This is a genomic window from Pseudoalteromonas sp. CNC9-20 (genome assembly GCF_022347875.1).
In the GTDB taxonomy this organism is placed as follows: domain Bacteria; phylum Pseudomonadota; class Gammaproteobacteria; order Enterobacterales; family Alteromonadaceae; genus Pseudoalteromonas; species Pseudoalteromonas ruthenica.
Genome location: NZ_JAKRFS010000003.1, coordinates 346,029 through 461,371, shown reverse-complemented (window position 1 = coordinate 461,371; position 115,343 = coordinate 346,029). Strand labels below are relative to the sequence as shown.

Genomic DNA, 115,343 nt, shown 5'->3' with positions numbered 1-115,343 from the left:
TTTACAGTTGCGAAATGATCATTCACAATTTTAGTAATTTGTACCGTTCCTACCTTTTCGATAGTGTAGGGATCGTCACCTTCACTCAATACTATTCTTTCATGGAATCTAATAACACTGTATTTTTGCCCAACCTCTGCGCCATGCTTAGCACCAATACAGATTAGAGTTCGATTATCAGAACTTTCTACTACCTGACCTCTCATCATGTATTTATGATAAAAAGTGGTATTAGAACAACCCACTAAATATAAACCGAATGTAAGCAATAAAAGAGCTTTTATATAGGGTGTTTTCATCACTGTTACCTCATTTGACTAACTAATTATCTATACACTTTTTTATGAATTCATTTGTTTTTCCGGCCAGCCCCCGAAGGTGCTTGATGACAACTCCAAGGCTTATGAACAGAGTTATCTTTGATGTTCTGATCAACAAATTTATAGTAACTTTCTTTAGTATGTGTCCACCAATCATCATGAACATCTGCGCCATACTTACGGATTACCTCCTCAATCCCATCAAGGCTTACGTTTGCGGCATCATAGGCAAGGTGTATTTCACCTTCTTTGATGTTGTAACTAACTTCATCTATACCAAAAAGCTGATCTATTTCTTTTACTAACTCGTCACAGCTTTCTTCTGTGACATTGCTAAGCTTTAGATTTCGAACAACTAAATTTTGCTCTCTAACGCCAACTCTATGATCTAAATCGCTCATAATTTTTCTCCTAATGTTTGTGTGAATGCTGTTGATTGCTATCTTTCATTTCTTCCATTTTCCGGTTCATCTGCGGCATCATGTTCTCCATCATTTCTAAATGATGTTCAGTCATCTTGATTTGTTGATGCATTGGCATTTCTTCCATATTTTTGTGCATGGATTGCATCATCTTCATCATTGAACGGTGATGTTCAACCATCATCTGCTGTTGCTTGTCAGGATCTTTTTCAGTTTTAATGGCATGGACTTCCTTTTTCATTTCCATCATTTTTTTATGCATTTCTCCCATGTTCTCATGTGGTATTGTCATGCCTTGATGCATATCAGCTTTGTTCGCACCTTCATGTTTATGCTCATTGTTTTGGGCAAATGAGCTAGTGGTTATCAGTAGTGAACTAATAAATAAAATTGATTTAGTTAACGTTTTCATGATTTTTACCTTCTACACTTTTATTAAAACTTGGGATCCAACTTGGTGTCGATTCCATATACCTGTGGTACTCCGAACCAAATTCAGCAATCGCCTGTGCTTCTTCGCGTTTCGCTAGCTTGACGTAAACAACGACTAAGATCGGAAACATCGCAAGTGTTGGGATTGTCGGCCACTGCAATAAAAAGCCGAACATGATTAGAATGAAAGCTACATACTGTGGGTGGCGACATCTTGCATACCATCCAGTTGTAGCCAATTGATGATGTTTTTGCGCGTGATGCAATACATTCCATGCTGAAGACAACATAAAGAAACCTGCAACAATAAACACCATACTCACTATATGAAATGGGTCCCAATGGGCATCACCTTGAAATCCAAAGAAAGTATGTAATAAATGCCCATTTTCATGCGCAAAGAAATTTACTTCTGGATAGGTCTCCGTCAGCCACCCCGACAGAAAATAGATAGTTAAAGGAAAGCCATACATTTCAGTAAATAGGGCAACAATAAAGGCAGAGAACGCGCTTAGACTTCTCCAATCAGTTGATGTTTTTGGTTTGACAAAACTAAAGGCAAAAAAGATAAAAATTGCTGAGTTCAGTATCACCATTGACCATAAGCCATAATCATATGTTTCATTCATCACTGCTCTCCTTTTTATGTGATTCCTTACGTGCCTTTTCTAAGCCTTGTATGTAGCCATCGCGATAGGCTGCATTTTTATCCGTGAGTTCTTGAAAGCTCTCTTCCTTTTTTTCATCAGGCGCATGTGAATGATCGTGACCATGTTTACCATGACTGCCATGCATAAATACGTGCATCAAGGGGCATAGCAATAAAATCAAGTAGGGAAGAAATTGCAGCGTATGTTGACCATGCTCAAGCACTAAGAAGTAGGTCACTGCGGCAATAAGTGCCAGTGCAGCCCAGCCTGTAGGTGTTGACCAAAAATTAGGGTGTTGATTTTTCATATTGCCCTCCTAAACGACTTTTAAGACACCGCGATACATTTGCATCTGACAGTGAAACTCATGCTCTCCCGGTGACAAGTTTAATAAGGTAATTTGAGTAATTTCATTTAACTTAAGCTGTTCGCTTATATCCAATGAAGGAATAAGCATTGTTTCAGCGCAGGGGGATTGATCTTTGCGTATAAACTTCAAGGTAACAGGTTGGCTAGCAGACACCTGAATTGAGGATGGGGAATACACGCCATCCCTCACTTCAATGAGTACTTCATTACCTTGAACGATTGTTTTATTGGGTTTATATAGCCAAAACCACCAAACAATCAGCGCGATTAACATTAAGCCTAATAAGTTAATTAACATCATCGCTCTTCTCCTTAATGCTCTTTTGCTTTAAAAAAGCGAAGTCGATTTGCATTTGACACCACAGTCAATGACGAAAACGCCATTGCAGCACCTGCAATTACAGGGCTAAGCAGAATGCCAAAGAAGGGATATAGAACCCCCGCAGCAAAAGGAATCCCAGCTACGTTATAGACAAACGCGCCAAACAAGTTTTGTTTGATATTTCGTAAAGTAGCTTTGCTTACCGCTATGGCATCGGCAAGGCCATGAAGTGAACCACGCATTAGGGTAATGTCAGCACTTTCGATAGCTACATCAGTCCCTGTGCCTATGGCGAAGCCAACATCGGCTAACGCTAGCGCAGGAGCATCGTTGATGCCATCTCCTGTCATACCAACAATTTCGCCACTGCCTTGTAGCTCTTTCACCTTGTTGGCTTTATCTTCTGGCAGCACCTCAGCAAGAAATTCGCTAATACCTGCTTTTTTGGCAACAGCGGCAGCGGTTTCCTTGTTATCACCTGTTAACATGATGACGCGTATACCATTAGCCTGAAGCCGTTTGATAGCAGAGATTGAGTCTGACTTAATGGGATCTGCGACAGCAATGATTGCGGCAAGTTCACCATCTACAGCAAAGTACATAGGTGTTTTGGCTTCTTTGGCTAAAGACTGGGCTTTTCCAACAAAGCCTGTGAGGTCTATGCCTTTTAACTTCATTAGTTTATCGTTACCAAAAAGCAGGACTTTATTGTTACAGTTTGCTTCTACACCAAAACCCGTAATAGCATTAAACGATTCAATTTTTAGTAACTCAATATCCTTATCTAAAGCACTTTCAACAATCGCTTGCGCTAAAGGGTGCTCTGAGCCGCTTTCTAAACTTGCTGCAAGCTGTAGTACGTCTTTTTCGTCAGTAGCTTTTGCTAAAACAATATCGGTTACCTTAGGTGCCCCTTCAGTAATAGTGCCCGTTTTATCTAAAATCATGGCAGTGATTTTAGAGGCGGTTTGCAGTGCCTCACCGTTGCGAATAAGTACTCCGGCTTCTGCTGCTTTTCCTACTCCCACCATGACAGACATAGGCGTTGCCAAGCCTAAAGCACACGGGCAGGCAATAATAAGCACAGTAGTTGCTGATACGATAGCAAAAGCAATTGCTGGCTCAGGGCCAAAGTTAAGCCATGCTAACGCACTTAACACCGAGATGATCATGACTACAGGAACGAAATAGGCGGAAATAACATCGGCCAAGCGGCCAATCGGCGGTTTTGAATTTTGCGCTCGTTTCACCATATTGATGATCTGTGCAAGCGCCGTGTCTTTACCAACGCGTGTCGCTCTAAATAAAATCATGCCTGATTTGTTCAAAGTACCAGCGACAACCTCATCTTCTTCGGCTTTTTCAACAGGCATAGGTTCGCCTGTCAGCATGGACTCATCAATAGAGGTGTGTCCTTCCAATACAACGCCATCTACGGGAATTTTTTCACCCGGCTTTACTTTCACAACATCATGAAGCAAAACCTGTTCGATACCTATCTGAACCTCTTTATTATCACGAACTACAGTTGCCGTTTTGGCCTGCAAGCCGATAAGACGTTTAATGGCCTCAGAGGTTTTACCTCTGGCTTTTATTTCTAATGCTAGACCTAAATCAATTAAGCCAATGATCATGGCGGTAGCTTCAAAATAGACATGTCGTGCCATCAATGGAACGGCGTCAGGTGCAAACACAACAACCATTGAGTACACCCAAGCTGTACCTGTTCCCAAAGCTATTAGTGTGTCCATATTAGCGGAGTGGTTTTTAAAGCTTTTCCAAGCGCCAACATAAAAATGCTTACCTGAAAAATACATAACACCAAAAGTTAAAATACCGACAACCAGCCAAGACATGCGTTCAAGGTTTGTTTCAACTGTCATTTCTCCAACTACAATGCTGTAGATCATCAAAGGAACGCCGAGTGAAAGGGCAATAAACGTATCGCGCATTAGCTTTTTGTAATATGCCCAATCCGCCGCCTCTTTCTCGTCAAGCGCATCTGTTGCTGAGCTATCATCAATTGGCTTCGCGTTATACCCCACTGACTCAACAGCTTTGATCAATTCTTCTGTCTTAGCTGTCCCAGAAACTGTTACAGTCCTATCAGCAAAATTCATTTCTGCACTGACGACTCCATGAGTTGCCTTTAACGCCCCTTCAATTTTGCCTACACAGCTAGCACACCCAGCGCCTTCAATGATGAGCTGTTGGCTTTGTGATGTTTTTTCCAACGTATTCTCCTTACTTTTACACGAAGAGGATTGAGTTTTTGCCTGACAGCAACAGCCTGATTCGGTTTCTATATTTGTATTAGTAGTTACCATTTTTCCTCCTATGCCTTTTTAATTTGTTCAAAGTTTTCGATGAGATGACAAACCATGTTTGCAGTCGGCGCTTTGTCTTCCATTTCTTCCCATTGAGAAAGCGCTGAAGACATTTTCCCTCGAAGTGCCAACATTGCTTGAAACTGTTTTTCTGTTTCTTCAAGCCGCTCTTTGATGAGGCTTCTGACTAATGGGCACGCACTTGTACCATCTTCAGATTCATTAAGAATTTGCTTGATATCAGCAACGGAAAAACCAAGATTTCTGGCACTTAAAATGAACTTAAGTCTCGATACTTCTTTATTCGAGTATGACTTGTAGCCGTTCACTGACTTAGCAGGTTTTAACAGTCCCAATCGCGTGTAATAGCGCACCGTATCAGCAGTCGTTCCAAGGCTTTTTGACAGTTCTGCTACTTTCATATTTACTCCTTAGTTTTTCACCTAAGTTTGTACTCTCACCTACAGCTTAGACCTGTGTCTAAGACACAGGTCAAGTACTAATTCTAGTGAATAAGCTAAAAAATAATTTTTTGGTAAAAGAGAAATCTCGGCCAAAATCGACAGCATTAAGTACTGTAAATGGCAATAGTTTGAGAATTTTCATAGTGCCTTCAAAATATCGTACTAATCGTTCAAAACAATTGATTATTTAAATCAATGAATAAGTCATTCTATTTTTGATGGGAGTGGCGAAAAAAAGACGCACTGATCCCGTGATTAGCCAATAATTGGTGGACGATAAAGTAAGAGATGGATACCAGATTTTGGTAGAGGTGTACGCTGTAGAAATAGCTCAGAGTAAATATTGCAAATACCTTCCTCTTGCGCTTGCACAAGATAGGGATTTAAATGAAAGCTTGAACAAAATCCCCCCTCACAACAAACACAATCACTAGCTTTACATTTTTCACAGACTTCATCACCATGACGGTGTTTAGAGTCTTGCGAGTTTACAGTGTGATAGTGACTATTGTCATTCATTGATTGATGGTGAATATTTTTGCTTCGTTGCATAATATGCGTGTCGGAAGATCCATTTTGATGTTCTTCACAATTCATTGGCTTAGCTGTAGCAAAACTATGCTGCGTAAGCAACACAGTTATTATCACTATTTTAAACCACCTGAAAAGTCCAAACATTATCATTCCTTCTTTAGCTCCTACAATATTAGCCACTTTATAAAAATAATTTTATGATCTTGATCAACCTTTGAACTAAAACCTAAACTTTTTACTTTTTTAAACAGCTTAAACTTAACAAGTATAAAAGGGGTGTCTGATTTATACTCATGAGATTGAAGCCAAGCATGAGCACCATAAAAAAAATAAAAACCCTACGCTCATAACTAGGTATTGAGTAAGGGATCATTTTTCCAATTGTTCAGCTTTAAGCGCAGTACTTTGCAACAATCGGTTCTATCCCGAGCACACCCAATTCCCGTTCATCAAAAGTGATAAAATAGTCTATTGTACGTCTTTCAATGGCGATGTTTTTTGGCTTGACTCTTTAACCTTTACCATTCGCCAACTTTACTTCTTAGCTGATATTCCACCTTGATAGGTATACACCAGACTGGCACAGACTGAAAACAAGAAGTAGCTTACTATTACTGCTCTTAGTTCTTTCCAAAAAAACTATTAGCTAGGCCTTTCCTAACATAACTAAAATGGTTTAAATCCCAAAAAACAAAAGCTACCATCAATATAGTTGCGGTAGCTCTCATCAAGTCAATATAGTATTTCTTCACATCAGAGCCAGAACTTGATACCTGCAACAAAAGCAGTATCACGAGTACTTTGCCCATTTAACTTCGCAAATTCGGCTGTATTACCAAATTTATTTGTCCACTCAACGCCAACATAGGGAGCAAACTGGCGGGTAAACTCATAACGAACCCGAAAACCAATAGCACTGCTAGATAAGCCACTACCAAGGTTATTTTGGACGTCATCCTTACCGTAAAGCGTCAACTCTGCTCGTGGTTGAACAATTAACTTTTGAGTAAGTAATAGCTCATACTCAGCTTCGATCGAAAATGCACTATTACCTTGCTCTCCTAAATACGCAGTCATATCAATTTCAAACCAGTAAGGGGCTAGACCTTGTAAACCAAAAGCTAGCCATTTGCGGTTTTCACCTTCGTTATTGTAATCAAGTCGAATACCGACTTGTGTATCCCAATAAGCAGATATTGCGTGGCCCCATAGAAAATCTGTTTGGTTCTCCTCTAAATTACCTTCGCTAAAATCTCCCTCAGTTTTGATGACTAATCTATCAAAAGTAGTGCCATACCATGCCTGAAAGTCAAAAACACCTGCGTTTGTTTGCTCATTATATTCAAGACGATCCCCTAGTAGCGCGTAAAATGAATGCTCATCTGCCAAAGTCAGTCGTTTGTCGCTATTGAGTGCATAAGGACCTTCAGTCAATGTTGTACCTGCGGCATAAGCATGAGGGTCTCTAGCATCTTTAGGTGCATCTCCACCTTGTGCTTGCATTTTAGAATCACCCATCTCAGTCATCTCATCTTTTGCAGATACAGATACACTTATAAGGGGCAAACCTATTAATAATAGTTTTAACGTATTGGTTAGTATTAATTTTCTCATGATACAACTACCTCTCTAAACATACCTGCATCCATGTGGAATAATAAATGGCAATGCCATGCCCAGCGACCTACGTCATGAGGTGTTGTTAAAAAACTAATTCTTTGCGCTGGTTGTACAGGGATAGTATGGCGACGAACCTGTACATCACCTTTTTCATTCTCCAAATCGCTCCACATACCATGCAGGTGCATTGGATGTGTCATCATTGTATCGTTTTGTAAAATAACTCTTAAACGTTGATTATGCTTCATGTGAACTGGCGTGCTTTTTCCAAATTCCAAGCCATCAAATGACCAGCTATAACGCTCCATGTTTCCAGTTAAATGTAATTCAATTTCAGCCTCAGGCTCTTGCTGGCTTGTAATTCCCTCAAGAGAATGTAAATCTGCAAGTGTTAAAACACGGCGTCCATTTTTACGTAAACCTATACCGGGATCATCAAGGTTTGTTCTAGGCATATCAACACGCATATCAACAGAAGCTCCATACTCTGTTTTTGCATGACGCACTTTAGTGCTAGCAACAGCTAATGGGTTTTTAGTCATTCCATGTTTACTATGATCCATTGCCATCGCTCCATGACCCATTGCACTATGATCCATTTTATTAGAATTCATGCCCGACATACCTGCCGTATCAGCCATTGTAGAATGCACACTATCATGGGTCATATTGCCCATCATATCTGTCATCGTTAACCACTCAACGGGGTCTAAAGAAGGTACTGGTGCATCAACGTTAGGTGCCATTGATAAAGTACCTTTAGCATAACCTGAGCGATCCATGCTTTGTGCAAAAATCGTATATGCGTCATTTTTTGGCTCGACAAGTACATCATAAGTTTCACCGGGACCAAATCTAAATTCATCTACTGTCACAGGTTCAACATTTTGTCCATCAGCTTGTACAACTGTTAACTTCAGCTCAGGTATTCTTACATCAAAAAACGTATTGCTAGAACCGTTAATAAATCTAAGCCTAACCTTTTCGCCAGCTTTAAACATTCCACGCCAATTTGTCAAAGGCGCACAACCATTCATTAAAAAAGTCATTGCAGATGCTGATAAGTCTGCAAGATCTGTAGGGTTCATTCTCATTTTATTCCACATTTCCCGGCGTTGTAGCGCATTTGAAACGCTGCTATTTGAAATGTCATCAAAAAACTCTGGAACAGTAGGTTGATTAAAGTTAAATACATCGCTCTGTACTTTTAACTTGCGAAACAAATCCATTGGGTCATCATCAGTCCAATCAGACAATTGGATGACATGCTCATTGTCAGCACTAATAATATCCTTTTCTCTTGGCTCAATAATTAATGCGCCGTACATACCTGTCATTTCTTGAAAACCACTGTGTGAGTGATACCAATATGTGCCGCTTTGTTGCAGCTTAAATTTATAAACAAAGGTTTCACCCGGCATTATACCTTTAAAGCTAATACCCGGTACGCCATCCATTTGATACGGAAGAATGATCCCATGCCAATGAATTGAACTCGGCACTGATAATTTATTCGTTACCCTGATAGTAACGTCATCACCTTCTCTGAGGCGCAAGGTAGGAGCTGGTATTGAGCCATTGATTGTTGTAGCCATTCTTACAACACCTGTGAAGTTTACTGGTGACTCATCTATCACCAGATCTATGACTTCCCCACTTAGTTCGGGCGCAGTACCTGTTGAAGTTCCAGCAAGCAAAGATGAAGCTGCATGAAGAACACTTGGAAAAGCAGCTAATACACCGCCAGCAGCTAATCCTTGTACAAAGCGTCTACGTGGCGTAGAAACTTGATGTAATGGATTGTTATTTCTCATTTTACTCTCCGTTGTTTGAACAATAAATTAATGTGACCAATGAATGTGCTTAATCTTCCATTCACCATTTTGTTTTTCCAGCACCATCGTTTCCATGCCTTGATAATCGCGTTCAACACCTTTATGAGTACCTGTAGTTTGACTGCGCGACGCAGAGATAGCGGTATTTCCAAGTATCGTCACTTGATGTTCAAGTGTGTCGCTCTTCATCGCTGCTAAATACTTCATATCCGACAACATATGATGATGAGCATATTCATCAGCGCTCCTTTCAACGCGGCCTCCCTCGAAAATGGTGACATCATCCGCTAACTGCGCTCTAGCCTGTTTTTGATTGCCAGTTTCAAGTGCTTGATGAAATGCCAAAACAACTTTTGCGGCTGGGGTATCTATACCTTTAAACAAACCTTTGTCTTTGTTCTTATCACCATGAGCGTTTGCTGCGAAACTAAACGTCATTAATAAAACGAGTAATATATTTATTGTTTTCATTTTCATTCTCTCTTTTAGGTTTTAATTTGCAGGGCCAACAACACTAGTAAGCCCAGCCGTTACAGATAAAATGGCAAAAGCTACTACCATTTCTATCGAGATAGATTTAGATAAAGCCTCTCTGCCTTGACTATTTTTAAGTTGTGGAACGAGTATTAGTTTATGTTTAGCAGCAAGTGCCAAAATAGACACTACAAGGGCCAATTTAAACAACAGTGTTTGTCCGTAACTTGAGCTTATTAGTGCATCAAGACTTCCGACCAATTGAATCACGAGCCAGAGGCCTGCTACCAACAATAGGCTCAATGTAAAACTTGCTTGTTTGCCAAAGCTTTCCATCAGCAAATGAAGTTCTGCATAACTTAGCTGATGGCAAGCCTGTTTTAGTGGCAATAACGCCCCAAACCACCATGCCATAACGAGCACATGCAAAATAAGCAAGCCTTTTTCAATTGTGCCTAACTCAGAAATATGACCCAGTAACGTGAATGAGTATGCAAGGATTAATAAACTCAACATTAAAGCGCTTTGTTTTAAGTACGAGTTCACAGCGAGTTTGAACCTTAAAGCTAAAGCGATTATTGCGGTAACTAGCCCAAGCGCTCGAAGCAAAGCTCCAGTGCCGACAGAGGAGTCCCACATAATAGCCAATATATCAGCGTCTATCGCCCCCTGAATTCCCTCTTCTGCCATTGCACCAGTACTGGCAAAGAACCAAGTAATATTAGCGATCAAAGCCATAACTATATAAGTTCTTGTCCACGTTAAATTCGCTATTACAGCATTACTATGAGATTCATTATGCTCAAAAATTTGTCTGAAAAATGTATAGCCGGCAATACAGGCAAAGCCGACGTAAAATACAATTTTTGACAGTACAATGACTGTATTCCAGATATACATTTCCATATCAATCACACAGCCTTACTAATGAACCATAAAGCCGAAGCTATCTTTCATTTTATGTCCATCTTTACCTAAATAGGTCACATCAACGATATAGTTTGTTGGAGCTAATTTAGGTAGTTCCCATGAAAACTCTCTGGAAGCTTCTTTTGATGGTTTAAAGTCAAATTTAATATTTTCACCTTTTTTATTTTTCAACGTAACTTTAACTACACGTACCTCTTTGCTAAATCCCAATGTCAATTTTTCTGGAGTATTCATTAGCATTGCATTATCAGCAGGCACGCTTTTTTCAAGATGCACATGTGCAAATACTGCACTACTAAAAACAACACTGATTATGGTTAAAAGTTTAATTAATGTTTTCATATATACCTCTATTTATTTAATGGATTAACGACTAAATTTATCTTTGAAAATTTGATTACTTGGAATCCCAGCATCTGTAATTATTTTTTCCACTTCACTCATCATTGCTTCTGGACCGCACAAGTAAAACTCAGCCAAATGCAGTTCTGCTTTTTGGTTCATATACGGCAGAAGTACTTTTTGAACATAGCCTGAGTGCCCTTGCCATTCTTCTGAAGGATTAGAAAGAGTAGGAATATAAGAGAAGTTTTTATGCTTCTCACTCAGTGACTTCAATTCATTATGGTATAGCAAGTCATCTTCAGTTCGCGCACCATAGATAAGAGTCAAACCACTTTTATCTTTATGCTTTTTCAACTGTTCAAAAATAATAGACCTCAGTGGTGCAAGTCCTGAACCCGCACCTATAAACACGCGACTAACTTTTTTATTTGAAGTGGCATAAAAATCAGAAAAAGGGCCTCTTGCAGTTATCGTTTCACCTACTTGGAGTGAACCTAAATAACTTGAACCTATTCCTGCTTTAAAACCATTCTTTGCGGTCTGCCAACGGATATTAAACATTAACTCATCAGACTCCTCGTCAAAGTTAACTAATGAGTAGTGGCGAGTTACACCGTTATGAGAAAATTTTCCATGATAGTAGCTATCCCAGTATTTTTCATAGCACTCTGGCATATCATCTGGACGTAAGCTATTCATCCCTGCTGGCACATCAAATTGCATATATGCACCAGCTTTAAATGCCAACTGTTTGCCTGATTTCAGCTTAAATTTCACTTCCTTGATAAAAGGAGTAATGAAATTAGTCGCAACCACAACTAGCTCATGATTTTCAATATTGCGATCAGTATTAACTTCAATCGAACTAATTTCAGAGAACCTATGCTGACATCCAAGCCGATAACCTTCCTTAAGTTGCTCCTGAGATAAATGTTCCTGTTCAGATAGTGTGATAGGTAATTTAGTTGAACTTAAGAACACGCATTTGCCACAAGTACCGCCACCACCGCAACCTGAAGGAAGGTATACATGTGAACTAGCTAGCCCTTCTAATACAGTTGAGCGACCAACTGCTGAGATGTCAGTAATAGTATTTTCATTGGAAAACGTCACTGCCACTTTTTGCCTGTTAGTGCCCCAACCTAGCTTCAGTAAACCACTTCTATACTGTTGTATCAGCCAAGTAACACCAGTAATTGAAAGGAATAGCGTTGCAAAAGCAAATGCAATGATCAACCAATGGTTAAATCCTCCAGAATTGCCATAGTCCATAAAGTGAAGCTTCATCATCAGATCTTTCAATCTGAAATCATCATTGGCATGGCGAAGTACTTGACCTGTAATACTATCTAAATAAATAGTTGTATTGTTCTCATCCTCAACGGCAACTTGCCACATAGGATTTTGCTGCCTTACGTGATCAGAAAACGGAGGTTGAGATAACACTGGAGTAGTTAACTTACCCTGTCCTGAGTAGGAGTTTTTTGCCAAAGTTAGTACTTGTTCTTCAGACAAATTAAATGGCTTTCCTGTTACAGCATCAAATAGCTTTGAGTGGCGCTCTTGATAGCTATGCTGCCCCTTATCGAACACAAAATGATAGTAAGGCTGATGTAAAACCCATATAAGGTTTACTTCCTGCGGAGCATTACTAGTAATGTCTTTAATAGGGAATAGGTCAAAGCCTGTAATGCTACCTTCATGATGAGAATGAACTCTAAGTTCATTACCACTGGCTTTACTGTGATCCATCAAATTGAAGTAAAGGCCCGTTCCCAACCAAATAAGCAGTTGTAAACCAACAAATAAAGAAAGCCACTTGTGTATCGTTGTATTTAACTTAAATAGTCGCATCAAATGACTCTCTTTTTATTTGGGGAAAGCACTCGGTAATAAGTCAATACTGCGCCAGTAATTGCTCCCATTAGACCTAGAGTTGCGACCAAGAACAAAAACCAGTTTGATACGTTTTCTCCATCATAGTAATCCATAATGTGGAACCGCCACATCCAATCAAACAATCGCCAGTAATCATGACGCTTGGCAACAAGTGATCCTGTTTGTTGACTTATATAAAATGTCGGTGTGGAGAATTGCTCAAACGTCACTCTCCAAACAGGTAAATGCCTTGGGGACAACTCAGCAGGCAAGTTTGTCGCTGACTTAATCAACCTTATGCTGTCGATTTGATGATTCAGCGCATAATGGTATTGTGCGATTTCTTTAGCCTTGGTTTCATCTACAAGGGCCTGAACAGCTCCAGTTTTAGCATCTATTGCTACTTTTCCATTTTCTCCATTAATAAAAGAATACAAAGGACGGCCCATACTTTGAGTAAGTGTAACTTGGCTAGCTTTAGGATAATCCGCAGCTAGCTTTACAATGGAGTAATCCATACTTGCTAAATCTATTTTGGCTTCCTCACTCTTAGCCAAGGTTTCGCCGTGTATATAGTGAATATCCATAGTCACCATATACACGCCTGTAATAGACCAGAAGAGGAATTGTATTCCGACAAATGCCATTAGCCATTTGTGATATTTTCTAGCCGTGCTAAGCATTATTCTCAGGCTCCACGTTAGAAAGCTCTTTGTTAAAGGCATTTACTTCAGGCTTTTTAATGATTGAGTAAATTGCAGGGAGTACAATAAGCGTGAGCAGCACAGCACTTGTCATTCCGCCTACCATAGGAGCAGCAATGCGGCTCATGACCTCAGAACCTGTACCAGTACCATATAAAATAGGCATTAAACCTATAATGATTGTAGCTACCGTCATCATTACTGGACGAACTCGTAAGCCAGCACCGTGCAATAATGCATCTTGATATGCATCATCTGAGATGAGTTCTGCTCGCTCCACCGCTTTTTCCTTAAGCTCAGCAAGTGCTTGATTAAGATAAACCAGCATTATCACGCCAATCTCAACCGCAACACCAGCTAGAGCGATAAAGCCCACACCAACAGCTACTGAGAAATTAAACCCTTCTAGATACATCAACCATAACCCACCGATCATTGCCATCGGCAAGGTAACGATAATGATAGCCACTTCACTAAACGCTCTGAAATTCAGGTAAAGCAGAATAACAATAATGGCGAGTGTTAAAGGCAATACATAGGTGAGCTTTTCTTTCGCTCTTTCCATATATTCGTATTGTCCAGCCCAAGTAATTGAATAGCCTGCTGGTAATGTCAGGTTATTTGCTAAGTGTTCTTTAGCATTTTCAACATAAGTACCTACATCAACGCTATCAATATCAATGAAAGTCCAACCATTGATTCTGGCATTCTCACTTTTAATACCCGGTGGGCCATTCTCTACTCGAATATCAGCAACATCACCTAGTGCAATGCGTTGACCACTTGGTGTTACAACAGGTAATCGTGCTAGCTGCTCAGGAGAATCTCGATAATCTTGCGGATAGCGCAGATTAACAGGGTAACGCTCTTGACCTTCTATCGTTTGTGTCACATTCATACCGCCAATCGCAGTAGAAACTACTTGTTGGACATCTTCGATATTTAACCCAAAGCGACTTGATTTATCTCGTGAAATATCAACCTTGATATATCGTCCACCTGCAACTCGTTCAGAGTAAACTGACGCTGTGCCTGTCACTTCTGGCAAGAGTTGTTCTATTTGTTGGCCGATATCCTGAATTACATCAAGTTCTGGTCCGGCGACTTTAATACCGACAGGCGTTTTTATACCTGTAGCTAACATGTCAATGCGGGTCTTGATTGGCATGACCCAAGCATTGGTTAAGCCCGGAAATTTAACCAACTTATCAAACTCAGCTTTTAACGACTCAGTTGTCACGCCTTCTCGCCACTCCTCCCGTGGCTTCAATTGAATAAAGGTTTCAATCATGGTTAGAGGCGCAGGGTCAGTTGCGGTTTCAGCTCGTCCTACTTTACCGAATACATTTTCAACTTCTGGCACAGTGCGAATAAGCTTGTCCGTTTGCTGCAATAACTCTCTTGCTTTACCGATTGAAATGCCGGGATATGTAGTAGGCATATACATAAGGTCGCCTTCATCCAATGGCGGAATGAATTCACTACCAATTTTATCGACAGGCCAAAAACCAACGATAGTCACTAATACTGCTGCGACTATTGTCAATTTTGGAAACTTCATGACTTGCTTTAAAACAGGCATGTAGATAGCAATCAATAATCGATTTAATGGGTTTTTCTTTTCAGAGACGACTTTGCCTCGAATAAAGTAGCCCATCAAAACAGGCACCAATGTTATTGCCAAGCCTGCTGATGCAGCCATTGCATAGGTTTTTGTATAGGCGAGCGGTGAAAACATTCTTCCTTCTTGCGCTTCTAAGATAAACACAGGTAAGAATGAGACAGTTATGATCAGCAAGCTAAAAAATAATGCAGGGCCTACCTCACTCGCAGCCTTAGCTACAATTTGCCAACGGTTTTCATCTGTTAGTGGTGTTTTCTCCATATGTTTATGCATATTTTCAATCATCACTATTGCACCATCAGTCATCGCACCAATAGCAATAGCGATACCGCCTAAAGACATAATATTGGCATTGATGCCTTGCATATACATGATGATGAATGACACCAATATACCTAATGGTAGAGTAACAACTGCCACAATTGATGAGCGAAGATGAAATAGGAAAGCAACACAGACAATAGCCACGACCGCAAGCTCCTCTAGCAACTTGCTCCAAAGGTTATCAACAGCACGATCTATTAACTTCGATCTGTCATAGACAGGGACAACCTCCACCCCCTCTGGTAAAGAAGATTTGAGCGACTCAAGCTTTTCTTTTACCCCATTTATGGTTTGTTGAGCGTTTTCACCAAAGCGCATAACGACAACACCACCAACAACTTCGCCTTCGCCATTAAGTTCTGCGATACCACGGCGCATTTGAGGACCAAGGTTAACGTTGGCAACATCACCAATACGCAACGGCGTGCCTTGTTCGTTAATACCAAGTGGAATTTTCTCTATATCACTAACTGATTGAATATACCCCGTTGCGGTAACCATATATTCAGCTTCAGCCATTTCCACAACGGATGCGCCAGTTTCTTTGTTCCCTTTTTGTAAGGCTATTTGTATTAAACTTAGAGGAATATCGTAAGCTCTCAATTTGTCAGGATCTACTTGCACTTGATACTGCTTAACCATACCACCAACGGCGGCAACTTCGGACACGCCCGGAACAGTTTGTAGTTCATACTTTAAGAACCAGTCTTGAATGCTTCTTAATTGGCTTAGATCATGGTTTCCAGACTTATCTGTTAAAGCGTAAATGTATACCCAACCCACACCTGTTGCATCAGGTCCTAATTGAGGTTTTGCCGAATCAGGCAGGCTTGATGCTACTTGGCTTAAGTATTCAAGTACTCGGCTTCTAGCCCAATACAAATCAGTATCATCATCAAAAATAATGTAGACGTAGGAATCACCAAAGAATGAGTAACCACGAACAGTTTGCGCCCCCGGCACTGATAGCATCGCTGTAGTAAGTGGAAATGTCACTTGATCCTGCACAACTTGTGGTGCCTGTCCCGGATAACTCGTCTTAATTATCACCTGCACATCAGAAAGATCTGGGAGTGCATCTACTGGCGTTTTTTGTAATGAATACAAACCACCAAACGCGATAATTAAGGTAATCAACAAAACAAAGAAACGATTGCCGATAGACCATCTAATAATTGATTCAATCATTATTTTTCTCCCACTTAATGATTAGAATGATCAACAGCAGCTTTATTTTCCTTGCCGTGTTGTTCATCTGATTCAAGAGAGATTTCAGTGATAACTAAGTCATCCCTAACCTCAAAAGTGAAAGTGACATTATCACCAACATTGAAATCAACTATTTCTATATTGTCCGCGACGATAAAATCCATCGTCGCAGCAGGTCTATCCCACTTCTCTATTGGGCCTCGGCTAATATTTAGAATCCGTGTATCAATATCAATCGCATTAATTAAACCTGATACTGTTGCTGATGATACTTCTTCACTCATATCAGCAGGCTCACTCATGATATGAATTCCAGTAACTTCATATCCACCCTCTTCGGTTTTGCTCACTTCAAAGTGCAAAGATTGACCAGACTTCAGTGAATCAATATCTACCTTTTCACCTACATCGAAGTCCATTGTCATTTCAGGCCAATCCCAAGCCTCAGCAGGACCATGAGTAATATTAACCATACGATGTCCCGCCATGACGCTGTTGATTTCGCCTTCCATCCAAACAGAGCTAGGCACTTCGTCATGAGTCATTCGTTTAAAATCAGAGTTTTTACTTGATTCAGAATCAATCAAGAATTGAGCAGATGTCACCACAACATCATCTTCATTAAGACCCTCTAAGATTTCGATACTATCGATATCAACCCGGCCAATTGTCACTTCGATAGACTTAAATTGCCCATCCCCCAAGGCAAGTACAACTCTGTCTTGTTTACCTGTGCGAATGACGGCTTCTTTAGGTACGAGTATCGTGCTATCAGCTTGATTAGCGTGAATAGAGACTTGTGCAAACATGTTTGGTTTTAATTGATAGTCTGGGTTGTCAAACTTCAGTCTCACTCTGAGTGTGCGTGTTTTACTATTCAATGTTGGATAAACATAATCAACGACACCAGCCCAGTCCTCTCCGGGTAAATAATCCAGTGTCATTGATACAGGCAGTCCTTCTTTAATTAAGGCTGCGTCACGTTCAAACACTTCTGCTTCAACCCAAACTTGATCTAGTTGACCAATGCTTAATAAAGTGTTTCCCGGCTTGACATAAAAGCCTTCTCTAATCTTCAAACCGTCAACAACACCTGCTTGTGGTGAATAAAAGGTGATGGTTTGCTGAACTTTTCTAGTCTTTTCTAGCTTTTGAATGAAATCTGCTGAAAGCTGTAACGCTTTAAGGCGATCTTTCGCCGCCGAAATTAAGGAACTATTGTCGCGCTTTAAAGCTATTAAAAGTTCTTCTTGCGCGTTAACTAACTGAGGAGAATACAGTGTATAAAGAGGCTGCCCTTTCTCTACAGGGTTACCTGCCGCTTTGACATAGAGTTTTTCAATCCAACCATCAACACGTGGGTGGATATGAATTAGCTTATCTTCATCATATTGAACGTAACCAACCGTTGATATTTCAGTATGCATATTTTTCAGCTCAACAGGTGCAGTGCGAACCCCTAGGTTATTCACTACATGAGGCGCAATTTTTACTGCTCCGGGACCAAAATCATCACCAGATGATTCTTCCTCATACACAGGAATTAAATCCATCCCCATAGGCGACTTACCGGGCTTGTCCCGGCGGTAATTAGAATCCATCGGTGCAACCCAATACAGAGGCTTTTTCTCTGCTGATGTTGTTTCATCTGTATTACTGTTTGACCCTGCACCTTGATATAAGCTCAATACTCCTGCGCCTAGCGCAGCACCAATGATGATGGCAATAATTGTTTTAGTATTCGTTGACATTATTTTTCTCCAAATTGCTGATTGGATAAGTGCTGATTAGTTTTGTGTGAAGTTTGCATCGACTTATGTTCAGCATTTGAGTTAGATTGAGAACGTGCAAAGAAATAGTTGATACGAGCAACTGTTTTAAGTGCGTCAACATCAATTCTTAAGGCTGATATTCTGGCATTTAATTCTGCGATTCTTGCTCGAACAACTTCGGCAAAATCGCCATCATCATTTGTGTAAGCTGTCAATGACGCTTCTGCTTGGTCATGAGTTTGTTTAAGGAGTTGTTCTTGATAGATAGATTGCCTATCAGATAAACGCTTAAGCTGTCTAAGCTCCTTTTCCACCATACTGATCATTTGCTTTGTCAGTAATAGTTTCTCGGTTTTAATAGTCTCTGAATCTGCAATAGAAGCTGCAACTTGCTTATCTTGTCTGTTCTCGGTGAACAAGGGTAAATCAAACGTTACTCCAACAGAAAATAAATCAGCTCGGCTATCACCAGAGGGCATATTGTCCCGATAGGCATAACTAGCATTAACACCCCATTGCGGTTCATATTGCTGTTTAGCTAACTCAACTGCTTTTTCTGAAGCTTTGCGTTTTATATCAATTGCAAGTATGGCTGGGTGATTCGAAAGCTCCTGAGCCAATAGATTTCTTGAGTAATTAGATGCTTTTAGGACTGTTGAATTGTTCAAATGAATTGTAGGCAACTTTTTAGAAACCCTAAACTCTAATGGTTGCGTATCAAAGTTGAATGATTCATTCAAGCCAGCAGCATCGTAGATATGAAGCCACTCATTAAGGCGAGCGATTGTTGTTTCTAGTTTCTGCTTTTGCGAAGTTAATCGGTCATCTAACTGCACGATTTCCAATTGAGCACGAATAACATCTTGTTGTCTGGTTTTACCAACAACATTTGAGTAGCTAGCTTTAGTAACTTCCGCCATCTGCTCAAAGAGCGCCCAATCCGCTTCAATCAATTTAATGGTTTGTTGGGCTAAGTAAGCATCTAACCATAACTGTGATACTTGGCTTATCAGTTTAGCCTTACGATCCTCTCGTAGCAGTGGAAATTTCGTTGACTCAATTTTTAATTGCTCTTGTTTAATCTTTAAACTATCACCTCTAGGAAACATTTGAGAAACACCAACCTTTAGTTGAGTCATTCCTTCCTGATCTAAGTCCCAAGTATCTGTTGGTAAATTCATTATCCCTAGTGATACTTTGGGGTCAGGCAAAGTACCTGAAGCGATACTTCTATTTTCAACCGCGCTTTGTTTTAACCGACTCCCATGAAGCCAAGGATCATTTTGCTGAGCCAAGGTGATAGCTTGTTCAAGTGACACTACTTTCTCAGCTTGAGCTGAGAATACAGACAAGCCGAGAATTAGCGAAGTTGAAAGTAGAGTAAGGCTTGAAACATTTAATCTCATTAGAATTGCTCCTCATAAGCCTTAACTTCTGCATATACTTTACTCGTTCCATCTTTAAATAAAATTAATACGTTATATGACATAAAGCGGTCGCCGACTTCCATACCCGGAGAGCCAACAGGCATTGCTGGGACAGATAATCCAATCGCATTGGGGTGCTCTTCTGACAAGAACTGCTGAATAAACTTAGCCGGTACATGACCTTCAAAGGCAAACCCATTTCTACTCACTGCCGTGTGGCATGAACGGTAATTAGGTTTGATACCATACTTAGTTTTGATGTTGCCGATGTTTCGGAAATCTTTGAAATGCGCAACGATCCCTTTGTCTTCAATATGAGTTATCCATTTTTTACAACACCCACAAGTTGGGGTTTTATAAACGATTAACTCCAAAGGTGTTACGTCGTTATTGTGTGCATGCTTATGTTCATTAGCGTTTGCAAACGCAGGTGAAAGCAGCATTACAACTGCTATTTTTAAATACTTATTGATCATTTTTGCCCCCAGACGTCGCTGGAAAATAGCTATAGCGCTACGACGCTATATTGACTAACAGAAAAATTAATTACATGTGTGCGAAATTTGGACGCACTAATCCTGTATTAGGCAAAAATTGGTGGACGATAAAGGGAAGTGGAAATTGAATGAGGTTGTTTAGATGGCATAGCAGCTACAGATTCACTCAATATTTGAATATCTGTCGAGTCAACACTGGAATTTAGGACTGTCGTAGATGAGCAAGCATTTGCAGGACAAATACATTCAACGTCACAACAATCTTCTGATTGACCATTACTGCTTTTATTCATATCACCATGATCCATGTTCATGTTCATGTTCATGTTCATGTGTGATTCATGAGAACCTGATGGCATTTCGCAAGGCATAGCAGAATACGCAAATGCTTGCCCTACAAAGGCAAACAGCATAAGCGTTATCACTAAGACTTTTGAAAATGCTTTAGACATAAAATTCTCATAAAAATATACATGTCTATGCTAATACAAATTTTCGAATAAGTAAATTGATGTCATGTAAACATTTATGAATATTTGACTAACGTCAACTTTTTCAAAGAGGTAAGTGACAAATAATAATCTCATCAGACTTCTTATCTTCGTTATTCAATGGCTTTTATTTTGAGACTTAAGTTGCTCTCTCATTTCTAAAACTCGATCTACCGAATAAGCTCCCGCCCTCATAACAACCAGTTCAACAAACGAAATATCAATTAACTTATGGTCAGCATCAATCACATAACAACTCTCACTATGTGTGTATATTTCTAACTTATCCTCATCAGCAGATTTGCTAACAATCTTTGAAGTTACCATTTGCTCAAATGGCCGAAATCTGAATGTTTCATCGTCAATAACAACCCCTGACAAAAACTCCCCAAGAAATGATTTTTCAAAGTCTTTATAGTCATAGACCGAGAGTATGTAAGCATCCTTTAAATATGTTTTGTCCATTTGTTACTCCCTACTAATAGCCAGCAGGGAGCATTTCTCGCAACTCTAATAGCTCATTTGGAGAGTACATACACTCATGCATTAAATTGAACTCAAATACATCTACATCAAACTTTTGGGGTTCTGCATCTAAGATATAAAAGTCAGCACCAAAAGTTCTATATTCAGGACCGTTTACTTCCATGACTTTCGTGGAAAACAAAGCCTCACCTTTTTTACCGTTCTTACTATCCTCAGCAAAAGTAGCGTAAAGCACCTGTTCAACCTTATCTTCTAAGTCAGATTTAATTGAGATAAGTGTTGCGTTAGTTAGTTTTACTCTTGGTCTCATGCTTTTGCTTCCTTCTTATCTTCTAGGCAAAACGGGCGGAAAAAACTAAGGTACTTAACTCCATTAACTTTTAGTAAATTGTTGTCAGCATCAAAATGTGACAGAACGCTAGACTGATACAACGAAATATATTTTTCATAATCGATGGTGTTAAAAAAATTGGTATCGACACGTCGTGCATGGAAAACAAGAGCTTGCTGATCGATACGAACAATGAACTTTTGATCACCATCTAGATTTTTAACCTGTAGACATAAATCAGGTTTGTGCCAATCAGATACAAAGGAAGGAATCAGTGGGAAGCCATATACCAAATAGCGCATACCTTCGATTTTGAAGGTTGTTGGATTGAACTGAGCCTTATTTACTTTGCCGCTACGGAATAATTCAAGTGTCAACACCAGCCAGTGCTCATGCTTAGAAAATGTATTTCCTTCAGAAATACAGCCTTCGAACTCACTATCATGGTTTACATGATTGATGTACATGTATTTTTTAATGTCATTCAAGGAAAGCTTTTCAACCGGAAACTTTGAAGCTATGAGCCTGAAATAACAACCATGAACTTTTAAATCTGCATATTGAACTATCAACGGATCATCAAAAGCATCGAAATATGGTCGCCACTCCAGCCTAAAGTCAGCACCAGTGTTTACAATAAACTTGGCATCTTCTGGCAACCCTAATACTTGGTATATCACTGAAACTAACTCTAATGTTTCGATATCTACCAGCATCAGGCTTTCAATACGGTTTGCCATTGACTCAATTTCTTTATGAAGCGATTCAATAATTTCTTGATCATCGTATTCATTGATCATTAAGTATTTCAGGGAATCGTGCTTTAGAATTGAATCCAGTTTTTTCTGTTCAAATGCTTCAGTGAGGCTATTATGGGTATCAGAAAAATGAGGGCAGTTATAAACACCTCTAGCCCACAGGCCTTGGGCGTAAAGATCAGGAAACTCTAATAACTCAGCAAACTCTTTTGCTTGTTTATTGAGTTTATTCTTTAATTGATAAAGTGAGATCATTTAGTTCTCCAAACAACTTTCTAATAAACAATGGCCTACCAACACATTGCTTTATTTATTGTTCAAATAACCAAATTTTTACGGATGCTCCGCTTCACTGTTCACGTTTTTCAAGGCGAAAAACATGTGTAGGCGTAGGCTGTCCGTTCAGCCTTCTTATTATAATATCGCCAAAAAACAAAATGACAACTTACGTATTTGTACAACTTTAGGTAGATATTTTGAGTTTGAACTCTGAAAAGCTAAGCCCAAACAAGGATACGACCATCTCTTCATTTATATTGGAGCCGGGAAATTTTTTTTCAAAATTTCCAATAATGCTATCTAGGTGGCTAGCTAATATTTTTACTAAAAATATTTCCGAGTTTGGTGAGAGTGCAGACAGTGCTATCAATGGGTTGTCAAAGGATTCAGCTTTTATTTTTACTAGTAAATCGCTGTAACTGTCACAGCCATATAGACAAATAGCTGCCCCTTCTTGGGCTTGTCCAAGGGGAATAGTTAATAATTTAGATAATCGTTTTGCCTGCCTTTTTATATTTACTAGCAGGTCTTCTTTTTTAAAAGACATCAATACACCAAAAAACGGCAACGCTAGGCCACGCACCTATGTCACTCAGTTTTTATGTGAATATTTAATCTTTTAGTTCAGAGTAAATCCATTTCGTCCTGTTTTCGTGGGAACGGGCTTCTCTGAAAAGCCACTGCAAAAAGCAGTGGCCATTGTCGCAATATTATAAGGAAATGTGAATGGTAGTTTGATGCCTACATATTCTTTTCAGTGAATTCAGCCAAGCTACTACGCTCTACTTCATCAAAAATCAGCACTGATCCTTTTTCATAATGACGAAACACATTAACAGCCGCACTTGCACCAGAAGAAGCAGGTGTTACAAACTTATCGTCAATCTGGGCTAGGTTGCCCAATACGATTGTCCGACAATTTTTGCCACCGCGACTAAGCATTCCTTTAATTTGAGCACGGGTCATATTTTGTGCTTCATCAATTATTAAAACAGCATCGTCTATTGAACGGCCACGAAAATAAGCCATACTGGTAAATTCTATATTAGCTCTTTCGATCACATGTTCAACTGTAGCGTGAATATTTCCTTCATGATTATCATCCGAGTGCATCGAAATTAATGCGTCAGTAATACCTGCCAGAAGAGGCATTGATTTTTCAGTTAAATCCCCCGGTAAGAATCCCGGATCGTCGTCCATAAAGTCTCTGGAGCGCACCACAACGATTTTTTTGTACTTTTTCAACTCCAATACTTGATGCAGCGCCGAAGCAACTGCCAAAAAAGTTTTTCCGGAGCCAGCAGGACCAAGGATGATATTTAAATCATAGTAAGTGTCTGTTAATTGGCTTAAAGCTACCGCCTGACGCTGGTTTTTAGGCAATATGCCCCATATCTTTTCTTGCTTACGCGGCAATAATTTTGTGTATACCTCAGTATCTGTTACTTCTGAAATCCGGCCAATGTGTCCGGCTTCATCGTACCAATACATGTTTGGCTGAACTTCATCGTTGAACAAGCTTATTGGGAATGTATAAACCTCTCCTGAGACTTTGAAATCTTTATCTGATTCAATTCGATCAAAAAGATCGCCTTCAAAAGCCTGTACTCCTGTGTATAAAAGATCAATATCTGATATTTGATTATCTACGGCAACGTCCTCAGCCCTAACCCCAACTGTTCGAGCTTTCAATCGCATATTAATATCACGGCTAACAATTGTTACGTCTTTATTGAGTTCTTTTTGAAGATATAAAGCATAATTAATTATTCTGTTATCAGCATCACTTCCTATCCCGTGCTTTAACTCCTTAGCCAGATCCAATTGAGTGTCAATTCCAATGAAAAGCTTTCCTCTCTGGGCTGTTTCGGTAGATGGTAAAGGAATACCTATTTCCATTTCCTCGGCTGTATGTCCATTTATAATGTCTTCAAGCATTCTAATGCACATACGGGCATCGGCACTTACCGATTTATTAGTTCTTTCTTTCAGGTTATCAAGCTCTTCAAGGACAGTTAGACAGATGTAAATATCATCTTTGTAGCTAAAAATAGATTTTGGATCATGTACTAATGCAGATGTGTCTAGTACACGAGGATTTCGATTATCAATAGAGCTTTTCATTACGCAGCCTCCCAAAAGATTGAATCGTTGCTAGGCTTTGTGTTGTACTTTTCTTGTAAATTACAAATTTTGAGTAAAGGTTTATTGTTGAGAGACTGCTCAGAGTAGCTAAGGTAATCAATTTTTTTGGAAATTCTTTTTACTTTTTCTACAGGCCAATAAAAACAAGGGGGTAAAAACTTTAAAATACCCCCAATTCGGGGTTGTAAAATTACCACGGCATTTTGGATACTACGCCCACGCATGAAGTTCACCGATTTAAACTGAATATTGGCTTTTTCCATAATATAGTTGCGACTGGAAATCGGGTTCTCATCGCCTTTGTGCAACACCTCCAAAGAATCGGTGATCGCTGCCAGCCAAGGCGCCATTTTTTCTTCCTCTGTGCCTGGCAAAAAACCTATAGACTCCGCTATTTCAGGGGTGTTGCGGGTCACAATTAGTTTGTCGTATATGCCTTTTTCGATGATCATTTCAAGGGCGGCCGCTAAGGCTAAAATCGTTTTGCCGCACCCTGCCGGGCCTGTGAGTAACACCAGTTCGATATCTGGGTCGAGCAAGGCGTCCATGGCCATGCCTTGGTAAATATTTTTTGGTTTAACGCCCCAGGCGCTGCGCGCTAAAAGCCGTTCAACTCCTAGGTCTTTTAGGGTTATATGTGCTTCATCATAGCCAACTACACGAGCCGCGAAATGGCCACTGTCATCAAGCAAATATTCATTGGCAAAGACATCAGGTACCAACTCTCTGGCAACGTGATGAAGCGCATCGCGCCCTTGCTGCTCGGTTTCACACTCCCCAACATGCTGCCAGAAATCACCCTCTATTTTTTTATACCCTGAGGTCAGTAGCGTAATGTCATCAATCAGTTGGTCTGTACGGTAATCTTCAACATAATGCAGACCCGCACCTTTGGCTTTAAGACGCATGTTAATATCTTTGGTCACTAGCACCACTTTGGCGTCGCTGTACTGCTTTTGCAGATACACTGCGCAGTTAATGATGCGGTGATCGTTTTCATCCCCAGGCAGCCCAGAGATGCTATCTGCAAACAAATGATCATTAACAATAATGAGCTTACCCCGAGGCGCTTCTGGTGCACGTTTATTACTGGGCAATAGCACCCCCTGCAACATTTGCTCTGGGGTGGCATCGCGCAATACTTCATCGAGTGCACGAATAGCCACTCGTGCATCGCGACTCACATCACGTTTGCGGTCTTTTATGTGGTCGAGCTCTTCGAGGACTGTCATTGGAACAATTACATCGTGTTCTTGGAAAGAGAGGAAAGCAAGGGGTTCGTGGAGTAATACGTTGGTGTCGAGCACATACATTTTACTACTGGTAGCGTGGCGGTCTTGGTCCATAGCGCGTTCCTATTTGTCTTTTATTGTATGTATGCCGCCGCAGCTCAATAAACAGCCTGAATCAGTAACGGCATACTTCAAGTTTAGTCTATGGATTACAAAAGACGCTTTTATGACAGTAAAAAAGACGATGAAAATCACACTTTTTTGTTTGCAAAAATGCCCTTCTTTTGCTGCTGTATATAAAACACACAAGCGTAGAAACTTTTCTGCGTTTTGTGGTGATAATCAATCAAGAGCACGCTAATATAGCCGCCTTTTTTTGCTTGGGCCAACGCGCTCAAGCCTAGGTAAATCAAAGTCGAGTCGAGCAAGTAATGAATTTTTCCTTAGGTCAACGTTGGATCAGTGATACCGAGTCCGATTTAGGATTAGGTACCGTAGTTGCATTGGAAGGACGCCAAGTAAGCATTCTTTTTCCTGCAAGCGGGGAAAACCGGGTCTATGCACAAAGTGAAGCCCCCGTTACCCGTGTAAAGTTCAACCCTGGCGATACTATTCGCAGTGCTGATGAATGGGAACTTGAGGTCAGCGAAGTAACACAAAGCGATGGCTTATATACCTACGTAGGCAAACGTCTTGATAATGACGAACCGGTGGAACTCAAAGAAACTTTTCTCGATCATTTTATTAAGTTTAATAAGCCTCAAGACAGGCTTTTTGCTGGTCAAGTAGACCGTTTCGACCGTTACACGCTGCGCTACAACACGTGGCAACATCGCTACCAGCGCGCGCAGTCACCACTAAAAGGGTTAATTGGGCAACGCGCTAGCCTTATTGAGCACCAATTGCATATTGCCCGTGAGGTGGGACAACGTTTTGCCCCGCGCGTGTTACTCAGCGATGAAGTGGGTCTAGGTAAAACCATTGAAGCTGGTATGATTTTGCACCAACAATTGCTTACCGGCCGCGCTGCGCGCGTGCTCATAGTCGTGCCGGAGAATTTACAACATCAATGGCTAGTAGAAATGCTGCGCCGCTTTAATTTGCAGTTTGCCATTTTTGATGAAGAGCGCTGCGCCGAAGCCTATGCCGACAGCCCCAATGTATTTGAGACCGAACAGTTGGTGCTCACAAGCTTAGAATTCCTAACCAAGAAAAAACGCTGGTTTGAACAAGCAACCTTGGCAGATTGGGACCTTATGGTGGTTGATGAAGCGCACCACCTAAGCTGGTCGGTGGATAACCCCAGCACCGAGTATCAGCGCATTGAAGAGCTCAGTCGCGATATTGCCGGTCTTATTTTGCTTACCGCCACCCCAGACCAACTTGGCCACCAAAGTCACTTTGCCCGTTTGAAATTGCTCGACCCTGACAGGTTCTATGACTACGACGCCTTTGTTGCCCAAGAGTCACATTATCAAGACATTGCTGACGCAGCCAATAGCGTACTCCAAGAACAAGCTCTGAGCACTGAACAACAGCAAGTACTTACCAACCTGCTAGGTAGCGAAGCGCAAGCTCTACTTGCCGGTATTGCTAAGGGCGATGAGCAAGCGAAGGCCAGCATGCTAGAGCAGCTTCTGGACCGTCATGGCACAGGGCGCATTTTATTCCGTAACAGCCGCAGTGGCATAAGCGGCTACCCCGAGCGTATTTTGCACACCTACCCAATGGCAATGCCGTCGCAATACCAAACGGCGATGAACGTAATGGGCAGTTTAGGCAGCTCAGGGCCGGCTGAGCTCAACGCCATGCGCGCGCTGTTCCCTGAGAAAATGTTCCAAGAATTCGAAGGCCAAGACAGCAGCTGGACACAGTTCGACCCTCGGGTACAGTGGCTTATCGACACCCTTAACGCCAATAAGCCGCAAAAGATGTTGGTGATTTGTGCTAAAGCCGAAACCGCGTTAAGCCTTGAGCAAGCACTGCGTGAACGCGAGGGGATCAAGGCCGCACTGTTCCATGAAGGCATGAGCATTATTGAACGTGACCGCGCCGCCGCATTCTTTGCCGACATTGAAGACAGTGCTCAAGTCCTTATTTGTTCTGAGATTGGCTCCGAGGGGCGCAACTTCCAGTTCGCTCACCACTTAGTGCTGTTCGACTTGCCGCTCAACCCAGACCTTCTAGAGCAGCGCATTGGCCGCTTAGATCGTATCGGCCAAAGCGAAGACATTAAAATTCACGTGCCTTATTTTCAACACACTGCGCAAGACACCCTGCTGCAGTGGTATCACCATGGTCTGAATGCCTTTGAACACACTGCCAGCACTGGGCATATTCTCAATCAAGAGTTTGGCGATGAGCTCATTGCGTTACTGGCTGATGGCAGCTACCAAGATGAACCGCTGCAAGCACTGGTACAGCGCGTTCATGCGCGTTATCTAGCGCTCAAAGCGCAAATGGAGTCAGGACGTGACCGGTTATTAGAGCTGCACTCCAGCGGCCAAGGTCAGTCTGAGCACCTAGTGCAGGATATCAATGCCTTAGACCACAGCTTTGAGCTGCCCAGCTACATGATCAATGTGTTTGATATTTGGGGTGTAAACCAAGAAGACAAAGGCGAAAATAGCATTATCCTCAAACCCACGGAGCACATGCTTGGTGCCACCTTCCCCTGCTTAAAAGAAGAAGGCATCAGTGTCACTTTTGATAGAGACACGGCGCTTGCGCAAGAAGATTTGCACTTTATCAGTTGGGATCACCCCATGGTCGAAGGGGCGATGGAGATGATCTGTGATGACGATTTTGGCACCGCTTCGGTGGCGCTGTTTAAAAACAAAAAACTGCCGGCCGGCACCTTCTTTGTTGAGCTGGTCTACATCGCCGAAGCCATGGCTCCGAAATCATTACAATTAGGCCGCTATTTACCGCCAACCCCCATACGACTACTACTGGATAAAGGCGGTAACGACCTCAGCGCCAATGTTGCCTTTGATACCTTTAATCAGCAATTAAATGCCGTTGGCAGACAAACGGCTTCGAAACTCGTAAATGCATTACAAAGTGCTATTCACCCGCTGATTGAGCAAGGTAATGAGCAGGCGCAGGTGCACATGGAGCAACTACGTGAGCAGGCCAAACAGAGCATGCATCAGGCTCTGGATACAGAGCTGACTCGCTTGCAAAAACTGAAAGAAATCAATCCGAATATTCGTGACGAGGAGCTCAGTTATTATCGTGATAACAAGCAGCAAATGGATGATTACATCGACAAAGCCAAGGTTAAACTCGATGCCATTCGCTTAATCGTTGTCAGCCACTAAGCATTTCTTTAAAATGGCCGGCCTTATCTAACGGGGCTGGCCATGCTGTTACACTATAATCCACCGCGCACTCCTTATCTGCGCATTCTTTACCAAGATGATGACTTATTAGTACTGGATAAACCCAGTGGTTTACTCAGCGTTCCCGGTAAAGACCCCAAGCATGCAGATTGTGTGATCCGTCGCGCTAACCTTGTTTTTCCTAGCGCCAAAATTGTGCACCGCCTGGATATGGCTACCTCCGGGGTTATTTGTCTGGCATTAAATAAAGCCGCACACCGCCACCTAAGTATGCAGTTCCAAGAGCGGCAAACGGCCAAGCGTTACCTTGCTCGGGTTGAGGGCCACCTAAAAGAGCAAAGTGGTAGCGTCGATTTGCCCCTTATTTGCGACTGGCCGAACCGACCAAAGCAAATGGTCGACCATGACCGAGGAAAACCCTCACTCACGCATTATCAGGTGCTTGATTATGAGCAGGACGCCACTCGTGTTGAGCTCACCCCGATCACCGGGCGCAGTCACCAGTTACGTGTACATATGCTTAGCCTAGGACATGTGATCCTCGGCGATAGACTTTACGCCCATGAACGCGCCAAAGCGCGAGCAGATAGGCTACAACTACACGCCACTTGGCTACAACTACGCCATCCTAGTAACGAAGAGATGATGGAGTTCACCGCTTCGTGCCCGTTCTAAACTTTTTATGGCGTTGGCCGATAGCTATGTAGATATAAAATAATAGAGGGTGCTTAACGTCTGTGCTGCGATTGATACTGATATTAGTAGGGTTGCTCGTGCAATGGCCAACCAATGCCAGCCCGACCCTCGATAGGCATTACCTAGCTAGCCTCGATGAGACACAAACGCTGCTCGCCAAAGGAGAAGAGTTTAGTGTGGTGTTTCGCCCACATATGGCGTCAGAGCATCGCGGTGTAGTGCTTATGATCCCGAGCATCGACGACCCCTATGGTAATCAACGTGGTTTTATATTTTTACGGGCACTGCTCAGTGAGCGTGGCTACAGCAGCTATCTCTTAGTTAACCGCCCAGCAACACATGACGATGAGCAACAGAGCGAAGCTGCCCAGCAAGACGCTAGCGAAGAGCAGCAACAAGAGCAAACGCAGCAATCTCAGGAGCCGCCTCCACAACCTGCTGACGAAACCGAGCAGCCGCAACCCAGTTATGTCCCAGGCTATCAACAAGCCATCTCCTCTGAACTGTTGGATAAAGAACAACAGCGCTTAAGCGCACAACTTACTAGTCTACTAGAGCGGGCACAAGAGCAAGGCAAAGCGGTTAGTGTGTTCGCTGCTGGGCGCAGCGCCGGCTTACTCAGTGAGTACTTTGTCGATAACCTACAGGTGGATATTAACGCGTTTATTGCTGTGGGCGCCTACTTGCCGGTCCCTGCGCGCCACCATCACATTAGCGCCAATTTATCAGTGATGCCCCCTGCGGTGCTCGACGTGTACACCCCTTTTGACCATAGCTGGGCCACACAGCAACGGCCACAGCGACGACTCTGGGCAGAGAAAAACAGAAAGTTTAATTACCGCCAACGTACATTATTCGCTGAGCTTAGTGAGCAGCAGCAAATACACCGCCTAGCAACGGAAATCGACGGTTTTCTGCGGCGCTTATTCTAAGCCTTTAAGTACTCATACGCCGCTTGGATATCCTGACTTTTCTTTTGCGCTAACTTCATCATATGCTCAGGAAGGCCCTGAGAGACTAACTTATCAGGGTGGTGCTGCGCCATCAACTTGCGGTAGGCCTTTTTAACAGTGCGCGCATCCGCTCCCTCTTCCAAACCAAGAATATCCAACGCCTGACGACGATTCATACCCGCATCGCTGGTACTTGATGTACGCCCTTGATGATGCTGCTGTTGTTGCTGAGAAAAGCGTTGCTGCTGTTGGCGAAAAGCAAATTCGGCTTGGTAGCGTTTGAGGATAAAGTTAAAATGGGTTTTACTGACACCCAGCCCTTTGGCGACCTGCTCCAACAGCGCTTTTTCTTGCTCGGCTAAGTGACCATCACTGAAGGCCATCTGAATTTGGATTTCCAAAAATAACTGCAACATATCGAAGCGCCCGGCAAAATGCTCGCGGAACTCTCGCAGCGTCGCATTCATGGAGAAATCAGCCTCTTTACCCGCGCGAAATGCATGCTGAGCTTCGCGCTTGTCTTCACCACTTAAGCCCATTTCATCCATAAACTGAGTGGCTGCACGAATGTGCATCTCGTTGACGCGACCGTTGGATTTCGCAATGTGCCCCATGACAGCAAAGCAACTAGAGAAAAATAAGGCTTGGCGCTGAGATACATCTTCGTGGTTAAAAAAGCCACGAAAACCGCCAGCACGGTCAAAGTCCTGCTTTAAGCTTCTGTCGAACATATGCCCAACGAACAGCCCCAATAAGGCGCCAAGAAACTTACCAAACATAAAGCCAAAGCAGGCACCAAGAAGCTTGCCCCACATCACCTAAATACCTCTGAAAACCAATGTGCACCACATAGTGACGAAAAATCATCGAACTAACAAGCGAAAGCATGACCCAGTAGCGCAGCTAGTTGTATACCCTAGCGCTTTTATCGCTAACAATTTTTAACCCTTATCCGCTGACATCGCTTTGTCAGCGGATGTAATTACGGAAAAATTGCTTTATTATGTCATGCTTATTTCCAGTGCACTTGGCAAGCAACATTAAGTTTAAGGGAAGTCGATGAATAAATTGTGGGGCATGGTTATTCTCGCCCTGTATGGTGCCAGCGCAGGCGCCGTTTTTGCGCGCACAGCAGAGCTTGCGGCCAACACCGCTTCGGCGCAAGAGCACACAGATACCGATAAAAAACAGTTATCACAAAATATTAAGGTAGCGCACTGCTTAGCTGCTTCACGCCCTGCGCCTTGGCAAGCCCCTAACTTACCCTTGGGTCTAGTAGAAATTGTTTCCGACGATGTTGAATTAATAGGCCAAGATAGTGCTCAGTTTGACGGCAACGTCAACATCAATACGCGCACCATGAGCTTGCAAGCGCAGTCGGCACTGATTGACAAACAACAAGGCTTATTAAATGCGACTGGGCCGCTAACTTACCGAGACGGAGTCTCTAAAATCACCAGTCGCGGCTTAAATGCAAGCTTAAACGACTCTAATATCAGCCTTCTTGGTGCCGATTATCAGCTCACTCAACAGCAAGGCCGTGGTGGCGCTGAACAATTGCAGGTTAATGAGGACGCCTTAGAGCTGAGTAATGCCAGCTTCACAACCTGCCCAGTCGATAGCGAAACTTGGGCAATCAGCGCCGATAAAATCATTCTTTCGCAAAAAGAAGGTTGGGGTGAGACCTACGGTGCCACGCTGAAAATTTATGATACTCCGGTGTTGTATCTGCCCTATTTTACCTTTCCTATTGATGATAAACGCAAAACAGGGTTTTTAGCGCCACAGATTTCCAGCTCAAACCGATTTGGCGTGGAGACTATCACTCCTTACTACATCAACTTGGCTCCTAATTACGATCTCACATTAACGCCGCGCTATATGTCCAAAAAAGGCATTCAGCTGCAGTCTGAGTTTCGCTATTTAACCCCGAGCAGCCAAGGCTTGCTAGGGCTCGAATACTTGGATTCAGATAAAAGTGAGCGCGAGCTTGGAAACCGTTATTTATTCCACTGGCAGCAGCAGAGCTACTTTAGTGATGTCTGGCGTGCAGGCGTAGATATTACTAATGTGAGTGACGATAACTACCTCACCGACCTGAATTCTAATTACGCCAATAAAACCGACACCCACTTAGCCCGTACGGGGATTCTTACCCATTTGGGTGAGCGTTGGCGCACCGATATACAATTGCAAGATTATGAAGTCCTCGGCGACCATCTTGAGTCCTACACAACCTTGCCTCGCATCGGTTTTACTCAGACAAATGCCTATAAATTGGGTTGGTTTGACGCCACAGTAAGCGGCGAGTTGAGCCATTTCCGTAACAGCACACGAACTATTGATGAAGCCACACGAGTGCACATAGAACCGCAACTGCGTTTTAGTGAAGAGCGTTATGCGTGGTCATTTCTCTCCGAGTTCAGTGTGCTGCACACTTATTATGACCAGCAAGGTAATCTTGAAGGGACGCAGTATGAGCAAACGGTAAACAGAACCCTACCGAAAGTTCGCCTATACAGCCAACTTAACTTCGAGCGCGACACCAGTTTACTCGTCGAAGATGGTATTCAAACCCTGGAACCACAAATTCAATATTTGTACACCCCCAATAAAGACCAAAATAACATTGGCCTGTTTGATACCACCAAACTCCAAGACGACTTTTATGGCCTGTTCCGCGATCGTCGTTTCTCCGGTGTAGACCGCATCGCTGCGGCTAACCAAATTACCCTTGGGGCGACAACGCGTATCTTTGATAAACAAAATGAGGAATTATTTAACCTCAGTGTCGGGCAAATATTTTATCTCTCTGATTCTGCTAAACCCACAGAGCAAGACTTTGCCGGCGAAAACAATTACAACGCGTTATTCGCCGGTGAAGCCATGTGGCACTGGCACCGTCGTTGGTATCTCTCTGGCGGCATTCAGTACGACACCGATGGCAAACAAATAATCCAATCCCATGTGACCCTAGATTATAAGGGCGACGATAATGAGTTGGTGCAGTTGAACCATCGCTATGCAAACGATGTCTCAGGGAATACAATTGAGCAAATAGGTATGTTTACCAGTGTCCCAATTGACGATAACTGGCAATTCGTGGCCAGCTACCACCGTGATATTGAAACCGGTCGTAGCATCGAAGTGTTCAGTGGTTTACAGTATGAGTCATGTTGTTGGGCAGTGCAGATCACTGGCCGCAGACAAATAGAAACGGACTTAAACCAAAGCATAAACCAAGAGCAAGCCATCTTCGACTCGGGGATCGGCATCAAATTTGTCCTTAAAGGACTTGGAGGCAAGAGCAGTTATGATGCACAAAAGTTACTTAGAGAAGGCATTTTTGGCTACCGTCGCCCCTATTTCCTTACCAATTAAAGCAATAAAAAGTATGAAATTCAGACGTTTTTTAGCAACAACTTTATTCGCCCTAGGGTTATCTCAGGGTGTACAAGCACAAGAACAACTTATTGACCAAGTCGTGGGTATCGTTAACGAAGGGGTGATCCTTGAAAGTGAAGTGGACGCCATTGTTAACCGAGTAAAAGCACAAGCCAAAGAAAGTGGTCAAGATCTTCCCACTGACAGTGCCTTACGTGTGCAAGCTATTGAGCGACTCGTCAATCAAACCTTACTGATGCAAATGGCCGACCGTATGGGGTTAGAAATCTCCGATGGCCAGCTTGATCAAACTCTTGCAACCATGGCAAAAGACCAAGGCGGTACGATTGCCGACATGCGTCGCTCTGTGGAAGCATCCGGTGAAAGCTTCGCCCAATTCCGTGAAGATATTCGTAAAGAGATCACCACTCAGCAGGTATTGCGCGCTAACGTTGATCGTCGTATCTACATTAGCTTGCAAGAGATTGAAAACCTTTTGCAAATTATGGAGCAGCAAGGCGGCAACAGTGAGGAATACGATATTGGCCACATTCTTATCGATATTCCCAGCTCTGCAACGCCAGAGGAAATTGCCAGTGCGCAAGACCGTGCAGCTAAAGTAATTGAATTACTTGAAGAAGGCCGAGAGTTTAAGCGTATCGCAATCGCCTCATCCAGTGGCTCTAAGGCGCTCGAAGGTGGACAGCTAGGGTGGATGAGCACCAATGAAATGCCTTCATTATTTGCCGAGGCAGTGAAAGGTAAGAAAAAAGACACGATTGTTGGCCCACTGCGCAGTGGCGCGGGCTTTCACATCATTAAAGTACAAGACGTGCGTGGCCGCCAAGTCGTCGAAACTGTCGAGATGCGCTCACGTCACATTCTTCTCAAGCCCTCAATTATATTGAGTGAAGAGAAAGCACGCTCAATGCTTGAAGGCTTTGTCAAAGACTTGCGTGCCGGTGATGCTGACTTTGCCGAATTAGCAAAAGAGTACTCTGAAGACCCGGGCTCAGCACTTAAAGGTGGTGAGTACGATTGGACCGACCCTACTACCTATGTGCCTGCGTTTCGCGATACGTTAATGTCGCTAGAAAAAGGCGAGATCAGTGAACCGTTCCGTTCCACTTTCGGCTGGCACATCGTGCAACTGTTAGATAAACGCGTCGCCGATAAAACCGATTTAGCGAAGAAAAACCGTGCTCAGCAGCTGCTATATAATCGTAAGTTCAAAGAAGAGAGCTTTGCGTTCCAGCAGGAGATCCGCGAGCAAGCGCACATTGAGATCTTCGCAGAGGATTAATGGTTATGACCTTACGTATCGCCTTTACTCCGGGGGAGCCGGCTGGCATAGGCCCGGACTTATTGCTTGAATTAGCACAGCAGCAGTGGCCCGCACAACTGGTCGCTATTGCTGATGCTAAGCTATTGCAACAACGAGCCAAAGCCCTGGGTCTGCCGCTACGGTTAACGCCTTTTGATGAGCAAGCTCCTGCCCAGCCGAGCGAAGCGGGTGAGTTGTATATCCATCAAGTCGATTTAGCAACGCCTGTGGTGGCTGGTGAACTTGATGAGAAAAATGGCGAATATGTGCTTGATACTCTGCGTATCGCCTGTGAGAAAAACATGGATGGCACGTTCGATGCCATCGTTACAGGCCCAGTTCACAAAGGTATCATTAATAAAGCGGGAATTTCTTTTAGCGGGCACACCGAATATTTTGCACAACAATCAAATACTCCGGATGTCGTGATGCTGTTAGCAACACAAGGACTGCGAGTTGCGTTAGTCACCACGCATATCCCGCTGGCCTATGTAGCCAAAGCCATTACAGAAGATCGCTTGAAAAAGGTAATTGGTATTCTTGAGCACGATTTACGTACTAAATTCGCAATTGCCAAACCGCGCATTTTAGTCTGTGGTTTAAACCCACACGCTGGCGAAGGCGGGCACCTTGGCCGTGAAGAAATTGAAGTGATCACTCCGACCTTGGAAGCGCTAAATCAACAGGGTATGAACTTAGTGGGCCCCCTTCCTGCAGACACCCTTTTCCAAGATAAATACCTCAATGAGGCGGATGCAGTACTAGCGATGTATCACGATCAGGGGTTGCCTGTGTTAAAATATAAGGGTTTTGGAAATTCCGTAAATATCACCCTTGGCCTTCCTTTTATTCGCACCTCAGTCGATCACGGCACTGCCCTTGACTTAGCTGCGAGTGGCCAAGCAGACGCTGGCAGTTTTCGCGTTGCTTTAAATGAAGCAATCAAAATGGCGAGCAAAAAAGCTAAGAGACAATGACAGATAAATTACACCTAGGCCACTATGCTCGAAAGCGATTCGGGCAAAACTTTCTTCATGACGAAACCGTCATTGATAAAATAGTCACCGCTATCGACCCGCGTCCGGGCGATAACCTAGTCGAGATTGGTCCAGGTTTGGGCGCAATCACCGAACCGGTGTGCGAGTTGACCGACCACCTTAACGTGGTTGAGCTTGATAAAGACTTAGCCGAGCGCCTGATTCACCACCCTTTTATGGCACCGAAGCTAACGGTACATCAAGGCGATGCGATGAAATTCGATTTTTCCTCGCTGCTACGCAACGACGCCAAATTAAAAATATTTGGTAATCTGCCTTACAATGTTTCAACACCACTGCTATTCCACCTATTCAACTTTGTTGATGAGGTGGAGCATATGCACTTTATGCTGCAAAAAGAGGTGGTTAATCGTATGGTCGCAGGTCCAGGTAGCAAAGCCTTTGGCCGTTTGAGCGTAATGACACAATATTACTGCCATGCCATTCCTGTTATTGAAGTGCCGCCTAATTGCTTTAAACCGGCACCTAAGGTGGATTCGGCCGTGGTGCGCTTAGTGCCGAAAGACAAAGCACAACGCAGCGCTAAAGATACTAAGTTACTTAATACCGTGTGTTTAGAAGCGTTTAATCAGCGCCGTAAGACACTGCGAAATAGCTTGGGCAATTTATTGGATGAATCGCAGCTAAAAGGCCTAGGTATCGATCCAAGTTTGCGAGCAGAAAGCCTGAGTTTACAACAATTTATTGAGATTGCGAATTGGTTATATGACAACAAGCAGTAGTACAGATTCAGCGATTAAAGTGAATGTCGAGACCTTCTACGTTGAGGGTCAATCGGAGCCAGAGCAAGACAAATACGTATTTGCTTATAACATCACCATAAAGAATCACAGCCTGAGTAGCGCCAAACTCGTCAGTCGTTATTGGCTTATCACCGACGCCAATGGCAAAGAAGTCGAGGTAGAAGGTGAAGGCGTGGTTGGCGAGCAGCCAACCATCGGCCCGGGTGAAAGTTACAGTTATACCAGTGGCGCAGTGTTGGAAACTCCCGTAGGCACCATGCAAGGCTACTACGTGATGCGCAGCGAATTTGGCAATGAGTTCCAGGCGCCCATTGATGTTTTCCGCCTGAACTGCCCCAACATTTTACACTAAGCTCATGGCGTTATACGCAATAGGTGATCTGCAAGGCTGTTATCATGAATTTGATGCACTGTTGCGGCGTGTTGATTTCAACCCCAGCCAAGATCACCTCTATTGTGTGGGTGATATCGTTGCGCGCGGCCCCGACTCGCTGTCATGTCTGCGCCGACTTGAGCACTTGCAAGGCAGTGTGAGTGTCACCTTAGGTAATCACGATTTACACCTACTGGCTTGTGCAGCATTAAATAAAGAACCCAACCCAAAAGATAAACTCGCCCCTTTATTTGCCGCCGACGATTTTGACTCCCTACTCGCGTTTTTACGTAACCAACCCTTAGCTCTTTGGTTAGCACCGCTAAACACTCTGGTATGCCATGCTGGTTTGTCTCCACATTGGTCACTTGCGCAAGCTCTTGAGCAAGCGCAACAAGCGCAGCGCTGTTATCAAGGAAAAGACGCAGCTTATTATTTCGCGCATATGTATCAAAACAGACCTGTAAAATGGTGCGATTCTCTCAGCGAAATGGAAAAGTTTGTCTATACTATCAATAGTTTCACCCGCATGCGCTTTGTGGAACCCAGCGGTGCTTTAAACCTAAAAGAAAAAGGTAAACCAGGGTGTGATGAGCAGCTTGTACCTTGGTTTGCTCACAGCCATCGTCAGCATGATGATTTTGACATTGTATTTGGGCATTGGGCGGCACTAGAAGGCAAAACCGGGCGAGATAATGTACATGCTTTGGACACAGGATGTGTTTGGGGTGGCAGCATGACTCTGATGGACTTGCAGAGTAAGAAAAAAGTTGTAAATCAATGCGAATTTTTATCGCAATAAGCTGATAAAAACGCAAAAAGTTGTTACATTTTAGCAATAGTTACCTTAATTTATCCTTAATCCTGCCGATAAGTTAAGATATTTTATGTAGTTAGGAACATCTATGAAGCTTACTGTGAGTCAACGTATCTGGGGTGGATTCATCTTTATCACCCTCCTCCTTTTGGTTATAGGTGGCAACTCTCTTGTTCGCATTGCGAATATTGATAGCTCGACGCAAAGTGTTAACCAACTTTCTTTACCTGCTTTAGATAAAAGCTCTGAGCTACAAGTTGAATTTGTGCTCATGAGTAAAGCAGCACTGGGCGCCTACAATAGCGAGGATGAAAAGTCCCTTGCTGAGCTAAAACAAGCTTACAATAAAGAGCAAAAGCGCTTTGATAAGTCCATGGCGAGCCTTATGGATGTGGTTGCTAATGAGCCAGAATTAAAACAGCTCGCGCAAACCGTAGAAAAAACTTACACCCAATTTGAGGGCCAAGTCACTCAGCTGTTTAGCAATAAAGCGAAAGCGCTGGCGCTTCGCAATACACTGCGCAGCCAGTTTGATGATATCGACTTAAACGCAGAAGATGCCATTTCTGTGGTTCTTGATATTTCTGACTTAGACGGCCTAGAAGAAGACTCACCACGCGCTTACCAAGCAGTTACGCAATTGGAAAACAATCTCACCGCGATTGCCACCACAGGCAACGACATTCTGTCTGTTAAGAATAAGCAAACGCTGGAAATTATTAAGAACGACCAACTGTTTTACATGGACGAACTTGAACGCTCAATGGGGCTGATTGAAGAAGCTGTAAGCGCTAAAGATGCGTCACTGTACAGTGATTTAAATACCTATGTGAGTACCATTAGCGATGCGGTTAAAGGCTCAAGTTCACTTGCCGCAAACAAGCTGGAATTACTTAACACCTTAGATAAAACCACGGTTAATCTTGAAAACTCAGAAGTAACCACTGAGCAGGCGATCAAAAACCTGACCACCTTAGTGAAGCAAGTAAATAACCTTGCCTTCAAGCAACAAGAAGGTGTACGTGCCGATGTCAGTGCCGCTAATCTGTGGACTTGGTTGGGCATGATCATAGCCACCATCATCGCAGTGATTGTTGCTTACTTTACCGTAAGCCGTATTACTAAACCATTGAGTGAAGTAAACAGCGTACTTAATATTGTTGCCTCAGGAGATATGACGCAACGCTTAGACGACAGTGCACAAGATGAGTTTGGTGAGCTGGCACGCAGTTGTAATACCCTAATTGACAGCTTACGAGCTTTGATTCAGGGCATCATCTCGCGTTCAACGCAACTTGCTGCAGCATCGGAGCAGACGTCGACCATCACCTCTGAGTCAAGCCACGCAATTCAATCGCAGCGCGCTCAGGTAGAGCAAGCCGCGACTGCCACAACCGAAATGAGTAGTACCTCTCAGGCAGTGAACGACAGTGCTCAACAAGCATTAAGCGAGATTAAGAATGCCGACAGCGAAGCTAGCCGTGTTAAAGGGATCTCTAACCAAAACAAAGAAACTATCGAACAGTTGGCTATTGAAGTTGATAACGCCTCACAGGTTATTAATCAGCTGCATCAAGACAGCGCATCAATTGGCGGTATCTTGGATGTTATTCGTGGCATTGCCGAGCAAACTAACCTCCTGGCATTGAATGCTGCAATCGAAGCCGCACGAGCAGGCGAACAAGGGCGAGGCTTTGCCGTTGTAGCTGATGAAGTACGCTCGTTGGCAAGTAAGACACAAGAGTCGACGCAAGAGATTCAAAACATGATTGAATCGCTACAAACCGGAGCTCAAGCTGCTGTAGAAGCGATGTCGAAAGGCCGCCAACAAGCCGAGTCCTGTGTTGAGCAAAGTGAGCATGCAACCACTGCACTAGACTCAATCACTCACGCCGTTGCCACTGCACACGATGTGAGCGAGCAAATCTCATCGGCAGCGATGGAGCAACAGCAAGTGTCGCAAGAAATAAGTGAGCGCTTGGAGCAAATTGTTTCTATCGCTGAGCAGACAGCTCAAGGGGCCGACCAGACTTCAGAATCAAGTACTGAAGTGGCCAAGCTCGCTGAAGAGCTGCGCCAATCTGTAGACCGCTTTAAGGTTTAAACAGCCAAGTGCTGATGAGAAGGGCCGCTTTAGCGGCCCTTTTTGTTGCTGCTTAATTATCCTCCCCTTCCCGGCTGTTCCCTTGCGTATAAATTTGCTACATTCACAAAGCTGCTAACAGAGGATAAAAATGATGAAAAACAAACTCGTTGCACTATTAATGATGTGCTCTATACCTTGCACAGTATTGGCACAAACCACGGTTATTCATAACATAAAAGGCTATACACCCACTCAAAAAGGCGAGCTTGAGACCTTTGCAACCTTAGTGATTAAAGATGGCCGAGTGATCAATCGCGGCAAAGCACAACTTAGTAAAAGCTACCCAGATGCAAAGCGCATCGACGGCCAAGGTAAGGTGCTACTTCCTGGCCTTATCGATGCACACGGTCATATCATTGGCTTAGGACAAAACCTAATGCAGCTTGATTTACGCGGTGCAACCTCGGTTGCAGAGGTGGGAAAGCGTCTTCAAGCGTTCGCCGCACAGTCTGAACAGCCATGGATTATAGGTCGTGGCTGGAACCAGGAACTTTGGCCTGGAAAAACCTTCGCCAGTGCCGCAGATTTAGACAAGTTCGTAAGCGACAGACCCGTGGTATTAAGTCGCGTAGATGGTCATGCTATTTGGGTCAACTCCAAAGCCATGGAGTTAGCAGGTCTTGATAGTGAGGTAACAAGCCCAGCCGGAGGTGAGATAATACGCACTGCTCAAGGGAATCCGAGCGGCGTGTTTATAGATAAAGCAGAGCAGTTGATCACAGCACACATTCCCAAGCGCAGCGAGAAAGCTCTCGCCACAGCCTTAGATAAAGCCGGTCAACATTTATTAAGCTTAGGTATTACCAGCGCCCATGATGCCGGCATCGATTTTGATACGTGGCAACTGTATAAACAACGCGCCAAAGACAACAACCTTCCGCTGCGCATTTACGCTATGCTCGGGGCCACCGATGCTAAGCTCGAGACCATGCTCAAAGCTGGTAAAGTCGATGATAATGAAGACATGTTGGCCATTCGCAGTGTGAAAGTGTACGCGGATGGCGCGCTAGGCTCTCGTGGCGCCGCCCTACTGCAAGACTATGCTGACAGAAAGGGGCATAGAGGCCTGATGCTTGAGGACCAACAACAGCTCGAGGATATTTTCAGTTTATGCTTTAAGCATGGTTTCTCCGCTCATACCCACGCTATAGGCGACAGAGCGAACCAAATAGTGCTTAACGCATACGAGAATGTCTTTAAACGCACAGGTGGTATTTTGCTACGTAACCGTATTGAGCATGCGCAAATTGTTGATACCGATGATATCCCGCGCTTTAAAGCACTTAAGATTATTCCTTCTATGCAGCCGGCTCATGCCACCTCTGACATGCATATGGCCGAGCAGCGCTTAAGCGACTCACAACTAGCAGGCGCTTATGCGTGGCGTACATTTTTAGAGCAAGGCTCTCGTGTGGCAGCGGGTTCAGACTTTCCCGTGGAGCTTGCAAACCCTTTCCATGGTCTTTATAGCGCTATCACACGCCAAGACCATCAAGGCTTACCTGAGCAAGGTTGGCGTCCTAAAGAATTGCTCACGCGCGAGCAAGCTTTGCGAGCATTCACTCTAGACGCTGCCTACAGCGCCTTCCAGGAGTTTAAGGTTGGCAGTTTAGAAAAAGGCAAGTGGGCAGATTTTATCCTTGTCGACACCGACATTATTCATGCCCCGGTGCAGCAGGTATGGCAAACCAAGGTGTTAGAAACTTGGTTGGCAGGCCAGCGTCGCTACCAGCGTCAGCCTGCGCTTTGACGTTTAGCCTGGGCTAATTTGTGCAAGTGATAGATGTTAACAACAGAGAGTAAGGCGTTGGTCAGTGCCACTGGCCACGCCGCAATGGCGACCCCATAGGCAGTGAACGCGATACAGCCGGCGAGATTAAACCAACGCAGTTTCACGACATCGCTCATCGCCAGTGACGTAACTAATAAAGCAGAAGCGACATAGCCTAAATATTCCCAGGTCATTTGTTCTCTCCTCTGCTTTAAGTTAGCATAAACCTCGCTTGTTATAAGCCATTGTCGGCAACATCGCGAGAATAAGATAAAAAAGCCAATTCACACCACTGAGTAAAAACGAATAAGTAAACACGGGAATGATTAAACCTATGACGGACTCAGTCTCTGTGCGTAAATTGGCATAAAAAACGCTACATTTTCATCGTAGCGACATATTGGTGTAACAAAAAGGACAATTGTCCCAACGAGTTTTGACTATGTTTCAATATCATTTTTCTACCGACTTGGTAGAGCAGCTACTTCATTTCACTGGCAATCGCTACCAGCAGCAAAAAAAGGAAGTGCTATTACACCAAGATCAACCACTTAAAAAGCTGGTACTGGTGCGCAGCGGTACCGTGTCTTTTAGCTACGATGTGGGCAATGGGCGACGTTTGCTCTTAGGTCAGCTTGATTGCAACAACACCCTGATTGGGGAAATAGAAGCGCTTAACAATCAGCCCTGTATCTATACCGTAACCTGCTTTAGCGATGTAAGTTATAACCTTATCGAGCTCAAGCATTGGCGCCAAGTATTATTAGAGAACCCCCAACTGAGCTTGTACACAGCGCAAACTATAGCCGCGAAGTTTCAGGAAAACCAAAAGGTTAACCTTGATAAACTGTTACTGCCGCTAAGCTATAATATTGCCAAAGATTGCTTAATGCGGGCACAAAACAACAACCCGACCTTGTTACGCGCCTATCCGACTGTGAGCGCCGAGGCTGAGCGCTTTGCCACCACAGAGCGGGCTTATCGACGCGTGGTTACCGAGCTGGTTGATAAAGGGCTTATTGTGCGCAGTAAAGAAGGCTTACAAACAATTGATGTGTCAGCTTTAGAGGAGTTTGTAGAGAGCTTCACGTAAGTGAGATCAGAGCACCAGCCTGCCCACTTGGGTTGTAAAAATGGGATAAAAAAAGCAGCTTACGCTGCTTTTTTTAATCGACTAATAAGTCTTTAATGTTGGCTAAATCTGATTTACCTTCAATTAATTCCTCGGGGGTTAACCCTGAAAGTTCATGAGGGAATACCAGCCACTCATCCGATTCATGGATGTAATAGTCAGGCTTCATAGGGACTTTGGTATTTTTCGGCTTATAATATGGGCAAGCTACGCGAATATCTTTAGGCAGGTTCAAACGCATCAATTCTGCTAACTTTTCTTTTAATGCAAAAATACTGCGTCCTGAGTCGAAAACATCATCCACAATAAGGAGTGAATCACCTGCATTGGCATTTTCAATGATGTAATGCAAACCGTGTACTTTGATCTCTTTCGATTGCTTACCAATACCATAGTAAGAAGAGGTACGAACGGCGATATGATCGGTCTCTATCCCTTTATAATCATAAAACTCTTGTACAGCAATCCCAATAGGAGCACCACCGCGCCAAATACCAATAATAAAATCTGGACGGAAGCCGTCCTTATAGACTTGCGCAGCTACACGAAACGAATCTTCCAATAGTTGCTGTGCGGTAATATAAAGCTTATCTGACATAAGTTGCCCCTAGTTTGTGGTGGCTGAAGTTGAACACTGTGCTTAGTGTGCCGCCACCAAACGATAACGTGTGGCGGCAAATTCTATCGCATTTTCAGAATAAATGCTCTAGCCTTGCACTGGCGATTGCTTTTTACTGGGTAAAACAAGATTGAGCACAATGCCAAATATGGCGCACAAGCTAACACCTTGCAGGGCAAATTCATTACCACCTATTTGCATACCGCCAATACCCAACACCAAAATAAGTGCAATAATCACTAAGTTGCGTGGTTCACTCACATCCAAATCAGCCTTTAATAACGTTTTTAATCCAACCACAGCGATAGAGCCAAACAGCAAAATCATAATGCCCCCCATTACTGGGACCGGAATAGTTTGCAAACCCGCCCCCATTTTGCCTATAAACGCCAGCAAAATCGCGATAACGGCGGTCCACGTCATAACCTTGGGATTGAAGTTCTTGGTCAGCATCACTGCACCGGTGACCTCTGAATAAGTAGTATTAGGCGGTCCGCCAATACTGGCAGCTAGGCTTGTCGCGACGCCATCTCCCATCAGTGTGCGGTGTAAGCCCGGTTTTTTTAGGTAATCTTTACCGGTAACCTGACTAATAGCCATCATATCGCCAATATGTTCGATAGCAGGCGCAATGGCCACGGGGATCATAAACGCCACAGCCTGCCACTTAAATTCTGGCGCGCTGAATGCAGGCACAGCGAGCCATTGGGCATTGTTGATCACCGCAAAATCGACTACGCCAAAGGCCAATGACAGGCCATAGCCAACAACAACCCCAGCTAAAATAGGCACTAAACGCCACACTCCTTTGCCAAACACAGCAAAAACCAGCGTTGCCACCAGAGCCGCCATGGATATCCACATTGCATCATCATAGGCCACTAATTGGGCGCTGCCATCACCACTTTTGCCCATGGCCATATTCACTGCCACAGGTGCCAGCGCTAAACCGATGACCATGATCACCGGGCCGACAACCACCGGTGGTAGCACGCGGTGCAGCATGTCTGTGCCTTTCAAGCGAACAAGTACGCTCAGTAACATGTAGGCGACACCTGCAGCCATTAACGCGCCCATGGTAGCGGCACTGCCATACAATTGGTTACAGGCAATGATAGGTGCGATAAAAGCAAAGGACGAAGCCAGAAATACCGGAACTTGCCCGCGAGTAATAAGCTGAAATGCCAATGTGCCAGCCCCAGCACTAAACAATGCGACGTTCGCATCAAGGCCTGTTAATAAAGGAACTAGAACCAAGGCGCCAAAGGCGACAAACAACATTTGCGCGCCGGTGAGGATGGTTTTAGGTGCAAATAAAGGCGTCATTAAACGGTACCAAAAATCTTGTCTCCGGCGTCTCCAAGCCCTGGCACAATGTATCCTTTTTCATTGAGGTGGTTATCAACTGATGCAGTATAAATATCAATATCTGGGTGTGCCGCCAGTGTCTTTTCTATCCCCTCTGGGGCAGCGACTAGCACGATCACTTTAATTTGTGTGCAGCCTGCTTTTTTCAACATATCTAAGGTCGCAATCATTGAACCACCGGTGGCCAACATTGGATCGATAACTAGGCTCAGGCGCTCATCAATATTGCCGACCAGCTTTTCAAAGTAGGGCACCGGCTCTAAAGTTTCTTCATTGCGCTCAAGGCCAACAACACTTACTTTCGCTGCGGGGATCAGGTGCATCACCCCCTCTAGCATCCCCAAACCGGCGCGCAAAATAGGCACTACGGTAATCTTTTTACCTTTGATGCTTTGCACTGACAATTCACTCCCTTGCCATCCATCAATGATTTTATCTTCTAACTCTAAGTTTTGAGTGGCCTCATACGTGAGTAATGTACCCACTTCCGATGCTAACTCACGAAAACTTTTGGTACTAATGCCGTGTTCGCGCATTAAACCTAGTTTATGTTGAACAAGAGGATGATTGATTACATGAACTGCCATATTGATTTCCTGAAACGTTGTCATAACTGCTATTTTATCTCAGTATAGGAAGAGAACTGAATGGCTATCGCCAATTATAGGCAAAAAAAAACCATGGACTTGGCCATGGTTTCTTTTTTGTAGACGGTGCTTAAAGACCGGCACGGTCCTTAATGGCTGCGATCAGCGGTGAACCCGCGTGATTGCTTGTTGCCCAATTTAAATCGGCGCCATCTTCTAGTGAACTTTTCGGTAAGCTTTTAATGATGTACTCGCCGGTGTCAACTGCATTGCTCGCAACTGCGTGACGGACTAGGTTGTTGCCATTACACTTTACAGCATCGCTGATATCACGAATCTTAAGGCGAGCTGAGCGCAGCGTCTTACGTAAACGGTTTTTATCATCTGCAGCAATATACTCACAGATACTAATAGCTAGGCGATCATTCGCACTTGCAGGAGTGGTATACAGCGCACTTCCAGCTAATACGGCAGTAGCGATAAGCGTTGACATTAATTTCATTTGTAGCACCCTTTAATACTTTTTTCTTACAAAGTAGACTAATAGTTTACCAACAAGCACTAATTTTATCAATCAACTCACACTTCTTTATTAAGTGTAACAAACTCGTAGTTATGTGGATTCGTCGCATCTTTACTATGGCTAACCCGCTCTACACAGCGCCACCGGCCAACTTGCTCATAATCAGGGAAACGAGTGTCGCCTTCTACTTGCAAATCAATAAAGGTCAGATATAAGGATGAGGCTAAGGGTAAAAACTGCTCATAGATATGCCCGCCACCGATGACCATTACCTCTTCAACATCCTCAACTTGCGCTAGCGCTTGTTGCACCGACGTAACCACTTCGGCTCCTTCAAAAGCATAGTCTGAGTTGCGGGTGATGACAATATTGCGTCGTCCTGGAAGCGCTCGCCCAATAGACTCTAGCGTCTTACGGCCCATAATAACGGGCTTACCTAAGGTCACTTGCTTAAAATGCTTTAAATCGGCTGGAAGATGCCATGGCATATCGTTGTCTTTGCCTATTATGCGGTCTTTGGCCATGGCCGCAATCATCGATATTTTCACTACAGATATCCTATATACAAAAGGGCGCAAGTGCGCCCTTCATAACAGTTGTTAACGTTCGTAAATGATCTCTACATCGTAGTCGTCATCATCCCAATCGTCCCAATCATCGTCATCACTGTCTTTGGTGGCATGACGATGGTAGGTGTCCCACTTAAACTCAACTTCTTCTTGTTCCTGCTCTTGCGCGAATTTTTCTTTCGGCATGGACTCAAGAAGTTGCATAATATCTTGGCATAACACTTGGGTGTTCAAGCCGCTCGCCGCTGAGATTTTATAAATATCATGCTCGACACCCAGCTCATTAGCGATGCGGTTACATACCTCATCTACTTCGCTTTCATCGAGTAAATCAATTTTATTAAAGACTAACCAGCGCGGCTTGTCAGCCAACTTAGGGCTGTATTGGTGTAGCTCATTAATAATGGCAAACGCATTGTCTAAAGGGTCTGAGCCGTCAACAGGCAACACATCGATGATGTGTAATAACACTCGGCAACGCTCTAAGTGTTTCAAAAAGCGTATCCCTAAACCGGCACCATCAGACGCCCCTTCGATAAGCCCTGGAATATCAGCAATAACAAATGACTGCCCAGAGGCCGGACGTACTACACCGAGGTTAGGTATCAAGGTCGTAAATGGATAATCAGCCACTTTCGGCTTGGCTGCGGAAACGCTGCGAATAAAGGTCGACTTACCGGCATTAGGTAAACCTAACAATCCCACATCAGCAAGCAACATCAATTCAAGCTTGAGATTACGTACTTCGCCAGGTGTTCCCAGGGTCTTTTGACGTGGTGCACGGTTGGTGCTTGATTTAAAGCGCGTGTTACCAAGGCCATGAAATCCACCTTTTGCTACCAGTAGTTTCTGTCCATGCTTGGTTAAATCCCCTAACCCCTCTTGCGTATCAACATCGGTGACTCGCGTGCCGACGGGCACTTTCAAGGTAAGGTCTTCACCTTTTTTACCTGTACAATTTCGGCTTTGGCCATTGGTACCACGTTGGGCCCGATGAAAGCGCTCGAATTGGTAATCAATTAAGGTGTTAAGGTTTTCGTCTGCTTCTAAGTAGACGCTGCCACCATCACCGCCGTCACCACCATCAGGGCCGCCGTCTGGGACATATTTTTCGCGTCGGAATGACACCACGCCGCTGCCGCCGTCGCCAGCTTCTGCACGGATTTCGACTTCATCAACAAATTTCATGATTTTTCACTTAGCGGATCTGCGATTGAATACCTGTATTATACAAGTTTATATGTATTGAAAACAAAAAACCCCGCAAAAGCGGGGTTTTTCTGTAAGCTGGGTTACTGATTATTCAGCAACGATGCTTACGTATTTGCGACCTAGGGGACCTTTTTGTTCGAATTGAACTTTACCATTTGATGTTGCAAATAGTGTGTGGTCTTTACCCATGCCTACGTTTGAACCCGCGTGGAAACGAGTACCACGTTGACGTACGATGATGTTACCCGCAAGAACTGATTCACCGCCAAAGCGCTTAACACCTAGACGTTTACTTTCTGAATCACGACCGTTACGAGTACTACCAGCTGCCTTCTTATGTGCCATCTTTCTGTACCTCTAAATTAAGCGCTAATGCCAGTGATTTTAACTTCAGTGAACCATTGACGATGGCCCATCTGCTTGCGAGAGTGCTTACGACGTCTAAACTTAACAATCTTCACTTTCTCGCCACGACCGTGAGAAACAACCTCAGCTGTTACTTTACCACCGTTTACGAACGGGGTACCGATCTCGATTTTCTCACCATCAGCAACTAAAAGTACTGTGTCAAATTCAACCGCTGCACCAGTTTCTACGTCTAGTTTCTCTAGACGAATTGTTTGACCTTCAGTCACACGGTGCTGTTTACCACCACTTTGGAAAACCGCGTACATAATTAACTCCGTCTGTGCGCCCTCAAATCGACGCAACTAAATATTCTTCAATAGGGCGCGAAGTCTACGCTAAAACGCCCGGCTTGACAAGCTGTTTTTTCAATAAAAACTTGAAAAAATGGCGTCGATGAGGACATGAAAAAAATTTTCCTTATTCTATCTGTTTTTAGCCGGTTGCCAAGCAGATTAAGCAGTTTTTAATCACTTTTTTTAGCTTTGGCTTATTTTTACTGTTAAAGCTTATAAAAATGATGCTTTGCTGTGAAAGTGTCGAGCAATGGCAAAAATTCATGTACAATTCATCGCGCATTTCCTTGAACAACCGACAGTGGGCACGGAGTTAAATGGATATAAAAGCTATCCAGACGCTTATCGCTGACGATATGAACAGCGTCAATCAGTTAATACATGCGCAGATGCAATCTGACGTCGCACTGGTTAACCAGCTTGGTTTATACATAGTAAATAGTGGCGGCAAACGCGTACGCCCCATGTTAGCGCTGCTCGCAGCCCGGGCCTTAGGTTACCAAGGCGATAAACATGTCACCCTAGCGACTATCGTTGAGTTTATCCATACGGCGACCTTATTACATGATGACGTGGTAGATGAATCTGACTTACGTCGCGGCGAGCCTACCGCTAATGCCGAATTTGGTAACGCAGCCAGCGTGCTTGTGGGAGATTTTATCTACACCCGCTCTTTTCAGCTCATGGTCGGGTTAGGGCAAATGCGGATCATGGATATCTTGGCCGATGCCACCAATGTTATCGCCGAGGGCGAGGTTCTACAGCTAATGAACTGTAACGACCCAGATACCACCGAACAAAGCTATATGCAGGTCATCTATTCGAAGACCGCTAAACTGTTCGAAGCAGCCACTCAATTAGCAGCAGTGATCACCGAGCAAGACGCAAACGTTGAAGAGGCAATGCGCTTGTACGGTATGCACCTCGGTACGGCTTTCCAGCTCGTTGATGATGTGTTGGATTACAGCGCCGACGCCCACACGCTGGGCAAAAACATTGGTGATGACTTAGCTGAGGGTAAGCCGACGTTACCATTAATTTATGCTATGCAGCATGGTGAAGCGGCGCAGAAACAACAAATACGCGAAGCAATAGAGCAAGGAAATGGCTTAGATTACCTCGGTGATATCTTGGCGACATTAACACAAACAAAAGCGCTTGATTTCACTATGCAGCGCGCTCAACAAGAAGCCGACAAAGCCATTTCGGCATTGGATTTTTTGCCTGAAAGCGCAGAGAAAGAGGCGCTTGTTGCCTTAGCGAATATCGCAGTCAAACGCGACCATTAATGGGTGCCAGTAAAAACACACTATAAGTAGTGCTTTGATAAACGATTACTTAGATCGAAAAAGGCCAGCTAAGCTGGCCTTTTTTGAGCACGGTATAACTACTTATGCCATCGCATTTTGCAGCTTTTTCATCGCCGTTTTTTCTAGCTGGCGTACACGCTCTGCTGACACTTCATATTTTTGTGCCAACTCTTGTAGTGTCGCTTTCTCATCTGCAAGCCAACGCGAAGTAACGATATCCTGCGAACGATCGTCCAGCGTTTTCAGTGCTGAGAATAAGCGTGCATGAGATTGCTCTTGCCATTGCTCCTGCTCTACACTTTCGGCTAAATCCGAAGCGTTGTCAGTTAAGTATTGCACTGGCGAATAGCTTTGCCCAACACTGCTATCATCTTCGTCAGCACTTAAATCGAAGCCCATATCTTGGCCGCTCATACGTGATTCCATTTCACGTACTTCTTTTTCACTAACGCCTAGCTCGCTGGCCACTGTGGCCACCTCTTCTTGGTTGAACCAACCTAGGCGCTTTTTGTTTTTGCGTAGATTAAAGAACAGTTTACGCTGCGCTTTAGTGGTCGCAACTTTTACGATACGCCAGTTTTTAAGCACATATTCATGGATTTCAGCTTTGATCCAGTGTACGGCAAAAGACACCAAACGCACTCCCACACTGGGATCGAAACGTTTAACTGCTTTCATAAGGCCAATGTTGCCCTCTTGGATTAGGTCTGATTGTGGCAAACCATAACCGCTGTAACTTTTGGCAATATGGGCGACAAAACGCAGATGCGACATGATCAGCTGCTTTGCAGCCTCTAGATCGCCTTCTTGCTGTAATCGAGTCGCTAACCGACGTTCTTCCTCGGCCTCGAGCATTGGGATGGTGCTAACAGCCTGCAAATATCCTTCGATGCTCGCGCTTTGTTGGCCAACCGTTAATGCCATTGCATTTAAATTCGTGCTCATTTTTCACCTCGGGTGATCAATCTGTCCATTTAATTTAGCACTCTTTAACCGAGAGTGCTAATCGCATTGTAACCTTTGACCTTATGCATATCAAGAAGTTCTACAAATCTTCTTAATGCGCTCTAACTTAATGATAAAAAAGGAAAATAAGTTGAGAGATTCAATTGTAACTCACAAAGATGACAAAAGAATAACAACAACTTTTAAATTCAACCTAGCAAAGAAGCCCTGAATTAGAAGTGAACTATAGCACCGCCTCACGCACTTGCCACAAGCAAAGCTGTGAGCATCACTTGATGAAACAACCGTGCTTACAAGCGGTGCCAGCCCATTAAACTTTATCCGGTTCAATTTCCTTGATATATCGACGCACAGATAAGTACGAACCACTAAAGCCCAAGATCACTGCTAAGCCAATAAGAATGAGGAATTCGTTCGCATCGAGCCCTTCTAGAATGAAGTTCGACTGGTATATTCCGGTCACTTGCACAACGGCCGACTCTAACCACCACATCATCAGCAGGTTGCAAATTAGCGCCACAAAGCCGCCAATAATGCCATACCAGATGCCTGTCCATAAGAACGGAGCTTGAATAAAGCCGTTGGTAGCACCAACTAACTTCATTACTTGAATTTCACTGCGCTTGTCAATAATAGACAAGCGAATGGTATTGCCAATAATAAGAATGACAGAAGTGAGCAATAATAGGGCAATAGTGATCACGCTTTCCTTAAGAAGATTCAAAATTGCATTTAGACGCTCCAGCCACTCGATATCCAACTTGCCAAAGTCGACCTCTCGCTCTTGTTGTAATTTATCTAGTAGCGCATTAGCAGCATCTGCATTACGGTAGCGTTCACCCGGAGTGACCAGCACCACATCAGGCAAAGGGTTGTCATCCAAATAATCTAACGCATTAGCAAAGCCAGACACCTGTTTAAACTCTTCTAGCGCTTGGCGCTTGCTAATAAAGCGCACTTCTTCAACTTCTTTATAGAGCGCCAAACGTTTTACCAAACTTTGCGTTTGTTGCTCCGACATTTGCTCTTTAACAAATAAGGAAATCTCCGCTGCATTATCAAAGCCACTACTGACTTTCTGTACATTTTTAACGACCAAGTACAAAGTAGAAGGTAAGGTTAAGCTTAGTCCCAGTACAAGGATTGTCATCATTGATGCAGTTGGTGTACGCCACATCTCTCCTAAGCTCTGCACCCCTTGACGAATCGTATTAATAATACCGAAGTACATGCGTGCAACGGGCGAATGGCCTTTGCGCTGATAATCAGTTTCCCGACCTTTAAATAATAGACTCATGAGAGCGCCTCCTGAGCCAGTGGATCACTGAGCAGACGGCCTTCTTTAAGCGTCAGGCTACGATATTTCATCCGCGCTATTAAACCAAGATCGTGAGTGGCGATAAGCACAGAAGTACCATGGCGGTTGAAGTCTTCAAATAATTGCAGAATTTCCATCGATAACTCAGGGTCTAGGTTACCTGTGGGCTCATCCGCGAGCAGCAAAGGTGGGGAGTTAACGATTGCGCGGGCTATGCCCACCCGTTGTTGTTCCCCCCCAGAGAGAGTTGTTGGGTTACAGCGGGCTTTATCACTGAGCCCCACTTTATCCAGCGCAGCATAGACACGCTTTTCTAATTGTTTGCGATGTGCCCCTTCAATAATCAGCGGTAACGCGACATTATCAAACACGGAGTAACGTTCAAGAAGTCGATGATTTTGAAAAATAATACCTATATCGCGGCGCACAAATGGAATTTGCTTTGCTTTGATAGCAGCGAGGTCTACGCCATTAATGGCGACTTTACCAGCTGAAGGGCGCTCCATTAAGCTAATAAGCTTAAGCAGCGTACTCTTACCAGCGCCACTGTGCCCGGTGAGAAAAGCCAACTCTCCTTTTTCGATATGAAAGCTGATTTTCTCTAAGGCTCGATGGCCCCCCGGGTAGGTTTTACTGACCTCTTGGAACTTTATCATTGTTATTATTTCCCAATGTTAGGGTAATTATTGTTCGTTGCTAAACAGCGCCTCTATAAAGTCATCACTTTTGAAAGTGCGCAAGTCATCGATGCTTTCACCCACACCAATATAGCGAATAGGTGTTTTAAATTGGTTGGCTATGGCGAATATAACTCCCCCTTTCGCCGTGCCATCTAGTTTCGTCAAAGTGATACCCGTCAAACCAACGGCCTGATCAAATAGTTTTACTTGGCTTATCGCATTTTGACCTGTTCCCGCATCAATGGTCAACATCACTTCATGGGGTGCTTCAGGGTCTATTTTTTTCATCACTCGCGCTATTTTTTCAAGCTCTTGCATTAGATTGTCTTTATTTTGCAAGCGCCCGGCGGTGTCAGCAATCAGCACATCAACGTTTCGCGCTTTTGCAGCTTGGAAAGCATCAAAGACCACAGAAGCGCTATCAGCTCCGGTATGCTGCGCGATAACGGGAATATCATTACGCTCTCCCCACACCTGCAGTTGTTCTACCGCTGCTGCACGGAAGGTATCGCCTGCGGCAAGCATTACCGACTTCCCTTGTTGTTGATACTGTTTAGCAAGCTTACCTATGGTGGTGGTTTTACCGACACCATTAACACCGACCATAAGTATGACAAACGGTCCATCTTTGCCCTCAAGGTTTAATGGCTGCTCAGCACTTGCCAACATTGTTGCCATCTCTTGCTTCAGTAGCTCATATAAAGCCTCGCCATCTTTGAGCTGCTTGCGATCTGCTGCATCGGTAAGGCTATCAATCAACTTCACGGTGGTATCCACACCGACATCGGCTGTTAGTAATTGTGTTTCTAACTCTTCGAATAATTCATCGTCAATTTTTTTGCCGCTAAATATAGACGCAAAGCCGGAGCCGATGTTTGACTTGGTTTTTAATAGCCCTTTTTTGAGTCGTGAGAAGAATCCTGGCTTTTTCTCAACTACGGCCGCTTTTTCTGCCTGCTCTTGGGCGAGGCGTTCTTGTTCTTCACGCTCGGTTTGTTCTTTAGCTAGGCGTTCCTGCTCTTCGCGTTCTGCTTGTTCTTTCGCTAAACGTTCTTGCTCTTCACGCTCTGCTTGTTCTTTAGCTAGGCGCTCCTGCTCTTCACGTTCTGCTTGCTCTTTCGCTAAACGTTCTTGCTCTTCACGCTCTGCTTGCTCTTTCGCTAAGCGCTCCTGCTGTTCACGTTCTGCTTGTTCTTTCGCTAAACGCTCCTGCTGTTCACGTTCTGCTTGTTCTTTCGCTAAACGCTCCTGCTGTTCACGTTCTGCTTGTTCTTTAGCTAAACGCTCCTGCTGTTCACGTTCTGCTTGTTCTTTCGCTAAGCGCTCCTGCTGTTCACGTTCTGCCTGCTCTTTAGCTAGGCGCTCCTGCTGTTCACGTTCTGCTTGTTCTTTCGCTAGGCGCTCCTGCTGTTCACGTTCTGCCTGCTCTTTTGCAAGGCGCTCCTGCTCTTCACGCTCGGCTTGTTCTTTCGCTAAGCGCTCCTGCTCTTCACGCTCGGCTTGTTCTTTCGCTAAGCGCTCCTGCTCTTCACGCTCGGCTTGTTCTTTCGCTAAGCGCTCCTGCTGTTCACGCTCGGCTTGTTCTTTCGCTAAGCGCTCCTGCTCTTCACGCTCGGCTTGTTCTTTCGCTAAGCGCTCCTGCTCTTCACGCTCGGCTTGTTTTTTCGCTAAGCGCTCCTGCTCTTCACGCTCAGCCTGCTCTTTTGCAAGGCGTTCCTGTTCTTCTTGTTTTGCTTGCTCTTCTTTTTTACCTAATCCAAACCAGGACAGAAACTTACTTTTTTTAGCCATTGTATGAAACCATATTTCCAGTCATGGCGATGCACTCGCCTTTTAAAGCAGCTGTCGTTAGCCACAAATATTATTTATAATTGCGCGTTATATTACCATTTTCCCAGCCTGTGGAAAAAGCATATAGTGAGTAAATGCATGTCCATCAATAGAAAAGCCGCAAAACCCGCGCATAAACGCACAACAAAAACAGGGCAAATACGCATTATTGGTGGTCAACATAGAGGCAGAAAGTTACCAGTACATGATATTGAAGGCCTAAGACCAACCACAGATCGCGTAAAAGAGACCGTTTTTAATTGGCTCATGATGGATATTCGTGATGCCCAGGTATTAGACTGCTTTGCAGGTGCCGGCAGTCTAGGGTTTGAAGCCCAATCACGATTTGCCAAACAAGTGACTCTGTTTGAGTTGGAGCCTAAAGCAGCACAGCAACTACGCGATAACGCAGCACTCCTTGACATGCTAAACGTGAGTGTACAACAAGGGGATGCGTTATCTCTGTTAGCTCAACCAAGCAGTGCGGCTTATGATATTGCTTTTATTGACCCACCTTTTAATAAGGGACTCGCCTATAAATGTGCCCAAGCCTTGGAAGAAAATGGTTGGCTAGCTGACGATGCTTTAGTGTATGTGGAAGTGGAGGCGAATAACGCCGACTTCACTGCTCCTGATAACTGGCAGTTGCGAAAGGAAAAACGCGCTGGGCAAGCTTGGGGACGCTTATACCAGCGCATGTGATATGTGGCGTTGGGCTAAATCTCTACACCAATGTTAGTGTGCCCATCCTCTACAGCAAGATGGCGCAAGGCTTTAACATTGTCTTTATCGATGCGAGTCAAAGCTGAGACAAAGTCAATTAACTCACTTAGCACCCCAACCTCGTATTCCATTAATGGGTGTTGGTTTACATCTTTGGCTTGATAAGGTTGCTCGTCCAGCTCAAACTGATACTCAATCAATCGTGCTACTGTACCTTGAGCAATCTTGCATACGTTGACGTACTCTTGCTCATCCTTGCTTTGAATCCCATGCAAAAGCGTTAGCAGCGCGGTTGCCGCATCGATAGCTGGATATACACCAAAGACATCAAAATCAGACACTTCTGGCACATTTGGTTCAACTTTCTCGACTAACTTCTCGATACTAATCTTACTTTTTGGTAAAAGAATTTTTTCCCAACATAAAGCGAGTGCATTTTTGAGTACTGCGGGATCTCCAAATTCAAGTGCATCACTGAATAGCGAGTAGTTAGGAAGCATACGTTCCATTAAGGCTGCCGCTAACGCAGCTTTTTGCACCGTATTCAACTCACGAATACGCTGAAAGTTATTGGGCTTGTTCATGTTTTTCTTTCATGCAGGACCAACACAGATCAAAGCTTGCAGGGTTCCACTGCTGACAATGGTGGCATTGCCACTTCTGCGCGGATGTTTTCGATTGTCGATATTCTAACAAGATTTGTTGGGCGGCGGACAGTTTTATATCGTACACCCACACACCAACGCCAGCCTCAATGAAAGGGATCTCTCCCAAGGCCCCTTGCAGAGCCTCGCCGGTCAAACGACTTTCTATACCAGCATGTTGTAGGCGACCTTTAATGATATTGGCCTCGACGCCGTGCTCAGCGTCGAAGACCTTAACCCACTTGAAATCCACTACGAATCGCTTTGCAGCTGCTTCTGGGCGTAGTCAAATTTCAGTTTGTATTCCATCATTTTCTCTTGTGCTTGCTCTAGCTCATCTTTGAGTTCGATGTGCTCAGAACGTAAGCTATCAAAAGCTTGGCGAGCTTGTCGTGAATCATTATCAATACGTGAACGCAAGCTCTCATTACGCTCTCGCTCATCGCGATGGCGGTTGGTCAGCTCTTGAATTTGCTTCTTCAGCTCTTCAATTTCTTGCTCTTCTTGCTCACAACGAACTTTATGTTGCTCAAGCTCTTCAGCAAGCGATTGCTTCTGTTGATCCAGCTCTTCGGTTTGCGATTGCTTCTCAGCTAAGCCCTGCTCTAATTCCTCTAACCGCGCTTGCCACTGTTGCTGCTGCTGTTCAAATTGAGCTTGTTGCTGTTGCGCTTGTTCTTGCAGAGCTTGCTCATGCTGCTCGCTTTGCGCTTGCATTTGCTGCTTCAACTCATCAATGGTGCCCAGCTGTGCCGTAAGTTGCTCGATTTTCTGCTGCGACTGCTCTATTTGCTGAGCCATATCGCCGCTACTCGCATCTTGACGCTCTAAACGTTCAATGAGTTGCTGATTTTCTTCCTTATGTTGAGCAACCGCAGCTTGTTCCTCGCTGAGCTGTTCACGTAGCTGCTCACCTAGTTGCTGTAAGCGCTCAACAGTAAGCTGGTGATTTTCACCTTGCTGCTCTGTTTCATTAAGCTTTTCAGACAGCTCCGAGAGTTGCTGATTCTGACGGCTAACAAGCTGCTCGTAGTGAGCCAGTTGCTCTGCAACAGCTTCATTTTCTTTTTGCAGATCAGTGAGCTGCTGTTCGAGCTGCTCGTTACCTTGCTGTTGCGAAGACACTTCTTGCAGTTTTTCTTGCCACGCCATATTGCTTTGACGTTGGCTCTCAAGCGCCTGCTTCAACGATTGGTTGTCTTGCTCCAACCGTGTTTTTTCCTCTCGCAACGCTGTTACGGCATCCAATAACTCTTGGCGCTCGCTTTGCGAATTGTAATTATCGCTCTCAAGCTCCGTTAAACGATGCTTCAATGCCGCCAGTTCATGTTGTTTTTGCTTAAGTTGAACATGCTCATCGGCATACTGCGCATTTTCCTGCTGCGCCTCTAGTAACTGACGATTCTGTTTGGCATAGCGCTCTTTAATAGCACTGAGCTCATTACGCAATTCGTCTAGCTCTGCGCTATCTCCACCACGACCCAGCTGCGCTGCAACGAGAGCAATGCTCAGCTGCTGACTTAATTGCGCGGCAAGTTGATTTACTTGTTGATCACTGGATGAAGCCGCCAAGGCTTGATTTAACTGCTCTGGCTCAACATTGAACAAATCAGCACAACGTTGTGCGAAGTCACTTGCTAATTTATCCGTTACTTCATTGTGATGGTATTCACCACTGTTGATAGCCATCTCTCCCCCTTTGCATCAACGTGCGGCACCGTATCACCGACACGAGCCCTCTACGCATACGCATATTCTTGATTAATCTTGTCTTTTGCCTTAGCTTTTGAATTGGCGAGCGGCAAATTGTTAACATTAAGCCCGTTATTTGTAAAAATGTCTAGCCCATAGTTAACATTCCCTAACTATACACATAAAAATTGGAAAAAATGATGACATTAACCACCCCTGCACTGCTTTTTCCAGCGATTTCTCTTCTCCTGTTAGCCTATACCAATCGTTTTCTCGTACTGGCACAACTGATCCGCGAACTTAATGCCCGCGAAGGCGAGCAAATCCGGCCCTTCGTGATTGAGCAAATATTAAACTTAAAGAAGCGAATTCGACTTATCCGCAGTATGCAATTTTGGGGGGTGGCGTCTTTTTTACTGTGTACCCTAGCGATGTTTGCGTTATTTGTTGAGTTTACCCCTCTAGGCACGGCCTTATTTGGCATAAGCTTAGTGGCACTCATGGTCTCTTTGCTCACCTCTCTTTACGAAATACATATTTCCTGTGATGCGATTGCCATTGAATTAGAAAGCATAGGAAAACATTCTCACTCACCAGAGAAATAAATCTCACCTATACTCAGGTTACATTGACCTGAAATGGTGGAACCCAGTGTGAGTGAGTATCTTTTTTCCGAAGTCGATGATGCAGAAACACAAACAACAGAAACTAGTTTACCGCCTTGGCGTGTACTTGTTGTTGATGACGACCAAGATATTCACCATGTCACTCGGTTAGTGCTTTCTAACTTTGAGTTCGAGCATCGCTATGTAGAATTAACACACGTCTATTCAGCACAAGAAGCTATCGAATTACTAGAACAAGATAGCACTTTCGCTGTCGCGCTAGTCGATGTAGTTATGGAAACCAATCACGCCGGATTGATGCTTATAAAGCATATTCGCGAGCAAATTGATAACCATGATATCCGTCTTATTTTACGCACTGGGCAACCAGGAGAAGCTCCCGAAGAGTCGATTATCCGCGACTACGACATTAACGATTACAAAAATAAAACTGAGCTTACCGCTATAAAACTCAAAACGTTGGTTTATTCGGCGCTGCGCGGATATCGCGATATTCAATTAATTAACCGGCAGAAACAAGGGTTAGAACGCATCATCAACGCCTCTACGGTGTTTCTCAAGTGTGACAGCATCCACCAATTTGCGTCCGTGGTGCTCAATAACATTTCCCATATACTGGGCCTAGAAGATGCCGAGCTATACTGTGCTGCGGTGACCTACAGCAGCAACCAAGAAGATACTGAGTTTAAATTGCTCGCGGCTTCAGGACACCCTCCCGAGTCAGACATTAGTAAACTGCCACACAATGTGCGCCAAGATTTCCACAGTGCTCACCAGCGCAAACGTTCAATAAAAAATGATAGTAACTATGTCGGTTACTTCCCAGGTCAAAATGGCATGGAGACCATGTTATATGTAGATCGCGGCGCCCACTTGAATACTCATGAACACCAATTACTAGAGTTTTTCGCCAATAACGTGGCGCTGGCTTACAACAACTTAAAATTACGGGAAACGGTAAGAGAGTCGCAAAAAGAACTGTCGTATATTCTCGGTGAAGCCGTGGAAAAACGCTCGAAAGAGACCGGTTCTCATGTAAAAAGGGTGGCTAATTACAGTTATCTATTGGCAACACTTTATGGCTTAAGTGATTATCAAGCTGAAGTACTTAAACTGGCATCGCCGTTACATGATATTGGCAAAATAAGCATCCCGGATCATATTTTAAATAAGCCTGGAAAGCTCAATGATCAAGAATGGGAAATAATGCAACAACATGCACAAGTGGGTTACGAAATACTCCACAGATCCAGTAACGAAATTTTACAATGTGGTGCAATAATCGCCGGCCAACACCATGAAAAATGGGATGGCTCTGGATACCCTAAAGGCCTTGCCAAAGAGGCCATTCACATTGTTGGCAGAATTACGGCTCTAGCAGACGTATTTGACGCACTAGGGAGCGAACGCTGTTATAAAAAGGCTTGGCCTATGGAGGATATAATAGACTTTATAGAACAACAAAAAGGGCATCATTTCGACCCGACTTTAGTCGAATTAATGATCAAAAATATTGATGAATTCATTGCTATAAAAAACCGCTACCCTGACTAATGATTATTATTAATTAACCCCACGATGAACTTGAAAAATTTGTTACAAAAGACATCTTTTTATTTCAGGTACAATGTACTAGTATTGAGGAGGATTAACCCCAATCCATACACCTAATAACTTACTTAAAAGGAATTAAAAGTGAGATTCGAACAACTTAAACAATTCCTCGCCCTTGGCTCTTTGCGCCATTTTCGCCAAGCGGCAGAAAAAACCAACATTAGTACCTCCGCATTAACACGAAGCATTCAAACTTTGGAAGAGGAAGTTGGTCATCAACTAGTATCACGCTCTACACGCTCAGTCATATTAACGAAGGAAGGCGAAGTTTTTTTACGTTTTTGCCAAAATACCCTAGATGAATATGCACGTACCAAACAATTACTCGACAAACTCAGTGGCAAAAGTGAAAACCGTGTTGTAATTGGCTATACCAGCTCAGCAAGCTCCATTGTGCCCATGTCTTGCGGTCAGTTTATGGCACAGCACCCTGAAGTGAAAATCGAGATGCAGCTACAAGATCAGCAAGAGCTACATTCTCGTCTGAAACGAGGCGAAATTGATATTTTTGTCAGTGAAGAAAACGCCTGCCTCGGTGGGAGCGATATCCATTTACCGGATCAGCTCGTACTCTTTGCAAGTCGCAACCACCCTCTAGCACATAAAGCCAGCGTCACCTTACATGACCTTGATGCCTACCCGCTGTTTGGTTGTTTTTCGCAAAGCCAACATGTGCAAGGCATGATAAAAGAGGCTGCCGACGTACTGCGCAAGGGCAATGGCCTGCGTTTAGGTAGCCTAGAAGAGGTGATTAACGCGGTGACCAACGGGCAAAGCATTGCCATTGGCGGCATTGAACATACAAATGCCATCAACAACCACGATGACCTTATATGTCTGCAAGCCAGTGATGAAGCGCACTCACGTTTAATCGTCAAAACCCAAGAGCAAGTGGAGCAGCAACAACACATTATTCAATTATTAGATGTGATTGAACAAGTTGCCAGCGCCCGACACTTGAGTGCTTAACTCTTCGCAGCCTCTAAGTAAACACCTACCTACTCGCTCAAACTTGGGCGAGTATTACTACTACTCCTCCTTAAGTGCCAAGCCATTAAAAAAATAGCAGCCAAGACTAGGCGGGCGAGGCTCATCTATCAATGTGCCCACATTTACACCAATAAACAGTAGTGCTTTGTCATTTCAAGGGTATACTAAGCCACCTTTTGACTTGAATTTCCGCATGTGAATCAAGAACCATTATTTGCACAGATCATCGATGATGTGCATCAGCACGGTTATGCTGTGATTGAACAGGCATTACCGAGCTCTTTAACCAGCCAGCTCCTGAATACAGCACAACAACAATACGATGCCTTTTCACCAGCTGGAATTGGCCGCCGCCAAGAGTTTCAACATAACGAGCAAATAAGAAAAGACAAAACTTTGTGGTTTAGCGGACACTCACAAGCAGAGCAAGACTACATAGCTTTAATGGAAGCATTGCGCCTGCACATTAACCGACATTTTTTCCTTGGCCTGTTCGATTATGAATGCCACTTTGCCCACTATCAGCCTGGGGACTTCTATAAAAAGCATTACGATGCTTTTAAGGGGCGCTCGAATCGTGTATTTACTACGGTTTGCTACCTAAACACCCCTGATGAGGGAGGCGAGTTAGTGATCTATCAACCGCGCTCCAAATTAGTTGCCCGGCGCGTAGCTCCCCGCTGTGGCACACTGGTTGTGTTTGAAAGTGAGCTATTTATGCATGAGGTATTGCCAGCAAAGCAGTCGCGCTTCTCTATCGCTGGCTGGTTTCGCAAGAATAATTCTGTCGCCGGCTTTGTTGACCCGCCGAATTAAAGCAAGCTAACGGCAATGCCCATAAAAATGGCTAGGCCGACATAGTGGTTATTCAAAAATGCATTGAAACACGCGGCTCGCTCTCGGTGGCGACACAAGTAAAGCTGTCGCACCAACAGCATAGTCGCAATACTGAGACCAAGCCAAAATGGCCAAAAAAGTTGCATATCCAAGCCGATATAGGCCAACAGTGCAATAAAGGTGACATCCAATAAAGCCACCGCCAGAAGGTCGTAACGACCAAATAAAATAGCGGTGGATTTGATACCTATTTTAACATCATCATCCCTATCCACCATCGCATACAAGGTGTCATACGCGACAGTCCACACTACATTGGCAAAAAACAGTAACCATGCATGTATCGGCAGCGCTTCGATAGTAGCCATGTAAGCCATTGGAATTGCCCAGCTAAACGCAGCTCCTAACACCACTTGGGGTAAATGGGTATAACGTTTCATAAAGGGATAACACGCAGCCAAGGCAAGCGCCCCAAATGACAGTAATATTGTCTGCCAGCTAAGTAATAACACTAGCGCAAAAGCCATAACCACCAGCAAAGCGAATAAGCTCAGCGCCTCACCGGCACTCACGGTTCCTGCTGCCAGAGGGCGCTGTTGAGTGCGCTGCACCGCACCATCAACATTACGATCAGCAAAGTCATTGATCACGCACCCAGCGCTACGCATAACGAACACCCCCAAGGCAAAAATTACCGCGAGACTCACCGGCGGCCAATCTGCACCAGCAAGCCACAAAGCCCAAAAAGTGGGCCAAAGCAGTAGCAAGGTACCGATAGGCTTATCAATACGCATCAATTGCTTATAGTAAGGCCAATGCATCGCCTTAAGTGGTGCTAGTTTCATAGGTAAGGATAGGCTCCAGGTAAAAATATCTCGCACACCATTATTTGTTGGTTCGTTAAATTGAAGCAACTACGGCGTCCCCATAGCGGCCCACCAGGCAGCTTTAACGAGTGTGTAAGCTCAGCCAGGCTCTGATTGTGAGCGAAATCAGCCACCTCCATACCTACTCGTTGGATTTGCGGGTCTTGGAAAATCACTTCGCCCAATGGATTATTGCCCAAATGGGCTAAATCAACCCCTTGCTGCGACTGCTGTTCAGGAAGCCAGGTTTGCGCATAGACCATAGGTTCATTATCGCAAAACAGCAACACTTCACGCACACGCACATTCGTACTGGGGGGTTTGAAAACAGCGTGGTCGCAAAAGCGACTGGCTACCACTTTTTCGCTTAGAACTTCCACCGCAAATTGTTGGCACTGTGACTTTAAACGCTTCGTTAGCGAGCCAGACTCCAGTAGCCAATCGGCTAGTGTGTCAGTCACCTTAGCGTGCTCGATGCTTATCCACTGCGCGCGAAGAGGTATAGGGTGTGCAGGCAAAACATACTACCTTGATTCGACTATTGCTTCGATCATACCACTGCTACACTAATGGCAAAAGCTCTCACAGAGCACAGTAACCCCTTTACTAATAAATCTGGACGATAAATCGCTAAGCGCGCTAAAATATGGATAACTTGATGAAAACTAGCACACTAATTATTATGCCTCGAGCGCTCAAACTATTACTTGTCAGTGCCTTTACTCTGCTCATGTTCAGCCCCGCAAAGGCGGCGGGAGATGTTGGTTATTATGGCTTTGAGCCTGATATCGTTGCGAACTACATCAGCCAATCAAGTAAGAAGCTCGGCTATGTGCGAGTGACTGTCGATCTGATGTTAGAAGATGTTGGCAATATTTCAGTGGTTGAACATCACATGCCACTGCTGCGTGACGCCATTGTTGAAATCTTATCGCAAGAGCCAGAGGATAAAATCAAAAGTTTAACGGGCCGCGAAGAGATAAGACAGAAATGCATCGAACGGCTTAAAACCTTACTGAAGCAGGAAACCGGTAAAGATATTATTCGCGATGTACTGTTTACCAAATACCTTTATCACTAACATCACGAGTAATAAAAAAGCGGCTTAAGCCGCTTTTTTATTACTTCCAAAGGCCATCACCAGCGCTAACACGATACCGCTGACTAAACCGCCTAAATGCGCCCAGTTGGCCATAGGCATAAAGAAAGTATCGGTAAAACCAAAAACTAGCCACAGTAGCAGAAAACCAATCATCGCCTTGGTCATCATCGGTTTAGTTTTCGCTAACAAAGGATAAATCCAACAAAACCCTACCTGCGCATACACAACACCTGAGAGACCACCGAAATTAGGGCCAACCATAGTATATTGCGCCCACGCGCTGGCCAAAGAGCCAAGTAAAAATACACTCAATAAAGTGAGTTTCGATGTCTGGCGTTCGATAGCGGGCCCTAACGTCAACCACCACAGAACATTAAATATCAAATGAATTGCAGAGAAATGAACGACTGCTGGCGTTATCCAAGAGAGCGGCTGCGATGCTTTAAACTGTAACAGTGGGAATATATGGCTAAACTGGCCCAATAAAAACAGCGCATAGATAATCACACTGATAATACTGACGCTTTTAACCAATAAACTTAGCCCGTTGAAGCGTTGCCACAAATTAAGCTTATTGCCGCTGTAAACCAAGCCTGAATCGGTACGCCCACTTTGCCAAGCGGCATCACTGTATCGCGGATGATTCGGCTCTGTTTTAAACTCATTCCATAACGGCTGAGCAGCATGAAAATGCTCCGGATCAACAGCAATAATTACATGCCCCTGCTGTGCAGGTTTGAGCTCGCCATGCAGCCCTTGAGTACTCAAGTAATCAATAAACCCTTGAGCAGCACGCACGTTATTGGTGCTACCTAGTTCAATCATTTTTCAACCGACTGTGGAAATTGCTTCGCCCAGGCGTCAAAGCCGCCATCCATACTGTATACGTCATCAAACCCTTGCTCAGCTAGGTAACCAGCAGCGCCTTGCGAGCTAATACCGTGGTAACACACAATAATAATAGGTTGCTCATACTCCTTATGCAGCATGAACTCACCGATATTACTATTACTCAAATGCTCGGAACCAGGAATATGGCCGCTTGCGAAACTGTTCGGGTCACGTATATCAGCAATAACGACATTATCGTCGTTTAGTAATTCATGTGTCTGCGACACCGAGATATGTTTAAAAGCCATGGGACTCCAATTTTACTAAACACTGAAAAGGCGGCTTAGCCGCCTTCATAGGCTACTTACTGCCAGTCGAGGATAACTTTACCTGACTGCCCCGACAACATCGTGTCGAAACCTTGCTGAAAGTCATCAATATTGAATTGATGAGTGATCACAGGGGAAATATCAAGACCTGACTGAATCAAGCTGGCCATTTTGTACCAAGTTTCAAACATCTCACGACCATAAATACCCTTGATTACCAAGCCTTTAAAAATAACTTGATTCCAGTCTACAGCCATATCTGAAGGCGGAATACCCAACATAGCTATCTTGCCGCCATGGTTCATGTTATCAAGCATAGAGTTGAATGCCACCGGCACCCCTGACATCTCTAAGCCAACATCAAAGCCCTCTGTCATCCCCAACTCTGTCATCACGTCTTCGAGCTTTTCTTCACTGACGTTAACGGCCCGTGTAGCGCCCATCTTACGGGCCAAATCAAGGCGGTACTCGTTGATGTCGGTGATCACCACATTGCGTGCGCCAACGTGCTTAGCTACAGCTGCAGCCATAATACCAATCGGGCCTGCGCCGGTGATCAATACATCTTCACCGACCAAATCGAACGACAAAGCAGTGTGTACAGCGTTGCCAAACGGGTCAAAAATAGAGGCCAGCTCATCGGAGATATTATCGGGGATCTTAAAAGCATTGAACGCCGGAATAACCAAGTATTCCGCAAAGCTGCCTTCACGGTTAACGCCCACACCTGTGGTATTACGACACAAATGTACACGCCCAGCACGACAATTACGACAATGACCACAGGTAATATGACCTTCACCAGAAACCCGGTCGCCGACTTCAAAGCCTCGTACTTCCTGGCCCATATCGACAACCTCACCGACATACTCATGACCTACCACCATAGGCACTGGAATGGTGTTTTGCGCCCACTCATCCCAGTTGTAAATATGCACATCGGTGCCGCAAATAGCGGTTTTACGAATTTTAATCAATAAATCGTTGTGGCCCACTTCCGGTTTTGGCGCATCAGTCATCCAAATCCCGGTTTCAGCCTTTAATTTTGATAATGCTTTCATCACTGTGCTCCTAAATTACGCCCAACTCTTTGCCGATACGAATAAAGGCATCAATGGCTTTGTCGAGTTGCGCTTTGCTGTGTGCAGCAGAGATTTGGGTACGAATACGCGCCTGCCCTTTTGGCACCACTGGGAATGAGAACCCGGTGACATAAATGCCTTCAGCCAGTAGTTTATCGGCCATTTGCCCAGCGAGCTTGGCATCTCCTAACATCACCGGAATAATGGCATGATCTTTACCAGCACAAGTGAAACCCGCCGCTTCCATTTGCTCGCGGAAGTAAGCCGCATTGGACCATAAAGTATCGCGCAACTCTTTGCCATCAGCCAGCATATCCAGCACTTTTATTGACGCAGTCACAATGGATGGTGCCAGCGAGTTCGAGAATAAATAAGGACGTGAGCGTTGGCGTAGCCACTCGACGATTTCTTTCTTACCTGAGGTATAACCGCCTGATGCGCCACCTAAGGCTTTACCTAGGGTGCCAGTGATAATATCGACACGGTCTAACACGCCACAGTACTCAGGCGTACCACGGCCATTTTCACCAACAAAGCCTACAGCATGAGAGTCATCGACCATAACGAGGGCATCGTACTTATCAGCCAAATCACACAGCGCTTCAAGGTTACAAATCACGCCATCCATCGAGAACACGCCGTCAGTGGCGATCAGCTTGGTTTTAGCGCCTGCTTCATCAGCGGCAATCAGTTGCTGCTCAAGGTCGGTCATATCATTGTTGGCATAGCGGAAACGCTTTGCTTTACATAGACGCACACCGTCGATAATTGAGGCATGGTTTAGCGCATCGGAAATAATGGCGTCTTCAGGGCCAAGAATGGTCTCAAAAAGACCCGCATTAGCGTCAAAACAAGAAGAGTAAAGAATGGTGTCTTCGGTTTGTAAAAAGTCACTGATTTTGCTTTCAAGGGTTTTGTGAATGTCTTGCGTACCACAGATAAAACGCACGGAAGCAACACCGAAACCATGATCGTTCAAGCCTTGTTGCGCTGCTTTAATAAGCTCTGGATGATTCGCTAAACCAAGGTAGTTATTGGCACAAAAGTTAATCACTTTATCGCCGCTGGCAACGTCAATTTCAGCCTGTTGCTGCGAGGTAATAATGCGCTCGCTTTTGTATAGGCCATCGGCTTTGACTTGCTCGATTTGCGCTTGCAGTTGAGTATAAAACGCAGAGGCTCTCATAGATTTCTCCAATACTTGAACGGGGGACCCATGCTACGTCAAAGACGTGGGTAGGTTCGCTTGTTAAACAAAGTTAGGGGTATTGTAAAAGGTTACACGTACAATTGCATTGTTTGTACACGCGGTTGGACCACAGCACAGCGTGGTAACCCATCCCGGATGTAAAGATTCCCTCACAGCAGTGCAGGCACATCAGCGAGCGCGTCGCAGGTGTAATCGGCATCACTTTGCGCCTTTTGGTCAAACTTTTGGCCGCTACGCACCAACACTTTAGTGCCAATGCCACAGCGCTGTGCAGCTTGGATATCGCCATGTTTGTCACCGACCATGACACAGTGCTCGGGGTCGAGGTTAAACGCAGCAATGCCGCGTTGCAACATGCCCGGTTCAGGCTTACGACAGGCACACTGCTGGCGGTAGTCGCCTACCCCCTTAGTGGGGTGATGAGGACAGTAATACACCTCATCAATGCGCACATCATGCTGTAAAAACTGCTCTTTCATCCAGGTAGTAAGTTCAGCAAATTGTTGTTCGCTGTAATAGCCACGGGCGATACCCGATTGATTCGTGACAATAATCAGTCGATAGCCACGCTGTTGAAAACTGCGACAGGCGGCAAATACGCCATCAATAAACTCAAAATCTTCGGGCTTATGGACATAGGCATGGTCGACATTAATAACGCCATCGCGGTCTAAAAAAACGGCTTTATTGCTCATAATCGGTGCTCGTGTACAACTTTATCAAACATCGCGGTCACAGCTTCAACACTAATGCGATGCATTAGCTCACCTTTAACCCGCGTGCCCCAAGGTAACTGCTCAGCAGGCTTACCATGCTGTTCTTTAACCGCGTCAAAATAGCTTTCCACTACGTACTGCTGCGACAGATAAGGACCTGTGCGCTTCGGGTTTGAGTGCGCATATAGGCCAATAACGGGTGTGCCTTGGGTCGTTGCCATATGCGCCGGACCGGTATCGGGAGCCAGTACCACGGTGGCCAAAGCCAACACGCAGGTCAGCTCTTTAAGCGAGGTTTGGCCCACCAAATTATTCACCTCAAAATCGCACTGGCTGATAATATCAGCGGCTAAAGCGCGCTCCATGTCGGTCGGGCCGCCAGTGAGTGCCACCTTGAAACCTTTACTCACGGCATACTTGGCAACAGCAGCATAACGTTCAGGTAGCCAATTACGCTCCGCTTTACTTGCCGCAGGGCTTATCACCAATAACGGTTCGCCATTGTCGCCCACCAGCTCAACGGCTTTGGCTTTATCTGCCCCGCTCAAGGGCAACTGCCAGTGCGGGGTAAAGTCTTGCACCCCTAATTGCTCGGCAAATTGCATAAAGCCTTCGAGCACATGAGGTTCACTCTTAGCGTCGATGCGTTTATTAATGAATAAGCTGTGCAGTTCTTTTGAGCGTGCTTTATCGAAGCCGATTTTCACCCTAGCTGGAATACAGCGGCTAACCAAGCCCGCTCTAAAAGCCACTTGCATGTTCAATAACACGTCAAAGCGCTGGCCTTTGAAACGTTGCTTTAAAGCTTTAAAAGCTGCCCTTCCCTGCTTTTTATCAAACACCACCAGCTCGACCCCCGGTAATCCCTGCAATAGCATGGCCTCAACCTTGCCAATCACCCAAGTAATCTTGGCATTAGGATGCACTTTTTGAATAGCTTGCACGGCACTGACGGCATGACACACATCGCCAATCGCAGACAAACGAAGGATACAAATGGATTGCACAGACTCTAGTGGCACGCGGTATTTCCTAATAGCAATTAATCTTCGCAAATGGTAAAGCAACCCCAGCGCAATGCAAGCGTGAAGCGGTTTAACCTGACTCCAAAAGCAGCTACACTAGCGCCATTATTTTGTTTGCCTTGTAACACTCATGCATACTCGCCCACTTTCTTCCAAGCACACGCTATTAACGTACAAATACCCAGCCCAATCTGTGCAGGAAAATTGGTTCGAGCCGACGTTCTGGTTAAAGCAAAATAAGGTCTATGCACAAAAAAGCGGCCGAGCAACCACCTATTTTTTCGAACATCAGGGTTTACGGGCAGTGCTTCGCCACTATTGGCGCGGCGGATTGATTGGTAAGGTGCTGAGCGATCAGTATTTTTATACTGGTTTAGCCAACACCCGAGTATACAAAGAGTTCGCCCTCACCTGCCAACTTCATGAACAAGGCCTGCCTGTAGTTGAACCCATAGCTGCCATGATTCGCCGCAACGGCTTAATTTACCGGGGCGACATTATCACCCGGGCACTACCAGGGGCGCAAAGTTTGTGTGAAAAGCTAGTTGCCGCGCCCCTAGAAGATACGCTGATAAGCCATATCGGCACCACCTTGGCTCGCTTCCATCAAGCCGGGGTGTATCATGCCGATTTAAATATTAATAATATTTTGTTTGGCGCTGACAACCAGGCCCATGTTATCGATTTTGATCGTGGCGAGCTGCGCATTCCCAAGCAACAATGGCAGCAGCAGAATATCGCCCGCTTACAACGTAGTTTCGCTAAAGAAGCCGCTCGACAGCCCAGTTTTCATTGGCAAGAACACCATTGGCAACGCTTAGAGCAAGCTTACCTCGATACCCTAAACGCTCTATAACGCCAACAACTCTTGAAATTGCTTGGCAATAAAATCTTGGCTATGCAATTGCGCACGCCCCTGCAAAGCGTTTTGTATGCTTGCCCACTGCTGTTCATCATTGAGTAGTGCTACCGCTTGTGCGGTCAGCGTGTTACGGTTTAACGGCGCAGCATGCACTAACCCCTGTGCAGAGCACATTGCTAGGCGCTTAGGCTGATCTTTAGAGACGGGCGCGGCAACACAAGGGAGCTGCAGAGCAATCGCTTGTAATAAAGCATCGCCGGCACTCAGCAGACCCATCTTGGCATTAGCCAGTAAAGCAATAAACTCAGCATTACTCAAGCCACCGACAACATGCACCAAGGGGTCGCTCGATACAGGCAAAGCGTCAGGGTAATTAGCCCCAAATACGACCACCGTCGGGATATTTAAGCGCTCACTTAACTCTTGTGCAGCCTTATAAAATACATCGGCACAGACTCCTTGCTCACTCAGGTGTCCGCCTGAGCCGGCGTTAACAACAACGTATTGACCCGCTTGAACCCCTCTATCGGCCATTGCTTGTCGTGTTGATTGAGCATCAGGGAGCGCAAAGTAAGGGCCTATGTTGATTGGCTCAACTAAGTTGAAACAGCGAATTTTAAGGCGTTCCAACCAACTTAGTGGTTCGATGCAAAAGTCTGGCTGCACCACCCAGTGCTTATCAATACAATCAACGCGATTTAGCTTGAGCCCTTTTGCGCGCTTTTTAGCGTGCTGAGAAATAAACACAACCTGGGCTCCCGCTGCACGGGCACTGCGCATCTGCGATGCTCTTCCAGCACAATCAAAAATCACGACATCGGGCTTATAATCTTGGATTAACGCACACACACGCGTATTTTCTTTTGTCGGCGACTGCGCCAGTAAGGTGGTATTGAAGGGACAGGTACTGGCGTACTTGGTGTGCTGATTAAGAGCAAAATGCACATCAATAGCATCCGCGTAGCGCTGCTTTAAACTCAGGGCTAGGGTTAGAGAACGTATATATTCGCCGATACCTTCAGTGGATGAGACCGGAATGAATAGCAGCCGTTTTACACTTGTTGGTGCTATTGGGCTAATGCGCTCGGAATGTTCCATTTACTCCACATTCTGGCTTGCGTTAATCGCCTCATTATATAGGGGGTTGATGTAGTTTTCGATACCCTCACGGTCGCTGTATTGAATATTTAATAAATTATCAAAGCGTATTTCAACTGCTGCAAACTCACTATTAGCTTGGTAGACTACCCGCTCGTTTTGTATTAGGGACTAATAACGTGCGCTTCTCTACTTCTTCATTATGCACTTTTTTGTGTTTAGTTAGTTCTTCAGTCTTTGCTGAGCCTTGGGTTAAGCCCGATGATTATGGTCTTCGTGCAGATATCCAACGCCTTGCCGATGCCGGTGTAATCTCAGCCCCGGTAACCACATTTCCACTTATGTGGAATAGCTTTATCGACGAGTTGCGCGCGGCACCGGTTGCGTCATTAAGTGCTGAGCTTCAAGATGCGGCACTGCGCGTGCGTCACCGCTTTGAATCCGAAAATGGCCAACCTCACAACTTTCAAGTGCATAGCTTTAAAGCCACCGATCCCCGTGCAGTCACCAGTTTTGGGATGAGCCACTCTCAGCAAACAGAAATGCTTGCAAGTTACAGCTACTTGGGAGAGAACTTTGCGGCAAAACTAGCCGTTAATCACCGCGAAGACGGACGTAATTGTTATGTCAAAGATAAAGGCCAAGCGGATATCGTGGCCAATGAGCAAGCACTCGAGCAATGTGATGACACGACTTTGGACCACAGTTATATCGCTTATCGTTTAGGAAACTGGATATTTCGTGCCGGTGCGGTTGAGCAGTTTTGGGGGCCGGGTATTGATAACAGCTTGATTATGTCCACCAACGCCAAGCCGCTACCAGCGATTAGTGTGAGCCGTGAAAAGGCCACTGCGTTTGAGACGCCGTGGCTAAGTTGGATTGGTCCTTGGTCATTTACTGCACAGATGGCACAACTTGAGTCAACACGGGTCGAGCCTGATGCGATGCTATGGAGCACCCGCGTTAATTTCCGCCCGCTACAACAACTTGAAGTCGCTTTATCGTGGTCAGCGCAATGGGCAGGTGAAAGTCAGCCAAGCTCCTTAGGAGACTTTGTTGATATGATCTTAGGTAAAACCGAATGTGCAAATGGCGCTGACAGCTGTACCTCTGAGCAGGAGACCAAACTCGGTAACCAACTTGCGGGGCTCGATGTGCGTTGGTCAGACACGCTTTTTTCTCAGCCTTATGCCTTGTATGTCAGCACAATTGGAGAAGATGCAAGCAGTTACTTTAAACCGGCAGACAGAGCTTATGTCTTTGGCGCCCAAACCAGCGCATATGCATTCGCGCAAAACCTGACTTTTAACCTGGAATATATCGATACTGGCGTCAGCTGTGCCGCCGAAGCACCGGATATTGAAAACTGCTATTATGAGCACTCTATTTATCTATCCGGCTATCGTTATCAAGGACGGACTATTGGCTCGGCTTACGATAACGACACGCAATCTTGGGTATTTACTGTTTTAGGCCAACAAAGTAATGGTCATGACTGGCAAGTCAAGTTGCGCCAAATCGACTTTAACAGTGACAACAGTGATCGCTACCCCAACAACCCTGACCTTGGTCATAGCATTACCAAAACACCGATTGATAGCCAGCAGCTGGAAGCTCGCTATCGCTTTTTAGCGATGAAAGGACGTTTCACTGTGGGTGGCGTTGTTGCTAACAATGATACCGTTGAGGGCTCAGAAACAGACACCAGCGCATACCTAAAGTTTGAATACAACTTTTAAACCTGACTCATCAAAAAAGGAGCCGTAGCTCCTTTTTTACTGTCCTTTTTTAATTCGCTCTATCACGTTGGAAGTTGAGCAACCATCGAGAAACTCCAGCACTTCAACATGGCCGCCATGGCGCAGCACATGTTCGGCCCCTGCAATTTCTTCTACGTTGTAGTCTCCGCCCTTGACTAAGATATCCGGGCTGATTTGCTCAATCAGTTTTGCTGGCGTGTCGCCCTCGTGCTCTTTGCCGAAAGGGATCACCCAGTCCACAGAGTTCAGCGCACTCAATACCATGGCCCGCTCAGCTAAAGGATTGATAGGACGTTCAGGCCCTTTCAGCCGGGCAATAGAGTCATCGGTATTTAAGCCAACAACGAGCCTGTCTCCCATAGCTTTCGCTTGTGCCAAATAGCGCACATGGCCGGCGTGGAGGATATCGAAGCAACCATTGGTGAATACAATTTTCTCACCATTTTGTTTCGCAAACTCAATATGCTGGATTACGGATTCAAAAGGCGTTTGGTAATGCTCGCCATTCGCACGCAGGTACTGACCTAGTTTTGCACTGAGCTCCTCAGGCGACACGGTAGCCGCACCTAGCTTACTCACAGCAATACCCGCTGCTAAATTGGCCAGCTCTACTGCATCAGAATCTGGCATTCCTGCCCCGAGCATCACCGCTAAAGTTGCGATTACAGTATCGCCAGCGCCTGTGACATCACTCACTTCTTGCACTTGTGCGGGATAGTCGTGTTTAGCGCTGGCACTAATCAACGACATACCTTGTTCTGAGCGAGTCAGCAACATCGCGCCAATTCCCGCCTCTTTTATTAATGCCCGCGCCGTATCAGTCAACGCCTGCTCGCTGCTGGCATCGCCACCGGCGAGCTTAAACTCATTTAAATTAGGCGTGATGTAGTCGGCACCACGGTATAAGCCTAACTGCGGCGACTTAGGATCTACCAATACGGTTTTTCCCGCGTCTTTGGCCACCCGGATCATAGCCTCAATGAGCGTCAATGAGCCTTTGTTGTAATCTGAGAAAACAATGAAATCATAGTCACCCACCACACGTTCTAAACGATTCAACAATAACTGCGAATGCTCTTTAGAAAACTGTTCTTCTTGGTCTAGGCGCACCACTTGCTGGTGTCGACTAATCACCCTGAGCTTGGCTATCGTCGGTAATTCCACAGCATGGACTAACTGTGAGTCAATGTGTTCATCAGCAAGAATGCGCTCTAGAATTTGACCACTTTCATCCTCACCAATAAGCCCTAGCAGGCCTACCTGACCATCAAGGCGCGCGATATTCTTGGCAACATTGGCAGCGCCACCGGCTTTGTCTTCAAGCTGGTTCACTTTGACCACCGGTACCGGCGCTTCAGGGGAAATACGCCCGGAGTCACCATGCCAGTATCGGTCAAGCATGACATCCCCAACCACCAAGACCTTGGCATTGTGCAGCTGTTTTAACAGACCTAAATCCATGTTGCTTACTCCGCCACTAGCATATCTAGGGCTTCACACAACCAGTGGCCGATAAACATATGGGCTTCTTGGATACGCGCGGTCTCATCATTGCTGATGATAATGGGAAGTTTAGCAATATCTTTAACGGTGCCGCCTTCACGGCCAGTCAAAGCCACGGTGTAAGCACCGATGTCGTTGGCCGCTTGGAGCGCAAGATTGATGTTAGCGCTGGTTCCCGAAGTCGTCAGGCCAATAACCAAATCCTGTGGTTTACACAACGCCTGAACTTGACGCTCAAATACAGTATCAAAATGATAGTCGTTAGAGTGCGCGGTTAAAATGGAAGTATCCGTTGTCAGGGCAATGGATGCCAGTGGCCCGCGCTCTTTTTTATAGCGCACCACAAACTCTGCAGCGAGATGCTGTGCATCTGCGGCGCTGCCACCATTACCGAACCAGATCACCTTACCACCAGCAGCTAGTGCCTGATGACAGGCGCTCAACAATTGCGATACTTGCGGTTGGTATTGTTCCATGGTGTCGAATAGTGCGCGGTGGCGCGCAAGGCTATCGAGGTAAGTGTTGGCGGCGTTGTCAATATTAGCCATAAAGCGTCCTCATTCACGGGTTTATCGGCATTATTCCAAAGAGTACTGATAAATGCACGTTTTTGTCAGCCAAGCTTTGGCTTGCCCTATTGCCTGCGGTACACTTTAGTCGAATTTCACAATTAGGCTTTATCGTGTTTGCCCGTTTTCTTTATTCGCTTGTTTTAGTACTACTGATCCCCATAGCCTGGGTATACCTGTATTGTTTACGTGGTCGTAAGAACCCTGGTTATCGCCAACACTTTGGCGAGCGCTTTGGCTACACTCAGGCCACTGGCGATATTATTTTGCATTGCGCCTCAGTCGGTGAAGTACTTGCCAGCGCACCACTGATAAAAGCCTTGCTCGGTGCCAAGTACCGCTTAATCATTACTTGCAACACCCCCACCGGGCGTGAGCAAATCACCACTTTATTCGCCGACGCCATAAGCCAAGAACGTTTAAGCTGCTGCTACTTACCGTTCGATTTGCCTTGGTGTCAACGGCGCTTTATCCGTCGTACACAAGCAAAAGTACTGTCTATAATAGAGACCGAACTGTGGCCGAACTTATTAAAGCAGGCGAAACAAGCAGGTTTAGCGACCGTGATTATTAACGCGCGGCTGTCGGCGAAATCCGCCAACGGATATGCCAAAGTAGCTCCCCTCACTAGAGATATAATGCGCCATATTGATGTGCTTGCCTGCCACCATCATGATGACGCCGAGCGATTTGTAAAGCTGGGTCTGGCCCAATATAAAGTGCATGTTACCGGCTCCATCAAGTTCGATATCACCGTCAGCGAAAAGCACCAACAACAAGCTCAGCAATTGCGCTACAGGTTCAATAAACCCTTTGTTTGGATTGCCGGCTCCACTCACCCTTGCGAGCCGGAATTACTCCTTCAAGCACACCAGGAATTACTGAAGCAGCAGCCCTCGGCTTTACTGATCATTGCCCCGCGTCATCCGGAGCAATTTGACAATGTTGCCACCGTGCTTAAACAGCAGAATTATGATTTTTGTCGTCGTAGTCACAACGACTACCAAGGGCAGAGCGTCATGCTCGCAGATACTTTAGGAGAGCTGACCATGCTTTATGGCTGCGCTGACCTCGCTTTTATCGGCGGCAGTCTTATCGCGCGCGGCGGACACAATCCATTAGAAGCGTGCGCCCACGCCATTCCAGTTTTAACTGGCCCCCATACTTTCAACTTTGCCCACGTTTACCCAGAGCTCATCAACCAAGGCGGTGCGCAGCAAGTGCAAGCCGATAACTTAGCAGCACAACTGATCGCACTCAGCCATGACCCTCATAAGCGCCAACAAATGGGCGCGATAGGTCTTAATGTAGTGAAGAAAAACCAAGGGGCGATAGCGAAAACATTGGCGATTATAGAGGAATACACTGATGTCTAACTGTGTTGCAGCCATGCGTGAATGGGTCAGTGCGGTCATTGTTAAATACAACTTTTGCCCGTTTGCTCGCAAAGAAGTCGAAAGCCAACGCATTCATTATCATCCCAGTGATGCCGTTAGCGTTGATGAGGCGGTGCTTGACACCCTAGAGCAGTGTCGTGTGCTTGATAACGATAGCGACATTGAAACCACCTTGGTGATTTTTGCTAAGGGTTTTAACGACTTTGATGATTTTCTCGAGCTGATAGATTTAGCCAATGCCTTATTAGTCGCACAGGGATTTGAGGGCACCTATCAATTAGCCCACTTTCATCCGCACTATGTGTTTGCTGACGCCGAGCCTGAGGATGCCGCAAATTACACTAATCGCGCGCCCTACCCGGCCTTACATATTATTCGCGAACACAGTATGGAGCAGGCACTCGCACAGTACGATGACCCTGAAAGTATTCCCGAAAACAACATTCGTTTGGCTCGGCGTAAAGGTAGCCGTTTTTGGCAGCAACTGTTGCAACACTGCACTAACGCAGCCGATAAGTAAAAAAGACTATTAACTGGTGCGTATAATGTGTCGATACTAAGGGGCTGTGATAAATTTCATCGTCCCAGAATTCGCTTCGGTAAGCGGCCACTGCCTGCCATTGCGGTGCGAATTGATAACTCAGGGCAATACGTGCAAAAGGGTTGATAGCGCCTTGGGAGTGATACTCCGTGCGCCCATACTGTGGGGCAGCTTGCACCTTACTTACACCATAAAAGTGTTGGGTATAATCTTCACTGAGCAACCGAACTCCGAATCTTGTGTGTACCCGGAGCTTGTCACTCAACTCCCAAGGAGACAGCGTGTAGGAAACGTTTGCCGCCAGCGAACTGGATTCATTGCTAATATCTTGGGCAAAACGGGCCGAGAAGCCATGATAGTTGAGCGCCATAGTTGCGACCAGCTCGCCATTAGGGTCATCATAAGAGGTGAATACAGGATCGTCAGAAAGGTCGCTCTTATATAACAAAACACTGTCGTAGCTGGGGTCGCGAAAGTTAAGACCTATATCAATACCGACTTGGCTATCCAACACGCGGTAGCTCACCAACCCTTGGTCAACACCAAAGCGCCAACGTCCATATTGAGCACTTACAAACGGCAGTGACTGATGTTGTGTTGCCATTCCAGCCCAAGGGGTTGTGATAATGGCTCCGCCAGCACCGAGGGTGACCTGCCATTGAGTAGACTGCTCGGCCTGAGCCTGAGCCTGAGCCTGAGCCTGAGCCTGCAAGGCGACTAACAAGAACCAGGCAGCGTTCAATACTTTTTTCATTGTTCGTATCCTGTGATGTGATTGAAATGCCACTGTAAAGAGCAACACCCCATTCGACCTGTGCCAAATGTCACTGGATGCGAAAAAAGACAAAAAAAAGCGCCTTGAGGCGCTTTTCTATCTGTGCTTTATTACGGTTTCAATGCCGCTTTGCGTTCGTTATAGCCGCGTATCAGTTCATCCACCGTGTCCTGACAATACTCACGAATCCCCGAGACCAGCATATGCTTTTCTCCACGACCCACGACTTCACCCTGCGCCAGAAAATCAAAGCGCAAAATAATCTTGCCGCGCTTACCTTCGTAGGTAAATACATGCTCGGCTTCGCGCAGTTCAGGAGCTGTTACTGCTAGGGTATCCATATGAATACTCATTGATTCATAAATGATCATTGGCCGCGCAGGGTTAATCATTACACCTTGCTTTGCCATCAGTGGCACAACCACATGGGGAAAGGCCTTTCCCGAGAATTCAACATAGTTTTTGATCAACGCATTGGTCAGGGTTTTACATTGGCTGTTTTCGCCCTCACGCTGCACGCTTAGATAGCATTTGTCGCCGTCTTTAATATCGAACTGTGCTTCTCCTTGCGGCATGCTTAGCTTTACACCCTCATCGACCATATTGGCGAAGGTGAAGTGCATTTGCTCATTAATTCCATATTTATCGAGTACCACCGAGAACAGTAAATCCCCAGGCACGCAAAATTTCTTCGCCTCGACATCATGTAACGGGTTGAAGTCATCGGCGACCGCTTTGGCAAATCGACTGCCTTGCTCACGAGAAATGCACACATGGGTACCAAAGTCTTGATAAAACTGCTCTAACATACCTGCTCTGCTTTAGTTCAAAAAAACTGCGGCAGTGTAACAAAATTTACGCATGGAGAGGTCGAATCTGTTGCAATTTATGGAAAAAAGGCACAAAAAAGCCGCAGCATAACAGGCTGCGGCTGTCTTCTCGCCAATGCTTAGTTAAAATCGCGGTAGGCTTTTTCTAGTTTCTTCGCTTGCTTCTTAGATACACCAATGTGCCCTAGCGCTACACGCAACCGTGCTCGCGACATATCAGAGCCAAGAATTTCCATCGCATCGATCACCGATGTAGATGACTTCTTGCCCGTAATAGCAACAAAAATAGGCTCTAAAAAGTCTTTGATCTTCAATTCATGGAAGGTCGCCACTTTTTTCGCAATAGCAAAGATCGCTGACTTTTCCCAGGTGCGCAGTGTTTCCAACTCCCAAATAAAGAACTGCAGTGCTTGGCGCACCACATCTTCTGGCGCTTTACCATCGGTTAATAGCGCAGGGTCATATTCAGGCATCCCGGCGACAAAATGCCCGGCCAAGTCGACTAAGTCAGAGAGTGTATCAATACGGGTTTTCGCTTCAGGTAGTATGCGCTTTAGCGTATTAGCGTTATATTTCCAGTCGACAAAACGCGTAATCAGTTGCTCATCGCTAAACTCTTCACGCAACCAAGTGCCATTGAGCCACTTTAGCTTTTCCACATCGAATACCGGACCACCCAGAGAAACACGTTTCATATCAAAGTGTTCAATCATCTCAGCGAGGGTAAACTTTTCTCGCTCATCAGGCATCGACCAACCCATACGACCCAAGTAATTCAATACGGCCTCAGGAAGGAAACCCATTTCCTTGTAGTAATTAATAGACGTTGGGTTTTTGCGCTTTGAAAGCTTTGACTTATCAGGGTTACGCAGCAAAGGTAAATGCCCTAATACCGGCGCTTGCCAACCAAAATCTTCATACAGTTTCAGTAGCTTTGGCGCCGAGTTAATCCACTCTTCACCACGGAAAATATGGCTAATTTGCATGTGGTGGTCGTCCACCACGTTAGCTAAGAAGTAAGTAGGAAAACCATCTTGCTTCAATAACACCTGCATATCGACATTTTCCCATGGGATTTCAATCTCACCACGCAAATAGTCATTGAAAGTAAAGGTGCCTTGCTCCGGTATTTTCATGCGGATCACATAAGGCTTACCAGCATCCAGGTTGGCTTGAATTTCTTCTTCGCTCAAAAGTAACCCACGCCCATCGTACTTAGGACGCAAGCCTTCGGCCATTTGCTGCTCACGCATTTGCTCAAGCTCTTCGGCACTGGCAAAACAATAAAAAGCTTTGCCCTGCTCCACGAGCTGGTGCGCATACTTTTTATAAAGCTCTGAGCGCTCTGACTGACGGTATGGGCCAAACTCACCACCGACATCCGGTCCATGATCCCATTGCAGGCCTAGCCATTGTAGGCTGTCCATGATCGCCTGTTCTGATTCTGCGGTACTGCGCACTTGGTCAGTGTCTTCGATACGCAATACGAATTCACCGCCTTGCTGCTTGGCAAAACAGTAGTTAAACAGGGCAATATAGGCAGTGCCTAAGTGCGGGTCACCCGTAGGTGAAGGGGCAACACGGGTGCGAACACAGGTGTGGTCAGTCATGCTAGCTTCTCTTTCAATTAGCAACAAAAATTTGCTGCAAATGCTAGCACAAAGGGGCAAAACTTCGTAGTGGAAAACGCCGCAATTGCGGCGTTAACGATAAATAGAATGGTTGCTTAAGCAGCTAAATCATCAAGGTAGGCAACAATGTCGGATGATTCATACAACCAGCGCACCTGCTGGTCTTGTTCAATACGTAAACATGGCACTTTTACTTTGCCCCCTTGCTCAGCAAGCTCTTGGCGGTAAGTGTCATTGTTTTTAGCGTCCCGCGTTTGTATTTTTAGGCCGTTACGCTTAATCGCGCGGCGTACTTTGACACAAAAAGGACAGGCGTGAAACTGATACAATGCCATATTCGCGGTTTGCGCATCTAACTGCTGCTGCTCTTCAGCAGGACGTTTTTTACTGCGCGGAGTAAAGACAAAATTAAAGAACAAAATAATACGGCCTAGCAACCAACGTACAAACTTCATAAGCACTCTCAAACAGAAAAATTCGGCGCAGAGTTTAGCACGCTCTGAAAGTGGTTAAAATAGCTCCAACATATCGTCGTCTAGATCATCGTCGCCTGCGCCCTTGGTGTTATCAGGAATATTTAAGCTATGGAAATCGACCACTTGGTTGCGGCCATTATTTTTCGCATTGTAAAGGGCTAAGTCGGCTTTATGCACCAGCTCAGGGACCATTGAGGTGTTATCAAAAGCACAAAAACCAGTGCTAATAGTCAATCTTTTCACCTGCGGAAAGGTAAAATCTGCCACAGTTGCGCGCAGTCGCTCTAACACTTGCATCGCTTGGTCTTTATTATCGCACAGCAATAGCACGGCGAACTCTTCGCCTCCATAGCGAAACACATAATCCTCACTGCGAAAGCTCTGTTTTAAAATTCGCGCTACGAGAATAATAACCTCATCACCAATCACATGGCCGTAGGTATCATTAACGCGTTTAAAGTGATCAATATCGAACATGGCAAGATACCATTGGCGCTCAAGTTCATTGTCACGGCGCTCAGCAAAGCCGTCGCCATTGATGATGTCCATCACCTGTGAGTCAAAAGTTTGCCGGTTAAGCAGTTCAGTGAGTGGGTCTAATCGCGAGCGATACAGTAAATACAGCTGGTTGGCGTAAATATTAAGAATATTAGTAATCACGAAGGGGGAATCATGCGTCAGCGCGAAGTCACTTCTGCTTTGCACAAAACCTATCACTGCACCAAGATGGTAGATAGGAAAGTACACATATTGTCCTTGGCTACCACTAATGCGCATGCGCTCAGCATCAATTTTTGCCACTAACTGCTGAGCTTGTTCATCATTGAGTATTGCTGCTGAGCCCCCTGAATAGCTACATCGTATGTGGCCCTGCGAAGTAAATTGTTTATTCATGTACAGAGCAAAATTGTTATCGGCAAACACCTGGCTAAGTATATCAATAAGCGCTGCATCCAACGCACGTTCACTTTGTTGCTGCGTTAGACGAATGATCCATTGATGACCACAGGAGTTACTTTGCATAGGCGCTTGTTTTGCTGCTTGATTCTCCTAAGTGTAGACGAACAAAAAGGGTTATGTGCCCAGTGCACAATGACTGTGTGCAGGCTAAACACTGTCAGTGAAATTGATAAAATCATCGCGATGCACCAGCATAGCGCCATTACTGTAGCCCAAGGTTTCGACGATAGTTTGCTCTTTATGAGCCAGCAATTGGGCCACAGCCACACTGTCATATCTCGCCACGCCTTTGCCTAAGTTAAGCCCTTGCTCGTCACACAAAGTGATGACATCACCACGACTAAACGGCCCCTTTAATTGCGTTATACCAACCAGAAGTACACTGGCCCCACCTTTTGCAATCGCTGCTGCCGCACCGCCATCAAGCACCACCTTGGCTTTGCTCATCGGCCCTGCTAGCAACCACAGCTTGCGACTGCGCCGAGGTGCTTTTAAGCTCAATACCCGGGTGCCTGTTTGCTGCTGCAAACAATTTATAATGACATTCTGGCCGTGTCCTGCACTGATCACCACATCCACACCACCGTGACGGGCAATACTCGCAGCTTCAAGCTTAGTAGCCATCCCCCCTGTGCCCACGGTGCTGCCTGAACCTCCTGCTAACGCCTTTACCTGATCATCAATATGGCGGATTTCCGCAATCAGCTCGGCATCGGGGTGGCTGCGCGGATCGGCGGTGAATAATCCAGGCTGATCAGTTAGCAACAACAAGGTATCAGCGCGAGCTAATATGGCTACCTTAGCGGAGAGGTTGTCATTGTCGCCCACTTTAATTTGTGTGGTTGCGACGGCATCGTTCTCATTGATGATGGGTACCGCTCCCTCTTGCAATATAGCTAGCAACGCATCACGAGCATTGAGGTAGCGCTCGCGGTTTTCTAAATCCGCTTGTGTCAGTAACATTTGTCCCACGGCAATTGAATAAAGCGCAAATAGGCTTTGCCAGGTATGCAGCAGCTGGCTTTGCCCGATAGCAGCTAACATCTGCTTTTGTGCCAAGGTCTCAGTACCAGGTTGGCGGCCCAATAATTCTCGCCCCGCTGCAATCGCCCCGCTGGTGACGATAATTATACGATGGCCTTGTTGCTTCAATTGCGCGCACTGACGCACTAAATCAACCATGTGCGCTTTATCTAGGCCTCGGCCATGATTGGTCAGCACGCTGGTGCCCAACTTAACGACAATAGTTTGCACTTAATTGCTTCACTTTGTGGAAATGATGACTAATTATTACCCTAGGACTAGGCGCACAAACAAGTTAAATTAATTCAAGTGTGCTAGCATCGCCGCAATTTTGCTTAACCCCACGTTTGTTTATGCCTGCAAGCTTATGTTTAATTATTGCCACCTTCTTATGGGGCAGTTCTTTTATCTCGCTAAAGTATGCCATTGGCGTGTACGACCCAGCTGTGGTTATTTTCTTGCGTATGCTCACCACTCTAGCCGTAAGCCTATGCCTGTGGCGTTTTATTACGCGTTTTGATTATCGCCAGGGTGACTGGAAGTACCTAGTGTCGATGAGTTTAGCCGAGCCTTGCCTGTATTTTCTATTCGAAGGCCACGCTATGGAGCACACCTCAGCATCACAGGCAGGGGTGATTGTGTCGTGTTTACCGCTGATTGTCGCTGTACTGGCATTTTTTATGCTCAAGGAGCGTATCAGCCGCGCCATTATTGTCGGCTTTACGCTGTGTATCGGTGGCAGTATTTTGCTCACTATGCTCTCTCCTGCCTCTGAGCATGCGCCCAACCCCATTGTTGGCAACACCCTAGAGCTACTGGCGATGCTCTGCGCCGCTTATTACACTGTGAGCGTAAAACACCTCGCGGCGCGCTACTCACCGCTGAGCTTGATTGCTTTGCAAGGTCTGGCAGGCTCACTGTTCTTTGCGCCATTTTTGCTTTTTGTAGAAGTGCCGCAGAACCATGATCCCATTGCCTTTGCTCATATCCTCTATTTAGGCACCTTTGTAACCCTTGGCGGCTATGGCATGTATAACTATGCCATCAGTAAAGTATCGGTGCTCACTGCCGCCGCCTACTCAAACTTGATCCCTATTTTTACCCTGTTGCTCTCTGCCATTGTGCTCAGCGAGGTACTGACTCTGGGTCAATGGTTAAGCATTGCCGTGGTGTTCGCTGGGGTGATGATAAGCCAACGACATCAGGCGATTGTCGTTGACTTGGAAGAGGAAGAAATCAATGAGGCAGAAACTAACAAGCGCAAATCCGTGCCAGAGGCGGGCGAATTAAAAGGGTAGCACGTCACCAGATGCAAACCGGGAGCACTGGCCGCTGCGGTCTGCTCCTGGTGCACCACTTGTTTTTGCTCAATCCGATAACTTAATTGACGACCATCAGCGAGCGACAACACCAGTATGTCGCCCACCTGCACATGGCGTAAAAAAGCAAAGTGGGTATCATTATGCGCAGCAATCACGCTGCTACCATCACTGCCCAATGGGCTCGAGGCCAAAGCATGAGCGGGGCCGAACGCCAAATTTCGGCCGCTGGCTCCGGCCAGCACATAGCGCTCAAGCGCTAAGTCCGGCACACTGAGCTTTGCCACCACATGGGTATCAGCATAATACCAAGGCGCGACTGCGGCGCCTTGGCGTATCAAGCTTTGCTGCCAAGCTCGCTCAATAAGGTGCTGAGCCAACCATGCCTTGGCTTGTACATAGCCCCCTTGACTAAAGAGCAACAACCCCAGTGCAAACACCCCATAAAGGGCGCAACGCCCCCTCTGTTTACCCATGCTGACCTCGCACTTTAAGCCAAGCGGATGCGATCACCATCAGCACCATGCCCAGTAGTACATGCCACAATGACTGACCATCTGTTTGCGCAAAGCGCATAAGACGCTGCCCCTGAGCCACAGGGTTAGGTACTTGCTCATCATGCATTGCCGGGCTTTTAGCTGGCGTTTCATCAACCGCGATAAAGGCGGTGAATGGGCTTAACAGCTGATGCTTTAGCGCTAATTCCAAGACTTGCTCACGCACCGCTTGCTGTTCATTATAAAGTAACAGTGAAGCTATTTGTTGACGCGCCCAGACTCTCGCAATGGCTTCGCTACGCTCATAATTACGCGCACTCTCATGCATTGGCATACTCAGACGTAATGGACCATGTTGCGACGTGGCGTTAATGTGGATATCTTGCTGCTGACTGTCGAGCTTAATTGCCACCATTAACGGCTCGCCAAAATAAAGATCCGGTAACGGTTTGGGCCAGTAGTCTAATTCACCACTGCGCGCCCCAGCGAGATGCAAGTCTCTCAGTGCAGGGTTGGCAAGGCGTGCTATCAATGCTTGCATTTGCGCTTGCACCTCAGAGCCATCACTAATAAAGGTGTAGCTACCACGACCCACTTGCGCAGCGCGGCGCATAAAGTAGCTATTGGGCGCGCTGCCGATGCCCACCGTAAATAAACGGCTATCGCCTAATCGCGCTTTGATCAAATCAAACAGCGCTTGCTCATTACTCACGCTACCGTCGGTCAAAAACACCACCTGACGAACAAACCCCGGGTGTTGCTTAGCGTCTAGCGCGTGATGCAGCGCACCGGCTATTTCGGTGCCACCATCGGCGTCGAGGTTATAAACAAATCGCTCAGCCTCATTGCGGTTAAACTCATTAGCCGCCACGGCACTGGGCCGGAATAAACGCGCCGTAGAGTCAAAGTCGATGATATTAAAGCTGTCATTTTCATTCATGTTGTCCAGCGCATAAAACAACGCCTGCTTTGCCGCCTGCATGGAGCTGCCATGCATTGAGCCGGAACTGTCAATCACGAAAATAAGCTCTCGCGCTAAACGCTGCTGGGCGCTAAATTCATCGCTTGGTGGGAGCAGCATTAACAGCCCATAATCACCACTTTGCGCTGTCTGCCTAAAGAAAGCGGCACGTGCTTTGTCGCTTTGCTCCACTTTGGCGCGCAGCACAAAATCGCGATTCATACTTTCGTCACTCACTAAAAGCTGGTAACGACCAAAGCTAGGGTTGCGAATATCCGCCTTATAATGAGGGGTTCGAATGCTGTGCAGTGCGAGGCCAAAATCGATATCTACCTGCAGCTGCAACTTCGGCTGTGTATTGGTCAGTGGCTGCTGACCGATGGCTTGTTTAACAGAACGCGGGCTCATCCAGCCTGACGCTAACTCTGCTGCCTTACTTGCAGTCGCCCCTGCGGTCGCCCCTGCAGTCGTTTCTAGTCCAGGGCTGCTAAGCGTTGCGACCTTATCAGCCCCATCAAGACGATACTGCCTTGGGTGATAACGAGGTGTGAAGGTCATCGGCAAACGCACGCTGAGCTGGGCATCGCGTAAAGACACCATTTCTTGATACTGCAAGGTAATGCGCACTTGCTCACCGGGGCCAAGATTGGCCAGTCGCGAGGTAAACATATTGGCACGTTGCTGGTTAACTAGAGCCGCACGCTTACCGGCACGTTTAGCCGCTTGATACTGACGCTCCGCCGCTTGTTTCTCCGCAATTTTACCGACAATTTTGCGCTCTCCCACAGTCATAACCATGGCGTGTACCGCACTTTCACTGGGCAACGGAAACACATACTGAGCATTGACCGCAAACGGGTGACGATTGATAAAAGTTTGCGTTACCTCAACATGGTTAATTAACCCAGTAATACGCATTTTTGCTTGGGTATTCAGTAACACTCCGGGCGCTACATGGGCGCCATGGGCATCACTTAAGCGCAGCTGCGCTTTATTGTTTGCATGACTATCATTACTGGCTAAAGCTGGCGAACATAGAAGTAGAGAAAAAAGGCCCACAGCGAGAGCTGTGAGCACTTTGCTAGGACTACTCAACATAATCGGGTCCTCGTGATGATTGGCAAACTTAGTTTTTAGCCATTTGGCTTTGCGTCGCACCACGGGCCGTTAATGTTACGCGACGATCGAAGAAGTTAGTTTCATATTCATTGCCGTTATCGACCAGTTTCTGCTCACCATAGCCTTGAGCATAGAGTTGTTCGCCACTCACGCCTTGTTCAACAAGGTAAGCCTGTACTGCATCAGCACGACGCTGCGATAAACTCAGGTTTGCGCTTTCATCACCCTGGACATCGGCATAGCCGTTCAAGTTCAGGCTCAATTCTGGTTTACGCTTAAGGATTAAAGCGAGCTGGTCGAGCTGCTCGGCGAAATGTGGCTCGATACGCGACGAACCCGAGCGAAATTGCACCGTCATTGCCAGTAAGTTATCAATGCGCGCTTGCTCTAAGCGGTTTTGTTCATTTTCTAATGCGTCGATTTGCGCCGTCAGTGAACGGTTACGGTCTAAGGTGCTACGCAGTTGTTGGTCAGTGTCTTTATATTGGCTGAGCATCACTTGTTGTGATTCAACGGTGTTCTCTGCAGCTTCTTTCTCGCCGATGATGCCGCCGATAAATGCGCCTGCGAAAGCGCCAATCGGGCCACCGACTACGGCACCAATGGTTGCGCCCGTGCCAAGTCCCCATGCAGTTTCTGAGGCCATTTCTTTTTTCTCTTTCGCCATCGCTGGTGCAGCCATTAGGGTCGAAATAAGTGCAGTTGCAAGTAGTTGTTTTTTCATCGTCTTCATCCTTCAATACTTAATTTGGTTGGTGTATTGCAAGCAACAAAGTGGTTGGTGACTGTGCTGTCTTGCTTAGGAGTTATTAAAACAAGACACAGTGGCAACAAAGGGGAGCAAAAAAGGAAAAATGAAGGGCAATTATGGCAATAAAATGGCAAGTCTGAGCGCCAGCTTAAAATGGCAGTGAAATCACCTCTGTAGAGACGTTTTGCGGCCATAAACACCGCAGCTGATGATGAAAGTAGTCGGGACAAGCGGAAGTTGCGAAGCGTGCTTCCCCCACTTTAGAGGCCGGGTTGATTGCTTGGCTGGGTAAGCACCGCTGCAGTTGCAGGGCCACCGCTTGCTCGGTGGTCAGCACATCAATGTGTGGGCCATATAGCTTGCGCAAAACAGGAGCAATAAAGGCATAGTGCGTGCAGCCCATCACCAAAACATCGGCGCCTTGGTCAATCAAGGGCTGCGCGTAGCTGTGCAGCAGTTGCTCCACCTTTTTGCCGCTCAGTTGCAATTGTTCTATGGTGCCTGCCAGCTCAGGGCAAGGTTGGAAAATAATATGCCCCGAGGCCGTGCTTTGGCGTTGACACAATTGAATGAATCGTGGCGAAGCCACGGTATTGGGCGTTGCCAACACCCCAACCACCTTGGTTTTGCTCAATGATAATGCCGGTTTCACGCCGGGCTCAACACCCACAATAGGCAGCGTGAATTGTGCTCGTAAGGTATCAATGGCTGCCATCGTCGCAGTATTGCAAGCCAAAACAATCGCACTGGCCCCATGCTCGCATAAGTAAGAAGTAATACGCGAGCACCTTGATATCACTTGCTCGGGGCTTTTGTCGCCATAGGGCATAAAGCCACTGTCCGCAACATAGTGAATATCATACTGGGGCAGCAATTGTCGCACTTGTTGGGCAATGGCAAGACCACCCACGCCAGAGTCGAAAATACCGATAGAAGAGTGGAACAAAATAGCGCGCTCAGGGTTACTAAGGCGGCCAAGTGTAGAGCCTTTATGACACAAAGCCAAGCAACAAAAAACGGCTTAGCCAGGTATTTAAAGGTTACAGTTGCTTGTCTATAAAGTACTCTTCGACATCATCTTTAATATCGAGGTAATCGTCATTTTCGAGGTCGAGCACGGCTAAGGCCGACGCCTCAAAGTACTGCCAATCCTGAGACGGTGAAAACCGCCGCTGTAAATGCACGAAGTTTTCCGCCATTTTCAACGTTGCCATAGTCATACGCAGAGTTTCATCTTGGCAGCTATTAAAAAAATGGTGATCATGGTGGCGTAAAATAAGCTGGCAGGTGTCTTTTGGTAAGTTCCAAGCACTGGCCAAGTAATAGCCAATAACGGCATGATTAGTACGATAAGCCGCTTCTTCATAGGCCACTAAACTACAGCTATGATCGCTGTTCGCTTGCTCTAACACATTGATATAGTCCGGATACTGAACGGCTAAAGCAGGGATCCCTGCATCATGGAATAAGCCGAGCATATGTAGATTTTCGGTGGGCATTCTAGATTTAATCTTTTTGCCAATTAACACCGCCATATCAGCCACTTCCGTGGCGGTGTCCCAAAACCGCTCTAACTTGATGCAGCACTGATGTTGTGAGTAGGCTTGCTTTAGTAAAAACCCCGTCACTAACGTGGCAATACTGTCGAGACCAAGAAACATCACCGCTTGGCGAATATCAGTGATTGACCTTGCCAAGCCATAGCAAGGAGAGTTTATCACTTTTAACACCGCCGCTGAGGTGGCAACATCTTGGGAGATGAGCTCAGCAATATCGTGCAATTCAGGCTCTGGTTGTTCAAGGCTATGCTGTAGCCGGGTGAGCAGCTCGGGTTTAGGAGGTAAGCTAAAGCCGCGCTCAACATCTTGTAGCACGGAGCTGTCAATATTTATCATATTCAATGCACTCGTAAATGGGTTATCGCCATCCACTAGCTGAACCTTGCGTTAACGAGATAATAGTTTAGCTGGTTATTTTTTACTACTATTTTGTTAATTAAATTTTAAAAACCAATACAAAGTAACTATTATAAAATGCATAACATCTGGTCCTAGTTGCAGGGCACAAAAAAGCCGAGCATGGTACTCGGCTTCGTTAAAAACATCCCAGTTTAAAGTTGAATTACCGCATCAGTGCCTAGCCCAGGGCCGTAGACAATGGCATTGAGCAGTAACCGTGCGGTGCCTTTAGTGGCACCACGGAAGTTAGGCATATTGGCAAACATGATCACTTGGCCATTGCCCTTTTTCTCGCGCGTAAGGTAAGCGGCATTACTCATTCGCTGCGCCGCTTCAGGCCACAACAAACCACTCATACGCACGTACAAGTCTTGCCCTTGCGGAATGGTCGCCCAGCCAATCATGCGCTGCTCGGCCTTACTATTTTCTTGCAGCACACCGTAGCGCACTACCGCATCAACACCTTGCTTGGCCATAAACAAAGGCACATCACCAGCTAATACCGGCAGCTGCTGCTCAACCCCATAGCTGAGCCAATGTTTTTGATCTGTGCGCCCAGCGACTATCGCCCCAGAAGGCATAAATGCAGCACTCCAATCATGCCAGCGCTCAAGCTGCTCCTTGTTCAAAGGCTTCACATCGTCGCTTTTATCCCAAGGGAAACGCAATTGTGCAGAAACCTTATGGGCATTAATCAAATCAGCATTGGCGATACGCTGCTGCTTGGCTTGCCACTCGCGCATCAGCGCCAGATCATACTCATCGGCCTTATCAAAGCTCTGCTTCAACAGCGCCACTTTTGAGAAGTCTTCTGCTGTGGCTAATTGCGCAGCCGAGTTACCATTAACGATTAAGGTGCCGCCCTGCGCAACCCACTTGTCCAACGCGCTAATATGGCTTTTCGATAACTCACCATACCAACGACTAGGGACAATGATGACATTGTAGCCACGAAGATCGCTGTAAGAGAGCATCTCTTGGCTTAAATGGCTATGACGAATACCAAGCTCGGTATCAAGCATATGCCACATCGAGCCAATATCACCCGGAGCAATGCCATTTTGGCTAATAAAGGCTATTTTGGGTGCTTTCAATAACTTAAAGTTTTCGCCGCCAATATCGGGTAAGTCTCCTTTACCCAAACCTTGGTCTATGGCGATGGCAGATACGCCGACTTCCTTTGCTACCTTATCCAATAAGGTGCTCAGCTCGCCGCTCTCTAGGGTGTTATCATAATTATTGACCACCACTGAGCCTCGGTTGAAGCGGGTGTCGTTAAACACACCCGGCTTAGCCAATACGCGCACTTTTACGCCTTGCTCAAGTAAGCGCGCGGCAAACGCCACAGAGGCATCGCTGGCACCATCAACAATATAAGCAATGGCATTATCACGAGGTTGTACACCGGCTTCGCTGGGGCGCTGGTAGGTGGTGAGATCATCATCAAGGTGCTCAGGTACTTCCAATGCCGGCAGAGCAAACATCATCGATACATTCCACGCGGTGGTGTCATACATAATTGAGCTGCCATCACGCAGGGTTTTTTGTCGCTCCTCCAATAGCACCGCATCATTTAACTCTGCGTCAAACTCCATGATGGTTGCCAGTAACGGCGCATCATACTGGCGATTGGGGATGACAATAGCGCCCTTAGGGATGGTCGCATCACGCACCTGCCCGAGGTGGTTTTTGGCCTTGCGTACCTTAAGCTCTTCAGTGGTTGCATAATAATCGATGCCCTGCAAATCAAGGATATCCAACAGCTTGTGCAAGCGCGCGGTATTATCGGTTGGAAGAATAACGAAGCTGCGCTCACCATATTTTCCGTCGGGGTCAATATGCGCTAAGCGGTTACTGACAAAGTCACGATACATGGCTTTACTGTGCTGTTGCAGGGTCTTAAGGTTAGCCAAAGAGCTAATATATTGATGATCAACAGACTCTTTGTAACTACGCACATTGCCATTTTTTAAGCGCACGCCATCTTCTGCGGTACGTGCTTGTTCATATAGAATATGCACCGTTCCTTTGTACTCGGCATAATTGGAATAACCCGGGTAGAGGTTTTCAAACCACTCGCCGGTGTAATAAGGCCAGTTTTTATCATCAAAGGCGCTGGCATGATCGCCCGCGAATACCTTGCTCCATTTACGCGTACTGGTGGGAATATTCACGTTCAGCGGTTCACGCGGCGGGCCCATTAAAAAGGTGTCTAAGGCACCCATTTCATGACCATCGATCATCAGCTGCGGGAACCATTCATTAATGGCTTGTATACGACCCTTTGATTCTGGATTTACGGCAAAGTAAAAATCGCGATTGAGGTCGAAGTAATAATGGTTAGTCCGCCCAAATGGCCATGAACCGCTGTGCAGCAGTGATTGCGTGTCAAAGTTAGGCGCGGCACTGCGGCTTTCTTGCAGGCGTTTAGTAAATCGGGCGCGACCATCGGGGTTCATTAATGGGTCGACCAGTATCACCAAATCATCTAGGAGCGATTCTATCTCTGAGTCTTGTGAGGCAAGTAATTGGTAAATAAGCGCTAAAGAAGCATCCGCACCGGAAGATTCATTGCCATGGATACTGTACGCCATCCATGCCGTACCTGGAGTCGAATCAATGAGAGTATCTATTTGTGATGATGAGAGCGCGTCCGGTTCGCTGAGTTTACTAATATTCGCTTTAATTTCATCAATATTGGCCAGATTCTTTGCTGAGCTAATCATTAAATAATGCAACGGGCGCCCTTCATAACTGCGGGCGTACTCAACGATTTGTGCTTTATCACTTTGCTCGGCCCACTTATTTACCAGCTCAGTAATTTGCGCTGGCGTGGCGGTGCGCTGACCCACGTCAAAACCAAGCACCTCTTTAGCCGGGGTGATATTTTCCGTATATTGCCCTTGATGTAGCGCGGGATAGTCGCCACCGGGCACCGACGTGGGTTGCATTAGCACAGTGGCATGGGCACTGGCCGCAAACACTGCACAGCCCCATGCAGCACTTGCTAATATCCTGTTTAGCTTCATAAATTTACCTTTTTATTATGGTTTTACGTCGCTTTCACTATAGCAGCTGCAATCTAAGCCGAGCATTATTTGAGCTAAATAGCATTATGCTGCGATAACCATAACGCGAGATAGCGCAACAGCAATTGCAGCAAACATTGGCATGATGTTTCTGTGCCACGTTATAATAAGGGCTATACACCATTGGTTTTTGTTACCCACCTAAGCGTGACAAAGGGCAATGAACCTTTGCTAAACGCGTAATTGGGGAAGCACAATCAATTTAACCAGCACTAAATTCAACCGCCTCGGTGTCGACGCACCTCTATTTTTACTCAGCGCCGGATTCATCATCTGCTTTTGCCTTTTTGCCCTGTTCGACCTCAAGACCCTATCGCAGTGGGTTGATGCCAGCTTTGCTTGGTCGGCTAAGTATTTTGGCTTGTACTGGCAGTTGTTGTTATTAGCCACCTTTATCATTGCCATCGCCACTGCCCTGTTGCCCGCAGCCAAACAGCGTATTGGCAACTTAGCCGCCCCGGAATTTTCGTTATTCCAATGGGGAGCCATGATTATGTGCACCCTGCTCGCGGGCGGGGGCGTATTTTGGGCTGCTGGAGAGCCTATGGCTCACTTTTTATCCATGCCGCCCCAATTTAACCACGTCGCGGCAGCAACCCCAGAGGCGGTGCCCTACGCTTTGGCCCAGTCATACTTGCATTGGGGCTTTCTTGCTTGGGCCATACTCGGCAGTTTAACCACCATTATGTTAATGCATTATCACTATGATAAAGGCTTGCCTTTAGCACCACGTACTTTGCTCTACCCGGTATTTAAAGAAAAAGCCCTGAGTGGGCCCATTGCCGTTATCGCCGATGCCGTGTGCATTGTGGCTGTGGTGGCCGGTACCGTGGGGCCAATCGGCTTTTTAGGCTTACAGGTAAGCTATGGCTTGAATGCGTTATTTGCTATTCCCGATACTACGCTCACCCAAGTAAGCGTGATTGGCGTGCTCACTTTTATTTTCGTGATGTCGGCCGTCTCTGGGGTTACCAAAGGCATTCAGATACTCAGTCGTTTGAACATGTTACTTGCGCTGGTGTTACTGGCATTTATATTGGTTGCGGGAGCCACCTCATTTATTTTCACGAGCTTTTTTAGCGGCCTTATCACCCATTTTAGCCACTTTTTTGATATGGCCTTATACCGGGGCGAGGCAGGATTATTTAATGATGCCGGCTGGCTTGGTTGGTGGACAGTGTTCTTTTGGGGTTGGTTTTTAGGATACGGCCCGATGATGGCCATTTTTATCGCCCGCATTAGTCGTGGCCGCTCTATTCGCGCCATTATTATTATGCTGTGTATCGTGGCTCCGCTTATTACCATGTTCTGGTTTACCATCGTCGGTGGCACCGGATTAAGCCTCGAACTAGAACAAGCCGATACTATTTCCAAAGCGTTTGCTGGTTTTAACCTTCCCGCAGCATTAATTGCCATCACTCAGGCCTTGCCGCTAGGCGGGTTAGTGTCTTTACTGTTTTTAATTCTAACCCTGACATTTGTCGCCACCACCGGGGATTCGATGACCTATGTATTATCGGTATCGACCTCACATTCAGAGCACCCCGCCGTGCCCATTCGGGTATTTTGGGGGATAGCCATGGGCTTGATGGGCAGTATTTTAATCATCATAGGCTCTGGCGGTATCGACAAACTGCAAGCGTTTATAGTGGTCACCGCCGTGCCGGTCTCTATTATCTTACTACCCTCGCTATGGGATGCGCCGCGCATTGTGTTTGCCCAGGCAAAAAATCCGCCACCCCATGCGTAAGTGCCAGTTTAAGGTTGGGGTGTAGCGGCGAGGCGTGAGTGACAGTTATCAACACGCCTGGCCGCAGGCCCAGCCGCAGCTCCACGCATATTGGAAATTATAGCCACCGAGCCAGCCGGTGACGTCGGTAACTTCGCCGATAAAGAAAAGTCCTGGGCTTTGTTTTGCTTCGAAGGTTTTCGAGCTGAGCTCATCGGTGTCCACTCCGCCTAGGGTCACTTCGGCGGTGCGATAACCCTCGGTGCCATTGGGCTTAATCTGCCAGCGGTGAAGGTAGTTGCCTAACTCGTTTATCTGGCTGTGGCTTAACTGGTTTACATTACAATCAGCAATAGCGTTCGTCTCGTGTAACATCTCCACAAATCGCTTCGGTAAGATGGTGACCAAGGCATTTTTTAGCGACTTCTGCGGGTTATCTTGACGCTGCTGATCTAACCATTGCTCAACACTCAGATCGGGTAAAAGGTTAATAGTCACCGCTTGGCCGGCACGCCAAAACGAGCTTATTTGTAAAATAGCGGGGCCTGACAAACCGCGATGAGTAAAGAGTATATTTTCTCGAAACTGCGTATTGCACTCACTGCTCACTTCACACTCCACACTAATCCCGGAGAGTCCATCAAAGCGGTCTTTATCGTGCTGGTGCAACGTAAAAGGCACTAAGGCCGCCATAGTCGGTAACACCTTTAAGCCGAATTGTTCAGCAATTTTATAGCCTATTGGCGTCGCGCCTAGTTTCGGCATGGTTAGGCCGCCAGATGCTACGACCAGAGATTCACACGCATAGGTTTGCGTACTGGTGGTGACCACATAGCCCTGCTGTGCTTTTTCAACACTGATGACTTCACTGCGCAGCTGCACATGAACGCCCGCCCACTGACATTCGGTCATAAGGATATCGACGATATCTTGCGCACTGTTATCGCAAAATAACTGCCCCAAGGTTTTATGGTGATATGCCAGGCCATGGCGCTCGACTAGGTCGACAAAATCATGCTGAGTGTAGCGACTGAGGCAGGATTTAACGAAGTGGGGATTATTGCATAAATAGTTATGAGGACTGGCATGCTCGTTGGTAAAGTTGCAACGCCCGCCGCCGCTGATAAGAATCTTACGTCCGGGCTTTTTGCCCATGTCGACGACCACCACATTGCGCCCACGATACCCTGCTTGTGCAGCGCACATAAGCCCCGCAGCGCCAGCGCCTATAACCAGTACATCGACTTGTTGCATCACTTAAACCCACATCAACATAAAGCGGCATTATAACAGCTGAATACAACTCAGCGACAGCAACTTTACCCACTTATACGGCTTGATATAACTTTTTGTACCAGTTTTATTTCAAAATATTATTTTAACAATGTTCACAGTATCTTTACGATTGTCCCCTCATTTGATCCAGATCAAATGTAAAAATTCAACAAAAGGGATACCTTATGACAACCACAAAAACCCCTCGCTCATTGAGCGTCAAGAAAACCGTTTTAGCCTTGGCAATTCCAATGGCGCTAAGCACCACTTCAGCCTTAGCAAATGATCTTCAAGAAGTTTCCGTACCAGCCCAAGCAACCATGGCGCAAACACAAGCCAAACTGCAAGGCCAATCGTCCCTAGGTACTCAATTCATCATAAAATACAAAAATGTACCTGAATTCGGTGTTAACAGCCCTGCTACAGCGGCAAATGCCAATCTTCGTGCGCAAAAGTTTGTAAACAACTTTAAGAATAAAGGCCTAGCTCGCGCTCAATACGTGCGTGAAATGGCCATGCAAGACCACCACGTTATTCGTACAGACAAAAAATTAAGCGCCCAAGAAGCTCAGCAGTTTATGCAAAGCATGGCGTCGAGCGGGGAAATCGAATACATCGAAATTGACCAAATGCTACAACCATTTGCTACGCCGAGCGATCCACGCTACAGCGATCAGTGGCATTACTTCGAGCAAACAGCTGGCATTAACTTGCCTAGTGCATGGGATAGCGCAACAGGCGCGGGTGTCACTGTGGCCGTGCTTGATACAGGTTATCGCCCGCATGCCGATTTAGCTGCTAACCTTCTTGCTGGTTATGACATGATCTCCGATACCTTTGTTGCTAACGATGGCGGCGGTCGTGACAATGATGCACGCGATCCAGGTGATGCGATCACCGCGAACGAGTGTGGCTACACTCATGGCGCACAAGGTTCTAGTTGGCACGGTACACACGTGGCAGGAACGGTTGCAGCCGTTGCCAATAATGGTGAAGGTGTGACGGGTGTTGCTTATGACGCCAACATTGTTCCGGTTCGTGTTCTTGGTAAATGTGGTGGTTTAACGTCTGATATTGCTGATGCAATCGTATGGGCGTCTGGTGGCAGTGTATCGGGTGTGCCTGCAAACGCTAACCCCGCTGATGTTATCAACATGAGCTTAGGTGGTTCAGGCTCTTGTAGCTCAACTACGCAAAATGCGATTAACCAAGCACGCGCTAACGGCACGGCCATTGTAGTGGCAGCTGGTAACGATAACGACAACTCTGCCAACTACAACCCAGGTAACTGTAACGGCGTTATCAACGTCGCTGCGGTAGGTCGTGACGGTGGTCGTGCATACTATTCAAACTACGGCAGCAACATCGATGTTGCTGCCCCTGGTGGTGCACAAAGCTTTGCAAACGACCCTGAAGGGATTCTTTCAACCCTAAACAGCGGTTCAACTTCACCGGGTAGCGACAACTACGCCTACTCTCAAGGTACTTCTATGGCTGCGCCGCATGTTGCCGGTGTTGCTGCCTTGATCAAAGAAGCCAAACCTGCTGCTACGCCAGACGAAATTGAAAATATTCTTAAAGCAACCACCAAGTCTTTTGGTGCAACGTGTAATAACTGCGGTACCGGTATCATCGATGCAGCAGCAGCGGTTGCTGAAGCAGGTGGCACCACGACACCACCACCAAGTGGCGATAATGAGCTTACTCCTGGCCAAGCAGAAACAGGCCTAAGTGGTGCGCAAGGTTCTGAAACCACCTTCACAATGACCGTTCCTTCAGGTGCGTCGAACGTGACCTTCACCACCAGCGGTGGCAGCGGTGACCTCGACATGTATGTGAAAGCAGGTAGCGCCCCAACAACTTCAAGCTATGACTGTCGTCCATACGAAAGTGGTAACAACGAAGTATGTAGCATTGATAACCCGGCTGCAGGCACTTACTACGTGATGCTACGTGGTTATAGCAGCTACAACAATGCCAGCCTACTAGGTGAGCTAACTACCTCAGGTGGCAGCACTGGCGAAGGTGGCGGCGGCAGCGTTACAGACATCTCTGCAAGCTCTGGCCAATGGAAACATTACACCCTAGAAGTACCTGCAGGTATGAGCACACTAGACATTGATATGTCGGGTGGCACAGGTGACGGTGACCTTTTCGTGCGCTTTGGCTCACAACCAACAAGCAGCAGCTACGATTGCCGTCCTTATAAATCAGGAAACAATGAAAGCTGTAGTTTCAGCAACCCACAAGCAGGTACTTGGCACATTAGCATTAATGCGTACCAGACCTTCTCTGGAGTTACGCTAAACGCACAGTACAACCCGTAAACAACCCTACGAAAACACCAAGGGCCGCAATTGCGGCCCTTTTTTATGCATTCTCGCGTGTTTTACAGATTCGCCAGAACCTGCTCTGCACTTGAGACGCCAAATTGCTTGTCTTGCTCAACAAATAACTGCGTCACGACCCCATCATCAACCACCATGGCATAACGTTTCGAGCGTATGCCACCAAAACCAGCGGTGTCTTTGTCCAAGCCAATGGCTTTGGTAAAACTGGCATCACCATCAGCTAGCATGGTGATCCCCTGCGCACCTTGATGCTCACCCCAAGCTTTCATGACAAAGGCATCATTCACCGATAAACAGATGATGCTGTCTACACCTTTGCTGCTAAACTGCGCTTGATGAGCAATAAAGCCAGGAAGGTGCTTAGCCGAGCAAGTGGGGGTAAACGCGCCTGGCACAGCAAACAGTACAACCTTTTTGCCAGCAAAAAGCTGCTCTGTGCTGGGGTTGGTCATTCCTTGCTCATCAAGGAGAGAAAAAGTGGCAGAAGGGAGCGCTTGACCTTGGGCTATCATTATTTATTTCCTCTTTTAAACGGGGTTAAACCGATTGATTATCAAGCCCTAGGCTAGCACGAATACTTTGCATTTGTTGCTGCAGGCTCAGGTGAATATCTTTAACCCGGGTATCCGATGCGCTAATTTGCGTTTGCATATCTTGCATGGAGCGCTCGAATTCAATCAGCATATCACGCTGGCGATGCGCATAGTCGGTTGCTTGTGCCGCCACTTGGTTAGCATGCTCTGCGCTTTGAGAGATATCTTCGGCGTTACGCTTAAGCTCTTCGGCGTTGTCTGTTTGTGCTTGCGCTTGCGTTGCCAACTCGCCAATGTGTTGTGACACGCGCTGCGAATTAGCACTTAAACTATTGAGTTGGGCGTGAATATCGCCCAAAGAAGCTTGTGTTTGCTGCGCCAGTTTACGCACCTCATCGGCCACTACAGCAAACCCTCGGCCATGTTCACCAGCACGGGCCGACTCGATAGCAGCATTAAGCGCTAGCAAATTGGTTTGCTCGGCAATGGTATTGATCACATCCAACACCTTGGAGACATCCTCAACACCAGCGAGTAACTGATTAAGACTTTGCATGCCTTGCTCAATACGTTGCTCGGTGGTCGACGAAGCCGCTAACATAGCATCGGCGAACCCTAAGCTTTGCGCCATGGTGGTCAGCGTATGCTGGGCGTTATCAGCCACTTGGCTATTCACCTCATTGACATCATCACCAATACGTTGCACTTCACCGAGTAAGGTTTGACTGTGCGACGCATGTGCTGAGGTTTGCTCAGCACCACTGCGAATATGCTGCAGGTTATCGCTCATGTCACTCATAAACTCATTGATCACGCGCAGCATCTCTTGGCGCTCACGCACTTCATTGCGTTGGCGCTCAATCAGCTGGTTAAAGTAATCCGCAATTTCGCCTACTTCCGTTTCGCTATTTTTGCTTACTATGGGGTTAAGTTCGTTGCTTTCTATGAGTGTGGCGAAGCCGTCGCGCAATTGGCGCAGTGGGTTCAGCACTTGCGAGCGCTGCAACCAATATACCGCTGCAGCCAAAATAAATAACAAACCAATGGCAATGCCAAATACCACTAAAAGGCGTTGCTTGAGAACATTCTGAGCCGCGCGCAGCTGCTGTTCAGCATCAATAACTACATCAACGACACTGCTTACTTCTGTACGCAGTTGCATTATGCCCTGCTGGTGAATTTGACCTTGCTCAATGGTACTTTGCAAATCGCGCGGATAACGTTTTGGCCAGCTGCGGATCTCCGCTTTGATATCGCCGGCGAGGTCTTCAGGCTCAGCACCAAAAAACAGCTCGTCTTCATCTACTTCACTCATCACCCCGAGGTTTTCGGTATTTTCAATCTCTGCCGCTAAAGCATTGAGCAGCTTTACTGCTTGTTCAACCGCTACCTGTTTGTCGGCGCTATAACCTTGGTACAACGCTTGAGTTGCGAGGCTTAAATCAAGGACGCCTTGGTAATAATCTCCCGCCAACTCAATGTACCTTGAGGCACTGCCGCGCTTATCTTGCGGTGCTTGTTGGGCATAATTAATTAACGAGGTTGCCGAGCCCGCCATTTGCCGAAGTGCGTTATCTAATAACGCGGTTTCATTTCCAGAAAGCTTACCCAGAGCGCGATAATCGCCGTCAATGCCATCGAGCAGTACTTGCAAACGGGTATTGAGCTGGCGCTGCAATTGCGCCGACAACGAGGGCAAGTATTGATTTTGAATAGTTTCGATACGCTGTTTGGCGTCTACCAGATTTTGCGCATCTCCAGTACTTAAGTAGTCTTCGATGTCACCCGATAAGCCGATGATAATGTCATTTTTAAGAGCGCCATAGTGGGTGTTTTGTTGCTCCAAAGAGACTAAGGTTTTAGATGCCCACCAAAGTACAGCAACAAGCACCAAACTGGCTGTTGAGAGCAACAGTGCTACCAAACGAGTAAAAGTAGAAACACGCATAAAAAACCCCACCAATGCAAGTGGGGATAGCGTATTACTTATTTATGACAGTTGTATTAAAAAACACATATAGGGGTATTGAAGGCGCCACCGACTTGGTTTATTTCATGGCTGCATTCACATACACATCAAAGCGGTTTTTCTTGGTTTTTATTTGTGTGCTAGGCGTTTTACCTTCTAAAAACGGGGCGTAGTCAGGGCGCTTTACCACAACCCGTTTTGTCGCTAATGAAAGAGCCGGTGCTAATAACGCATCCGCGTCTTGATCATCCCCCACTAAGGTTTGAAATACGCGCATCTCCTTTTTTACCAAAGCCGACTTTTCTCGGTGCGGGAACATAGGATCAAGGTACACGACATCAACAGGCTGGTCACTACTGACAATGGGTAGTAACTGCTGCGACGCGCCATGCTCTAAGCGCATACGCTCACGCATCCAAGGGCCAATTTCGCTATCCATGTAAGCCCGCTCTAGACCATCGGCAAGTAATGCAGCAACCACAGGGTGACGTTCAAATAGAGTCACTGTGCATCCAAGCGATGCCAGCACAAAAGCGTCTCTTCCTAGCCCTGCGGTGGCATCAAGAACATGGGGAATTGCGCCTTTGTTTAGCCCCACTGCTTTGGCAATCGCTTGGCCTTTGCCGCCACCGAATTTACGACGATGCGCAGCGCCGCCGCTGACGAAATCAACACGAATAGGCGCGAGTTTTGGCTCATCCCGTTTCACCAAAGATAAGCCGTGTTCATCGTACTGAAGATAAAAAGTGTCGTTGTCGTTATACTCTGCTAGTTGAAAACGTTTTGCTAAGGTATCAACATAGCCTTGTGCCTGCGGAATTCGGCAATAGATTTGCACAGCTCGCTCCAAGAAATCACCAAGGCGCCCATAGTAACAAAAGTTCGTTATTCGCAGGGACTAAATTCCCGCCTAAAACAGCTCAACATCCGTTTGACTGCTGCACTGTTGTTCTGAAGGAGGTTGGGCGAACTGCTCAATATAATGAATTAGCTCATTGCGAATACTTTGTAACTGCGCTCCTTGAGTGGCAACCAGGCGCAATAACTCTTGTTCACCATGGGCCTCAAGCTTGTTCATTAACTGGCTTTCAAACGCCATAAACGCTTCACCAAATAATGCTGCGCAGCGCAGCGCTTGGTCACTGTTTTCCATATCCTGTAGCTTCGCGTTCGTGGCCTCTAATAAGTGTGGGAATAAATCTTTATAGCGCCCATACAATGCACTGTCATCAATGGGCATATTCTTTATTAATAATGACACTTTGGGGTAATTGATAATGGTGTTGTCGTCAAAATCAACGAAGCGCTCGCCGTGGCGCTGTTGCAACAGTAGCTCCTGCTCTAGCGGACACTCTGCGCCATGGTTAGCAAAGAACTGATGCTCATCCTCGTGCCAAAACGCCACCACGACGTCGAGCCGCATTGGTTCAAAAAAGGCCAAAAAGTTGCGCGACAAGCTCGCTAAGTCATGAGTTGCAAACGACTGACTGACAAAGCGCATAACACGTCCCATATCTCCCGAGTCGGTCATGGCCATCTCTGCGGTACTTTGGGCGCGATTTACTTCGTGTTCTAGCTCCTTAGACCGCTGTTTGTATTGGTACAAGACATCAATACGCGCTGCCAGCTCGTCACTGGCAAAAGGTTTAATAATGTAGTCATCAGCACCGGCATTATAACCGCGAATGCGTTCTTCTAAATCTGCACGACCGGATAAAAATAGTATGGGAATGCCTTGCGTAAGCTCATTATTTTTAAGTTCTTTACATACCGCATAACCATCCATTTTGGGCATTTCGACATCAAGCAAAATGATATCAGGCTGGTGCTTTTGCGCTTGACGTATGCCTTGTTCGCCGTTTTTTGCGTGGATCACCTGAGCAACCCCAGATAACGCTTCTTCCACTAGATGGTGAATCACTTTGTCATCGTCGATGGTCAGCACTATTTTCGCCATTGGCCACTCGCATACTTAGAAAAGTTACTATTAGCATAGTATGAGTGACTGATTTTGCGAGAGAAAGTGAGAGTTTTATGGGGGAGGAAAAGCAAACAGCGCCCGCAGGCGCTGTCAGTTGTATGGCTTAAGCCGCGATGCCACTGTGCCTAAGCAATGCGTCAACGGTTGGCGCACGGCCACGAAAACGCTCAAATAGCACCGCTGGCTCTTCAGAGCCGCCTTTTTCCAAGATATTGGTTAAAAAGGCACGACCGGTATCGCTATTAAAAATGCCCTCTTCTTCAAATTTAGAAAAGGCATCGGCCGAGAGCACTTCTGCCCACTTATAAGAATAATAACCCGCGCTGTAACCGCCGGCAAAAATATGCGCAAAACCATGCTGGAAGCGGTTGAAACTCGGCGGCTGAATAACTGCCACCTGCTGGCGCACCTTATCTAGTATGATTTGAATTTCACTGCCCGCAGTGGGGTTGTAATCGGCGTGAATATGAAAATCAAATAACGAAAACTCGAGCTGGCGAACCATCTGCATAGCGGATTGGTAGTTCTTTGCCGCGAGCAGTTTTGATAGCAGCTCTTGCGGTAAGGGCTCGCCACTTTCATAGTGGCCAGAGATAAAGGCAAGTGCCTCTTTCTCATAGCACCAGTTTTCTAAGAACTGGCTTGGTAATTCCACCGCATCCCAAGCCACGCCGTTTATACCGGCAACAGCAGCGGCATCCACTTGAGTCAACATATGGTGCAGACCATGGCCAAATTCATGGAACAAGGTGACCACCTCATCATGGGTAAACAGTGCCGGCTTATCCCCTATTGGGCGATTAAAGTTACACACTAAATAAGCGACTGGGGTTTGCAATTGCCCACCCAAGCGTACTTTTCGGCCCATGCAGTCATCCATCCAAGCGCCACCGCGCTTGTGCTCACGGGCATACAAATCAAGGTAAAAACGCCCGCGCAGCGTGTTATTGCCATCATAAATGGCGAAGAAACGCACATCGTCATGATATATATCAATATCTTGCTGCTCTTCAACACGCACACCAAACAGTTGCTCAACTGTTTTAAATAGACCACTGAGGACTTTATCTTCAGGGAAGTACGGGCGTAATTGTTCGTCGCTGATGGCGTACTTCTCTTGCTTTAGCTTTTCACTGTAGTAGGCATAGTCCCACGCTTCGAGCTGTTCAATATCGTGTTTTTCTTTGGCATAGGCACACAGCTCCTCTAGCTCTTTTTGCGCTTGTGGTCTCGACTTTTCCGCCAAGTCATTTAAGAAGCCAAACACTTGCTCAGTGGAGTCTGCCATTTTAGTGGCTAACGACATTTGCGCATAGCTTTCAAAACCCAACAACTGCGCTAATTCATGACGCAGTGCCAATTCCTCATCCATGATAGCGCTGTTGTCATATTCACCGGCATTAGGGCCCTGATCGGACGCACGGGTCACAAACGCGGTGTAGGCCTCTTGGCGAAGTTCACGGTTATCGGCGTGAGTCATAATTGGCAGGTAAGAAGGAATATCTAATGTAAACAACCACCCTTCTAACTCTTTGCTCTGCGCTGTTTGCGCCGCCAAAGCCTTAGCTGATTCAGGTAAGCCCGCGAGCTCTTGCTCATCGGTAATATGCTTTTGCCATGCCAGTGTCGCATCCATCACATTATTACCAAACTTAGCGGCAAGCTCACTTAAGCGGCTGGATATTTCGCCATAGCGTTTTTTATCACTGGCATTCAACGCGATGCCAGAGAGCTTAAAATCTCGTAAGGCATTATCAATAACTTTTTGTTGTGCCTTTGACAGCTGCGCGTATTCATCGCTTTGCGCTAAAGCAGTGTATGCATCAAACAACCCTTGGTGCTGACCCACATAGGTGCTGTATTCACTTAATTTAGGTAATACTTGGTCATACACTTCACGCAGAGCTTGAGAGTTTACCACAGAGTGCATATGCGACACGGGCGAAAACAGTCGACTTAGCTTGTCATCCGCTTCCTCCAGCGGCATCACTAACCCTTGCCAAGTAAAGTCTTTGCCAGCAAGCACTTGTTCAATGGTTTTCTTGCACTGCTCAATACCGTGCTCCACGGCTGGCACCACATGCTCGGGTTTGATCTTTGAAAATGGCGGTAAGCCCTCTAGGCCAATCAACGGGTTGGTCATAGTAATCTCTCATTATTCGTTTAATACCTACATTCTTGGGGCGATGATGGAAAATGCAAGTGCAGATCCACCGCCTTATTTCTGCTAAGGTATGGCAATATAGTGATGACAACATCAGTTCATAGGAATAAAGAAATTATGGCTCAACATTTTGATTATATTTGTATTGGCGGTGGTAGTGGCGGCATTGGCTCGGCAAATAGAGCGGCCATGCGTGGTGCTAACGTCGCGTTAATTGAAGCAACTCACTTAGGTGGCACTTGTGTGAATGTAGGATGCGTGCCTAAAAAAGCGATGTGGCATGGTGCCCAAGTTGCAGAAGCAATTAAGCTATACGCCCCAGATTATGGTTTTGATGTTGAACTAAAGAGTTTCAGTTGGAGTAAGCTGGTAGAAAGCCGTGAGGCCTATATTGGCCGTATTCACCAAGGCTATAACAAGTACTTAGCCAGCAACGGTGTAACTGTGATTAATGGTTTTGCCAAGTTTATTGATAGCAATACCGTAGAGGTGAATGGCGAGCACTACAGTGCCGATCATATCCTTATTGCCGTGGGCGGACGCCCTATTATTCCAAATATTCCTGGTGCTGAGTATGGCATTGATTCGAACGGCTTCTTTGAACTCACCGAGCAGCCCAAACGCGTTGCGGTTGTGGGTGCTGGTTACATTGCCGTAGAAATTGCCGGTGTACTGCATGCCCTAGGCACAGAAACGCACCTATTTGTGCGCCGTCATGCACCACTGCGCAATTTCGACAACATGCTGGTAGAGACGTTAGTGGAGGTCATGAAAAAAGAAGGGCCGACCCTACATACCGAATGCTCACCTAAAGAGGTGGTGAAAGAAAGCGATGGCAGCCTCACCATTCACTTTGAAAATGGCCACAGTCAAAATGTCGATGAAGTGATTTGGGCCATTGGCCGCACGCCTACCACCGATGCTATTAACGTTGCTGCTGCAGGTGTAGAGGTAAACGAAAGTGGTTATGTGAAGGTCGATGAGTACCAAAATACCACCGCCAAAAACGTTTATGCCGTTGGCGACATTATCGAAAATGGCATTGAACTCACACCGGTTGCAGTTAAAGCGGGCCGCTTACTCTCTGAGCGCCTTTTCAACCCAGAAATGCCTAATGCGAAAATGGATTATGACCTAGTTCCGACCGTGGTATTTAGCCACCCACCTATCGGCACTATTGGTCTCACCGAGCAAGAGGCCATCAACCAATATGGCGAAGAAAATATCAAAGTGTACAGCTCTACGTTTGCAGCAATGTATACCGCCGTCACCCAACACCGCCAACCATGCGCAATGAAATTAGTATGCGCTGGCAGTGACGAAAAAGTGGTCGGCTTACATGGTATTGGCTTCACCGTTGATGAGATGATCCAAGGTTTTGCGGTAGCTATGAAAATGGGCGCGACCAAAGCCGACTTTGATGCCGTGGTTGCCATTCACCCCACCGGCTCTGAAGAGTTTGTTACTATGCGCTAACACGCTGAGTCACTGATAACCTCTGGCAGGCTGTTCAAAACAGTCTGCTGCCTTAGCCCCTCGACAACACCCTATCTGCCAAGGCCATACAAACGCACTCTTGAAGGCTGTTCACTCTCTATGACACTCACCATGATAAAAACTCGCGTTAGCGCTTAATAGTGGGCACGTTATTTGAGCACTACTTGATGACGTTAACCCGCAACTGACTCCGCACAACACACTTAACCTTTTCAAGGTGGCAGACACTTTTAACTAGAACAGGCGTGTGCTATATTTTAACCTCTAGCAGGATAGCTAGAAGTAACGGAATACAACTTTAAAAGGATGATTAAAATGCCTATCCCAGCCCATTTAACAGCATATAACCTCTATAACACATACAATTCAGCTCAAAATCAGCAAAAGTCGAACGCATTCGCTCGAGTTTTAAAGCAAAGCGAGAGTTTAACCGTGATTCAGATGAATACCGATGAATTCTTTGATTTTTATGTATGTACCCTTTTAAAAATCGGCTTTTCGCGACTAGATATAGCCGATCTATTTGGTAAAAGTGCTGAGCTTGGCAACCTCACCAAAAAGCAGCGCGACACAGCCTATGACTATATTAAAAAAGCGGTTGTTATGGCCCCTGCAATAGATGATATTAAAGTGCTCAAGGGAATGCTTCACGATATAAAGAGTAAAGCGCGAATACTGTCTAAGTATCAAGTAAAGCGTTATGGTGGCTCAATCAGCGTGGTTATGAAGGGTAATTCACGTTTTGGGTCTTTTCTTGCTGGTACCTGGTACATAGCAAAGAATCCAAAAGTGTTTAATATTGCAGCCGGCACTCAAGCTGCAAAAGGCGTGCTAAGATCAGGGTTTGTGATGACTTTGGTTTTATCGCCTGCGTTTCGAGGTCTTGATCAATTAATGGATGATGACTTAACGTGGCATGACTTTGTAGTGGGTGTCGCTGTTGATTATGCAATTGCTTTGGCTTCAATAGCTACTGCTGCTGGAATTGTTTTTGCAGGCACATTTGTTTTGGGTACCTCAATGGCTGCGGCTATACCGATGGCCGTTGTGGTCACGGTGAGCCTACTCTTTTCTGGATCCGCAACTTTCGTATTCAATGAGCAAATTGAACGCTTTATTGCGGACACAGCAGATATATTAGCTAAAAATGAAGAAGAACTCTTTTGGAGATTAAAAAACAAGAAAGTTATTTTAAAAATAGAGAACACCCCAGATGGATATGAAAAATTCATACACAACCTACTAGCTGTCCCAAACATAAGTGGGATATTTAAAAAGAACACATATTAGATTTAAAAATGAAAATATTCCAAGAAGAACCAATATTTAAAACTGGATTCACATATAAGGAAGTTGCAGGGCTAATAGTAACTGTTTTTTTTGCAATACCAGTGTTAATTTTAATTTCTAATGCTTTAATAAATAAGTTTTTAGAAACAATATCTTTGTTAGAACTTACAGAAAAAGGTGAAATATTTTTTTTCTATGAAACTGGGCAATCTTTAGGGTTTATATTTTTCATCATCACTATATCACTCTATATCTTCCTGGCTTTACCTGTATTTATAAACAGAAGGTTCAGCAGAAAAATTATAGGATGGTCTTCACTTATTGGCGGACTAGCACTTTTGTTAGGTATAATAACTGCTACTATCTCAAGCTTTTTAGTAGAGAGTTATATTGAAGATAAAGGTTATAGCAGATGTAGTTATTATTCTGGTAGTGGTTACAACCCTGTAGACTACTACGTCTTTGACTCGAAGTACTGTGTATCAGCGGTCTCAATCTTAAAAAATAAAGCATTACCTTGGTTTGAGGAAGCAAATAAAAAGGGAGAGGTTGACTATGACGAATTTTTGCTTAAGGTCGAGCAGTGGAAAGCAGAAAGCCCTAGGTATAAAAAATAGTCACTATGACTATTAATTAATCTACACGTAGTAAATTTGCACAAAGATCACGCTCCCCATCGGGGGAGCTAGAACCTGAAAGTATTACTTGGACATGGATATGTTAAGTAGTGAGCCCGTTTTCAACTTTCAAGCTCCTTTTAAAGAAGTAGCTCGTGCGATTATATATGAAACTTTTACTTCTCTTACCTTTTAGACAGCAACAGCGCTTTATCAAAAGCATCACAATGAAAAGCATCTAAATCCATTGATCGCTTGTTATTTGTTTGCACAAGCTGTCGTGCTAGTCTGAGTAAAAACTCTAAGGATTTACTCATGCCAGATAAACAACAGTTTTTAGAACGCTTTCCGCACGCCTGTGAAATTAAAGTGGCCTGGGGTGATATGGATGCGCTACAACACGTCAATAACAGTATGTATTTTAAGTATTTTGAAATAGCGCGTATTGATTTCTTTGCGCAAGCGGGGCTGTTTGATCGCCTCGAGGCAGAGAAGATAGGCCCCGTACTGGCTGACAACTATTGTAAATACAAGCGCCCGGTTACCTTCCCCGACACCTTACTCATTGGAGTCAGCGTTAGCGAGATTGCCGAAGCAGGGTTTATGACTCACTACACGGTGTTTTCTTGTGCCCAGCAAGCCATTGTTACCGAGGGTCAAGCTCGAGTGGTAATGTTCGATTTCAAGACATCGCAAAAAGCACCATTGAGTGATACCTTACGTACATTCCTACATGCGAATGAAAAAGGATAACTCAATGCATTATACAAAGCTTGGTCGCAGTGGTTTGAACGTATCGCGGGTGTGCCTAGGGAGTATGACGTGGGGCAGACAAAACACTCAACAAGATGCCGATGAGCAGCTCAATTACGCGCTGGCTCAAGGCGTTAACTTTATTGATACTGCAGAAATGTATGCGGTTCCCCCAACGCCGGAAACCTATGGTAAAACCGAAGCCATTATTGGTGATTGGCTAAGCCGCCATAGCGACAAGCGCAAGGATATGGTTATTGCCACCAAAGTGGCTGGGAATGGCCTAGCTTGGGTCCGTGACGGTGGTGACATCACCAAAGAGTCAGTCATCAGTGCCGTTGATGGTTCGTTGCAACGTTTACAGAGCGACCATATCGATCTTTATCAAATTCATTGGCCTAACCGCACCTCGCCACATTTTGGTAAACAGTGGCCAGGCATGGTGGATTTGCAGCAAATAGATAAAAGCGCGCAGCGGGCGCAAATGCACGCTATTTTAGAGGGCTTAGATGCGTGTGTACGTGCCGGTAAGATTCGCCACTGCGGGCTTTCAAATGAAACGCCTTGGGGCTTAAGCCAGTACCTTGATTTAGCGAAGCAGTATTCGCTTCCTGCCATGGTATCAATGCAAAATGAGTTCAGTTTAGTGCATGCCAAAGATTGGCCTTATCTGCTTGAACAGTGTCACCATGAGGACATCGCTTATTTGCCTTGGTCTCCTTTAGCGGGCGGCATGCTCAGTGGTAAATACTTAGGAGGAGCCCGGCCACAAGGCTCGCGTTGGACCATCGCCCAGCGTAACGGCTTGTTCCGCGATACTCACCTTGCGCAAGAAGCCGTTGCTAAATATCAGGCTATCGCGAAAGAGCACAATATGACGGCGGCACAACTGGCCCTGGCGTGGTGTAACCAAGTGCAAGGGGTTACCTCCACTATCATTGGTGCAACCACTGTGGCGCAACTTGAGGAAAACATTGCTGCATTTGATATCCAGCTTGAGGACGAAGCACTGGCGCAAATCGACTCAGTATTAAAAGCCTATCCCGCTCCCTTTTAATGTGGAAGTAGCCTGTAATAGGCTACTTTTCTGATTTCACATCTATTTGCGTGCGCTTTTTCACATTGGCTACGCTGAGCCAGTAATACACTTTCTCTAACAGCTGATCAGCATCAACAGGTTTGGTGATGTAATCACTCATACCCGCTTGCAAGCAGCGTTCGCGATCCCCTGCCATGGCGTTGGCAGTCATCGCGATAATCGCAATGCCGGTGTAATGCTCACCCGCATCCCCTCGGCGAATCGCTAAACTGGCGCTGTAGCCATCCATCACCGGCATTTGGCAATCCATTAAAATGACGTCAAAGTGCGGATCAGTATTGAGAATATCTAATGCTTGTTTGCCATCCCCACAACTGACTAGGGTGATGGGTAAATCCTTAAAGACACCGGTCACAACCACTTGGTTAATAGCGTTATCGTCTACCACTAGCACTTTTGCACCTGAAACCGAATGAAAGTCGAGTGCGGTGACCGGTGGGCTATCACACAGTGGCTGCTCCGCCCCTTCGGCTGAAAATAAAATATGGGCCAACACCACAGCAGAAATAGGTGGTAAGAGGCATTCAACATTGTCATATTGCTCAGCAAATGCCGTATTCATTTGATACTGACTACAATTGACGATGACTTTAAGTTTTTCACTGTGCTGGGTATGTAATAAGGTATGTAAATGCGCTTGCACCTCTCGGCCTTGTTTCGTAGCGTCGACAAACAGTAGCAACTGATGGAAATCACCAGAAGCTGCGAGTTCGTCAACATCATGCCAGTCGGCGTCGATTACTTCAGCGCCCCACTGGCGCAAATGATTAGTGATCACCTGTCTACGTATGGCCACTTCATCGATGATAACTGCGCGAGACCCAGCCAAAGGCTCAGCCATTACCGCACGGCTTTCAGCACTGCTTAACATGATATGGCCGATAAAGCGCGACCCTTTGCCAAGCTCACTCTCAACACGGATCTCGCCCCCCATCAGCTGCACAAGTTGTTTAGTGATAGCTAACCCTAGTCCGGTGCCGCCATACTTGCGGGTAATGCTGTTATCCGCCTGCGTAAACGAGTTAAAGAGATCTTTTAGCTTGCTTGGCTCAATACCCACACCTGAATCTTCTACAACAAAATCAATACGGTACTGACCTTCTTGTAGCCGACTTTGAACCTTTATTAACACATGGCCATTGTCAGTAAATTTAATGGCGTTACCAAGCAGGTTGGTAAAAATTTGTCGAATACGGGTGACGTCTCCCAAAAACGTAGGTTGAGTCAAGCCACTGCTATCTAATAAAAGCAACAGCCCCTTCTCTTTTGGGCGAATGGAATTGGATTGCAGTAACTCACTGAGCACCACCTCTAAATTGACACTTTGTACTTCAAGCTCCATCTTTCCTGCTTCGATTTTAGAGATATCAAGCACACTGTTGATCAGCCCAGTTAGATTCGTAGCACTGGCCTGTGCTAATTGCAGATAATGGTTTTGTTGCTCGCTTAACGGCTCTTTTTTGATCAGGTTGAGCATGCCAAATACGCCATTCATGGGGGTGCGCAGCTCGTGGCTCATATTGGCTACAAATAGACTTTTGGCTTCGTTGGCTTGCTCCGCTTCCTTGCGCGTCGCTTCAAGTTGCTCTGTGCGTTCGGCTACCTTAGTCTCGAGAGAGGCATTCATACTCTGCAATTGTCGGCGTAAATTAAACTCAGTAGTATGATCATAAAGCAGCAATGCAGCCACCGCAGAAGAGGTTGGCAGCTTCTGCTCGTACACAGGTAGCACGCTAACATTGACTTGTCGTTCTTCACCATCAGCATTACTGATACCCAATTCCATATCAAGGTGTTCACGCTTATCGATAGCGGCTTGAATTTGCTTGCATTGCCGCTCTTCGAAGCCCAACAATGTGGCAAAGTGCTGATTTTCCGAACCATTTACAGAATTAAATAGCTGCTCAGCCGCCGGATTAGCACTGCACACAGCCCCTTTGCTATTTAACAGCAGCACAGGCATTGCGGTGCGTTGAAAAATGGTGTGGTACTCACGAATCGTGCGCGACAAGGTCAGCTGACGAATAACAAAATGGTGATACGTTAGGGCACTGAGTAGCAAAATAACATAGAGAATGATGAGGACCCCCAGCCACACCTGCCAACGCCTATCTATCGCCATGGCGAGACTTTCTTTACTGAGATAAAGTGCAAGGCTTAGGGCGATAGGTGTTTGTGGACTGCCAACGGTTATCGACTGCTGTTGCGCATAAACGTGTTGAGCAGAGAGCTTATCTAAGTACACCGGCATTCCCAACTCTTGTTTATTGGTGCGAACAAATTGCTGCTGCGCGGGCACGAAGGTAGCATTGAATTCATTGGCAAATAGCCAGCGTGTATCAGGATGAGCAAAGAACTGCTGTTGAGCGCCGATACCAATTAACTCTAAGCCTTGAGCAAGCCCCTGTGCTATCGAATTAATCAATACATTAGCGTCATAGTTGACGACTAATATGGCCCGGGGTTGGCCCTGCTCATCATGTATCAGTTGCGTGATGCGATAAGTCGGCTGGTAAGGCTCCTGCACGCGTCCAAACTCGTGATTCAGGTTGATATCAGAGACATAAGTTTGCTGGCTTTGCAGCTGCATACTATGGGATATATAGTCTCTGCCCCCTTTAGCTTGTAGTTGGGACTGTGGTGTACGTACTATTTCGTCGTCGACGAGCTCCACCCTAACCAATTCGGAATAATTTTTATCAGCCAAAATATAGCGAATTTGCAGCACATCTCCGTGCTCTTGAATGTAGGAGCGAAATATAGTCGCGAGGCGATCACGCCATTGACTTAGCGATGTTTTATCTTGTTCATCAAAGCCTTGGTTATCAAGGGCGCGGATAATGCCACGATTAGGAGGAGTATTAGCAAGAAATCGAACTTGGCTGCGCCCGTATTCGAAATGTTGCTGTACGTCGTCAACTCGCATCGCTAGCTGGCTATTGATTGTTTGTTTGGCGTTACTTGCTTCGCTGCTTTGGACCAACACGTATGCGTAATAACCGACCCCCGCAAACAGGGTAGTGAGAACGGCCAGCATGACTATTAACCCGTAGCGCTCAAACCATGTCACTGTCATCGTCCCTTTAGTGATTATGCCTCATGGACACCCATCTTTTTAGTCTAGATGAGTTCCCGCACTTCACAACATGGATCTCACGCTTTGTCTTCCCCTTAGAGAAACTGGCGAGACTCATGTGAATTTCTATACTCACCTAGAGCACACTGTAAATACCATTACCGCACAGGGAGAGACTATGCTTAAGCCACGACAACTACTTGTTGCTACTTTGGTTTTATGTACAGCTTGGAGTACCAAGGCACAAACGGTAGAGAAAATCATTTGGCTACAAAGCAAGACTCCGCCCTTCCATTTACCTCGTACTACAGAGTATCCCTTTGCAGGGCTATGTGATGAGTTGCTCAACCAGCTCATCACCAATATGCCAAATATTGAACATGAAAAGCTGCTATTGCCGCAAAAGCGTATTCACCGCTATATGAATGAAGGCGAAAAGGTATGCTTCCCATGTATGATCCACCGAAATAAAGATACACACACTGCAAAGCTCAGTATCCCCACAGCGGTGTATCCTCCCTTTACACTTATCACTACGGTAGACAAGCGCGATAAACTCACACAAGTCCATGGCAAGCCTATTAATTTGGCGAGTTTGTTTGCCGATGACTCTTTTACTTATGGCCAAGTGGCTGCGCGACGTTTTAGTGGCGAGCTGCAAACGTTGCTACAACAGACGGCTCACTCCCGCCCTGCGGTATTGAGTTATCGCGCCGATGGCGAAAGCGGTGCAATTGCCGAAATGCTACAACATGACATCATCGACTACACCCTTGATTACCCGTACATGGCTCGCTATTTTGCGAAGAAATACGGCAATATCCGCGCCTTAGAAACCAACCTCACACAAGACTTAGTCAGAGGCGCAGTAGGCTGCTCCGCGAGCGCTGCAGACGGCTTCGCTGAGCAAGCTATTTCGGCCATCAACAAAGCGCTCAACCAAGACGTGTTGGAAAATACCAATTACGTGCTGTCACAGCGTTTTTGGTTAGCTCCTTATTTCACTGATTTTGATGCGGTTTATAAAACTCACGTGCTCAAAGCCACTGACGAGCAACCACCATCAACGCAAGACCCATAAAGGCAACACTGAGTAAGCGATTGATCAACACTTGATTGCGCTCCAATACAGGTAAAAATCGACCATGGCTACACAATAGTGCCACTATCACATACCAACTCGCATCAATGACGGTAGGCGTTGCCACCATAACAGCGCCTTGCACGGTACTGACTTGCTCTGCGGGGATGAATTGAGAAAATAACGCGATAAAGAAAATGGCTAATTTAGGATTCAAAAAAGCTATAAAAAAGCCATCTGTGGCGGCTTTTTTATAGCTCCCTTGGGTTGTCTCAATGGTCAGCTTTCCTGCGCTACTACGCCAACTGTTAATAGCGAGGTATACGAGATAAGCCGCCCCTCCATAAATGAGCGCGGTGTACAACATCGGCCACTGATGAATAAGTGCGCCCAACCCTAACACCGCTATGAAGGCATACACACCCACACCAAAACCATGGCTCAATGCGGTAATAATACCCGCCGTGCGGCCACTGGCTAGACAATGCTTCAGCACGACAGCCAAGCTAGGCCCGGGAGACATCGCCCCCATTAAGCATATTCCTACCAGCGCTAACCACATTGATAATTCCATTGTTATTCTTGCCTTTGTTGTTGTATTAAATTAAAAATTGCCACCGTTGCTTCTGCGTCACTCATGGCGCGGTGATGCCGCGACAATACAATATCTAAATCGGCACTTAAACGTGCTAAAGAGTATGATGCATGTCCGGGCAAGTAACTGCGACCCAAGCGCACCGTACATAGCTTCGCCATACTTAAGTGGCGTTCGGTACGGGCAAATTCTGCTTTTAAAAAGCCATAATCAAAGTTAACGTTATGGGCGACAAAAATACAGCCTTGCATAAATTGCCACAGCGATTCTGCCAACTCTGCGAATACAGGGGCATCGGCCAC

Annotated in this window: 108 protein-coding genes (2 of these 108 cut by a window edge); 32 read left to right on the top strand and 76 right to left on the bottom strand. The window is 45.8% G+C overall.

Going from position 1 to position 115,343, the window contains the following annotated elements:
* The 27 genes from MHM89_RS09250 to MHM89_RS09120 all read right to left on the bottom strand — a co-directional run.
* Nucleotides 1-299, bottom strand: partial view of a hypothetical protein gene (locus MHM89_RS09250; RefSeq protein WP_062566151.1) — the 5' portion only. 52 nt of this gene lie to the left of the window's left edge; 299 of the gene's 351 nt are visible here — the first part of the coding sequence; the start codon lies at nucleotides 297-299; the stop codon falls past the left edge of the window.
* Between the two features lie 50 nt (nucleotides 300-349).
* Nucleotides 350-721, bottom strand: coding sequence for a hypothetical protein (locus MHM89_RS09245; protein WP_019677951.1), 372 nt, complete (start codon nucleotides 719-721; stop codon nucleotides 350-352).
* Nucleotides 722-731: 10 nt separating this feature from the next.
* Nucleotides 732-1,154, bottom strand: coding sequence for a hypothetical protein (locus MHM89_RS09240; protein ID WP_062566152.1), 423 nt, complete (start codon nucleotides 1,152-1,154; stop codon nucleotides 732-734).
* Nucleotides 1,138-1,803: an isoprenylcysteine carboxylmethyltransferase family protein gene (locus tag MHM89_RS09235; protein ID WP_016708241.1), complete on the bottom strand. Its 666-nt coding sequence runs from the start codon at nucleotides 1,801-1,803 to the stop codon at nucleotides 1,138-1,140. The genes MHM89_RS09240 and MHM89_RS09235 overlap by 17 nt, the downstream gene beginning before the upstream one ends.
* Complete coding sequence (locus tag MHM89_RS09230; protein WP_016708242.1) at nucleotides 1,796-2,131, bottom strand: DUF2933 domain-containing protein; 336 nt, start codon at nucleotides 2,129-2,131, stop codon at nucleotides 1,796-1,798. Before MHM89_RS09230 ends, MHM89_RS09235 begins: the two co-directional genes overlap by 8 nt.
* A 9-nt stretch (nucleotides 2,132-2,140) precedes the next feature.
* Nucleotides 2,141-2,494 (bottom strand): cupredoxin domain-containing protein, encoded by a 354-nt coding sequence (locus MHM89_RS09225; RefSeq protein ID WP_045979597.1) that lies wholly within the window; start codon nucleotides 2,492-2,494, stop codon nucleotides 2,141-2,143.
* Between the two features lie 11 nt (nucleotides 2,495-2,505).
* Nucleotides 2,506-4,749, bottom strand: coding sequence for a heavy metal translocating P-type ATPase (locus MHM89_RS09220; protein ID WP_045979598.1), 2,244 nt, complete (start codon nucleotides 4,747-4,749; stop codon nucleotides 2,506-2,508).
* Nucleotides 4,750-4,850: 101 nt separating this feature from the next.
* The gene (locus MHM89_RS09215) at nucleotides 4,851-5,264 is read right to left on the bottom strand and encodes a MerR family transcriptional regulator (protein WP_045979599.1); all 414 of its coding nucleotides are present in this window, start codon (nucleotides 5,262-5,264) and stop codon (nucleotides 4,851-4,853) included.
* Nucleotides 5,265-5,561: 297 nt separating this feature from the next.
* Nucleotides 5,562-5,984, bottom strand: a complete 423-nt coding sequence (locus MHM89_RS09210) for a hypothetical protein (RefSeq protein WP_045979600.1) — start codon at nucleotides 5,982-5,984, stop codon at nucleotides 5,562-5,564.
* Between the two features lie 609 nt (nucleotides 5,985-6,593).
* Complete coding sequence (locus MHM89_RS09205; RefSeq protein WP_045979601.1) at nucleotides 6,594-7,454, bottom strand: copper resistance protein B; 861 nt, start codon at nucleotides 7,452-7,454, stop codon at nucleotides 6,594-6,596.
* Nucleotides 7,451-9,274: a copper resistance system multicopper oxidase gene (locus MHM89_RS09200; protein WP_045979602.1), complete on the bottom strand. Its 1,824-nt coding sequence runs from the start codon at nucleotides 9,272-9,274 to the stop codon at nucleotides 7,451-7,453. Before MHM89_RS09200 ends, MHM89_RS09205 begins: the two co-directional genes overlap by 4 nt.
* 27 nt (nucleotides 9,275-9,301) lie before the next feature.
* A complete protein-coding gene (locus tag MHM89_RS09195; RefSeq protein ID WP_008467847.1) occupies nucleotides 9,302-9,772 on the bottom strand; it encodes a nuclear transport factor 2 family protein in 471 nt (156 codons plus the stop codon).
* A 15-nt stretch (nucleotides 9,773-9,787) separates the two neighbouring features.
* Nucleotides 9,788-10,675 (bottom strand): CopD family protein, encoded by an 888-nt coding sequence (locus MHM89_RS09190; RefSeq protein ID WP_045979603.1) that lies wholly within the window; start codon nucleotides 10,673-10,675, stop codon nucleotides 9,788-9,790.
* An 18-nt stretch (nucleotides 10,676-10,693) separates the two neighbouring features.
* Entirely contained in the window at nucleotides 10,694-11,041 is a 348-nt protein-coding gene (locus tag MHM89_RS09185; protein WP_016708251.1) for a copper resistance CopC family protein, read from the bottom strand.
* A 24-nt stretch (nucleotides 11,042-11,065) separates the two neighbouring features.
* Nucleotides 11,066-12,898, bottom strand: a complete 1,833-nt coding sequence (locus tag MHM89_RS09180) for a 2Fe-2S iron-sulfur cluster-binding protein (RefSeq protein WP_045979604.1) — start codon at nucleotides 12,896-12,898, stop codon at nucleotides 11,066-11,068.
* On the bottom strand, nucleotides 12,898-13,518 hold the full coding sequence (locus tag MHM89_RS09175; RefSeq protein WP_235419340.1) for a PepSY domain-containing protein: 621 nt from the start codon (nucleotides 13,516-13,518) through the stop codon (nucleotides 12,898-12,900). The genes MHM89_RS09180 and MHM89_RS09175 overlap by 1 nt, the downstream gene beginning before the upstream one ends.
* A 79-nt stretch (nucleotides 13,519-13,597) precedes the next feature.
* The gene (locus MHM89_RS09170) at nucleotides 13,598-16,762 is read right to left on the bottom strand and encodes an efflux RND transporter permease subunit (RefSeq protein WP_055022009.1); all 3,165 of its coding nucleotides are present in this window, start codon (nucleotides 16,760-16,762) and stop codon (nucleotides 13,598-13,600) included.
* A 14-nt stretch (nucleotides 16,763-16,776) separates the two neighbouring features.
* A complete protein-coding gene (locus MHM89_RS09165) occupies nucleotides 16,777-18,534 on the bottom strand; it encodes an efflux RND transporter periplasmic adaptor subunit (protein ID WP_055022008.1) in 1,758 nt (585 codons plus the stop codon).
* Nucleotides 18,534-19,961 (bottom strand): TolC family protein, encoded by a 1,428-nt coding sequence (locus MHM89_RS09160; RefSeq protein WP_062566153.1) that lies wholly within the window; start codon nucleotides 19,959-19,961, stop codon nucleotides 18,534-18,536. Before MHM89_RS09160 ends, MHM89_RS09165 begins: the two co-directional genes overlap by 1 nt.
* Nucleotides 19,961-20,458: a DUF411 domain-containing protein gene (locus MHM89_RS09155; RefSeq protein WP_239408654.1), complete on the bottom strand. Its 498-nt coding sequence runs from the start codon at nucleotides 20,456-20,458 to the stop codon at nucleotides 19,961-19,963. Before MHM89_RS09155 ends, MHM89_RS09160 begins: the two co-directional genes overlap by 1 nt.
* Before the next feature lie 107 nt (nucleotides 20,459-20,565).
* On the bottom strand, nucleotides 20,566-20,931 hold the full coding sequence (locus MHM89_RS09150) for a hypothetical protein (RefSeq protein WP_239408653.1): 366 nt from the start codon (nucleotides 20,929-20,931) through the stop codon (nucleotides 20,566-20,568).
* 156 nt (nucleotides 20,932-21,087) lie between these two features.
* Nucleotides 21,088-21,435 (bottom strand): hypothetical protein, encoded by a 348-nt coding sequence (locus tag MHM89_RS09145; protein ID WP_045979609.1) that lies wholly within the window; start codon nucleotides 21,433-21,435, stop codon nucleotides 21,088-21,090.
* A 13-nt stretch (nucleotides 21,436-21,448) separates the two neighbouring features.
* The gene (locus tag MHM89_RS09140; protein ID WP_016708259.1) at nucleotides 21,449-21,766 is read right to left on the bottom strand and encodes a hypothetical protein; all 318 of its coding nucleotides are present in this window, start codon (nucleotides 21,764-21,766) and stop codon (nucleotides 21,449-21,451) included.
* A complete protein-coding gene (locus tag MHM89_RS09135; protein ID WP_016708260.1) occupies nucleotides 21,763-22,800 on the bottom strand; it encodes a hypothetical protein in 1,038 nt (345 codons plus the stop codon). Before MHM89_RS09135 ends, MHM89_RS09140 begins: the two co-directional genes overlap by 4 nt.
* A gap of 208 nt (nucleotides 22,801-23,008) precedes the next feature.
* Nucleotides 23,009-23,371 carry a hypothetical protein gene (locus MHM89_RS09130; protein ID WP_016708261.1) on the bottom strand — a complete coding sequence of 121 codons (363 nt, stop codon included), beginning with the start codon at nucleotides 23,369-23,371 and terminating at the stop codon, nucleotides 23,009-23,011.
* A gap of 194 nt (nucleotides 23,372-23,565) precedes the next feature.
* Nucleotides 23,566-24,948, bottom strand: coding sequence for a PhoH family protein (locus tag MHM89_RS09125; protein ID WP_016708262.1), 1,383 nt, complete (start codon nucleotides 24,946-24,948; stop codon nucleotides 23,566-23,568).
* A complete protein-coding gene (locus MHM89_RS09120) occupies nucleotides 24,948-26,315 on the bottom strand; it encodes a PIN domain-containing protein (RefSeq protein ID WP_045979613.1) in 1,368 nt (455 codons plus the stop codon). The genes MHM89_RS09125 and MHM89_RS09120 overlap by 1 nt, the downstream gene beginning before the upstream one ends.
* 317 nt (nucleotides 26,316-26,632) lie before the next feature.
* On the opposite strand from MHM89_RS09120, the gene rapA reads away from it, so the two are divergent.
* The 3 genes from rapA to MHM89_RS09105 all read left to right on the top strand — a co-directional run bounded on the left by rapA (nucleotide 26,633) and on the right by MHM89_RS09105 (nucleotide 31,173).
* Nucleotides 26,633-29,524 (top strand): RNA polymerase-associated protein RapA, encoded by a 2,892-nt coding sequence (gene rapA / locus MHM89_RS09115; RefSeq protein WP_239408652.1) that lies wholly within the window; start codon nucleotides 26,633-26,635, stop codon nucleotides 29,522-29,524.
* Between the two features lie 42 nt (nucleotides 29,525-29,566).
* Nucleotides 29,567-30,220 (top strand): bifunctional tRNA pseudouridine(32) synthase/23S rRNA pseudouridine(746) synthase RluA, encoded by a 654-nt coding sequence (rluA, locus tag MHM89_RS09110; RefSeq protein ID WP_045979615.1) that lies wholly within the window; start codon nucleotides 29,567-29,569, stop codon nucleotides 30,218-30,220.
* A 98-nt stretch (nucleotides 30,221-30,318) separates the two neighbouring features.
* On the top strand, nucleotides 30,319-31,173 hold the full coding sequence (locus MHM89_RS09105; RefSeq protein ID WP_239408651.1) for a DUF3530 family protein: 855 nt from the start codon (nucleotides 30,319-30,321) through the stop codon (nucleotides 31,171-31,173).
* Here MHM89_RS09105 and djlA read toward each other — a convergent pair.
* The gene (gene djlA / locus MHM89_RS09100) at nucleotides 31,170-32,009 is read right to left on the bottom strand and encodes a co-chaperone DjlA (protein WP_045979617.1); all 840 of its coding nucleotides are present in this window, start codon (nucleotides 32,007-32,009) and stop codon (nucleotides 31,170-31,172) included. The genes MHM89_RS09105 and djlA overlap by 4 nt on opposite strands.
* Before the next feature lie 244 nt (nucleotides 32,010-32,253).
* Here djlA and lptD point away from each other — a divergent pair, with 244 nt between their 5' ends.
* The 8 genes from lptD to MHM89_RS09060 all read left to right on the top strand — a co-directional run bounded on the left by lptD (nucleotide 32,254) and on the right by MHM89_RS09060 (nucleotide 42,789).
* Nucleotides 32,254-34,575 carry an LPS assembly protein LptD gene (lptD, locus tag MHM89_RS09095; protein ID WP_235419334.1) on the top strand — a complete coding sequence of 774 codons (2,322 nt, stop codon included), beginning with the start codon at nucleotides 32,254-32,256 and terminating at the stop codon, nucleotides 34,573-34,575.
* 13 nt (nucleotides 34,576-34,588) lie between these two features.
* A complete protein-coding gene (surA, locus tag MHM89_RS09090; protein ID WP_022946348.1) occupies nucleotides 34,589-35,881 on the top strand; it encodes a peptidylprolyl isomerase SurA in 1,293 nt (430 codons plus the stop codon).
* 5 nt (nucleotides 35,882-35,886) lie between these two features.
* On the top strand, nucleotides 35,887-36,879 hold the full coding sequence (pdxA, locus tag MHM89_RS09085; RefSeq protein ID WP_239408650.1) for a 4-hydroxythreonine-4-phosphate dehydrogenase PdxA: 993 nt from the start codon (nucleotides 35,887-35,889) through the stop codon (nucleotides 36,877-36,879).
* Nucleotides 36,876-37,682 carry a 16S rRNA (adenine(1518)-N(6)/adenine(1519)-N(6))-dimethyltransferase RsmA gene (rsmA, locus tag MHM89_RS09080; protein WP_239408649.1) on the top strand — a complete coding sequence of 269 codons (807 nt, stop codon included), beginning with the start codon at nucleotides 36,876-36,878 and terminating at the stop codon, nucleotides 37,680-37,682. Before pdxA ends, rsmA begins: the two co-directional genes overlap by 4 nt.
* A complete protein-coding gene (gene apaG / locus MHM89_RS09075) occupies nucleotides 37,666-38,055 on the top strand; it encodes a Co2+/Mg2+ efflux protein ApaG (protein WP_022946351.1) in 390 nt (129 codons plus the stop codon). Before rsmA ends, apaG begins: the two co-directional genes overlap by 17 nt.
* Before the next feature lie 4 nt (nucleotides 38,056-38,059).
* Nucleotides 38,060-38,878 carry a symmetrical bis(5'-nucleosyl)-tetraphosphatase gene (locus tag MHM89_RS09070; protein WP_239408648.1) on the top strand — a complete coding sequence of 273 codons (819 nt, stop codon included), beginning with the start codon at nucleotides 38,060-38,062 and terminating at the stop codon, nucleotides 38,876-38,878.
* 103 nt (nucleotides 38,879-38,981) lie between these two features.
* Entirely contained in the window at nucleotides 38,982-40,997 is a 2,016-nt protein-coding gene (locus tag MHM89_RS09065; protein WP_022946353.1) for a methyl-accepting chemotaxis protein, read from the top strand.
* A gap of 130 nt (nucleotides 40,998-41,127) precedes the next feature.
* Nucleotides 41,128-42,789, top strand: a complete 1,662-nt coding sequence (locus MHM89_RS09060) for an amidohydrolase (RefSeq protein WP_239408647.1) — start codon at nucleotides 41,128-41,130, stop codon at nucleotides 42,787-42,789.
* Here MHM89_RS09060 and MHM89_RS09055 read toward each other — a convergent pair.
* Entirely contained in the window at nucleotides 42,774-43,004 is a 231-nt protein-coding gene (locus tag MHM89_RS09055) for a YgjV family protein (RefSeq protein ID WP_045979623.1), read from the bottom strand. The genes MHM89_RS09060 and MHM89_RS09055 overlap by 16 nt on opposite strands.
* A 248-nt stretch (nucleotides 43,005-43,252) precedes the next feature.
* Here MHM89_RS09055 and MHM89_RS09050 point away from each other — a divergent pair, with 248 nt between their 5' ends.
* Entirely contained in the window at nucleotides 43,253-43,903 is a 651-nt protein-coding gene (locus MHM89_RS09050) for a Crp/Fnr family transcriptional regulator (RefSeq protein ID WP_022946356.1), read from the top strand.
* Nucleotides 43,904-43,976: 73 nt separating this feature from the next.
* Here MHM89_RS09050 and MHM89_RS09045 read toward each other — a convergent pair whose 3' ends face one another.
* The 8 genes from MHM89_RS09045 to rplU all read right to left on the bottom strand — a co-directional run bounded on the left by MHM89_RS09045 (nucleotide 43,977) and on the right by rplU (nucleotide 49,494).
* A complete protein-coding gene (locus tag MHM89_RS09045; protein WP_022946357.1) occupies nucleotides 43,977-44,540 on the bottom strand; it encodes a phosphoribosyltransferase family protein in 564 nt (187 codons plus the stop codon).
* 108 nt (nucleotides 44,541-44,648) lie between these two features.
* A complete protein-coding gene (locus tag MHM89_RS09040) occupies nucleotides 44,649-45,887 on the bottom strand; it encodes a uracil-xanthine permease family protein (protein WP_239408646.1) in 1,239 nt (412 codons plus the stop codon).
* A complete protein-coding gene (gene upp, locus MHM89_RS09035) occupies nucleotides 45,887-46,516 on the bottom strand; it encodes a uracil phosphoribosyltransferase (RefSeq protein WP_239408645.1) in 630 nt (209 codons plus the stop codon). The genes MHM89_RS09040 and upp overlap by 1 nt, the downstream gene beginning before the upstream one ends.
* A 130-nt stretch (nucleotides 46,517-46,646) precedes the next feature.
* Nucleotides 46,647-47,018, bottom strand: a complete 372-nt coding sequence (locus MHM89_RS09030) for a DUF3718 domain-containing protein (RefSeq protein WP_022946360.1) — start codon at nucleotides 47,016-47,018, stop codon at nucleotides 46,647-46,649.
* 77 nt (nucleotides 47,019-47,095) lie between these two features.
* Nucleotides 47,096-47,587: a type 3 dihydrofolate reductase gene (gene folA / locus MHM89_RS09025; RefSeq protein ID WP_026111312.1), complete on the bottom strand. Its 492-nt coding sequence runs from the start codon at nucleotides 47,585-47,587 to the stop codon at nucleotides 47,096-47,098.
* Nucleotides 47,588-47,638: 51 nt separating this feature from the next.
* Nucleotides 47,639-48,796 carry an Obg family GTPase CgtA gene (cgtA, locus tag MHM89_RS09020; RefSeq protein ID WP_239385029.1) on the bottom strand — a complete coding sequence of 386 codons (1,158 nt, stop codon included), beginning with the start codon at nucleotides 48,794-48,796 and terminating at the stop codon, nucleotides 47,639-47,641.
* Between the two features lie 111 nt (nucleotides 48,797-48,907).
* The gene (gene rpmA / locus MHM89_RS09015) at nucleotides 48,908-49,165 is read right to left on the bottom strand and encodes a 50S ribosomal protein L27 (protein WP_022946363.1); all 258 of its coding nucleotides are present in this window, start codon (nucleotides 49,163-49,165) and stop codon (nucleotides 48,908-48,910) included.
* 17 nt (nucleotides 49,166-49,182) lie between these two features.
* A complete protein-coding gene (gene rplU, locus MHM89_RS09010; protein ID WP_022946364.1) occupies nucleotides 49,183-49,494 on the bottom strand; it encodes a 50S ribosomal protein L21 in 312 nt (103 codons plus the stop codon).
* A gap of 344 nt (nucleotides 49,495-49,838) precedes the next feature.
* Between rplU and ispB the strand changes: the two genes are divergently transcribed.
* Nucleotides 49,839-50,810 (top strand): octaprenyl diphosphate synthase, encoded by a 972-nt coding sequence (gene ispB, locus MHM89_RS09005; RefSeq protein WP_045979626.1) that lies wholly within the window; start codon nucleotides 49,839-49,841, stop codon nucleotides 50,808-50,810.
* Nucleotides 50,811-50,912: 102 nt separating this feature from the next.
* On the opposite strand, the gene rpoH is transcribed toward ispB, so the two are convergent.
* From rpoH to ftsY, 4 genes are all read right to left on the bottom strand, one after another.
* A complete protein-coding gene (rpoH, locus tag MHM89_RS09000) occupies nucleotides 50,913-51,776 on the bottom strand; it encodes an RNA polymerase sigma factor RpoH (protein ID WP_022946367.1) in 864 nt (287 codons plus the stop codon).
* A gap of 331 nt (nucleotides 51,777-52,107) precedes the next feature.
* Nucleotides 52,108-53,094 (bottom strand): permease-like cell division protein FtsX, encoded by a 987-nt coding sequence (gene ftsX / locus MHM89_RS08995; RefSeq protein ID WP_022946368.1) that lies wholly within the window; start codon nucleotides 53,092-53,094, stop codon nucleotides 52,108-52,110.
* Entirely contained in the window at nucleotides 53,091-53,771 is a 681-nt protein-coding gene (ftsE, locus tag MHM89_RS08990) for a cell division ATP-binding protein FtsE (protein ID WP_022946369.1), read from the bottom strand. The genes ftsX and ftsE overlap by 4 nt, the downstream gene beginning before the upstream one ends.
* A 27-nt stretch (nucleotides 53,772-53,798) precedes the next feature.
* Nucleotides 53,799-55,586 (bottom strand): signal recognition particle-docking protein FtsY, encoded by a 1,788-nt coding sequence (gene ftsY, locus MHM89_RS08985; RefSeq protein ID WP_239408644.1) that lies wholly within the window; start codon nucleotides 55,584-55,586, stop codon nucleotides 53,799-53,801.
* A 138-nt stretch (nucleotides 55,587-55,724) separates the two neighbouring features.
* Here ftsY and rsmD point away from each other — a divergent pair, with 138 nt between their 5' ends.
* Complete coding sequence (gene rsmD / locus MHM89_RS08980; protein WP_239408643.1) at nucleotides 55,725-56,327, top strand: 16S rRNA (guanine(966)-N(2))-methyltransferase RsmD; 603 nt, start codon at nucleotides 55,725-55,727, stop codon at nucleotides 56,325-56,327.
* A 14-nt stretch (nucleotides 56,328-56,341) separates the two neighbouring features.
* On the opposite strand, the gene MHM89_RS08975 is transcribed toward rsmD, so the two are convergent.
* From MHM89_RS08975 to MHM89_RS08965, 3 genes are read right to left on the bottom strand one after another with little or no spacing between them, the layout of a single operon-like run.
* The gene (locus MHM89_RS08975) at nucleotides 56,342-56,932 is read right to left on the bottom strand and encodes a YjaG family protein (RefSeq protein ID WP_239408642.1); all 591 of its coding nucleotides are present in this window, start codon (nucleotides 56,930-56,932) and stop codon (nucleotides 56,342-56,344) included.
* Entirely contained in the window at nucleotides 56,916-57,245 is a 330-nt protein-coding gene (locus MHM89_RS08970) for a DUF2007 domain-containing protein (RefSeq protein WP_022946475.1), read from the bottom strand. Before MHM89_RS08970 ends, MHM89_RS08975 begins: the two co-directional genes overlap by 17 nt.
* Nucleotides 57,245-58,681, bottom strand: coding sequence for a hypothetical protein (locus MHM89_RS08965; RefSeq protein ID WP_130148573.1), 1,437 nt, complete (start codon nucleotides 58,679-58,681; stop codon nucleotides 57,245-57,247). Before MHM89_RS08965 ends, MHM89_RS08970 begins: the two co-directional genes overlap by 1 nt.
* Nucleotides 58,682-58,884: 203 nt before the next feature.
* On the opposite strand from MHM89_RS08965, the gene MHM89_RS08960 reads away from it, so the two are divergent.
* From MHM89_RS08960 to MHM89_RS08945, 4 genes are all read left to right on the top strand, one after another.
* Nucleotides 58,885-59,289, top strand: a complete 405-nt coding sequence (locus MHM89_RS08960) for a DUF2721 domain-containing protein (protein WP_022946477.1) — start codon at nucleotides 58,885-58,887, stop codon at nucleotides 59,287-59,289.
* 48 nt (nucleotides 59,290-59,337) lie between these two features.
* Nucleotides 59,338-60,864, top strand: coding sequence for a DUF3369 domain-containing protein (locus tag MHM89_RS08955; protein WP_130148577.1), 1,527 nt, complete (start codon nucleotides 59,338-59,340; stop codon nucleotides 60,862-60,864).
* Nucleotides 60,865-61,005: 141 nt separating this feature from the next.
* Nucleotides 61,006-61,893 (top strand): LysR family transcriptional regulator, encoded by an 888-nt coding sequence (locus MHM89_RS08950; RefSeq protein ID WP_239408641.1) that lies wholly within the window; start codon nucleotides 61,006-61,008, stop codon nucleotides 61,891-61,893.
* Nucleotides 61,894-62,109: 216 nt separating this feature from the next.
* Nucleotides 62,110-62,730, top strand: a complete 621-nt coding sequence (locus MHM89_RS08945; RefSeq protein ID WP_152440304.1) for a 2OG-Fe(II) oxygenase — start codon at nucleotides 62,110-62,112, stop codon at nucleotides 62,728-62,730.
* On the opposite strand, the gene ubiA is transcribed toward MHM89_RS08945, so the two are convergent.
* Entirely contained in the window at nucleotides 62,727-63,596 is an 870-nt protein-coding gene (gene ubiA / locus MHM89_RS08940) for a 4-hydroxybenzoate octaprenyltransferase (protein WP_239408640.1), read from the bottom strand. The genes MHM89_RS08945 and ubiA overlap by 4 nt on opposite strands.
* Nucleotides 63,593-64,135 (bottom strand): chorismate lyase, encoded by a 543-nt coding sequence (locus MHM89_RS08935; protein ID WP_275441796.1) that lies wholly within the window; start codon nucleotides 64,133-64,135, stop codon nucleotides 63,593-63,595. Before MHM89_RS08935 ends, ubiA begins: the two co-directional genes overlap by 4 nt.
* Nucleotides 64,136-64,347: 212 nt before the next feature.
* Between MHM89_RS08935 and MHM89_RS08930 the strand changes: the two genes are divergently transcribed.
* A complete protein-coding gene (locus MHM89_RS08930; protein WP_231658170.1) occupies nucleotides 64,348-64,698 on the top strand; it encodes a flagellar basal body-associated protein FliL in 351 nt (116 codons plus the stop codon).
* A 24-nt stretch (nucleotides 64,699-64,722) separates the two neighbouring features.
* Here MHM89_RS08930 and glpG read toward each other — a convergent pair whose 3' ends face one another.
* The 6 genes from glpG to MHM89_RS08900 all read right to left on the bottom strand — a co-directional run bounded on the left by glpG (nucleotide 64,723) and on the right by MHM89_RS08900 (nucleotide 69,909).
* Nucleotides 64,723-65,544 carry a rhomboid family intramembrane serine protease GlpG gene (glpG, locus tag MHM89_RS08925; RefSeq protein WP_151173172.1) on the bottom strand — a complete coding sequence of 274 codons (822 nt, stop codon included), beginning with the start codon at nucleotides 65,542-65,544 and terminating at the stop codon, nucleotides 64,723-64,725.
* Nucleotides 65,541-65,858 carry a thiosulfate sulfurtransferase GlpE gene (gene glpE, locus MHM89_RS08920; RefSeq protein ID WP_022946485.1) on the bottom strand — a complete coding sequence of 106 codons (318 nt, stop codon included), beginning with the start codon at nucleotides 65,856-65,858 and terminating at the stop codon, nucleotides 65,541-65,543. Before glpE ends, glpG begins: the two co-directional genes overlap by 4 nt.
* 56 nt (nucleotides 65,859-65,914) lie before the next feature.
* Nucleotides 65,915-66,940, bottom strand: a complete 1,026-nt coding sequence (tdh, locus tag MHM89_RS08915) for an L-threonine 3-dehydrogenase (protein ID WP_022946486.1) — start codon at nucleotides 66,938-66,940, stop codon at nucleotides 65,915-65,917.
* Nucleotides 66,941-66,950: 10 nt separating this feature from the next.
* Entirely contained in the window at nucleotides 66,951-68,147 is a 1,197-nt protein-coding gene (locus tag MHM89_RS08910; protein ID WP_239408638.1) for a glycine C-acetyltransferase, read from the bottom strand.
* A gap of 173 nt (nucleotides 68,148-68,320) precedes the next feature.
* On the bottom strand, nucleotides 68,321-68,866 hold the full coding sequence (gene gmhB, locus MHM89_RS08905) for a D-glycero-beta-D-manno-heptose 1,7-bisphosphate 7-phosphatase (protein ID WP_239408637.1): 546 nt from the start codon (nucleotides 68,864-68,866) through the stop codon (nucleotides 68,321-68,323).
* Complete coding sequence (locus tag MHM89_RS08900; protein WP_239408636.1) at nucleotides 68,863-69,909, bottom strand: glycosyltransferase family 9 protein; 1,047 nt, start codon at nucleotides 69,907-69,909, stop codon at nucleotides 68,863-68,865. Before MHM89_RS08900 ends, gmhB begins: the two co-directional genes overlap by 4 nt.
* Before the next feature lie 133 nt (nucleotides 69,910-70,042).
* Here MHM89_RS08900 and MHM89_RS08895 point away from each other — a divergent pair, with 133 nt between their 5' ends.
* A complete protein-coding gene (locus tag MHM89_RS08895; RefSeq protein ID WP_045979635.1) occupies nucleotides 70,043-70,768 on the top strand; it encodes a 3-deoxy-D-manno-octulosonic acid kinase in 726 nt (241 codons plus the stop codon).
* Here MHM89_RS08895 and MHM89_RS08890 read toward each other — a convergent pair.
* Nucleotides 70,763-71,872, bottom strand: coding sequence for a glycosyltransferase family 1 protein (locus MHM89_RS08890; protein WP_235419321.1), 1,110 nt, complete (start codon nucleotides 71,870-71,872; stop codon nucleotides 70,763-70,765). The genes MHM89_RS08895 and MHM89_RS08890 overlap by 6 nt on opposite strands.
* A 179-nt stretch (nucleotides 71,873-72,051) precedes the next feature.
* Between MHM89_RS08890 and MHM89_RS08885 the strand changes: the two genes are divergently transcribed.
* Nucleotides 72,052-73,611 carry a capsule assembly Wzi family protein gene (locus MHM89_RS08885; RefSeq protein ID WP_138509570.1) on the top strand — a complete coding sequence of 520 codons (1,560 nt, stop codon included), beginning with the start codon at nucleotides 72,052-72,054 and terminating at the stop codon, nucleotides 73,609-73,611.
* A gap of 36 nt (nucleotides 73,612-73,647) precedes the next feature.
* Here MHM89_RS08885 and hldE read toward each other — a convergent pair whose 3' ends face one another.
* Nucleotides 73,648-75,093 (bottom strand): bifunctional D-glycero-beta-D-manno-heptose-7-phosphate kinase/D-glycero-beta-D-manno-heptose 1-phosphate adenylyltransferase HldE, encoded by a 1,446-nt coding sequence (gene hldE, locus MHM89_RS08880; RefSeq protein WP_130148583.1) that lies wholly within the window; start codon nucleotides 75,091-75,093, stop codon nucleotides 73,648-73,650.
* Between the two features lie 5 nt (nucleotides 75,094-75,098).
* On the bottom strand, nucleotides 75,099-75,683 hold the full coding sequence (locus tag MHM89_RS08875) for an SIS domain-containing protein (protein WP_022946494.1): 585 nt from the start codon (nucleotides 75,681-75,683) through the stop codon (nucleotides 75,099-75,101).
* 134 nt (nucleotides 75,684-75,817) lie between these two features.
* Between MHM89_RS08875 and waaA the strand changes: the two genes are divergently transcribed.
* Entirely contained in the window at nucleotides 75,818-77,080 is a 1,263-nt protein-coding gene (waaA, locus tag MHM89_RS08870) for a lipid IV(A) 3-deoxy-D-manno-octulosonic acid transferase (protein WP_239408733.1), read from the top strand.
* Complete coding sequence (locus MHM89_RS08865; protein WP_022946496.1) at nucleotides 77,073-77,621, top strand: DUF1415 domain-containing protein; 549 nt, start codon at nucleotides 77,073-77,075, stop codon at nucleotides 77,619-77,621. Before waaA ends, MHM89_RS08865 begins: the two co-directional genes overlap by 8 nt.
* Here the strand turns inward: MHM89_RS08865 and MHM89_RS08860 are convergent.
* The 6 genes from MHM89_RS08860 to proB form a co-directional block, all read right to left on the bottom strand.
* Nucleotides 77,602-78,396: a MipA/OmpV family protein gene (locus MHM89_RS08860; RefSeq protein WP_239408635.1), complete on the bottom strand. Its 795-nt coding sequence runs from the start codon at nucleotides 78,394-78,396 to the stop codon at nucleotides 77,602-77,604. The genes MHM89_RS08865 and MHM89_RS08860 overlap by 20 nt on opposite strands.
* A gap of 131 nt (nucleotides 78,397-78,527) precedes the next feature.
* Nucleotides 78,528-79,226: a DUF3581 family protein gene (locus MHM89_RS08855; RefSeq protein WP_239408634.1), complete on the bottom strand. Its 699-nt coding sequence runs from the start codon at nucleotides 79,224-79,226 to the stop codon at nucleotides 78,528-78,530.
* Between the two features lie 140 nt (nucleotides 79,227-79,366).
* Nucleotides 79,367-80,857, bottom strand: coding sequence for a glutamate--tRNA ligase (gene gltX / locus MHM89_RS08850; RefSeq protein ID WP_022946499.1), 1,491 nt, complete (start codon nucleotides 80,855-80,857; stop codon nucleotides 79,367-79,369).
* A 116-nt stretch (nucleotides 80,858-80,973) separates the two neighbouring features.
* Complete coding sequence (locus MHM89_RS08845; RefSeq protein ID WP_045979643.1) at nucleotides 80,974-81,333, bottom strand: glutaredoxin; 360 nt, start codon at nucleotides 81,331-81,333, stop codon at nucleotides 80,974-80,976.
* A 54-nt stretch (nucleotides 81,334-81,387) separates the two neighbouring features.
* Nucleotides 81,388-82,377, bottom strand: coding sequence for a GGDEF domain-containing protein (locus MHM89_RS08840; RefSeq protein WP_239408633.1), 990 nt, complete (start codon nucleotides 82,375-82,377; stop codon nucleotides 81,388-81,390).
* 84 nt (nucleotides 82,378-82,461) lie between these two features.
* On the bottom strand, nucleotides 82,462-83,568 hold the full coding sequence (gene proB / locus MHM89_RS08835) for a glutamate 5-kinase (RefSeq protein WP_235419312.1): 1,107 nt from the start codon (nucleotides 83,566-83,568) through the stop codon (nucleotides 82,462-82,464).
* A 122-nt stretch (nucleotides 83,569-83,690) separates the two neighbouring features.
* On the opposite strand from proB, the gene MHM89_RS08830 reads away from it, so the two are divergent.
* Nucleotides 83,691-84,635: a DMT family transporter gene (locus MHM89_RS08830; RefSeq protein ID WP_045979711.1), complete on the top strand. Its 945-nt coding sequence runs from the start codon at nucleotides 83,691-83,693 to the stop codon at nucleotides 84,633-84,635.
* On the opposite strand, the gene MHM89_RS08825 is transcribed toward MHM89_RS08830, so the two are convergent.
* The 6 genes from MHM89_RS08825 to MHM89_RS08800 form a co-directional block, all read right to left on the bottom strand.
* Nucleotides 84,539-85,132 (bottom strand): class GN sortase, encoded by a 594-nt coding sequence (locus MHM89_RS08825; RefSeq protein WP_239408632.1) that lies wholly within the window; start codon nucleotides 85,130-85,132, stop codon nucleotides 84,539-84,541. The genes MHM89_RS08830 and MHM89_RS08825 overlap by 97 nt on opposite strands.
* On the bottom strand, nucleotides 85,125-87,212 hold the full coding sequence (locus tag MHM89_RS08820) for a marine proteobacterial sortase target protein (RefSeq protein WP_239408631.1): 2,088 nt from the start codon (nucleotides 87,210-87,212) through the stop codon (nucleotides 85,125-85,127). The genes MHM89_RS08825 and MHM89_RS08820 overlap by 8 nt, the downstream gene beginning before the upstream one ends.
* Before the next feature lie 28 nt (nucleotides 87,213-87,240).
* Entirely contained in the window at nucleotides 87,241-87,957 is a 717-nt protein-coding gene (gene pdsO / locus MHM89_RS08815) for a sortase-associated OmpA-like protein PdsO (protein WP_239408630.1), read from the bottom strand.
* A 175-nt stretch (nucleotides 87,958-88,132) separates the two neighbouring features.
* Nucleotides 88,133-88,990, bottom strand: coding sequence for a glutamate racemase (gene murI, locus MHM89_RS08810; protein WP_239408629.1), 858 nt, complete (start codon nucleotides 88,988-88,990; stop codon nucleotides 88,133-88,135).
* Between the two features lie 34 nt (nucleotides 88,991-89,024).
* On the bottom strand, nucleotides 89,025-89,879 hold the full coding sequence (locus MHM89_RS08805) for an HDOD domain-containing protein (RefSeq protein WP_239408628.1): 855 nt from the start codon (nucleotides 89,877-89,879) through the stop codon (nucleotides 89,025-89,027).
* A gap of 215 nt (nucleotides 89,880-90,094) precedes the next feature.
* Entirely contained in the window at nucleotides 90,095-92,971 is a 2,877-nt protein-coding gene (locus MHM89_RS08800; RefSeq protein ID WP_239408627.1) for a M14 family metallopeptidase, read from the bottom strand.
* A gap of 256 nt (nucleotides 92,972-93,227) precedes the next feature.
* On the opposite strand from MHM89_RS08800, the gene MHM89_RS08795 reads away from it, so the two are divergent.
* A complete protein-coding gene (locus MHM89_RS08795; RefSeq protein ID WP_343224226.1) occupies nucleotides 93,228-94,781 on the top strand; it encodes a BCCT family transporter in 1,554 nt (517 codons plus the stop codon).
* 48 nt (nucleotides 94,782-94,829) lie between these two features.
* On the opposite strand, the gene MHM89_RS08790 is transcribed toward MHM89_RS08795, so the two are convergent.
* Complete coding sequence (locus MHM89_RS08790) at nucleotides 94,830-96,014, bottom strand: NAD(P)/FAD-dependent oxidoreductase (RefSeq protein WP_239408626.1); 1,185 nt, start codon at nucleotides 96,012-96,014, stop codon at nucleotides 94,830-94,832.
* Between the two features lie 206 nt (nucleotides 96,015-96,220).
* Between MHM89_RS08790 and MHM89_RS08785 the strand changes: the two genes are divergently transcribed.
* Nucleotides 96,221-98,362: a S8 family peptidase gene (locus MHM89_RS08785; RefSeq protein WP_053911468.1), complete on the top strand. Its 2,142-nt coding sequence runs from the start codon at nucleotides 96,221-96,223 to the stop codon at nucleotides 98,360-98,362.
* A 62-nt stretch (nucleotides 98,363-98,424) separates the two neighbouring features.
* Here MHM89_RS08785 and MHM89_RS08780 read toward each other — a convergent pair whose 3' ends face one another.
* From MHM89_RS08780 to prlC, 5 genes are all read right to left on the bottom strand, one after another.
* Nucleotides 98,425-98,898, bottom strand: coding sequence for a peroxiredoxin (locus MHM89_RS08780; RefSeq protein ID WP_151173186.1), 474 nt, complete (start codon nucleotides 98,896-98,898; stop codon nucleotides 98,425-98,427).
* Between the two features lie 25 nt (nucleotides 98,899-98,923).
* Entirely contained in the window at nucleotides 98,924-100,867 is a 1,944-nt protein-coding gene (locus MHM89_RS08775) for a methyl-accepting chemotaxis protein (RefSeq protein ID WP_239408625.1), read from the bottom strand.
* Nucleotides 100,868-100,967: 100 nt separating this feature from the next.
* Nucleotides 100,968-101,726, bottom strand: a complete 759-nt coding sequence (locus tag MHM89_RS08770) for a class I SAM-dependent methyltransferase (protein ID WP_239408624.1) — start codon at nucleotides 101,724-101,726, stop codon at nucleotides 100,968-100,970.
* A gap of 72 nt (nucleotides 101,727-101,798) precedes the next feature.
* Complete coding sequence (locus MHM89_RS08765; protein ID WP_239408623.1) at nucleotides 101,799-102,845, bottom strand: response regulator; 1,047 nt, start codon at nucleotides 102,843-102,845, stop codon at nucleotides 101,799-101,801.
* 127 nt (nucleotides 102,846-102,972) lie between these two features.
* Entirely contained in the window at nucleotides 102,973-105,012 is a 2,040-nt protein-coding gene (prlC, locus tag MHM89_RS08760) for an oligopeptidase A (RefSeq protein WP_239408622.1), read from the bottom strand.
* Between the two features lie 138 nt (nucleotides 105,013-105,150).
* On the opposite strand from prlC, the gene gorA reads away from it, so the two are divergent.
* The 5 genes from gorA to MHM89_RS08735 all read left to right on the top strand — a co-directional run bounded on the left by gorA (nucleotide 105,151) and on the right by MHM89_RS08735 (nucleotide 110,247).
* The gene (gene gorA / locus MHM89_RS08755; protein ID WP_130148637.1) at nucleotides 105,151-106,509 is read left to right on the top strand and encodes a glutathione-disulfide reductase; all 1,359 of its coding nucleotides are present in this window, start codon (nucleotides 105,151-105,153) and stop codon (nucleotides 106,507-106,509) included.
* Nucleotides 106,510-106,845: 336 nt separating this feature from the next.
* The gene (locus tag MHM89_RS08750; RefSeq protein ID WP_239408621.1) at nucleotides 106,846-107,820 is read left to right on the top strand and encodes a hypothetical protein; all 975 of its coding nucleotides are present in this window, start codon (nucleotides 106,846-106,848) and stop codon (nucleotides 107,818-107,820) included.
* Nucleotides 107,821-107,828: 8 nt separating this feature from the next.
* Complete coding sequence (locus MHM89_RS08745) at nucleotides 107,829-108,437, top strand: hypothetical protein (protein WP_239408620.1); 609 nt, start codon at nucleotides 107,829-107,831, stop codon at nucleotides 108,435-108,437.
* A 315-nt stretch (nucleotides 108,438-108,752) separates the two neighbouring features.
* Nucleotides 108,753-109,190, top strand: a complete 438-nt coding sequence (locus MHM89_RS08740) for a thioesterase family protein (protein WP_022944255.1) — start codon at nucleotides 108,753-108,755, stop codon at nucleotides 109,188-109,190.
* Nucleotides 109,191-109,194: 4 nt separating this feature from the next.
* Nucleotides 109,195-110,247: an aldo/keto reductase gene (locus MHM89_RS08735; protein ID WP_239408619.1), complete on the top strand. Its 1,053-nt coding sequence runs from the start codon at nucleotides 109,195-109,197 to the stop codon at nucleotides 110,245-110,247.
* Between the two features lie 22 nt (nucleotides 110,248-110,269).
* Here the strand turns inward: MHM89_RS08735 and MHM89_RS18915 are convergent, their stop codons facing one another.
* Nucleotides 110,270-113,359 (bottom strand): ATP-binding protein, encoded by a 3,090-nt coding sequence (locus MHM89_RS18915; RefSeq protein ID WP_239408618.1) that lies wholly within the window; start codon nucleotides 113,357-113,359, stop codon nucleotides 110,270-110,272.
* 184 nt (nucleotides 113,360-113,543) lie between these two features.
* On the opposite strand from MHM89_RS18915, the gene MHM89_RS08725 reads away from it, so the two are divergent.
* Nucleotides 113,544-114,446 (top strand): ABC transporter substrate-binding protein, encoded by a 903-nt coding sequence (locus MHM89_RS08725; RefSeq protein ID WP_239408617.1) that lies wholly within the window; start codon nucleotides 113,544-113,546, stop codon nucleotides 114,444-114,446.
* Here the strand turns inward: MHM89_RS08725 and MHM89_RS08720 are convergent.
* Nucleotides 114,403-115,020: a LysE family translocator gene (locus MHM89_RS08720; protein ID WP_239408616.1), complete on the bottom strand. Its 618-nt coding sequence runs from the start codon at nucleotides 115,018-115,020 to the stop codon at nucleotides 114,403-114,405. The two genes, MHM89_RS08725 and MHM89_RS08720, sit on opposite strands and share 44 nt — an antisense overlap.
* Before the next feature lie 2 nt (nucleotides 115,021-115,022).
* Nucleotides 115,023-115,343, bottom strand: the 3' end of a protein-coding gene (locus MHM89_RS08715; RefSeq protein ID WP_239408615.1) for an exonuclease domain-containing protein. 1,818 nt of this gene lie beyond the right edge of the window; only the last 321 of its 2,139 coding nucleotides appear in the window; its start codon lies beyond the right edge, outside the window — the gene reads right to left on this strand; its stop codon occupies nucleotides 115,023-115,025.

What these genes read in the sequence shown, in the direction of transcription:
- MHM89_RS09060 (WP_239408647.1), top strand. Translation starts at nt 41,128, where the DNA reads ATGATGAAAAACAAACTCGTTGCACTATTAATGATGTGCTCTATACCT.
- MHM89_RS08830 (WP_045979711.1), top strand. Translation starts at nt 83,691, where the DNA reads ATGCCTGCAAGCTTATGTTTAATTATTGCCACCTTCTTATGGGGCAGT.
- MHM89_RS09195 (WP_008467847.1), bottom strand. Translation starts at nt 9,772, where the DNA reads ATGAAAATGAAAACAATAAATATATTACTCGTTTTATTAATGACGTTT.
- cgtA (WP_239385029.1), bottom strand. Translation starts at nt 48,796, where the DNA reads ATGAAATTTGTTGATGAAGTCGAAATCCGTGCAGAAGCTGGCGACGGC.
- lptD (WP_235419334.1), top strand. Translation starts at nt 32,254, where the DNA reads ATGAATAAATTGTGGGGCATGGTTATTCTCGCCCTGTATGGTGCCAGC.
- MHM89_RS09150 (WP_239408653.1), bottom strand. Translation starts at nt 20,931, where the DNA reads ATGTCTAAAGCATTTTCAAAAGTCTTAGTGATAACGCTTATGCTGTTT.
- MHM89_RS09235 (WP_016708241.1), bottom strand. Translation starts at nt 1,803, where the DNA reads ATGAATGAAACATATGATTATGGCTTATGGTCAATGGTGATACTGAAC.
- MHM89_RS08865 (WP_022946496.1), top strand. Translation starts at nt 77,073, where the DNA reads ATGTCTAACTGTGTTGCAGCCATGCGTGAATGGGTCAGTGCGGTCATT.
- MHM89_RS09120 (WP_045979613.1), bottom strand. Translation starts at nt 26,315, where the DNA reads ATGGACCAAGACCGCCACGCTACCAGTAGTAAAATGTATGTGCTCGAC.
- MHM89_RS08855 (WP_239408634.1), bottom strand. Translation starts at nt 79,226, where the DNA reads ATGTTAGAGCAGTTTTATCAAGACTTTGGTACCCATGTGTGCATTTCT.
- MHM89_RS09165 (WP_055022008.1), bottom strand. Translation starts at nt 18,534, where the DNA reads ATGTCAACGAATACTAAAACAATTATTGCCATCATCATTGGTGCTGCG.
- rpmA (WP_022946363.1), bottom strand. Translation starts at nt 49,165, where the DNA reads ATGGCACATAAGAAGGCAGCTGGTAGTACTCGTAACGGTCGTGATTCA.
- pdxA (WP_239408650.1), top strand. Translation starts at nt 35,887, where the DNA reads ATGACCTTACGTATCGCCTTTACTCCGGGGGAGCCGGCTGGCATAGGC.
- pdsO (WP_239408630.1), bottom strand. Translation starts at nt 87,957, where the DNA reads ATGAAAAAACAACTACTTGCAACTGCACTTATTTCGACCCTAATGGCT.
- MHM89_RS09050 (WP_022946356.1), top strand. Translation starts at nt 43,253, where the DNA reads ATGTTTCAATATCATTTTTCTACCGACTTGGTAGAGCAGCTACTTCAT.
- MHM89_RS09185 (WP_016708251.1), bottom strand. Translation starts at nt 11,041, where the DNA reads ATGAAAACATTAATTAAACTTTTAACCATAATCAGTGTTGTTTTTAGT.
- rapA (WP_239408652.1), top strand. Translation starts at nt 26,633, where the DNA reads ATGAATTTTTCCTTAGGTCAACGTTGGATCAGTGATACCGAGTCCGAT.
- rluA (WP_045979615.1), top strand. Translation starts at nt 29,567, where the DNA reads ATGCTGTTACACTATAATCCACCGCGCACTCCTTATCTGCGCATTCTT.
- MHM89_RS08765 (WP_239408623.1), bottom strand. Translation starts at nt 102,845, where the DNA reads ATGGCGAAAATAGTGCTGACCATCGACGATGACAAAGTGATTCACCAT.
- ftsY (WP_239408644.1), bottom strand. Translation starts at nt 55,586, where the DNA reads ATGGCTAAAAAAAGTAAGTTTCTGTCCTGGTTTGGATTAGGTAAAAAA.
- MHM89_RS09170 (WP_055022009.1), bottom strand. Translation starts at nt 16,762, where the DNA reads ATGATTGAATCAATTATTAGATGGTCTATCGGCAATCGTTTCTTTGTT.
- glpG (WP_151173172.1), bottom strand. Translation starts at nt 65,544, where the DNA reads ATGATTGAACTAGGTAGCACCAATAACGTGCGTGCTGCTCAAGGGTTT.
- MHM89_RS08720 (WP_239408616.1), bottom strand. Translation starts at nt 115,020, where the DNA reads ATGGAATTATCAATGTGGTTAGCGCTGGTAGGAATATGCTTAATGGGG.
- rpoH (WP_022946367.1), bottom strand. Translation starts at nt 51,776, where the DNA reads ATGAGCACGAATTTAAATGCAATGGCATTAACGGTTGGCCAACAAAGC.
- MHM89_RS08910 (WP_239408638.1), bottom strand. Translation starts at nt 68,147, where the DNA reads ATGAGAGCCTCTGCGTTTTATACTCAACTGCAAGCGCAAATCGAGCAA.
- upp (WP_239408645.1), bottom strand. Translation starts at nt 46,516, where the DNA reads ATGGCAGTTCATGTAATCAATCATCCTCTTGTTCAACATAAACTAGGT.
- MHM89_RS09065 (WP_022946353.1), top strand. Translation starts at nt 38,982, where the DNA reads ATGAAGCTTACTGTGAGTCAACGTATCTGGGGTGGATTCATCTTTATC.
- hldE (WP_130148583.1), bottom strand. Translation starts at nt 75,093, where the DNA reads ATGGATTTAGGTCTGTTAAAACAGCTGCACAATGCCAAGGTCTTGGTG.
- MHM89_RS08965 (WP_130148573.1), bottom strand. Translation starts at nt 58,681, where the DNA reads ATGGCTATCAACAGTGGTGAATACCATCACAATGAAGTAACGGATAAA.
- rplU (WP_022946364.1), bottom strand. Translation starts at nt 49,494, where the DNA reads ATGTACGCGGTTTTCCAAAGTGGTGGTAAACAGCACCGTGTGACTGAA.
- MHM89_RS08790 (WP_239408626.1), bottom strand. Translation starts at nt 96,014, where the DNA reads ATGCAACAAGTCGATGTACTGGTTATAGGCGCTGGCGCTGCGGGGCTT.
- tdh (WP_022946486.1), bottom strand. Translation starts at nt 66,940, where the DNA reads ATGAAAGCATTATCAAAATTAAAGGCTGAAACCGGGATTTGGATGACT.
- MHM89_RS09175 (WP_235419340.1), bottom strand. Translation starts at nt 13,518, where the DNA reads ATGGTGACTATGGATATTCACTATATACACGGCGAAACCTTGGCTAAG.
- MHM89_RS09200 (WP_045979602.1), bottom strand. Translation starts at nt 9,274, where the DNA reads ATGAGAAATAACAATCCATTACATCAAGTTTCTACGCCACGTAGACGC.
- MHM89_RS08840 (WP_239408633.1), bottom strand. Translation starts at nt 82,377, where the DNA reads ATGCAAAGTAACTCCTGTGGTCATCAATGGATCATTCGTCTAACGCAG.
- MHM89_RS08930 (WP_231658170.1), top strand. Translation starts at nt 64,348, where the DNA reads ATGTTCAGCCCCGCAAAGGCGGCGGGAGATGTTGGTTATTATGGCTTT.
- MHM89_RS09230 (WP_016708242.1), bottom strand. Translation starts at nt 2,131, where the DNA reads ATGAAAAATCAACACCCTAATTTTTGGTCAACACCTACAGGCTGGGCT.
- MHM89_RS08825 (WP_239408632.1), bottom strand. Translation starts at nt 85,132, where the DNA reads ATGGGTAAACAGAGGGGGCGTTGCGCCCTTTATGGGGTGTTTGCACTG.
- ftsE (WP_022946369.1), bottom strand. Translation starts at nt 53,771, where the DNA reads ATGATAAAGTTCCAAGAGGTCAGTAAAACCTACCCGGGGGGCCATCGA.
- MHM89_RS09030 (WP_022946360.1), bottom strand. Translation starts at nt 47,018, where the DNA reads ATGAAATTAATGTCAACGCTTATCGCTACTGCCGTATTAGCTGGAAGT.
- MHM89_RS08725 (WP_239408617.1), top strand. Translation starts at nt 113,544, where the DNA reads ATGCTTAAGCCACGACAACTACTTGTTGCTACTTTGGTTTTATGTACA.
- MHM89_RS08975 (WP_239408642.1), bottom strand. Translation starts at nt 56,932, where the DNA reads ATGAACAAGCCCAATAACTTTCAGCGTATTCGTGAGTTGAATACGGTG.
- MHM89_RS09125 (WP_016708262.1), bottom strand. Translation starts at nt 24,948, where the DNA reads ATGAAAAGCTCTATTGATAATCGAAATCCTCGTGTACTAGACACATCT.
- MHM89_RS09045 (WP_022946357.1), bottom strand. Translation starts at nt 44,540, where the DNA reads ATGTCAGATAAGCTTTATATTACCGCACAGCAACTATTGGAAGATTCG.
- MHM89_RS08820 (WP_239408631.1), bottom strand. Translation starts at nt 87,212, where the DNA reads ATGTTGAGTAGTCCTAGCAAAGTGCTCACAGCTCTCGCTGTGGGCCTT.
- rsmD (WP_239408643.1), top strand. Translation starts at nt 55,725, where the DNA reads ATGTCCATCAATAGAAAAGCCGCAAAACCCGCGCATAAACGCACAACA.
- MHM89_RS09190 (WP_045979603.1), bottom strand. Translation starts at nt 10,675, where the DNA reads ATGGAAATGTATATCTGGAATACAGTCATTGTACTGTCAAAAATTGTA.
- MHM89_RS08875 (WP_022946494.1), bottom strand. Translation starts at nt 75,683, where the DNA reads ATGGCTAATATTGACAACGCCGCCAACACTTACCTCGATAGCCTTGCG.
- MHM89_RS09140 (WP_016708259.1), bottom strand. Translation starts at nt 21,766, where the DNA reads ATGAGACCAAGAGTAAAACTAACTAACGCAACACTTATCTCAATTAAA.
- ubiA (WP_239408640.1), bottom strand. Translation starts at nt 63,596, where the DNA reads ATGAAACTAGCACCACTTAAGGCGATGCATTGGCCTTACTATAAGCAA.
- MHM89_RS09155 (WP_239408654.1), bottom strand. Translation starts at nt 20,458, where the DNA reads ATGATCAATAAGTATTTAAAAATAGCAGTTGTAATGCTGCTTTCACCT.
- MHM89_RS09180 (WP_045979604.1), bottom strand. Translation starts at nt 12,898, where the DNA reads ATGCGACTATTTAAGTTAAATACAACGATACACAAGTGGCTTTCTTTA.
- MHM89_RS08800 (WP_239408627.1), bottom strand. Translation starts at nt 92,971, where the DNA reads ATGAAGCTAAACAGGATATTAGCAAGTGCTGCATGGGGCTGTGCAGTG.
- MHM89_RS09225 (WP_045979597.1), bottom strand. Translation starts at nt 2,494, where the DNA reads ATGATGTTAATTAACTTATTAGGCTTAATGTTAATCGCGCTGATTGTT.
- djlA (WP_045979617.1), bottom strand. Translation starts at nt 32,009, where the DNA reads ATGTGGGGCAAGCTTCTTGGTGCCTGCTTTGGCTTTATGTTTGGTAAG.
- MHM89_RS09040 (WP_239408646.1), bottom strand. Translation starts at nt 45,887, where the DNA reads ATGACGCCTTTATTTGCACCTAAAACCATCCTCACCGGCGCGCAAATG.
- MHM89_RS09240 (WP_062566152.1), bottom strand. Translation starts at nt 1,154, where the DNA reads ATGAAAACGTTAACTAAATCAATTTTATTTATTAGTTCACTACTGATA.
- MHM89_RS08785 (WP_053911468.1), top strand. Translation starts at nt 96,221, where the DNA reads ATGACAACCACAAAAACCCCTCGCTCATTGAGCGTCAAGAAAACCGTT.
- MHM89_RS08890 (WP_235419321.1), bottom strand. Translation starts at nt 71,872, where the DNA reads ATGGAACATTCCGAGCGCATTAGCCCAATAGCACCAACAAGTGTAAAA.
- MHM89_RS08780 (WP_151173186.1), bottom strand. Translation starts at nt 98,898, where the DNA reads ATGATAGCCCAAGGTCAAGCGCTCCCTTCTGCCACTTTTTCTCTCCTT.
- prlC (WP_239408622.1), bottom strand. Translation starts at nt 105,012, where the DNA reads ATGACCAACCCGTTGATTGGCCTAGAGGGCTTACCGCCATTTTCAAAG.
- MHM89_RS09130 (WP_016708261.1), bottom strand. Translation starts at nt 23,371, where the DNA reads ATGTCTTTTAAAAAAGAAGACCTGCTAGTAAATATAAAAAGGCAGGCA.
- MHM89_RS08750 (WP_239408621.1), top strand. Translation starts at nt 106,846, where the DNA reads ATGCCTATCCCAGCCCATTTAACAGCATATAACCTCTATAACACATAC.
- MHM89_RS08735 (WP_239408619.1), top strand. Translation starts at nt 109,195, where the DNA reads ATGCATTATACAAAGCTTGGTCGCAGTGGTTTGAACGTATCGCGGGTG.
- MHM89_RS09160 (WP_062566153.1), bottom strand. Translation starts at nt 19,961, where the DNA reads ATGAGATTAAATGTTTCAAGCCTTACTCTACTTTCAACTTCGCTAATT.
- apaG (WP_022946351.1), top strand. Translation starts at nt 37,666, where the DNA reads ATGACAACAAGCAGTAGTACAGATTCAGCGATTAAAGTGAATGTCGAG.
- ispB (WP_045979626.1), top strand. Translation starts at nt 49,839, where the DNA reads ATGGATATAAAAGCTATCCAGACGCTTATCGCTGACGATATGAACAGC.
- rsmA (WP_239408649.1), top strand. Translation starts at nt 36,876, where the DNA reads ATGACAGATAAATTACACCTAGGCCACTATGCTCGAAAGCGATTCGGG.
- glpE (WP_022946485.1), bottom strand. Translation starts at nt 65,858, where the DNA reads ATGGCTTTTAAACATATCTCGGTGTCGCAGACACATGAATTACTAAAC.
- gmhB (WP_239408637.1), bottom strand. Translation starts at nt 68,866, where the DNA reads ATGAGCAATAAAGCCGTTTTTTTAGACCGCGATGGCGTTATTAATGTC.
- MHM89_RS09135 (WP_016708260.1), bottom strand. Translation starts at nt 22,800, where the DNA reads ATGATCTCACTTTATCAATTAAAGAATAAACTCAATAAACAAGCAAAA.
- MHM89_RS09245 (WP_019677951.1), bottom strand. Translation starts at nt 721, where the DNA reads ATGAGCGATTTAGATCATAGAGTTGGCGTTAGAGAGCAAAATTTAGTT.
- surA (WP_022946348.1), top strand. Translation starts at nt 34,589, where the DNA reads ATGAAATTCAGACGTTTTTTAGCAACAACTTTATTCGCCCTAGGGTTA.
- ftsX (WP_022946368.1), bottom strand. Translation starts at nt 53,094, where the DNA reads ATGAGTCTATTATTTAAAGGTCGGGAAACTGATTATCAGCGCAAAGGC.
- MHM89_RS08860 (WP_239408635.1), bottom strand. Translation starts at nt 78,396, where the DNA reads ATGAAAAAAGTATTGAACGCTGCCTGGTTCTTGTTAGTCGCCTTGCAG.
- MHM89_RS09215 (WP_045979599.1), bottom strand. Translation starts at nt 5,264, where the DNA reads ATGAAAGTAGCAGAACTGTCAAAAAGCCTTGGAACGACTGCTGATACG.
- MHM89_RS09055 (WP_045979623.1), bottom strand. Translation starts at nt 43,004, where the DNA reads ATGACCTGGGAATATTTAGGCTATGTCGCTTCTGCTTTATTAGTTACG.
- MHM89_RS08960 (WP_022946477.1), top strand. Translation starts at nt 58,885, where the DNA reads ATGACATTAACCACCCCTGCACTGCTTTTTCCAGCGATTTCTCTTCTC.
- MHM89_RS09070 (WP_239408648.1), top strand. Translation starts at nt 38,060, where the DNA reads ATGGCGTTATACGCAATAGGTGATCTGCAAGGCTGTTATCATGAATTT.
- MHM89_RS08745 (WP_239408620.1), top strand. Translation starts at nt 107,829, where the DNA reads ATGAAAATATTCCAAGAAGAACCAATATTTAAAACTGGATTCACATAT.
- MHM89_RS08805 (WP_239408628.1), bottom strand. Translation starts at nt 89,879, where the DNA reads ATGATAAATATTGACAGCTCCGTGCTACAAGATGTTGAGCGCGGCTTT.
- MHM89_RS09210 (WP_045979600.1), bottom strand. Translation starts at nt 5,984, where the DNA reads ATGTTTGGACTTTTCAGGTGGTTTAAAATAGTGATAATAACTGTGTTG.
- MHM89_RS09145 (WP_045979609.1), bottom strand. Translation starts at nt 21,435, where the DNA reads ATGGACAAAACATATTTAAAGGATGCTTACATACTCTCGGTCTATGAC.
- MHM89_RS08775 (WP_239408625.1), bottom strand. Translation starts at nt 100,867, where the DNA reads ATGCGTGTTTCTACTTTTACTCGTTTGGTAGCACTGTTGCTCTCAACA.
- MHM89_RS08895 (WP_045979635.1), top strand. Translation starts at nt 70,043, where the DNA reads ATGCATACTCGCCCACTTTCTTCCAAGCACACGCTATTAACGTACAAA.
- MHM89_RS08740 (WP_022944255.1), top strand. Translation starts at nt 108,753, where the DNA reads ATGCCAGATAAACAACAGTTTTTAGAACGCTTTCCGCACGCCTGTGAA.
- gorA (WP_130148637.1), top strand. Translation starts at nt 105,151, where the DNA reads ATGGCTCAACATTTTGATTATATTTGTATTGGCGGTGGTAGTGGCGGC.
- MHM89_RS08845 (WP_045979643.1), bottom strand. Translation starts at nt 81,333, where the DNA reads ATGAAGTTTGTACGTTGGTTGCTAGGCCGTATTATTTTGTTCTTTAAT.
- MHM89_RS09205 (WP_045979601.1), bottom strand. Translation starts at nt 7,454, where the DNA reads ATGAGAAAATTAATACTAACCAATACGTTAAAACTATTATTAATAGGT.
- gltX (WP_022946499.1), bottom strand. Translation starts at nt 80,857, where the DNA reads ATGACTGACCACACCTGTGTTCGCACCCGTGTTGCCCCTTCACCTACG.